Source organism: Sphingomonas sp. DC1600-2 (genome assembly GCF_049897605.1).
Lineage (GTDB): Bacteria > Pseudomonadota > Alphaproteobacteria > Sphingomonadales > Sphingomonadaceae > Sphingomonas.
The window spans coordinates 112,218-198,591 of record NZ_JAFCWO010000005.1 but is presented as its reverse complement, the minus strand read 5'-3'; the positions used below and the strand labels follow the sequence as shown (position 1 = coordinate 198,591).

Annotated in this window: 81 protein-coding genes and 2 tRNA genes; 40 read left to right on the top strand and 43 right to left on the bottom strand. The window is 64.4% G+C overall.

What is annotated here, in order from left to right; translation table 11 throughout:
• The first annotated feature begins 119 nt into the window (after nucleotides 1-119).
• The 3 genes from ACP7BL_RS12345 to trmFO all read left to right on the top strand — a co-directional run bounded on the left by ACP7BL_RS12345 (nucleotide 120) and on the right by trmFO (nucleotide 3,051).
• Nucleotides 120-740, top strand: a complete 621-nt coding sequence (locus ACP7BL_RS12345) for a fatty acid desaturase (RefSeq protein ID WP_426258456.1) — start codon at nucleotides 120-122, stop codon at nucleotides 738-740.
• Between the two features lie 95 nt (nucleotides 741-835).
• Nucleotides 836-1,468 carry a hypothetical protein gene (locus ACP7BL_RS12340; RefSeq protein WP_137903324.1) on the top strand — a complete coding sequence of 211 codons (633 nt, stop codon included), beginning with the start codon at nucleotides 836-838 and terminating at the stop codon, nucleotides 1,466-1,468.
• Between the two features lie 266 nt (nucleotides 1,469-1,734).
• A complete protein-coding gene (gene trmFO / locus ACP7BL_RS12335; RefSeq protein ID WP_426258452.1) occupies nucleotides 1,735-3,051 on the top strand; it encodes a methylenetetrahydrofolate--tRNA-(uracil(54)-C(5))-methyltransferase (FADH(2)-oxidizing) TrmFO in 1,317 nt (438 codons plus the stop codon).
• Nucleotides 3,052-3,054: 3 nt separating this feature from the next.
• Here trmFO and ACP7BL_RS12330 read toward each other — a convergent pair whose 3' ends face one another.
• Nucleotides 3,055-3,528, bottom strand: a complete 474-nt coding sequence (locus ACP7BL_RS12330) for an EF-hand domain-containing protein (protein WP_126849051.1) — start codon at nucleotides 3,526-3,528, stop codon at nucleotides 3,055-3,057.
• Nucleotides 3,529-3,584: 56 nt separating this feature from the next.
• A complete protein-coding gene (locus tag ACP7BL_RS12325; protein ID WP_426258451.1) occupies nucleotides 3,585-4,253 on the bottom strand; it encodes a squalene/phytoene synthase family protein in 669 nt (222 codons plus the stop codon).
• 147 nt (nucleotides 4,254-4,400) lie between these two features.
• On the opposite strand from ACP7BL_RS12325, the gene ACP7BL_RS12320 reads away from it, so the two are divergent.
• The 3 genes from ACP7BL_RS12320 to ACP7BL_RS12310 are packed head-to-tail and all read left to right on the top strand — an operon-like array spanning nucleotide 4,401 to nucleotide 7,665.
• On the top strand, nucleotides 4,401-6,356 hold the full coding sequence (locus ACP7BL_RS12320; RefSeq protein ID WP_426258450.1) for a TadE/TadG family type IV pilus assembly protein: 1,956 nt from the start codon (nucleotides 4,401-4,403) through the stop codon (nucleotides 6,354-6,356).
• The gene (locus ACP7BL_RS12315) at nucleotides 6,353-6,943 is read left to right on the top strand and encodes a TadE/TadG family type IV pilus assembly protein (RefSeq protein ID WP_426258449.1); all 591 of its coding nucleotides are present in this window, start codon (nucleotides 6,353-6,355) and stop codon (nucleotides 6,941-6,943) included. Before ACP7BL_RS12320 ends, ACP7BL_RS12315 begins: the two co-directional genes overlap by 4 nt.
• On the top strand, nucleotides 6,940-7,665 hold the full coding sequence (locus ACP7BL_RS12310) for a TadE/TadG family type IV pilus assembly protein (RefSeq protein WP_260591641.1): 726 nt from the start codon (nucleotides 6,940-6,942) through the stop codon (nucleotides 7,663-7,665). The genes ACP7BL_RS12315 and ACP7BL_RS12310 overlap by 4 nt, the downstream gene beginning before the upstream one ends.
• A gap of 55 nt (nucleotides 7,666-7,720) precedes the next feature.
• Here ACP7BL_RS12310 and ACP7BL_RS12305 read toward each other — a convergent pair whose 3' ends face one another.
• Together ACP7BL_RS12305 and pdhA are read right to left on the bottom strand one after the other, a co-directional pair.
• Complete coding sequence (locus ACP7BL_RS12305) at nucleotides 7,721-9,121, bottom strand: pyruvate dehydrogenase complex E1 component subunit beta (protein ID WP_426258448.1); 1,401 nt, start codon at nucleotides 9,119-9,121, stop codon at nucleotides 7,721-7,723.
• Nucleotides 9,121-10,167, bottom strand: coding sequence for a pyruvate dehydrogenase (acetyl-transferring) E1 component subunit alpha (gene pdhA, locus ACP7BL_RS12300; RefSeq protein ID WP_126849055.1), 1,047 nt, complete (start codon nucleotides 10,165-10,167; stop codon nucleotides 9,121-9,123). The genes ACP7BL_RS12305 and pdhA overlap by 1 nt, the downstream gene beginning before the upstream one ends.
• A 164-nt stretch (nucleotides 10,168-10,331) precedes the next feature.
• On the opposite strand from pdhA, the gene ACP7BL_RS12295 reads away from it, so the two are divergent.
• From ACP7BL_RS12295 to ACP7BL_RS12280, 4 genes are all read left to right on the top strand, one after another.
• Nucleotides 10,332-11,615: an MFS transporter gene (locus ACP7BL_RS12295; protein ID WP_033963317.1), complete on the top strand. Its 1,284-nt coding sequence runs from the start codon at nucleotides 10,332-10,334 to the stop codon at nucleotides 11,613-11,615.
• Entirely contained in the window at nucleotides 11,612-12,532 is a 921-nt protein-coding gene (gene cysK / locus ACP7BL_RS12290; protein ID WP_426258447.1) for a cysteine synthase A, read from the top strand. Before ACP7BL_RS12295 ends, cysK begins: the two co-directional genes overlap by 4 nt.
• A 67-nt stretch (nucleotides 12,533-12,599) precedes the next feature.
• Nucleotides 12,600-12,917: a hypothetical protein gene (locus tag ACP7BL_RS12285; protein ID WP_126849058.1), complete on the top strand. Its 318-nt coding sequence runs from the start codon at nucleotides 12,600-12,602 to the stop codon at nucleotides 12,915-12,917.
• Between the two features lie 185 nt (nucleotides 12,918-13,102).
• Nucleotides 13,103-14,458, top strand: a complete 1,356-nt coding sequence (locus ACP7BL_RS12280; protein ID WP_426258455.1) for a cell wall hydrolase — start codon at nucleotides 13,103-13,105, stop codon at nucleotides 14,456-14,458.
• A gap of 74 nt (nucleotides 14,459-14,532) precedes the next feature.
• Here the strand turns inward: ACP7BL_RS12280 and ACP7BL_RS12275 are convergent, their stop codons facing one another.
• From ACP7BL_RS12275 to ACP7BL_RS12255, 5 genes are read right to left on the bottom strand one after another with little or no spacing between them, the layout of a single operon-like run.
• On the bottom strand, nucleotides 14,533-16,335 hold the full coding sequence (locus ACP7BL_RS12275; RefSeq protein WP_137903243.1) for an acyl-CoA dehydrogenase C-terminal domain-containing protein: 1,803 nt from the start codon (nucleotides 16,333-16,335) through the stop codon (nucleotides 14,533-14,535).
• A gap of 5 nt (nucleotides 16,336-16,340) precedes the next feature.
• The gene (locus ACP7BL_RS12270) at nucleotides 16,341-16,769 is read right to left on the bottom strand and encodes a MerR family transcriptional regulator (RefSeq protein WP_010408546.1); all 429 of its coding nucleotides are present in this window, start codon (nucleotides 16,767-16,769) and stop codon (nucleotides 16,341-16,343) included.
• Between the two features lie 37 nt (nucleotides 16,770-16,806).
• On the bottom strand, nucleotides 16,807-17,328 hold the full coding sequence (locus ACP7BL_RS12265) for a hypothetical protein (RefSeq protein ID WP_426258446.1): 522 nt from the start codon (nucleotides 17,326-17,328) through the stop codon (nucleotides 16,807-16,809).
• A complete protein-coding gene (gene hisI, locus ACP7BL_RS12260) occupies nucleotides 17,325-17,687 on the bottom strand; it encodes a phosphoribosyl-AMP cyclohydrolase (RefSeq protein WP_033963312.1) in 363 nt (120 codons plus the stop codon). Before hisI ends, ACP7BL_RS12265 begins: the two co-directional genes overlap by 4 nt.
• Nucleotides 17,688-17,732: 45 nt before the next feature.
• On the bottom strand, nucleotides 17,733-17,981 hold the full coding sequence (locus ACP7BL_RS12255) for a Rho termination factor N-terminal domain-containing protein (protein WP_033963310.1): 249 nt from the start codon (nucleotides 17,979-17,981) through the stop codon (nucleotides 17,733-17,735).
• A gap of 155 nt (nucleotides 17,982-18,136) precedes the next feature.
• On the opposite strand from ACP7BL_RS12255, the gene purF reads away from it, so the two are divergent.
• A complete protein-coding gene (gene purF / locus ACP7BL_RS12250) occupies nucleotides 18,137-19,621 on the top strand; it encodes an amidophosphoribosyltransferase (RefSeq protein ID WP_137903244.1) in 1,485 nt (494 codons plus the stop codon).
• A 101-nt stretch (nucleotides 19,622-19,722) separates the two neighbouring features.
• The gene (locus tag ACP7BL_RS12245) at nucleotides 19,723-20,433 is read left to right on the top strand and encodes an SDR family NAD(P)-dependent oxidoreductase (RefSeq protein WP_033963309.1); all 711 of its coding nucleotides are present in this window, start codon (nucleotides 19,723-19,725) and stop codon (nucleotides 20,431-20,433) included.
• Here ACP7BL_RS12245 and ACP7BL_RS12240 read toward each other — a convergent pair.
• The 5 genes from ACP7BL_RS12240 to ACP7BL_RS12220 form a co-directional block, all read right to left on the bottom strand.
• On the bottom strand, nucleotides 20,430-21,626 hold the full coding sequence (locus ACP7BL_RS12240) for a class I SAM-dependent methyltransferase (RefSeq protein WP_426258445.1): 1,197 nt from the start codon (nucleotides 21,624-21,626) through the stop codon (nucleotides 20,430-20,432). The genes ACP7BL_RS12245 and ACP7BL_RS12240 overlap by 4 nt on opposite strands.
• A 41-nt stretch (nucleotides 21,627-21,667) precedes the next feature.
• Nucleotides 21,668-23,044, bottom strand: coding sequence for a cryptochrome/photolyase family protein (locus ACP7BL_RS12235; protein ID WP_426258444.1), 1,377 nt, complete (start codon nucleotides 23,042-23,044; stop codon nucleotides 21,668-21,670).
• A 133-nt stretch (nucleotides 23,045-23,177) separates the two neighbouring features.
• A complete protein-coding gene (locus tag ACP7BL_RS12230; RefSeq protein WP_126849066.1) occupies nucleotides 23,178-24,212 on the bottom strand; it encodes a 2-oxoacid:ferredoxin oxidoreductase subunit beta in 1,035 nt (344 codons plus the stop codon).
• Nucleotides 24,213-24,240: 28 nt separating this feature from the next.
• The gene (locus tag ACP7BL_RS12225) at nucleotides 24,241-26,151 is read right to left on the bottom strand and encodes a 2-oxoacid:acceptor oxidoreductase subunit alpha (protein ID WP_426258443.1); all 1,911 of its coding nucleotides are present in this window, start codon (nucleotides 26,149-26,151) and stop codon (nucleotides 24,241-24,243) included.
• A 95-nt stretch (nucleotides 26,152-26,246) separates the two neighbouring features.
• The gene (locus ACP7BL_RS12220; protein ID WP_426258442.1) at nucleotides 26,247-27,173 is read right to left on the bottom strand and encodes a histone deacetylase family protein; all 927 of its coding nucleotides are present in this window, start codon (nucleotides 27,171-27,173) and stop codon (nucleotides 26,247-26,249) included.
• A gap of 46 nt (nucleotides 27,174-27,219) precedes the next feature.
• Between ACP7BL_RS12220 and ACP7BL_RS12215 the strand changes: the two genes are divergently transcribed.
• The 13 genes from ACP7BL_RS12215 to ACP7BL_RS12155 all read left to right on the top strand — a co-directional run bounded on the left by ACP7BL_RS12215 (nucleotide 27,220) and on the right by ACP7BL_RS12155 (nucleotide 42,143).
• Complete coding sequence (locus tag ACP7BL_RS12215; RefSeq protein ID WP_426258441.1) at nucleotides 27,220-28,167, top strand: alpha/beta hydrolase; 948 nt, start codon at nucleotides 27,220-27,222, stop codon at nucleotides 28,165-28,167.
• Nucleotides 28,168-28,184: 17 nt separating this feature from the next.
• Nucleotides 28,185-28,664 (top strand): RNA pyrophosphohydrolase, encoded by a 480-nt coding sequence (locus tag ACP7BL_RS12210; protein ID WP_033963298.1) that lies wholly within the window; start codon nucleotides 28,185-28,187, stop codon nucleotides 28,662-28,664.
• 62 nt (nucleotides 28,665-28,726) lie between these two features.
• On the top strand, nucleotides 28,727-29,662 hold the full coding sequence (locus ACP7BL_RS12205; protein WP_426258440.1) for a DUF481 domain-containing protein: 936 nt from the start codon (nucleotides 28,727-28,729) through the stop codon (nucleotides 29,660-29,662).
• Between the two features lie 46 nt (nucleotides 29,663-29,708).
• Nucleotides 29,709-30,917 (top strand): hydrolase, encoded by a 1,209-nt coding sequence (locus ACP7BL_RS12200; protein ID WP_426258439.1) that lies wholly within the window; start codon nucleotides 29,709-29,711, stop codon nucleotides 30,915-30,917.
• Nucleotides 30,914-31,930, top strand: a complete 1,017-nt coding sequence (locus ACP7BL_RS12195) for an arginine N-succinyltransferase (protein WP_033963296.1) — start codon at nucleotides 30,914-30,916, stop codon at nucleotides 31,928-31,930. The genes ACP7BL_RS12200 and ACP7BL_RS12195 overlap by 4 nt, the downstream gene beginning before the upstream one ends.
• 6 nt (nucleotides 31,931-31,936) lie before the next feature.
• A complete protein-coding gene (locus ACP7BL_RS12190; RefSeq protein WP_126849071.1) occupies nucleotides 31,937-33,190 on the top strand; it encodes an N-succinylarginine dihydrolase in 1,254 nt (417 codons plus the stop codon).
• 65 nt (nucleotides 33,191-33,255) lie between these two features.
• Nucleotides 33,256-33,474 (top strand): hypothetical protein, encoded by a 219-nt coding sequence (locus tag ACP7BL_RS12185; protein WP_033963294.1) that lies wholly within the window; start codon nucleotides 33,256-33,258, stop codon nucleotides 33,472-33,474.
• Between the two features lie 68 nt (nucleotides 33,475-33,542).
• Nucleotides 33,543-34,445 carry a sulfate adenylyltransferase subunit CysD gene (gene cysD, locus ACP7BL_RS12180; protein ID WP_033963292.1) on the top strand — a complete coding sequence of 301 codons (903 nt, stop codon included), beginning with the start codon at nucleotides 33,543-33,545 and terminating at the stop codon, nucleotides 34,443-34,445.
• A 122-nt stretch (nucleotides 34,446-34,567) separates the two neighbouring features.
• A complete protein-coding gene (gene cysN, locus ACP7BL_RS12175) occupies nucleotides 34,568-36,466 on the top strand; it encodes a sulfate adenylyltransferase subunit CysN (RefSeq protein ID WP_126849073.1) in 1,899 nt (632 codons plus the stop codon).
• Complete coding sequence (locus tag ACP7BL_RS12170; protein WP_033966597.1) at nucleotides 36,463-37,218, top strand: 3'(2'),5'-bisphosphate nucleotidase CysQ; 756 nt, start codon at nucleotides 36,463-36,465, stop codon at nucleotides 37,216-37,218. Before cysN ends, ACP7BL_RS12170 begins: the two co-directional genes overlap by 4 nt.
• A gap of 88 nt (nucleotides 37,219-37,306) precedes the next feature.
• Entirely contained in the window at nucleotides 37,307-38,653 is a 1,347-nt protein-coding gene (locus ACP7BL_RS12165; protein WP_426258438.1) for an ATP-binding protein, read from the top strand.
• A 120-nt stretch (nucleotides 38,654-38,773) separates the two neighbouring features.
• Nucleotides 38,774-41,233, top strand: coding sequence for a TonB-dependent receptor (locus ACP7BL_RS12160; protein ID WP_426258437.1), 2,460 nt, complete (start codon nucleotides 38,774-38,776; stop codon nucleotides 41,231-41,233).
• A 25-nt stretch (nucleotides 41,234-41,258) separates the two neighbouring features.
• Nucleotides 41,259-42,143, top strand: coding sequence for a tyrosine-protein phosphatase (locus tag ACP7BL_RS12155; protein ID WP_426258436.1), 885 nt, complete (start codon nucleotides 41,259-41,261; stop codon nucleotides 42,141-42,143).
• A gap of 171 nt (nucleotides 42,144-42,314) precedes the next feature.
• Here ACP7BL_RS12155 and ACP7BL_RS12150 read toward each other — a convergent pair.
• Nucleotides 42,315-42,391, bottom strand: a tRNA-Arg gene (locus ACP7BL_RS12150).
• 82 nt (nucleotides 42,392-42,473) lie between these two features.
• Here ACP7BL_RS12150 and ACP7BL_RS12145 point away from each other — a divergent pair.
• Complete coding sequence (locus ACP7BL_RS12145) at nucleotides 42,474-43,007, top strand: hypothetical protein (RefSeq protein ID WP_426258435.1); 534 nt, start codon at nucleotides 42,474-42,476, stop codon at nucleotides 43,005-43,007.
• Here ACP7BL_RS12145 and ACP7BL_RS12140 read toward each other — a convergent pair.
• The 13 genes from ACP7BL_RS12140 to ACP7BL_RS12080 form a co-directional block, all read right to left on the bottom strand.
• Complete coding sequence (locus ACP7BL_RS12140) at nucleotides 43,004-45,211, bottom strand: spermidine synthase (RefSeq protein ID WP_426258434.1); 2,208 nt, start codon at nucleotides 45,209-45,211, stop codon at nucleotides 43,004-43,006. The two genes, ACP7BL_RS12145 and ACP7BL_RS12140, sit on opposite strands and share 4 nt — an antisense overlap.
• The gene (locus ACP7BL_RS12135; protein WP_426258433.1) at nucleotides 45,211-45,738 is read right to left on the bottom strand and encodes a GNAT family N-acetyltransferase; all 528 of its coding nucleotides are present in this window, start codon (nucleotides 45,736-45,738) and stop codon (nucleotides 45,211-45,213) included. Before ACP7BL_RS12135 ends, ACP7BL_RS12140 begins: the two co-directional genes overlap by 1 nt.
• Complete coding sequence (locus ACP7BL_RS12130) at nucleotides 45,735-46,280, bottom strand: GNAT family N-acetyltransferase (protein WP_426258432.1); 546 nt, start codon at nucleotides 46,278-46,280, stop codon at nucleotides 45,735-45,737. The genes ACP7BL_RS12135 and ACP7BL_RS12130 overlap by 4 nt, the downstream gene beginning before the upstream one ends.
• The gene (gene hemB / locus ACP7BL_RS12125) at nucleotides 46,277-47,269 is read right to left on the bottom strand and encodes a porphobilinogen synthase (protein ID WP_426258431.1); all 993 of its coding nucleotides are present in this window, start codon (nucleotides 47,267-47,269) and stop codon (nucleotides 46,277-46,279) included. The genes ACP7BL_RS12130 and hemB overlap by 4 nt, the downstream gene beginning before the upstream one ends.
• 48 nt (nucleotides 47,270-47,317) lie before the next feature.
• A complete protein-coding gene (locus ACP7BL_RS12120; RefSeq protein WP_033966590.1) occupies nucleotides 47,318-48,709 on the bottom strand; it encodes an MATE family efflux transporter in 1,392 nt (463 codons plus the stop codon).
• A 211-nt stretch (nucleotides 48,710-48,920) separates the two neighbouring features.
• Nucleotides 48,921-51,914, bottom strand: a complete 2,994-nt coding sequence (locus ACP7BL_RS12115) for a valine--tRNA ligase (protein ID WP_426258430.1) — start codon at nucleotides 51,912-51,914, stop codon at nucleotides 48,921-48,923.
• 67 nt (nucleotides 51,915-51,981) lie between these two features.
• The gene (locus ACP7BL_RS12110; protein WP_426258429.1) at nucleotides 51,982-53,322 is read right to left on the bottom strand and encodes a carbohydrate porin; all 1,341 of its coding nucleotides are present in this window, start codon (nucleotides 53,320-53,322) and stop codon (nucleotides 51,982-51,984) included.
• 190 nt (nucleotides 53,323-53,512) lie between these two features.
• Nucleotides 53,513-54,145: a ParB-like protein gene (locus ACP7BL_RS12105; protein ID WP_033965991.1), complete on the bottom strand. Its 633-nt coding sequence runs from the start codon at nucleotides 54,143-54,145 to the stop codon at nucleotides 53,513-53,515.
• Nucleotides 54,142-55,761: a SulP family inorganic anion transporter gene (locus ACP7BL_RS12100; protein ID WP_209516791.1), complete on the bottom strand. Its 1,620-nt coding sequence runs from the start codon at nucleotides 55,759-55,761 to the stop codon at nucleotides 54,142-54,144. The genes ACP7BL_RS12105 and ACP7BL_RS12100 overlap by 4 nt, the downstream gene beginning before the upstream one ends.
• A 73-nt stretch (nucleotides 55,762-55,834) precedes the next feature.
• Complete coding sequence (locus tag ACP7BL_RS12095) at nucleotides 55,835-56,398, bottom strand: DUF4337 domain-containing protein (RefSeq protein ID WP_426258428.1); 564 nt, start codon at nucleotides 56,396-56,398, stop codon at nucleotides 55,835-55,837.
• Between the two features lie 42 nt (nucleotides 56,399-56,440).
• The gene (locus tag ACP7BL_RS12090; protein WP_126845386.1) at nucleotides 56,441-57,862 is read right to left on the bottom strand and encodes an efflux transporter outer membrane subunit; all 1,422 of its coding nucleotides are present in this window, start codon (nucleotides 57,860-57,862) and stop codon (nucleotides 56,441-56,443) included.
• Nucleotides 57,859-61,050: an efflux RND transporter permease subunit gene (locus tag ACP7BL_RS12085; RefSeq protein ID WP_426258427.1), complete on the bottom strand. Its 3,192-nt coding sequence runs from the start codon at nucleotides 61,048-61,050 to the stop codon at nucleotides 57,859-57,861. The genes ACP7BL_RS12090 and ACP7BL_RS12085 overlap by 4 nt, the downstream gene beginning before the upstream one ends.
• A complete protein-coding gene (locus ACP7BL_RS12080) occupies nucleotides 61,047-62,309 on the bottom strand; it encodes an efflux RND transporter periplasmic adaptor subunit (RefSeq protein ID WP_426258426.1) in 1,263 nt (420 codons plus the stop codon). Before ACP7BL_RS12080 ends, ACP7BL_RS12085 begins: the two co-directional genes overlap by 4 nt.
• Before the next feature lie 88 nt (nucleotides 62,310-62,397).
• Between ACP7BL_RS12080 and ACP7BL_RS12075 the strand changes: the two genes are divergently transcribed.
• Both ACP7BL_RS12075 and ACP7BL_RS12070 read left to right on the top strand, forming a co-directional pair.
• Nucleotides 62,398-63,072, top strand: a complete 675-nt coding sequence (locus tag ACP7BL_RS12075) for a response regulator (RefSeq protein ID WP_033965888.1) — start codon at nucleotides 62,398-62,400, stop codon at nucleotides 63,070-63,072.
• A 2-nt stretch (nucleotides 63,073-63,074) separates the two neighbouring features.
• Entirely contained in the window at nucleotides 63,075-64,361 is a 1,287-nt protein-coding gene (locus ACP7BL_RS12070) for a sensor histidine kinase (protein ID WP_426258425.1), read from the top strand.
• A gap of 26 nt (nucleotides 64,362-64,387) precedes the next feature.
• Here ACP7BL_RS12070 and ACP7BL_RS12065 read toward each other — a convergent pair whose 3' ends face one another.
• The 3 genes from ACP7BL_RS12065 to ACP7BL_RS12055 form a co-directional block, all read right to left on the bottom strand.
• Nucleotides 64,388-65,362, bottom strand: a complete 975-nt coding sequence (locus ACP7BL_RS12065) for a polysaccharide deacetylase family protein (protein ID WP_426258424.1) — start codon at nucleotides 65,360-65,362, stop codon at nucleotides 64,388-64,390.
• 61 nt (nucleotides 65,363-65,423) lie between these two features.
• Nucleotides 65,424-65,498: transfer RNA gene (locus tag ACP7BL_RS12060), tRNA-Gln, on the bottom strand.
• Between the two features lie 60 nt (nucleotides 65,499-65,558).
• Nucleotides 65,559-66,683: a branched-chain amino acid aminotransferase gene (locus ACP7BL_RS12055; RefSeq protein ID WP_033965893.1), complete on the bottom strand. Its 1,125-nt coding sequence runs from the start codon at nucleotides 66,681-66,683 to the stop codon at nucleotides 65,559-65,561.
• Between the two features lie 72 nt (nucleotides 66,684-66,755).
• On the opposite strand from ACP7BL_RS12055, the gene ACP7BL_RS12050 reads away from it, so the two are divergent.
• Entirely contained in the window at nucleotides 66,756-67,235 is a 480-nt protein-coding gene (locus ACP7BL_RS12050; protein ID WP_033965894.1) for a MarR family transcriptional regulator, read from the top strand.
• A gap of 38 nt (nucleotides 67,236-67,273) precedes the next feature.
• Here the strand turns inward: ACP7BL_RS12050 and proC are convergent, their stop codons facing one another.
• From proC to ACP7BL_RS12025, 5 genes are all read right to left on the bottom strand, one after another.
• The gene (proC, locus tag ACP7BL_RS12045) at nucleotides 67,274-68,053 is read right to left on the bottom strand and encodes a pyrroline-5-carboxylate reductase (RefSeq protein WP_426258454.1); all 780 of its coding nucleotides are present in this window, start codon (nucleotides 68,051-68,053) and stop codon (nucleotides 67,274-67,276) included.
• 45 nt (nucleotides 68,054-68,098) lie between these two features.
• Nucleotides 68,099-68,614, bottom strand: coding sequence for a YbjN domain-containing protein (locus tag ACP7BL_RS12040; protein WP_033965895.1), 516 nt, complete (start codon nucleotides 68,612-68,614; stop codon nucleotides 68,099-68,101).
• A gap of 105 nt (nucleotides 68,615-68,719) precedes the next feature.
• Complete coding sequence (locus tag ACP7BL_RS12035) at nucleotides 68,720-68,986, bottom strand: accessory factor UbiK family protein (RefSeq protein ID WP_033965896.1); 267 nt, start codon at nucleotides 68,984-68,986, stop codon at nucleotides 68,720-68,722.
• Nucleotides 68,987-69,005: 19 nt separating this feature from the next.
• The gene (locus tag ACP7BL_RS12030) at nucleotides 69,006-69,563 is read right to left on the bottom strand and encodes a TspO/MBR family protein (protein WP_033965913.1); all 558 of its coding nucleotides are present in this window, start codon (nucleotides 69,561-69,563) and stop codon (nucleotides 69,006-69,008) included.
• Between the two features lie 120 nt (nucleotides 69,564-69,683).
• On the bottom strand, nucleotides 69,684-70,415 hold the full coding sequence (locus ACP7BL_RS12025; RefSeq protein WP_033965914.1) for a TlyA family RNA methyltransferase: 732 nt from the start codon (nucleotides 70,413-70,415) through the stop codon (nucleotides 69,684-69,686).
• A 281-nt stretch (nucleotides 70,416-70,696) separates the two neighbouring features.
• Between ACP7BL_RS12025 and ACP7BL_RS12020 the strand changes: the two genes are divergently transcribed.
• Entirely contained in the window at nucleotides 70,697-71,380 is a 684-nt protein-coding gene (locus ACP7BL_RS12020; RefSeq protein ID WP_126845381.1) for an RBBP9/YdeN family alpha/beta hydrolase, read from the top strand.
• A 9-nt stretch (nucleotides 71,381-71,389) separates the two neighbouring features.
• Here the strand turns inward: ACP7BL_RS12020 and ACP7BL_RS12015 are convergent, their stop codons facing one another.
• Nucleotides 71,390-72,097, bottom strand: a complete 708-nt coding sequence (locus ACP7BL_RS12015) for a Crp/Fnr family transcriptional regulator (protein ID WP_033965900.1) — start codon at nucleotides 72,095-72,097, stop codon at nucleotides 71,390-71,392.
• A 197-nt stretch (nucleotides 72,098-72,294) separates the two neighbouring features.
• On the opposite strand from ACP7BL_RS12015, the gene ACP7BL_RS12010 reads away from it, so the two are divergent.
• Complete coding sequence (locus ACP7BL_RS12010) at nucleotides 72,295-72,600, top strand: hypothetical protein (RefSeq protein ID WP_231565223.1); 306 nt, start codon at nucleotides 72,295-72,297, stop codon at nucleotides 72,598-72,600.
• 6 nt (nucleotides 72,601-72,606) lie between these two features.
• Here the strand turns inward: ACP7BL_RS12010 and ACP7BL_RS12005 are convergent, their stop codons facing one another.
• From ACP7BL_RS12005 to ACP7BL_RS11995, 3 genes are all read right to left on the bottom strand, one after another.
• Nucleotides 72,607-73,260 (bottom strand): hypothetical protein, encoded by a 654-nt coding sequence (locus tag ACP7BL_RS12005; protein WP_052192425.1) that lies wholly within the window; start codon nucleotides 73,258-73,260, stop codon nucleotides 72,607-72,609.
• Between the two features lie 139 nt (nucleotides 73,261-73,399).
• Nucleotides 73,400-73,756, bottom strand: a complete 357-nt coding sequence (locus ACP7BL_RS12000; protein WP_171010612.1) for a DNA primase — start codon at nucleotides 73,754-73,756, stop codon at nucleotides 73,400-73,402.
• A 92-nt stretch (nucleotides 73,757-73,848) separates the two neighbouring features.
• Complete coding sequence (locus ACP7BL_RS11995; RefSeq protein WP_126845379.1) at nucleotides 73,849-75,078, bottom strand: multidrug effflux MFS transporter; 1,230 nt, start codon at nucleotides 75,076-75,078, stop codon at nucleotides 73,849-73,851.
• 134 nt (nucleotides 75,079-75,212) lie between these two features.
• Here ACP7BL_RS11995 and ACP7BL_RS11990 point away from each other — a divergent pair, with 134 nt between their 5' ends.
• The 5 genes from ACP7BL_RS11990 to ACP7BL_RS11970 all read left to right on the top strand — a co-directional run bounded on the left by ACP7BL_RS11990 (nucleotide 75,213) and on the right by ACP7BL_RS11970 (nucleotide 78,911).
• Nucleotides 75,213-75,623 (top strand): DUF3597 domain-containing protein, encoded by a 411-nt coding sequence (locus tag ACP7BL_RS11990; protein WP_033965919.1) that lies wholly within the window; start codon nucleotides 75,213-75,215, stop codon nucleotides 75,621-75,623.
• A 64-nt stretch (nucleotides 75,624-75,687) separates the two neighbouring features.
• Nucleotides 75,688-76,188: a hypothetical protein gene (locus tag ACP7BL_RS11985; RefSeq protein WP_426258423.1), complete on the top strand. Its 501-nt coding sequence runs from the start codon at nucleotides 75,688-75,690 to the stop codon at nucleotides 76,186-76,188.
• A gap of 78 nt (nucleotides 76,189-76,266) precedes the next feature.
• A complete protein-coding gene (locus ACP7BL_RS11980) occupies nucleotides 76,267-77,232 on the top strand; it encodes an isopenicillin N synthase family dioxygenase (RefSeq protein ID WP_426258422.1) in 966 nt (321 codons plus the stop codon).
• A 28-nt stretch (nucleotides 77,233-77,260) separates the two neighbouring features.
• Complete coding sequence (locus ACP7BL_RS11975) at nucleotides 77,261-77,554, top strand: hypothetical protein (RefSeq protein WP_137903294.1); 294 nt, start codon at nucleotides 77,261-77,263, stop codon at nucleotides 77,552-77,554.
• 70 nt (nucleotides 77,555-77,624) lie between these two features.
• Entirely contained in the window at nucleotides 77,625-78,911 is a 1,287-nt protein-coding gene (locus tag ACP7BL_RS11970; RefSeq protein ID WP_033965920.1) for a homoserine dehydrogenase, read from the top strand.
• Nucleotides 78,912-78,917: 6 nt separating this feature from the next.
• Here the strand turns inward: ACP7BL_RS11970 and ACP7BL_RS11965 are convergent, their stop codons facing one another.
• Genes ACP7BL_RS11965 through ACP7BL_RS11955 form a run of 3 tightly spaced genes read right to left on the bottom strand, consistent with a single transcriptional unit; the run spans nucleotide 78,918 to nucleotide 80,872 of the window.
• Nucleotides 78,918-79,451: a hypothetical protein gene (locus ACP7BL_RS11965; protein ID WP_341203702.1), complete on the bottom strand. Its 534-nt coding sequence runs from the start codon at nucleotides 79,449-79,451 to the stop codon at nucleotides 78,918-78,920.
• A gap of 30 nt (nucleotides 79,452-79,481) precedes the next feature.
• A complete protein-coding gene (locus ACP7BL_RS11960; RefSeq protein WP_033965905.1) occupies nucleotides 79,482-79,910 on the bottom strand; it encodes a CoA-binding protein in 429 nt (142 codons plus the stop codon).
• Entirely contained in the window at nucleotides 79,910-80,872 is a 963-nt protein-coding gene (locus ACP7BL_RS11955; RefSeq protein ID WP_426258421.1) for a P-loop NTPase, read from the bottom strand. Before ACP7BL_RS11955 ends, ACP7BL_RS11960 begins: the two co-directional genes overlap by 1 nt.
• Nucleotides 80,873-80,942: 70 nt before the next feature.
• Here ACP7BL_RS11955 and hflK point away from each other — a divergent pair, with 70 nt between their 5' ends.
• From hflK to ACP7BL_RS11935, 4 genes are all read left to right on the top strand, one after another.
• Complete coding sequence (gene hflK / locus ACP7BL_RS11950; protein WP_426258420.1) at nucleotides 80,943-82,094, top strand: protease modulator HflK; 1,152 nt, start codon at nucleotides 80,943-80,945, stop codon at nucleotides 82,092-82,094.
• The gene (gene hflC / locus ACP7BL_RS11945; RefSeq protein ID WP_010408391.1) at nucleotides 82,091-82,954 is read left to right on the top strand and encodes a protease modulator HflC; all 864 of its coding nucleotides are present in this window, start codon (nucleotides 82,091-82,093) and stop codon (nucleotides 82,952-82,954) included. The genes hflK and hflC overlap by 4 nt, the downstream gene beginning before the upstream one ends.
• Nucleotides 82,955-83,065: 111 nt before the next feature.
• Nucleotides 83,066-84,604 (top strand): Do family serine endopeptidase, encoded by a 1,539-nt coding sequence (locus tag ACP7BL_RS11940; protein WP_426258419.1) that lies wholly within the window; start codon nucleotides 83,066-83,068, stop codon nucleotides 84,602-84,604.
• A 101-nt stretch (nucleotides 84,605-84,705) separates the two neighbouring features.
• Nucleotides 84,706-86,373, top strand: coding sequence for a helicase HerA-like domain-containing protein (locus ACP7BL_RS11935; RefSeq protein WP_126845367.1), 1,668 nt, complete (start codon nucleotides 84,706-84,708; stop codon nucleotides 86,371-86,373).
• Nucleotide 86,374: the final 1 nt, after the last annotated feature.

The window sequence follows — 86,374 nt, the reverse complement described above, 5'->3', positions numbered from 1 at the left end:
ACGGGAGTGGTCCATGGCCAAGGCCCAGTTCGCCGTCATCTTCGGCGAGCGCTTCATCAGGGCCATGGCGGCGTAATGTTCAACCGCCCGCCCACACACGGAAATCCTGACAGTGCCCGCTGCGGCTCAACCACGAAGCGATCCACGGCAATCTCGGCTTCGCCAGGCGCACGCACCGCATCGTGATGCACGCGCTCAGCGCGGTCATGCTCGGGTCGAACAACGCCGTCGCGTTCAACCATTTGCGCCACCACCGCCACCTCGGCACGCCGGAAGACACCGAAGGCGCGTGCGGCCGTATGACCTTCTGGCAAGTCCTGCGCGAAGGCCCCCGCTTCCCCTTACGCAATCACGCGGATGCGTGGCGGCACGGCACGCCCGCCTTGCGCCACCGGATGCGGATCGACTTCGCGCTCAACCTCGCCGTCATCGCCGCCGCGCTCGTCACGCTGCACCCGGTGCTGCTCTATCACGTCGCCGCGATGCTGGTCGCGCAGTGCCTGACCGCCCTGTTCGCGGTGTGGATCACCCACCACGATTGCGCCGAGGACGACATCGCCCGCACGCAGCGCTCACCCCTGGTCAATTTCGCGACCTACAACATGTTCCTCCACCTCGAACATCACCTCTACCCAGCGGTGCCGGTGCGGCGGCTCGGCATCCTCGCCCACCGCATCGCCGACGCCGCGCCCGAGGTGGCGGCGCGGGAACGGCTGGTGTTTCCGGAGGTGTGGGGGTGAGGAGGGGGCGGGCCGAAAATGATAGACCGCCGGCTTCGTCCAATTGCGGACATCCGACAAGCTGGTACGCTGGTTTCTGGAATGGGGATTCAGACGTGATCAGAACAGCGACCGCTTTCGCCGTCATTGCCTTTGTGGGATTTGGCTTCCCCGAGATGGCTCATGGCCAAGTGTTTTTCCCTCCATCTTTATCGAAACGAACAGTCTCGTGCGCGTGGTATCGCAGGGGCCATATGCCCATCATAAGCGACTTCGAGACTAAGTGGTTCTCCTCCCAGCTTGCTGCCGCGAAGGAACCATCGCTATTCAATCTGACGCGGCAGGGTCGTCCTTTCAACGACGTCGTACGATTTACTTGGTTGCCGACTTTTCATCATCCTGTGATCGTACGAATAGAAGGATTGAATTCAAACACGGCTCGCTTAGTAGCAAAGCAGCTTACGGGTGCCGGTGGCTATGATCCGGGGAAAATTGACAAAGAAATTGAGAGACAACTGACGCGCCAAGAGGTTAGCAATTTACGCAGCTTGATAGCGCGCACTCGTATTGCGAGCTTGCCAGCACGTATTTGCGACGGTGGAACCGATGGATCGCAATGGCTGATCGAGGTTACAGATCGTGATGGCTATCATTTTTTGAATCGATGGACGCCGGAGCAAGGCGAAGTGCATGAGTTCGGCCTTGCCGCTATCAAGCTGACCGGTTGGCAATTCAAAACAATCTACTGAACGACCGATTTCCACCAACCCCAGAAATCCGCTCTGTCCTACACACCGTCAATCTGTCAGCCTCGGCAAACCCGCTCTTTCAAACCGTCGACACCCCCAGACCAAGCGCCCAAAAAACGGCGCCGATGGTGCGACTCGTGTGACTTTAAGGCATCCCCAACCGCCCGCTTCCGCCGTCGTTGGTGTGACTCTCCTGTGACTTTAAGCCCCTCCCCGCGCCCGATCGACCTTTGCCACCCCGCCCCACCCCCGCTACAGCCCAGGCCATGACACACCAGATCCACATCATCGGCGGCGGCCTCGCCGGGTCGGAAGCCGCCTGGCAGCTCGCCGAGTCAGGCTTCCGCGTAAAGCTCTCCGAAATGCGCGGTTCCGGCGAGATGACCCCGGCGCATCAGACCGACGGCCTCGCCGAACTGGTCTGCTCCAACAGCTTCCGCTCGGACGATGCCGACAGCAATGCCGTCGGGTTGATCCATCAGGAAATGCGCACGCTGAACTCGCTGATCCTGCGCGAGGCCGACATCCACAAGGTCCCCGCCGGCTCGGCGCTCGCGGTCGATCGCGATCGCTTTTCGGACGGCGTCACCGCAGCGCTCGCCGCGCATCCCAACATCGAAATCGTGCGCGAACGCGTCGATGTGTTGCCCGATACCGGCCTGACGATCGTCGCCACCGGCCCACTCACCGCGCCCGCGCTCGCCGATACGATCGGCGAGGCGACCGGCAAGGACGCGCTCGCTTTCTTCGATGCGATCGCGCCGATCGTCCATTTCGACAGCATCGACATGGACGTGGCCTGGATGGCGTCGCGCTGGGACAAGGGCGATTCCAAGGATTACATCAACTGCCCGATGACGCGGGACGAATATCTCGCCTTCCACACCGGCCTGATGGAAGGCGAAAAGACCGAATTCAAGGAGTGGGAGGACGTCCCCTATTTCGAAGGCTGCATGCCGATCGAGGTCGCCGCGGCGCGCGGGGTGGATACGCTGCGCTATGGGCCGATGAAGCCGGTCGGGCTCGATGATCCGCGCACCGGACGCTGGCCTTACGCGGTGGTGCAATTGCGGCAGGACAATGCCAGCGGCACTTTGTGGAATATCGTCGGCTTCCAGACCAAGCTGAAGCATAGCGAACAGGTCCGCTTGTTCCGCACCATTCCCGGCCTGCAAAATGCCGAATTCGCGCGCCTGGGCGGTTTGCACCGCAACACCTTCATCCGCTCGCCCGAATTGCTCGATGAAACGCTGCGGCTGAAGTCGCGCCCCAATATCCGCTTCGCCGGGCAAATCACCGGCTGCGAAGGCTATGTCGAAAGCGCGGCGGTCGGGCTGATGGCCGGGCGCTTCGCTGCGGCGGAACTCGGCGGCAAAGCGATGACCCCGCCGCCGGTCACCACCGCGCTCGGCGCCTTGCTGCATCACATTACCGGCGCGGCGGTGGCCGAGACCTATCAGCCGATGAACGTCAATTTCGGCCTGTTCCCGCCGATCGAGGGCCGCACCAAAAAGGCCGATCGCAAGAAGATGTATACCGATCGCGCGCGCGCGGCGCTGGGGGAATGGTTGGCGACGAGGTGAGCCTCAGCTTTCCTCGGCGCTCGCCGGAGGAGCCGCAGGCGGGCAATCGCGCCGAACGCGCGGGGCCTTGCGCTTGGGCGCGGTGCTGACGAACTCGGCCGGCGTCATCGCGCCCGATTTGTCCTTGTCGGCCTCGGCGAATTTGGTTTCGGTCTTCACCGCCCATTCGTCGAACGACAGCACACCGTCATGGTTGGTATCGAGCTTGGCATAAGCCTTGCGGCGCGGCGCGAGATACTCCTCGCGCGTCACCTTGCCGTCGCGATCCTTGTCGTAGCGGTCGAAGCGCTTCTGCTCGCGGGTCTTGTCGCTCGCCTCGGGCACGGTTGCGGGCAGCGCACCGCCTTCAGTCGTCTGCGTCAGTGCTAGCGGGGCAGACGGCAAGGCCGCCACCGATCGCGCACCGCGGTTGAACAGCAGCATTCCCGCCGCGACCAGCGCCAGCGTCGCCAGCCCCCCCACCAGATATCGCCACATCGCGCCCTCCCCCGAGTCCCATGAGAGGGTATCGCGTCCAAGCGCGCGGCGGAAGCCTAGCGACCGGTAAAACGATGCCAGGCAAGCCGCGCAACCCGTCGCGGGGCACCGACCGGAGGCGATACGCCCGACGGGAGCGAGAGGTCCATCCGCGCAAGGTGCGCGAGCGCACCGAGCGCGCGGGCGGCGGGGCTCCAGCGCTGTCGGGTGGCGTCGGCCAGCGCCGTCGCCGCCATCTCGGCAGGAAGCAGCGCCGCCGCATCGCGCGCGTGGCGCGACAGATCGGCAAGGGCCCATCCCGCGCCCGCCGCCGCCAGCGGATCGCGCGCCGTCGCACCAAGGATCTGCCCCGCCACGGCAAACAAACCCTCGCCCCGCGCGGCGGCATAAGCCTCCAGCACCGGCCTGGTCAGCGGGTCGGGGTCGAGCAACACCTCCCAGCCGTCGATCATCCCGGCCAGCGTAGCGCCCGAGATTCCGCGCGGCAGCACCTCTGCCGCGAGCGCTTGCAACACCGGCTGCGCGGGTGGTGGGGCCGTGTCGAGCGCGACCAGCGCCTCATGCCACCAGGTCAGCCGCATCTGCCCGACCAGCGGCTCGCGCGTCGTGCGCAGGATTTGCCCCAACGTGTCGTCCAACGCGAGCACCGCCGCGAGCGCGGCACGGCTCCGCTGCGGCGCATAGGACAAAGCGAGCATACGCTCCGGGTTGGTCCGGTAGATCATTGCGCGCGGTTGGGCCGGTACGGGTTACCGCCGATTAACCAAACTCGTTCAAAACCGGTTATCGCCTTTCGGGGCATAGCGGAGACAAGCCGGATTCCGGTTCGACTTTGGGGCACTTGAACTATGCGGGGGAACCCACCGAACACGATGGCGACGCCACCCGGCTTTATGTCGGCTCTGGCGCGCGATGTGCGCGGCAACACCCTGGCCATGATGGCGATGTTCCTGATTCCGCTGTCAGGGCTGGTCGGTTCGGCGGTCGACATCAGCCGTCTCTATGTCGTCAAGGCGCGATTGCAGCAAGCGTGCGACGCGGGTGCGCTGGCCGGGCGTAAGTTCATGGTTGATCCCGGCCCTGACCTCGACGCCAATGCGACGACGCAGGCGCAAAACTTCTTCGCCAACAATTTCAAGAAGGACAATCCCGCCGCTGGGACGCTCGGCTTTATGAACACCAGCGCGGTGACCTTCACGCCGACTCGCACCACCGACAATCAGGTGGCGGGCACGGCATCCGCATCGGTGCCGATGACAATCACCAAAATGTTCGGCACATCTTCGGTCGCGCTCAATGTGGGATGCCAGGCGCGCTTCGACGTCGCCGATACCGACATCATGTTCGTGCTCGACACCACCGGCTCGATGGCCTGCTCACCGAGCGGCTCTGATTCGTGCGGGACGGGAACCTACACCTACACCCGTCCGTCCGGGAGCGGCGGCGTTCCCGGCTATGCCGGCACCACTGGCGTAGCTACTAGCGAATTGTACCAGAACGGGGTCAACGCCTCGCGCATCGAAGCGCTGCGCAAGGCGGTGCTCAGCTTCTACGACACCTTCGCCGCCAATGCCGACCCAAGCACCAAAATCCGCTACGGCTTTGTCACCTATAGTTCGAGCGTCAATGTCGGACAGGCGATCCTCGACAAATCGTCGAGCTATCTGGTGGGGTCAGGCGGGACGTCCGATACCGCTAAGTATCAAAGTCGGCATGTCTATGCGGACTATGTCGTGTCCTACACCGAAACTGCCAACAACAAGACGCAGGCGAACTGCACCGACCCGGCCGTGCGGGTGCCATCGACCGCGCTCACCTATGATCCCTCGACCGGTAACGCGACGAGCACCTACGACGAATGGGTTGCTAAATCGAGCAAGAGCAGCACCAAAGTCTGCAAGACCCGCGTCGATACGCTGGGACCCAAATATGAATATAAGCAACTCGCCTGGGATGTGAGTTCGCTCGTCGCCGGCAACACCATTACCGATCCTACCAAGGTCATGGGCCAGACGACGAGTTGGATCGGCTGCGTCGAAACCAAGGTCGACAGTCCTGGGGCCTCAAGCTTTACGACCAGCAACCTGCCATCGGAACTCAATCCCGATCTGACCCCGGCAAAGAACGCCGGTGGCTCGACCGACACCCGCTGGTGGCCGCATTTGCAGGACCTCGAATATGTCCGCAACAATTGGAACACAGGAACCGATTATTCGAACGGCGATGATACGTCTGGTCATCGCAACTATGGGGCCGATCCAAAAGTCTCGGACACCTCGCTGCGCGACAACGGCTATGTGACCTGCGGAAAGCCCGCCAAGCGGCTGGGCGTGATGACCCGGACGGACGTCAGCAACTACCTTTACGCCAATGATTTCGTCCCGATGGGCGGCACCTATCACGATACCGGCATGATCTGGGGCACGCGTCTGATTTCGCCGACCGGGCCATGGGCGAGCGACACCGCCGCCTGGCCCAATCGCAACACGCCCAACCGCGTCATCATCTTCCTGACCGATGGCAACATGGCGCCGAACGACGAAATTTACGGCATGTACGGTGTCGAGTCGTTCGACCAGCGCGTGGCCGGCACAAGCGGGTCGAGCCTGACCGATCTGCACAATGCCCGCTTCCTCGCGGAATGCGCAGCCGCGAAGGCGCGCAACATCGATGTATGGACCGTATCAATTGCCGCATCTGCGAACACGCAATTGACCTCGTGCGCCACCACCTCCGCGCAAGCGCTTGCCACCACCGATGGCACCGGCCTGTCGACCGCCTTCGCCAGTATCGCCAAGCGGCTGGCGATGCTCCGGCTCACGCGATGACGTGGAACCTATTCCTCAGGCTGACGCGTGACCGGCGTGGCGCTACGGCGATCGAATTCACGATCCTTGCGCCGGTGATGTTGCTGTTGATGACCGGCCTCGGTGACCTGACCTATCAGGTTTACGTACAATCGGTGCTCAACGGTGCCGTGCAAAAGGCTGCGCGCGATTCGGGCATCGAGGGCGGAGCAGCCAATGTCGCGACGATCGACGCCGCTGTGCAAAGCATCGTGCAGCAAGTCGCGCCACGCGCAACCTTTGTCTCGACCCGTAAAAGCTATGACAGTTTTTCCGAGGTTGCGCCCGAACCCTTCACCGATAGCAACCACAATGGTGTGCGCGACCCCGGCGAATGCTTCACCGATGAAAATGGAAACGGGTCGTGGGACGCAGACCCCGGTGTCAGCGGGCAAGGCAGTGCCAGCGCGGTCACGCTCTACACGATGACAGCGAGTTATCCGCGCGTCTTTCCCGTCGCCGGACTGTTGGGCTGGTCCTCCAGTACGACGATCAGCGCCTCAACTTTGCTGAAGAATCAGCCCTATGCCACTCAGACTACCAACGCCAACGTTACGATCTGCACATGATAGTACGCCGTACCCGCAGCACCACCATGCGTCCGCTACTCCGCCTCGCCAGTGCGCGCAGCGGCGTAGCGATGCTCGAATTTGCGTTGGCCTTGCCGATTGTAATCGGGGTCGGTGCCTATGGGTTGGAAGTGTCCAACCTGGCATTGCTCAATTTGCGGGTCAGCCAGATTGCCCTCAACCTTGCTGACAATGCCTCGCGCGTCGGCACCTACAGTTCGCTATCAACCCAGCAAATGCGCGAGGTGGATGTGAACGACGTGCTGCAAGCCGCGCGCTATCAAGGCAGCAGCATCAACCTCAGCACCAACGGCCGCATCATCCTGTCGAGCCTGGAAAATGTCCAGCAAAGCTATGACACGGCAGCCGTGCAACGCATCCACTGGCAGCGATGTCTGGGGATGAAAAGCGGCACGGGCTACGATTCAAGCTACGGCACCACCACGATCACCGACGGCACCGATGCAACCGTCGCCAATGACGGCACGCTGGCGCCCTCCGGGATGGGCGAGGCTGGATCGATGGTAAACGCACCCGCCGGCTATGGTGTGATGTTCGTCGAGATCAACTATCTGACCAAGCCGCTGTTCGGCACATGGCTGACCAGCCCGGCCCGGCTGCATTATGTTGCGTCGTTCATCGTCCGAGACCGGCGCGATTATGCGCAGCTCTACAACCCGTCATCCTCGACCAAGATGACCTGCAATCTCTACACCAGCTAACGAGGACTGGCCCCCTTTGCGTCAGGCGCAAAGGGGGCGATTCGGGTAGCTTAGCTCAAGCGCGGTACAAAACCGACTTCACCCCAGCGATGATCTTGTCGGCGCTGACCAGCATCAGCTTTTCGAGGTTCGCCGCATAAGGCATCGGCACGTCCTCGTTGGTGACGCGCAGCACCGGCGCGTCGAGGTCGTCGAAACCCTGTTCCATGCACACCGCCGAGATTTCCGACGCGATCGAGCAGGTCGGCCAGCCTTCTTCGACCACCACGACGCGGTTGGTCTTCTTCAGGCTCTTGAGCACCGTCGCGGTGTCGAGCGGGCGCAGCGTGCGCAGGTCGATCACCTCGGCGTCGATCCCCTCGCCCGCCAGCGTTTCGGCGGCTTCGAGCGCGAGCCCGACGCCGATCGAATAACTGACCAAGGTCACGTCCTTGCCCTCGCGCATGGTCCGCGCCTTGCCGATCGGCAGCACGTAATCGTCGAGCTTGGGCACTTCGAAGGTGCGGCCGTAAAGCAGCTCATTCTCGAGGAACACGACGGGGTCCTCGGTGCGGATCGCCGCCTTCAGCAAGCCCTTGGCGTCGGCCGCATCATACGGCGCGATCACAATCAGGCCGGGAACGCTCGCATACCAGGGACCATAATTCTGGCTGTGCTGCGCGCCGACGCGGCTGGCCGCACCGTTGGGACCGCGGAATACCACCGGGCAGCGCATCTGCCCCCCCGACATATAATTGGTCTTGGCGGCGGAATTGATGATGTGGTCGATCGCCTGCATCGCGAAGTTGAAGGTCATGAACTCGACGATCGGGCGCAGACCGCCCATCGCCGCGCCGGTGCCGATGCCGGCAAAGCCATATTCGGTGATCGGCGTGTCGATCACGCGCTTGTCGCCAAACTCGTCGAGCAGGCCCTGCGTAACCTTATACGCGCCCTGATATTGCGCGACTTCCTCGCCCATCACGAACACGCGCGGATCGGCGCGCATTTCCTCGGCCATCGCATCGCGCAGCGCCTCGCGCAGCGTCATCTTGACCAGCTCGGTCCCTTCCGGGATCTCGGCCGGCACGGGCGTGTCGGCATTGGTCTTCAGTGGCTCGGGCGTCGTGGTCTTGCCCTCGCCCGTACCGGTTTCCTCGGCCTCAGTGACTTGGGCTGGAGTGGGGGCTGCGGCAGGAGCGGTCGGCGCGGCGGCCGGAGTCGAAGCATCCTCTCCTTCGGCGAACAGCGTGGCAATGACGGTGCCGACCTTCACATTGTCGGTGCCTTCGGCGACGAGGATCTTGCCGATCGTGCCTTCGTCGACAGCTTCGAATTCCATCGTCGCCTTGTCGGTCTCGATCTCGGCCATGATGTCGCCCGATTTGACGACATCGCCTTCCTTGACCAGCCATTTGGCGAGGGTGCCTTCCTCCATCGTGGGGGAAAGCGCGGGCATCTTGATTTCTACGGCCATTAGTAGGTTTCCACCAGCACGTCGGTATACAATTCAGAGGCCTCAGGCTCGGGCGTCTGTTCGGCGAAGTCGGCCGCTTCGTTGACGATCTTGCGGATTTCCTGCTCAATCGCCTTCAGTGCGTCTTCCTTGATGCCCTGCGCATCGAGCAGCTTCTTGACGTGATCGATCGGGTCGGACTTGTCGCGCACCGCCTGCACTTCGTCGCGCGAGCGGTATTTGGCGGGGTCGGACATCGAGTGGCCGCGATAGCGATAGGTCTTCATCTCCAGGATGATGGGCCCCTTGCCCGCGCGCACCCACGCCAGCGCTTCCTCGGCGGCACCGCGGCAGGCCAGCACGTCCATGCCGTCGACCTGAATGCCGGGAATGCGGAAGCTCTCGCCGCGCTTGTACAACTGGTCCTCGGCAGACGAGCGGTTGACGCTGGTGCCCATCGCGTACTGGTTGTTCTCGATCACATAGATGATCGGGAGCTTCCACAGCTCGGCCATGTTGAACGATTCGTAGACCTGGCCCTGATTGGCCGCGCCGTCGCCGAAATAGGCGACCGCGACGCCGCCATCCTCATTATATTTGTGCGCAAAGGCGAGGCCCGTGCCGAGCGAAACCTGCGCGCCGACGATGCCGTGGCCGCCGTAAAATTTCTTTTCGGTCGAGAACATGTGCATCGAGCCGCCCTTGCCGCGCGAGATACCCGCACCGCGCCCGGTCAGCTCGGCCATGATGACCTTGGGGTCGATGCCGTAAGCGAGCATATGGCCATGATCGCGATAGCCGGTGATGACCGAGTCCTTCTCGCCATCGAGCGCGGACTGCAGCCCGACCGCAACGGCTTCCTGGCCGATATACAGATGGCAGAAGCCGCCGATGAAACCGAGGCCATAAAGCTGGCCCGCTTTCTCTTCGAAGCGGCGGATCATCAGCATCTGCTTGTAGAATTCGAGCAGCTCCTCGGTCGAGGCCTCGTACAATTTGGGCTCGTCAGGGCGCTCGCGGTTCGGCACCGGGGGTTGTGCCTTTACGGCGGCGGGAGCTTTTGCCACGTCTGGAAGACCTCATGACCTGGGGAGAGGAACGCGAGCCTATAGGCGCGATCCGGCGGGTTTATCAATCGCCTCCGTAAAACCTTCGGGTGAGCAGAAGTTTCCTCGCCCCAAGCAACTCCACGATTGCCCCGCGCGCGCTGCAGCGCTTAAGGCCAAATACGATGGACGCAGCACCCCACCCCCTCCGAATCCCACAGTTCCGCGCTTATTGGGCGGCGCGCTTTTCGATGACGATCGCGCAGAACGCGATGATCATCGTCATCGGCTGGCAAACCTATACCATCGCCCGCACGACGATGTCCCCCGCCGGTGCCGCCGCACAGCTCGGGCTGATCGGGCTGCTGCAGTTCATTCCCCTGTTCGTGACAACACCGATCACCGGCTGGGTCGCCGACCGATTCGACCGGCGCTGGATCACACGCTGCACGGTGACGCTGCAGGCACTGTGCGCGCTGACGCTGGCGCTCGTTACGTATACCGAGGGTATGACGCTGCCGGTGCTGTTCTCGATTGCGGTGTTGCTCGGCGTCGGGCGAGCTTTTGCCGGACCGGCGTTCGGAGCACTGGCTCCCAACCTGGTGCCGCGCGCAGTGCTGCCGACGGCGATCGCGCTGAGCTCGATCTCGTGGCAGATCGGCACGATCATCGGACCGGCGATCGGCGGCTTCGCGTATGCTGCCGCCCCCTGGGGGGCGTATGCGGTGGCGACCGCGCTGTTCCTGACCGCGCTGCTCGCGCTGTTCACGATCGGCCCCGTGCCGCGCTCGATCACGCCAAGCAAGGCGCACCCGATTCGCCAGATCATCGATGGCCTGGCCTATGTCGGCCAGAACAAGCTCGTGCTGGGGGCGATCACGCTCGATCTGTTCGCCGTGTTTCTGGCCGGGACCAGCGCCTTGCTGCCCATCTACGCGCACGACATCCTGAAGGTCGGGCCGCAAGGGCTGAGCCTGCTCGCCTCCGCCCCCGCCGCCGGCGCGTCGGTGGTCGCCTTGTTCTTCTCGTTCCGCCCGATCAAGACCAATGTCGGCCCCAAGATGCTGGGCGCGGTGCTCGTCTATGGCACGGCGACGGTGGTGTTCGGCCTGTCGCAGATCATGGCGCTCAGCCTCATCGCGCTGGCGGTGGCGGGGGCAGCCGACATGTTCTCGGTCTATATCCGCCAGTCGCTGATTACGCTGCACACCCCCGACGACAAACGAGGGCGCGTCGGCGCGGTGTCGCAGCTCACCATTTCCGCGTCGAATGAACTGGGCGAAGCCGAATCGGGCTTCCTCGCCTCGGCGCTTGGGCCGGTCGGCGCGGTGCTGGTCGGCGGCGGCGGCGCGATTGTAGTCACGATCCTGTGGACCTATCTCTTCCCCAGCATCCGCAACGCCAAGACTTTCGACCCGCCCAAAAGCCCGCAAGATTCCCGCGATCTCGAACTGGAGGCCACGCCATGAAAGCCAACACGATCCTCGACACGATCGGCAACACGCCGCACATCCGCGTCCAGAAGCTGTTCCCGGGGGCCGAAGTCTGGATCAAGTCCGAACGCTCCAATCCGGGCGGATCGATCAAGGACCGCATCGCGCTCGCCATGATCGAGGCCGCCGAAAAGGACGGCCACCTGAAGCCCGGCGGCACGATCATCGAGCCGACTTCGGGCAATACAGGCGTCGGCCTGGCGATGGTCGCGGCGGTCAAGGGCTATAAGCTCGTGCTGGTCATGCCCGAGAGCATGAGCCTCGAACGCCGCCGCCTGATGCTGGCTTACGGCGCGACCTTCGATCTGACCCCGCGCGAAAAGGGCATGAAGGGCGCGATCGAGCGTGCCCTCGAACTCGTCGACCAGACGCCGGGTGCCTGGATGCCGCAGCAATTCGAAAACCCTGCCAATATCGACATCCACACCCGCACCACCGCGATCGAAATCCTCAACGACTTCCGCGATACCCCGATCGACGTCATCATCACCGGCGTCGGCACTGGCGGCCACATCACCGGCGTGGCCGAGCGGTTGAAGCAGGAATGGCCGAATCTGAAGGTCTATGCGGTCGAGCCTGCAGCCTCGCCCGTCATCTCGGGCGGTACGCCCGGGCCGCACCCGATCCAGGGCATCGGCGCGGGCTTCGTCCCCGCCAACCTCCACACGCAGTCGATCGACGGTGCGATCAAGGTCGAGGCCGCCGACGCCAAGGCGATGGCGCGTCGCTCCGCCGCCGAGGAAGGAATCCTGGTCGGGATCAGCTCGGGTGCAACGCTCGCCGCGATCGCGCAGAAACTGCCCGAGCTTCCCGCAGGCTCACGCGTGCTCGGCTTCAACTACGACACGGGCGAACGCTATCTGTCGGTTCCCGACTTCCTGCCCGAAGGTTGATGTCGCAGTAACCCTTTTTCTGCGGTATAAGGCGTTCCGACGGGCGGGGGTCCGTCGGGGGCCAGTCATGCGTAAAATAATGATTTTCGTCAGCGTGCTGCTGGCGTTGTTCCAGATGTATTCGATGGTGGCTACGGGCGGCAGGGACAAAGCACCAACGGCAGCGAGCGTTGTCGCCGTAGCCCCGCGGGCGGTATTGGCCGCTGCCAGCGCCCCCAATGCCCCACAAATGGCACCAATCGTAGCCTCCGCATCCCCTCCCCAAAGCTGTTACCGCCAATATCAGACGAAGTTCCAGCAATGCCGCGCAGCCGACGAAGCCTGCCACCTCAATGCCGCGGACCAATGGGATCTGTGCGAGGCAACGGGCCTTTGGCCCAAATAACAGCTAAACCGAGCTGTATGGGATCGAATCCGGGCGCGCGCGGTGGCGTCCGGAATCGAGACATAGTGCGCCGTCGCGCGACGGCGTTTCAGTTTCCCTGCAGACTAGGCTAAAGCCGCCCGCAATCGTCGGAAAGGAGCTGGTCCTGTCCGACGTCCTCCGTAACAAAGCTGCTTTTGACCTCCATGCTCCCTCCCTTGCGCCCTGGCCATATGCTGCGCGCGATCGTGCTGCTGATCGCCGCAATGGCGATCCTGATACCCGCACTGATCGTGCATTTTGCCCCGCCGGTCGTCCGGCACCTCGTTGCACACCCCCTGCCGACGCGCGTGGTGCCGCAAGCCGAGGTGCCGCCCGTCGAGCCCGTCGCCTTCGAGGATCTCGATCCCGACGAAGCGCGCGCGTTCAACGCCAGCGTCCCGTTCGTCGAAGGCCCCAACCCGGCGGCCCGCCCCTTCCGTTTGCCAGGAGACGCCCCCCAGCAAGCCCGTGCGATCGACTGTATGGCGGCGGCAGTCCTGTATGAGGCCGGGGACGATCCGGTCGGGCAGCGTGCGGTGGCACAGGTCGTCATCAACCGCGTTCGCCACCCCGCCTTTCCCAAGACGATCTGCGGCGTGGTGTTCCAGGGGGCGGAACGACCGACCGGTTGCCAATTCACGTTCACCTGCGACGGAGCGTTGGTGCGACACCATTGGGCAGATGCCCAATGGGCACGCGCGCGCTCGGTCGCAATGGCGGCGCTGAACGGTGCCGTGTTCAGGCCGGTCGGCCATGCCACGCATTACCACACGAACTGGGTCGTGCCGTATTGGCAGTCGAGCCTGGACAAGATTGCTGCGGTCAACACGCACCTGTTTTTCCGCTGGACCGGCTGGTGGGGCACGCCACCTGCGTTCAATCGCCATGTTTCGGCCGACGAGCCCATCATCGCCGCGCTCGCCGCCTATTCCGAAGCGCATCGCGGCATCGACACCGTCGTCGCGCCGGAGGGGGGCGTGGCGGTTGACGCAGCCGCAGCCGCCGCCCCACTCCCCCGCTCTTTGCCGGGGGATGCAAACAGCTTCCTGCTGACGCTAGACCCCGCCACGCTGTCGCCCGATGGCTTTGCACAGCTTGCGGCGCGCGCATGCGCAGATCGCCCTTATTGCAAGGTGATGGGCTGGACCGACCCGACCAAGACTCCAACGGCGCTGCCGCTGCAACCCGCGCAAATTGCCGCAATGTCGTTCAGCTACCTGCGCGATCAAGCCCATGGCTATGACAAGGCGTTGTGGAATTGCCGGGAGTTTCGGCGGTCTTTGCCCGCGCAGTGCATGAAGGCGCAAACCTTCCTGACCGCCGTCGCTGTCGTCCCGGAAAATGAGGCCCCGGCGGCCGTCGCCGCGGGCGCGCAAACGGCAGCCGCGCGCAGCTCGGTACCGGTACTCCCCGATGGCCTTGCAGGCGTGCGCCGCAAGGTGGAAACGCCTGCGGCAAAACCATCGCCGCCAACCAAAACGCCGCCGCCAGTTGCGACGGGAGGTAGCGAAGCGCGCTAACGCGTCGCCGGGCCGATGACATTCACCGGTGCCCCCCCGGCACGGTGGAGGGGGGCGCGATGCGCCCCCTTCCTTTACGCGGCCTCGAACATCTCCGGCGGCAGCGCCATCAATGCTTCCGCGCCCGCCTCGATCTTGCGGCGCAGCGCACCCGCCTCGGGCATGATCCGCTCGGCGAAGTAGCGCGCGGTCACCAGCTTGGCATCGAGGAAGGCTGCATCGCCCTCGCCCGCGGCCTTCAGCTTGGTCGCCGCCGTCACCATCCGCAGCCACATCAGGCCAAGCGCGACGATGCCCATCAGGTGCATGTAGCTGTGCGCCCCGGCTCCGACATTGTCGGGGTTCTTCATGCCGTTCTGGAGGAACCACAGCGTTGCCTGCTGCAACTCGCCATTGGCCTTTTCCAGACGCGCCGCAAAATCGGCGGTTGCTGGATCTGCCTTGCCCGCCGCCACTTCATCCGTGACGACCTTGAACAACGCCTGCACCGCACGGCCGCCATTCTGGGCGAGCTTGCGGCCGACCAGGTCCATCGCCTGCACGCCGTTGGTGCCTTCATAGATCATCGCGATGCGCGCATCGCGGACATATTGCTCCATGCCCCATTCGGCGATGTAGCCATGGCCGCCATAAACTTGCTGCGCATTGGTCGCGATGTCATAGCCCTTGTCGGTGCCATAGCCCTTGATCACCGGGGTCAGCAGCCCGACCAGATCGGCGGCGAGTTGCTTTTCCTCGTCCGTAGCGGCGGCATGTTCCAGATCGACTTGCAGCGCCGCCCACAGGCACAAAGCGCGCAAGCCCTCGGTCAGCGCCTTGGCTTCCATCAGCATCCGGCGGATGTCGGGATGGACGAACAGCGGATCGGCTTTCTCGCTGGGTTCCTTCGGGCCGGTCAGCGCGCGACCCTGACGACGATCCTGGGCATATTGCACCGCGTTCTGATACGCGACTTCGGCCACGGCCAGGCCCTGCAGACCGACGCCGAGGCGTGCCGCGTTCATCATGATGAACATCGCGGCCAGGCCCTTCATCTCCTCGCCGACCAGCCAGCCGATCGCGCCGTCATAGTTCATCACGCACGTCGAATTGGCGTGGATGCCCATCTTGTGCTCGATCGAGCCGCAGGTGACGGCGTTGCGCGCGCCGAGGCTGCCATCGTCCTCGACCATGAACTTGGGCACCACGAACAGCGAAATGCCCTTCGAGCTTTCCGGCGCGCCCGGCGTCTTGGCCAGCACGAGATGGATGATGTTCTCGGTCAGGTCATGCTCGCCCGACGAAATGAAGATCTTGGTGCCAGTAATGGCGTAGGAACCATCGCCCTGCGGCTCGGCGCGGGTGCGGATCAGGCCGAGGTCAGTGCCGCACTGCGGCTCGGTCAGGTTCATCGTGCCGCCCCATTTGCCGCTGACCATGTTGGGGACGTACTTAGCCTTCTGCTCGTCCGAGCCCTTGACCAGCAACGCCGCGATCGCACCGTGCGTCAGCCCGGGATACATGGCGAATGCCATGTTGGAGGAGATCATGAATTCCTGAAACGCGGTCGAAACGACGTGCGGCATCGCCTGCCCGCCAAACTCCTCCGGCGCGCTGAGCGTGCCCCAGCCCGATTCGACGAACGCGTCATAGGCTTCCTTGAAACCCTTGGGCGTGGTGACCGATCCGTCGTCATGGCGGGTGCAGCCTTCCTGATCGCCCGAATGATTGAGCGGGAACAGCACCTCGGCGACGAACTTGCCGCCCTCGTCCAGCACGGCATCGACCACATCGGGCGTTGCATTCTGGAAGCCGGGCAGATCGGCATAAGCCGGAAGGCCGACCACATGATCGAGCACGAAGCGAACATCACGAGCAGGGGGCGTATATTTCGGCATGGGGTTCAGTCCTTCAGGCGGCCTTGTGCGCCATTGGTTTCAAGCAAGGTGACGAAGTCGGCAAGTTCGGTAATCGCCGCATCGATATCGTGTTTTTGCGACTGGAGCAGCGCCATGCGCTCCCGACACCGCGCGATGGTGGTTGCCTTCTGCACCTGGCGACCATCGCCAATGTCGTACAGGTCGATCATTTCGCGAATCTCGCCGAGACTGAAGCCAACGCGCTTGCCCCGCAAAATCCAGGCAAGCCGCGCGCGATCGCGCTGCGAGTAGATGCGCGAGGTGCCGCGCCGCTCAGGCGCGATCAGCCCCTCGTCCTCGTAAAAGCGCAACGCCCGTGCGGTTACGCCGAATTCGGCCGACAAATCGGAAATGGAAAAGTGATCGCGCGTCGGGTGGCGATCGATCACGGCATAGGCTGGACCGCTAGGCATGAGCGACAAATAGTTTACCCTTACGTGAACGTCAAGCTCAACCGCCGCCAGCGCAAAGCAACCGGCCCCGGCTATCGCGCAAGGTCGATGCCTCCGAGATCGACTCGCTGAGCCGTGCCACATCCAGTGCAGCGATCGACGCGCGATGGATGCAGACCTTTTGGCATCCATCGGGCACGCGCGGCGGAAAGACGATCCGGTCCCCCTCGAAACGGGCATCGAAGCTGCAGGCCGAATCGCCGCCTTCCCCGCCGCGATCCAAGGTGATGTGCAGCGTTTCCCCGACTCGAGTCACGGTGCCAGACCCGCCGCAATTCTGCTGGTCGTCATAATCGACAAACACGCCGATGCGGTACGCCGTTGCGCTCGGCACGATGCAAACGCGGTCGCTTTCGCGCGCATACAGACCCGTAATGTCGGTGCTGGCGGGGTCGGGGATGACGCCCGCCTGGATGGCAGCGGCCTCCAGCCCGACCGGGGTCGGCGTGGCCGCAGGCTTGGGCTCAGCGCGGTGACACCCGCCTAGAACGAGGACCAGCAGCAGCGCGGCCCGCTTCACGCGGCCGACACCAACCGATCGCCGTCGATTCGACGATAGAAGCAGCTCCGCTCGCCCGTGTGGCAAGCCGGGCCCGCGGGGTCGACGATCAGCCACACGGCATCCTGATCGCAATCGATGCGAATGTCGGCCACGCGCAATACATGGCCCGACGTCTCGCCCTTCTTCCACAGCGCGGAGCGGCTGCGCGACCAGAAATGCGCCTCGCCGCTTTCGACCGTCAACCGCAGCGCCTCGGCATTCATATGGGCGAGCATCAGCACATCGCCCGACACGCGGTCGGTCGCGACCGCCGTGATCAAGCCAGCGGAATCATATTTGGGGTCCAGCACCAGGCCGGTTTCGCGAAGGTCTGCCATGCCGCAGGTCTAGCGCCCGCAGCCGCCCCCGTCATCCTTCCGCTGTCATTCGGCGCGAATCGCCTTGATCAGTTCGGCTTTGGTCATGCGCGAGCGCCCGACAACGCCGATCTCCCGCGCCTCCTCCAGCAGGTCGCTCTTGGTGCGCTGGTCCAGCGTCCCGCCGCGATGGCGGAGTGTGCCCGCCGCTTTGGCGTTGGCGATTCGCGCCGCCTTCTGCTCAGAGGCCCCCTGTTTGCGCAGCGCTTCGTAGAGTTCGTCGTCCTTCACGCTGGGTCCGTGATCCTTCGCCATGCTCAATCTCCCGCGACCGATAACAAACTTTCCCGCAAAGCCGCCGAAACGAACAATGCGACCAATCGCTCCCCATCATGTGACAAAAGCGCGACAAACCGAATGGCGCTCCCTATATGCCGCCTCGAAGCTCTACCCTCCCCCAAAGGGCCCCCATGCTGACAACCAATCCGTTCGACGTCTCCCAAGATGGAGACACGCTGCATGAAGAGTGCGGCATTTTCGGTATCTCTGGCGCAGCCGATGCGGCGCGCCTGGTCGCACTGGGGCTGCACGCGCTCCAGCATCGCGGCCAGGAAGCGGCCGGCATCACCAGCTTTGACGGCACCGAATTCCACACCCACCGCGCGATGGGCCATGTCGCGGGCAATTTCGACCGCGAAGAGGTGATGGTCCCGCTGCGCGGCAGCGTCGCCTGCGGGCATGTGCGCTATTCGACCACTGGCGAAACCGCGCTGCGCAACGTCCAGCCGCTCTATGCCGATCTCGCCTCGGGCGGCTTCGCGATCGCGCATAACGGCAATATTTCCAACGCGATGCGGCTGCGGCGCGATCTCGTGCGGCGCGGTTCGATCTTCCAGTCGACCAGCGACACTGAGACGATCATTCACCTCGTCGCCACTTCCAATTACCGTACGGTCGTCGACAAGTTCATCGATGCACTCAAGCGTGTCGAAGGAGCCTATTCGCTGATCGTGATGACGCCCGAGGGCATGATCGCCTGCCGCGATCCGCTCGGCATCCGCCCGCTGGTGATGGGCAAGATCGAACAATCGGACGGCAGCGAGGCGGTAATCTTCGCTTCCGAAACGGTTGCGCTCGACGTGGTCGGTGCGACCTTCGTCCGCTCGATCGAGCCAGGCGAGCTGGTGATGGTCAAAGGCAGCGAGATCACCTCGCACAGCCCGTTCGCGCCGGTCGCGCCGCGCCCGTGCATCTTTGAATTCGTCTATTTCTCGCGCCCCGATTCGATCTCGGAGGACCGCAGCGTCTACACCGTGCGCAAGGCGATCGGCGCGCAGCTCGCGATCGAAAGCCCGGTCGAGGCGGATCTGGTGATCCCGGTTCCCGATTCGGGGACCCCGGCGGCGCTGGGTTATGCGCAGGAATCGGGGATTCCGTTCGAACTGGGCATCATCCGCTCGCATTATGTCGGCCGCACCTTCATCCAGCCGGGCGACAAGGTCCGCCACTTGGGCGTGAAGCTGAAGCACAACGCCAATCGCGCGCTGATCAAGGGCAAGCGCGTCGTGCTGATCGACGATTCGATCGTGCGTGGCACCACCAGCCTCAAGATCGTCGAAATGATGCGCGAAGCGGGCGCGGCCGAAGTGCATATGCGCATCGCCAGCCCGCCGACGCGGCATTCGTGCTTCTACGGCGTCGACACGCCCGAACGTGCCAAGCTGCTCGCCGCGACCAAGAATCTCGAAGAAATGGCGACCTATATCAAGGCCGACAGCCTCGCCTTCATCTCGATCGACGGGCTCTACAAGGCGCTCGGCGAACCCCAGCGCAACGCGATCCGCCCGAGCCATTGCGATGCCTGCTTCACCGGCGATTATCCGACCACGCTGACCGACCAGGACGATGTTTCCTCGGTCGACCAGTTCGCGTTGCTGGCGGAACGGATGATCTGATCTTTACCGTTCGGACTGAGCTTGTCGAAGCACCGCCCTTTCTTCTAACGATTCAGAAAGTGCCGCCCTTCGACAAGCTCAGGGCGAACGGGAGTTAGTACATGACCGACAAGCCCCTCGCCAACCAGATCGCGCTCGTTACCGGTGCCAGTCGCGGTATCGGGGCGGCGACCGCCCAGGCTTTGGCGGCGGCGGGTGCGCATGTCGTGCTGACCGCGCGCACCGCTGCGGGGCTGGAAGCGGTCGAAAGCGCGATCTTCGATGCCGGCGGGTCCGCGACAATCGCACCGCTCAACTTGACCGAGACCGACAGCATTGCCCGCCTGGGCGCGGCGATCGGAGAGCGCTGGCCTGCGCTCGACATCATGGTGCTCAACGCCGCGATGCTGGGGCAATTGTCTGCCGTGCCCGCGATCGACGTGAAGGAAATGGCGCAAGTCCTGACGCTCAACATCAGCGCACAGGCAGCGTTGATCGCGGCGTTCGACCCGATGCTGCGCAAGTCCAAACGCGCGCGGGTGATTGGCCTCACCTCCAGCGTGGCGCGCAAGCCGCGCGCCTATTGGGGGCTGTACGGGGCATCCAAGGCGGCGTTCGAAACGCTGCTCGCGTCCTATGGCGACGAAATGGAGCGGATCAGCAATGTCCGCACCGCAATCCTCGATCCCGGCGCGACGCGGACGGCGATGCGGCACAAGGCCTATCCCGGCGAAGACCCGAAATCGGTCAAGGAGCCAGCGGTGGTGGCCGACCGCATCGTCGCGCTGCTGACCGAGGATTTCGCGACCGGGCATTTCGAGCGGATCGGCTAAGCGCCCTTAACCAGCGTCACCTGTGCGACATCAATCCCGCCGCCGCGAAAGCCACCTTCGCAGTACATCAGATAATAGCGCCATAAGTCGATGAATTTTTGATCGAATTTCTTCGGCAAGCGACCGGAAGCGACCGCCGCGTCAAAACGATCGCGCCAGCGGCGCAGCGTCTCGGCATAATGTAGCCCGAAGCCGTGCCGGTCGCGCCACTCGAGCCCGTTCTGCTCCGCGAACGCGCGAAACCGGCTTTCCGACAACAGCATTCCGCCCGGAAAGACGAAGCGCTGTATAAAATCGACGTTCGCCGCATAGGCCTCGAAGATCGCGTCATCGATCGCGATATATTGAATCGCTGCGCGCGCGCCGGGCTTCAGCGCCCGTGAGATTGCCGCGAGATAGGTGCCCCAATATTCCTGCCCGACCGCCTCGACCATTTCGATGCTGGCGACGCCATCGTACTGCCCTGTCACGTCGCGATAATCGGTAAGCGACACGGTGACGCCCGTCAGCCCGGCGGTTGCGATCCGCGCGTTGACCGCACGCTCCTGCTCCGCCGACAGCGTGATCGCGTCCACCGCCAGCCCGCGTCGCGCAGCAGCCTCGGCAAAGCCGCCCCAGCCGCAGCCGATCTCCAGCACGCGCGCGCCCGGTGGCAGCGCCAAGCGATCGAGGACCGCCTCGTTCTTGCGCGCCTGCGCCGCTTCCAGCGACTCCTCGGTCACGACCGGTTCGGCAAACAGCGCCGACGAGTAAGTCAGGCTGGGGTCGAGCCACAGCCGGTAGAAATCGTTGCCCAAATCATAGTGAAACTCGATATTTCGCTTAGAACCGGTGCGAGAATTACGTCGCAAGCCATTACGCCAATGACGTAAAAACCGCATCGCGCCCTGCGCGCGCCCGGCCCCGCCGAGGGTGCGTCGGTTGCGCATGAACAGTTCGAACAACACCGTGGGATCGGGACTGCGCCATTCGCCCTTCGACCAGGCGACGTACCAGCCTGCCGAGCCGCCGGTCACCAAGCGGCCCAGCGCGCGCCAGCGCACCAGATCAACCACGGCGTCAGGCCCCGGCGCTCGCCCGCCAAGCCTGCGCGTGCGCGTGCCGGGAAGGGTTGCCGTCAACGATCCTTCCGCCAAGCCGGCATCAATCCGGTCGAGCAAGCGGTCGAACAGAGTCGCGAGAAGGCTGGTCATCGCGGCTTCCCTCGCACCCTCAGGGCGCGCTCGCAAGCGGTTCAATGAGCCTGTTTTACTGCTGCCAGCGCCCGTTCGCGCGCCGCGCGGTGGCCGATGATCTTGGGCGGATAGGCAGCGGGCCGACATCCGGCTTCTTCGGGGTCGTGGATCGCGTCGCCGCGCACCTGCGCCAGTTCTGGCACCCACTGGCGAATATAGTCCCCGGCCTCGAATTTGGGCGATTGCACGAGGGGTGCCATGATGCGGACGAACATGTTCGCGTCGATCCCCGTCCCGGCGGTCCACTGCCAGTTGACCGCGTTGGACCCGTAATCGGCATCGACCAAGCAATCCCAGAACCAGCGCTCGCCCTCGCGCCAGTCGATCAGCAGATGCTTGATCAGAAAGCTGGCGGTAATCATGCGCACGCGATTGTGCATCCAGCCCGTAGCCCAGAGCTGTCGCATACCGGCGTCGACGATCGGATAGCCGGTGCGCCCCTGCTGCCATGCCTTCAGATCGGCGGCAGCGGCGGCTCCCGTGCGCCATGGCAACGTGTCGAGTGTCGGACGCCCGTTCCGGCTGCCATAGTCCGGGAATTGCAGGATCACATTTTGCGCATAATCGCGCCAGCCAAGCTCGCTGAAGAAGGTATCGACCGATCCGCCAGCTGCGGCCACCGCGTGCCACACCTGGGCTGCCGAGAGTTCGCCGAAATGCAGATGCGGCGACAGGCGCGAGCTGCCTTCGATCGACGGCAGATTGCGGGTTTCGTCATAAGTGGCGGCATGGCGTTTGAAGGCGTTCAGTTTGTGCCACGCCCCCGCTTCGCCCGGGGTCCAATCCGCTGCGAAGCCGGTCGCCCAATCCGGTTTGATCGGCAGCAAGCCCCACTCGTCGAGCCGCTCGCTGCGCGGCCAGTGCGCGGGCGCGGGAATCCTCGACGGTTTGGGCAGCGGCGCGGGCGGCGGCATCTGCTGCTGCAGCGCGCGCCAGAACGGGGTGAATATCTTATACTGCCCGCCGCTACCGGTGGTGATCGACCCAGGCTGTGCGAGATAGTTGCCGCCATGACATATGAGATCGAGCCGCTTCGCCACCGCGCGTTCGGCATTGCGCCACCACGGCTCGAAGTGGCGGATGCAATGCACGCGGCTTGCCCCGGTTTCGGCGGCGAGTTCCTCCAGCGCGGTCTCGCATTTCCCGCGCCTCAGGATCAGCCGTGACCCCGCCGCACGCAGATCGGTATCGAGGCAGGCAAGGCTGTGGTGCAGCCACCAGCGCGATGCACCGCCCATGGCATAGTGTTTGGGAGTCTCTTCATCGAGGACGTACACTGGGATGACCGCCCCCTCCCCGATCGCAGCGGCAAGCGCGGGCTGGTCGGCAAGGCGCAAGTCACGGCGCAGCCAGAGGAGGGTTGGAACGCTGGTCAAGGCTTGGGCAACGTGCGGTGGAAATTACGCGCACAAAGCCACAAAGACACAAAGGATTCCCTCACTGGAACGGGCTTGCGAGATTGGTGATCGCTCAACCCACGTCCTTCTTTGCGCCTTTATGCGAGTTTCCTTACTCCGCCCGCGGCTCTTTCTCCACCTGCCAGGTCTGGCCCTGGCTCAGCAGATGCTGGAGGTTGGGCGTCTTGCCCTTGGCGGCTTCGATATTCTGCGTGACGACCGCGCTTTCGAAGGTCGGGGCGGGATCGTCGAACAGCACGCCCAAAGCCATCGGGAAAGTGCCGAACGGCATTTCCACCAGCATGTGCGCCAACCCGCGATTGGTCTGGTCATGGACAATCACGCCCGCCGCCTGCCAATCGCCATCGACCACGTCGACGACCTTGAGCACCAGCCGTTCGCGATCCATCGTCAGGCCCTTGGTGCCGCCGTCGAACAGCAACGGCTTGCCGTGCTCGACCCACATCTGGCTGCCCGCCGCATTCTTCTTCTCGGTGAAGGGCGCGAACACGTCGTCATTGTAGACGATGCAGTTCTGGAAGATTTCGACGAACCCCGTGCCCTTATGAGCGTAGGCCGCCTTGAGCACGCCAACGAGATTCTTGTGAACGTCGATCGCGCGCGCGATGAAGCGCCCGCCCGCGCCCAGCGCAAAGGCACACGGGTTGGCCGGGCGGTCGACCGAGCCGAACGGCGTCGATGGCGTGCGCGTGCCGACGCGCGACGTCGGCGAATATTGCCCCTTGGTCAGACCGTAAATCTCGTTGTTGAACAGCAGCACCTGGCAATCGAGATTGCGGCGAATGAGGTGCATCGTGTGGTTGCCGCCGATCGACAGCGCATCGCCGTCGCCGGTGATGATCCACACGTCGAGATCGGGATTGGCGAGCTTCACGCCCGTCGCCACCGCCGGCGCACGGCCGTGGATGGTGTGGAAGCCGTAGGTTTCCATATAATAAGGGAAGCGCGACGAGCAGCCGATGCCGCTGACGAACACGGTGTTTTCGGGCCGTGCGCCAATCTCGGGCATGGTGCGTTGCACCGCCTTCAGAATCGCATAGTCACCGCAACCGGGGCACCAACGCACCTCCTGGTCGGTTTCCCAATCCTTGGGGGTGGACTTGGCGATGGGGGTCATGTCGTTCATCGGAGAAGACCTGAATGTTGGAAGCGGATTATGACAGGGCGGCCAAGGCGGCGTCGATCGCTGCCTCGATTTCGGAGATCAGGAAGGGCTGACCGGACACTTTGTTGAGCGGCTTGGCGTCGACCAGGAACTGGTCGCGCAGCACCGTCTTGAGCTGGCCGGTGTTCATTTCCGGAACCACGATCCGCTCATAACCCTTTAGCAAAGCACCCAGATTGGCAGGCATCGGCCAGATGTGGCGGATATGGATGTGGGCGACATCCAAACCCCTGGCGCGGGCGCGGCGCACCGCCTGGTGGATCGGTCCGAAGGTCGAGCCCCAGCCGACGATCGCCAGCTTGCCCGAGGTTTCGCCCAGTTCCACGATCTGGTCCGGCACCGCGATATTGGCAACCTTGTCGCGGCGGATTTCGGTCATCTTCTGGTGGTTTTCGGCACCATAATCGAGGTTGCCGGTGCCGACCGCTTTCTCGATCCCGCCGATGCGGTGGAGCAAGCCGGGCGTGCCGGGCTTCACCCACGGACGCTTCAATTTCTCATCGCGGCCATAGGGCAGGAATTTCCACTCGTCCGGATTTTCCGACGCGAGCTTGTCCTGCATTTCCTGCTTGCCGGCAAACTCGACCGGGAACGGGGCATAGCTGCTCATGTCCGGCACCAGCCACGGCTCCGCAGCATTGGCGATATAGCCGTCGGTCAACAGCATCACCGGCGTCATATACTGCACCGCGATGCGCACCGCCTCGATCGCGCAATCGAAGCAATCGGCGGCGGACCGCGCGGCGATCACCGGCATCGGCGCATCACCGTTGCGGCCATAGACCGCCTGATAAAGATCGGATTGTTCGGTCTTGGTCGGCAGCCCGGTCGAAGGCCCGCCGCGCTGCGAATTGACGATGACGAGGGGCAGCTCGGTCATGATCGCCAGCCCCATCGCCTCGCCCTTCAGCGCAATGCCCGGACCCGACGACGAGGTGACGCCAAGCTGCCCGGCATAGGATGCACCGATCGCCGAGGCGATTGCGGCGATCTCATCCTCGGCCTGGAAGGTGGTGACGCCATATTCCTTCAGGCGCGACAGGAAGTGCAGGATCGCCGAGGCGGGCGTGATCGGATAGCCGCCGAAGAACATCGGCACGCCAGCCAATTGCACGCCAGCGACCAGCCCCATCGAAATCGACTCGGCACCGGTCACAGTGCGGTAGAGACCGGGCTCGGCTGGGGCGACACCGATATGCTGCTGCTTCATCGGCCCGGAAAGCTCGGCAGTTTCGCCATAAGCATGACCAGCGTTCAGCGCCGCGATATTGGCCTCGGCCAACACCGGGGCTTTGGCGAATTTCGACTTGAGCCAGTCGATGATCGGCTGCCGGTCGCGATCGAACATCCAGAGCGCCAGACCCAGCGTCCACATGTTCTTGCAGCGCAGCGCTTCCTTATTGCCGAGGCCGAAGGGCTTCACCGCATCGAGCGTCAATTGCGAAATGTTGAAGCTCAGCAACTGCCACTTGGCGAGGCTGCCATCGGTCAGCGGGTTGGTGGCATATTTCGCCTTGGCGAGGTTGCGTTCGCCGAATTCGCCTTCATCGGCGATGATCAGGCCGCCCGCCTTCAACTGGCCGACATTCACCTTCAGCGCCGCCGGGTTCATCGCGACGAGTACGTCGGGGGCGTCGCCTGCGGTCTCGATCGCGGTCGAGCCGAAATTGATCTGGAAGGCGGAAACGCCGAACAACGTGCCCTGCGGCGCGCGGATTTCGGCGGGAAAATCGGGAAAGGTCGCCAGATCGTTGCCGGACAGCGCGGTGGACAGCGTGAACTGCCCGCCCGTCAACTGCATCCCATCGCCCGAATCGCCCGCGAAGCGGACGACAACCGACTCGGCGGCGGGGTGGGCGGAGGCTTCTTGGGGGGTTACTTCATGCGCGGCGGTCGCCATTACGTCTGTCCTGCGGGATATCGTTGTCATGCCCCTTATGCCTCGGAAGGCGGCGGGCCAAGGTAGTTTGAGCGTAGCGGAAGGCAACCGTTGCTTTAGGGCAACGCCACAGCGCCGGTAAAGCGCGCTTCCTGATAGGCTTGCCCCAGCGTCAAAATCGCGCGCACATGCGCCTCGGCGAGCACCGCGACGTCGCGCCCATATCCCCCGCCAACGGTGCTCGCGAGCGCAATGCCGCGTGCGGCTGCGGCACGGCCGACAAAGGTGTCGCGCGCCACCAGCCCCTGCGGCGTCAGCGACAGGCGACCGAGCCGATCCTCCGCCAACGGATCGACCCCCGCCTGATACAGAATCAGATCTGGGCGATACGCATCGAGCATTGGCAGCAAGGTTTCCGCCAGCGCCGCAAGATAGGCGGCGTCCCCGGTTCCGTCCGGCAACGCGACATCGCAGGTCGAGCGTGCCTTGCGCGCAGGAAAATTCTTCTCGGCATGAATCGAATAGGTGGCGATTCCCGGATGCCCGGCGGTGAGCGCCGCCGTGCCGTCCCCCTGATGCACGTCGCAATCGACCACCAGCACCCGCCGCGCATCCTCTTCGGCCAGACGGACCGCAGCGATGGCGAGATCGTTGAGCACGCAATAGCCAGCGCCCGTCGCCGCCAGCGCATGATGGCTGCCGCCCGCACTGTTCGCCGCAAAACCGCGTTCGAGGGCAAGCTTGCCCGCCAGCCACGTGCCGCCCGGCACCACCGCAGCGCGCGCCGCCACCGATGGCGTTACGGCAAAGCCGATCCGACGTTCCTTGTCGCGCGGGACGCGGGCGGCGAGCACCTCGGCGACATAGTCCGGATCGTGCGCGGCCTCGAGCCAGCGCAAGGGCATCGACACGGGTTCGTGCCATTCGATCGCGGCACCGTGTGCGCGCAACAGATCGCGGATTGCGGCATTCTTGCTGAGCTGGCTCGGATTGGCGGATTGGCCGGAAGCGACATAGGCTGGGTGATGGACGACCGCGATCATCCCGCTTAGGTAGGCATGCAGCTGGCACAGACCAATGGAGAGATGCGTGACCCAACCCTATGTCCGCCCCGATGTCGCGGGTTTCCTCGGATTTCTCAACAATCTGCCCGGCCCCAAGATGCACCAGCTCGAACCCCCTGCGGCGCGCGCAACCTATGCCGCGATGAAGGACATTGCCGATCCCCCGGTTGGCGAGCTCGCCACCATCGCCGACCTCACCATTCCCGGTCCGGCTGGCGATATTCCCGCGCGGCTGTTCGACGTGGCGGAAAGCCGTACGCCGGGGCCGCTCATTGTCTTTTTCCATGGCGGCGGCTTTGTGATCGGCGACCTCGACACGCATGCCAGCTTTTGCGCCGAGGTTTCGCGCACACTCGATCTGCCGGTGCTGGCGGTCGATTATCGGCTCGCTCCCGAGACGCCCTGGCCCGCCGCGCCGGACGATTGCGAAGCGGCAGCGCGCTGGGCGGCCGACAGCCCCGCCGCATTGAGTCGCAAGGTCACCGGTCTGGTGACTTGCGGTGACAGCGCCGGAGGCAACCTCGCGATCGTCGTCGCGATGGCGCTGCGCGATACGCCCGCCGCTGTTCCGGTGATCGCGCAATTGCCCTTCTATCCGGCGACCGACACGACGCAGGACTATCCTTCCTACAGCCAGTTCGCCGAAGGGTATCTGCTGACCCGTGACAGCATGGACTGGTTCAACGCTGCCTATCAGGCCGAGGCGGAACACATCCGCGCTTCGCCCCTGAAAGGCGATCTCACCGGAATGCCACCGGCGGTGGTGGTGACCGCCAGCCTCGACCCCATTCGCGACCAGGGCCGCGCTTATGCTGCAGCGCTGGCGCGCGCGGGCGTTGCCGTCGTGTACCGCGAAGCGGTAGGGAACATCCACGGCTTCATCACGCTGCGCAAGGCGATCCCCTCCTCGGTCGGCGATGTGGCGGGCGCATTGGCAGCGGCCAAGACGCTGATCGCCGAGGCCGGCGCGTAACCCCATAAGGACCGTTCATGACCGATATCGCCACCCTGCCCTACCGCCCCTGTGCCGGGCTGATGATCCTGAACGCCGACGGAAAGGTCTTCGTCGGCCAGCGCATCGATGCCGAGGTCGAGGCATGGCAAATGCCGCAGGGTGGCATCGACGATGGCGAGGATGCGCAAACTGCGGCGATCCGCGAACTGGGGGAAGAAACCGGCATCGCCCCCGACAAGGTCGAACTGATCGCGATCGCGCCCGATGAGCTGTTCTACGATTTGCCGGAAGAACTGGTCGGCAAGGTGTGGAAGGGCAAATGGCGCGGCCAGCGGCAGCGCTGGTTCCTGTACCGCTTTCTCGGCAGCGATGCGGACATCGACATCGCCACCGCGCATCAGGAGTTCAAGGACTGGACTTGGGTTGAGCCGCATACCCTCCCCGAAGTGATCGTCGCGTTCAAAAAGCCGTTGTACGAACAGGTGCTTGCCGCTTTTGCGCCGCATCTGCGCTGAACCGAAACGCGCTGGCGACGAACGCTATTCCGTTACGGCAATTGCCGCTCTATCAGGTTCGCATGCTTGCCATGCTGATCTTCGCTGCGCCCGTCCTTCTGGGCAACGCCGATCCGGCACCGCCCGTTCAAACCGTACCGACCGCAACACCGCCTGCGCCCGCGCCAATTCCGCCAGCAGTCAAGGCGATGCTCGACGCCGCGATCGCGTCGAACAACGATGGCGAGATCGTCACCGTCGCCAAATATGCCCGCGCGGCCGCCCCCGAGGCGGCCAAGGCGATCGATGCGCAGGTGGCAGCCTGGAAAGCCGCGCAGGAAGCGAGCAAACGCGAGCGGATCGAGGATGCCGGGATTTTCGATCTGTGGCATGGCAAAGCCGAGCTGGGCGGCTATCTCACCACCGGCAACACCCGCGACGTTGGCGTCAGCGGCGCGATCGCGCTGACGCGCGAGAGCGTGCGGTGGCGGCACAAGGTCAATTTCGCCGCCGATTACAAGGAAAGCGGTGGGCTCATCAGTCGCGAGCATTTTCTTGCCGCGTATGAACCGAACTTCAAATTTTCGACGCGCGCCTATGTCTATGGGGCGACGCAGTTTGAGAGCGACCGTTTTCTTGGATATTACGACCGATATTCGGCATCGCTCGGTGCGGGATATAGCGCGCTGCGCGGCGGCGGGTTCAAGCTCGATCTCGAACTCGGGCCAGCCTATCGCAAGACCGATTTTACCGACTCCACCAAGGAGAATAGCGTCGCCGCGCGCGGCTCGGTCGATTTCGGGTGGAAATTGTCGAAAGCGATCAACCTGACCCAGGTCGCTTCGGCCTATGTTCAGAAGGTCAACTCGACCGTCAGCAGCACGACGGCGCTCAACGCGAAACTGATTGGCCCGCTCGCGGCGCAGCTGTCTTATGCGGTGCAATATGAAAGCACGCCGCCCGTCGGCCGGGTCGGCACCGACACCACCAGTCGCGCGGCATTGGTCTATAGTTTCTGACCCGCATGGGGTGGAGCGTGCGCGCGTGACCCGCTAGACCGTCGTCATGGTGGGGATGACAAACGAGGAACGCGCAGCAATCGACCATGTCGCGACAGCGCCAATGCTGGCGCAGGTTGAAGCGTGGTCGGCGATCAATTCGGGCACACGCAATCTCGCAGGCCTGGCCCAAATGGCCGAATTGCTTGTGGCGGCTTTCGGCACGCTTCCGGGGGAGCCGGCGCTGGTTGTCGGCAACGCCGCACAGAACGTCGCCCCCGACGGCACGGTGACGGTGGTCGAGCACGGCAAGCATCTGCACCTGGTGGTACGGTCGGATGCGCCGGTGCAGATTCTGCTGACCGGCCATATGGACACGGTCTATCCGGTCGACCAGCCCTTCCAGACGCTCACCACGCTGCCCGACGGCACGCTGAACGGCCCCGGTGTTGCCGACATGAAGAGCGGGCTGGCGGTGATGCTGGCCGCCCTGTCCGCAGTCGAGGCGAGCCCGCTTGCCCCGCGCATCGGCTATGAAGTCGTGATCAATTCCGACGAGGAAACGGGCTCTTTCTCCTCATCTGCGCTGATTGCCGCAGCCGCGCGCGGCAAGATCGCGGCGCTGACCTATGAACCCGCGCTCCCCGATGGCACGCTGGCCGGCGCACGCGGCGGCACCGGCAATTTCTCGATCGTGGTAACGGGCAAAAGCGCCCATGCCGGGCGCAACCCCGACGAAGGCCGCAATGCCATCGTCGCCGCTTCCGATCTGGCGCTGCGGCTGTTCGCACTGCGTAGCCCGACGCTCGCGGTCAATCCGGCACGGATCGAGGGCGGCGGCCCGAATAACGTGGTGCCCGACCATGCCGTGCTGCGCATCAACTTCCGCCCCGCCGACCACGCCGAGATCGCCCGCGCCCAGGCCGCGCTCGACCGCGTGACCGCGGACGTCGCAACCGCGCACGACGTCTCCATCGCCGTCCATGGCAGCTTCAACCGACCGCCCAAGCCGATCGACCCCGGTGCCGCAAAATTGTTCGCTCTGGTCAAGGAATGCGGCGCAGACCTCGGCCTCGACATTGCATGGCGCGCCACGGGAGGAGTGTGCGACGGCAACACCATCGCGGCATGCGGCGTGCCGGTGGTCGATACGATGGGAGCGCGCGGCGGCGCGATCCATTCGCCCGATGAATTCCTGATCGTCGAATCGCTGCCCGAGCGCGCCGCGCTTTCCGCACTCACGATCCTCCGTATCGCCCAAAGGGGGGCCTTGTGACTCACGTAATCCGCGCCGCGCGCGACAGCGACCTGCAACCGCTTTACGAAATGGCGAAATTGACGGGCGGCGGCTTCACCAATTTGCCGCCTGACCGCGCTGCCCTGCGCGCCAAGCTGGAACGTAGCGCCGCCGCCTTCGCCCGGATCGAGGACAGCAAGGCCGACGATCTGTTCGTGCTGGTGCTGGAAGACCTCGCGACCGGCGAAGTGCGCGGCACCTGCCAGATCTTCACCCATGTCGGGCAGAGCTATCCATTTTACAGCTATCGGCTCGGCACGCTGACGCAGCATAGCAAGGAACTCGGCCGCACCTTCCGCGCCGACATGCTAGGCCTGACGACCGACTTGGAAGGGTGCAGCGAAGTCGGCGGCCTGTTCCTGCATCCGGGCGAACGTGCGGGAGGCCTGGGCATGTTGCTGGCGCGCAGCCGCTATTTGTTCATTGCCCAGCACCGCATGCGCTTTGCCGATCGCGTGCTCGCCGAATTGCGCGGGATCATCGATGAAGCGGGGGGATCGCCCTTCTGGGATGGCCTTGCCGGGCGCTTCTTCGGGATGAATTTCCAGGACGCCGACCAGTTCAACGCGGTGCGCGGGCATCAGTTCATCGCCGACCTGTTCCCCAAGCACCCGATCTACATCGCCATGCTGCCCGAAAGCGCGCGCGCGGTGATCGGCCTGCCCCACCCTTCCGGCCGCGCCGCAATGCGGATGCTGGAGAATGAGGGGTTCGCTTACGAAAACTATGTCGACATTTTTGACGGCGGCCCGACCATGCTGGCCAAGACCGACCAGGTCCGCACCATCCGTGACGCTCGAACCGAGCGTGTGGCGGCGATTGACGGCGATGGCGGTGAACCCGCGCTGATTTCGCGCGGGCGATTGTCGGATTTTCGCTGTACCTATGGAGCCCTGCAAGCGCGCGAGGACGGCGTCGTGCTGGCGCAGGAAACCGCCGCTGCGCTGGGCGTCGCCGAAGGCGATACGATCAGCCATGTCGCGCGGAACTGAACGGGCATGATCCGCGAGATCAATTTCGACGGCATCATTGGTCCGAGCCACAATTATGCCGGGCTCAGCCACGGCAATCTTGCCGCGACGCGCAACGCCGGGGCGACCGCCTATCCGCGCCGCGCCGCGCTGGAGGGCGTCGCCAAGATGCGCGCGAATCTGGCGCTGGGGCTGACGCAGGGTATCCTCCTCCCGCATGACCGGCCTAACCGCCGCTGGCTGGCCGCCCTTTCGACCCGCTATGACGCGGCCGATCCTGTCCTGCAGGCGCAGGCGATGTCGGCCTCGGCGATGTGGGCGGCCAACGCCGCCACGGTGTCGCCCGCCCCCGACACAGGGGATGGACGCTGCCACCTGACCGTCGCCAACCTCGTCACCATGCCGCATCGCAGCCATGAGGCGGTGGAGACGTTGCGCCAACTCCGCCTCGCCTTTGCCGACCCGGCCTTTACGGTCCACGAGCCCATTCCCGCGCCCTTTGGCGATGAAGGTGCCGCAAACCATATGCGGCTGTGCGAACACCATGATGCAGCCGGAATCGAGCTGTTCGTTTATGGCGTATCGGGCGGCGGCTTCCCGGCACGCCAACGGCTTGAGGCGAGCGCTGCAGTGGTGCGCGCACACGCGCTGGACCCGGCCCGCACGCTGTTCATCGAACAGGCCCCCGAAGCGATCGCGGCAGGTGCCTTCCACAACGATGTGGTCGCAGTGTCCAACGAGCGCGTGCTCTTCACGCACGAACGCGCCTTTGCCGATCGCGAAGGCACCTATGCCGCAATTCGCGAACGCGCGCCCTGGGCCGAGATCGTGGAGGTTCCCGCCGATGCCGTCAGCCTGGCCGATGCGATCGCTTCCTATCTGTTCAATGCCCAGCTCGTGACGCTGCCCGATGCGACGATGGCGCTGATCGTGCCGCAGGAGGCGCGGGAGAACGCGGCCGTGTGGCGATGGCTGCAAACGATGCTTGCAGGCAACGGCCCGATTCGCAGGGTCGAGGTGGTCGACGTACGCCAATCCATGGCCAATGGCGGCGGCCCCGCTTGCCTGCGGTTGCGGGTCGTGGCGGATCCGGCGCGGGTCGACACCCGTTTTCTGGTGGACGATGCGCGGCTGAATCTCATCGCGCAGGTGATCGAACAGCATTGGCCCGAGGCGATTGCGCCAGCCGATATTGGCGATCCCTCGCTTGTCGACCGCGTCGGCGCAGCGCGCACCGCGCTGCTGGAGACGCTCGGAATCGTCGAGTTAATTTACAAGTAACCATTCAGAACAATCACAAAGCACGCAAATCCGCCATTGGCCCGACGCTTGCTTAACCCTTTTGCATGTGGACAAAATTCTGCAGCCTGTTCGTTATCAAGAACAAATTCGAAGCGTTCGCGGTGATCTATGCGCTGGCGCTCGGCGCGGTCGAGCGCGGGGTGCATTACCTCCAGCAATATCCGGGTATTGGCGGCTGGCTGCTGTTCGCGGTGTGCCCGATCGCCGTGTTCATGGCGGGCGCGCGTATCCTCGACTCGGTCGAGCACAACAGCGCCCCTTGAGGCCACTTTACGCGACAACAGGATAAGTTGATCGCACATCGGTCGTTCTGCTCTATCTGGAGCAGATCATGTCCGTCGCCCTGACCCATCTCCAGCGGCTCGAAGCCGAAAGCATCCACATCCTGCGCGAAGTCGCCGCCGAGGCCGAGCGCCCGGTGATGCTCTATTCTGTGGGCAAGGATTCGGCGGTTATGCTGCACCTGGCGAAGAAAGCGTTCTTTCCCGGCGTCCCGCCTTTCCCCTTGCTGCATGTCGACACGACGTGGAAATTCCGCGCGATGTACGACCTGCGCGACCGCGCGGCGCAAGCGGCGGGGATGGAGCTGATCGTCCACAAGAACCCCGAGGCCCAAGCGCAGGGCATCAACCCGTTCGACCATGGCAGCCTGCACACCGATCTGTGGAAGACCGAGGGACTGAAACAGGCGCTGGCCGCAGGCGGCTATGACGTCGCCTTTGGCGGTGCGCGGCGCGACGAGGAGAAGAGCCGCGCCAAGGAACGCATCTTCAGCTTCCGCTCGGCCAGCCAGCGCTGGGACCCCAAGGCACAGCGGCCCGAACTGTGGCACCTCTACAATGCGCGCAAGGCGAAGGGCGAGAGCATCCGCGTCTTCCCGCTGTCCAACTGGACCGAGCTCGACATCTGGCAATATATCCTCGCCGAAGACATCGAGATCGTCCCGCTCTATCTCGCGGCACCGCGTCCGACGGTGGAGCGCGATGGGGTGCTGCTGATGGTGGATGACGAGCGCTTTCGGCTCGCTCCCGGTGAAGTGCCGGTCGAGCGGTCGATCCGTTTCCGCACGCTCGGCTGTTATCCGCTGACTGGCGCAGTGGAGAGTACGGCATCGACCTTGCCCGAGGTGATCCAGGAAATGCTGCTGACGACCACATCGGAACGCCAGGGCCGCGCGATCGACCATGATCAGGCGGCGAGTATGGAAAAGAAAAAAGCGGAGGGATATTTCTGATGGCGACCAGCACTTCTCCCTCTCCCCTCCGGGGAGAGGGTCGGGGAGAGGGGCAATTACACGCGCCATTCCTCGACACAGCCCCTCTCCCCAACCCTCTCCCCGGAGGGGAGAGGGAGTATTTGCCAGACGCCCTCATCGCCTCGGACATCACCGCCTATCTCCTCCAGCATCAGCGCAAGTCGCTACTGCGCTTCATCACCTGCGGGTCGGTCGATGACGGCAAGTCGACCCTGATCGGCCGCTTGCTCTACGATTCGCGCGCAATTTTCGCAGACCAGCTTTCCGCGCTGGAGGCCGACAGCAAGCGTGTCGGCACGCAGGGTCAGAATATCGACTTCGCCTTGCTGGTCGACGGGCTCGCCGCCGAGCGCGAACAGGGCATCACGATCGACGTCGCCTACCGCTTTTTCGCCACCGAAAAACGCAAATTCATCGTCGCCGATACGCCGGGCCACGAACAATATACCCGCAACATGGTCACGGGTGCCTCGACCGCCGATGCCGCAGTGATCCTGATCGATGCGCGCAAGGGCGTGCTCACCCAGACGCGCCGCCACAGCTTCCTCGTGCACCTGCTGCGCCTGCGCCACGTGGTGCTGGCGGTGAACAAAATGGATCTGGTCGGCTATGATCAAAGGGTGTTCGACACGATCGTCGCCGATTACCGCGCCTTTGCCACCGCGATCGGTATCACCGATTTTACTGCGATCCCGATTTCGGGCTTTGTCGGCGACAATATCGCCAGCCGATCGGACGCGATGCCCTGGTATGCCGGCCCGTCGTTGATCGAGCATCTCGAGAGGATCGATGTCGAAACCGATGTCGCACAGGCGCGACCGTTCCGCATGCCGGTACAATGGGTCAACCGGCCCGACCTCGATTTTCGTGGTTTTTCGGGTCTGATCGCGAGCGGTCGCGTAAAGCCTGGGGATGCCGTGCGCATCCTGCCCTCGGGCCGCATCAGCCATATCGCGCGCATCGTGACGATGGACGGCGATTTGCCCGAAGCGGTGGCGGGGCAATCGGTCACGCTGACACTGGCCGACGAAGTCGATTGTTCGCGCGGCGATGTCATCGCCACTGCCGACAATCCGCCCCAGGTCGCTGACCAATTCCAGGCGACGATCGTATGGATGGCGGAGACGCCGTTATTGCCCGGGCGCAGCTATTGGCTGAAGCTCGGCACCCAGACGGTCAGCGCGACGGTGCAGGAGCCGCGCCACGCGATCGACGTCAACACGCTGGCCGAATTGTCGGTCAGGACGCTCGCCCTCAACGATATCGGCGTGGCCGAAGTCTATACCGATCGCGATCTGGTGTTCGAACCGTTCACCGAAGGTGCCGATCTTGGCGGCTTCATCCTGATCGACCGCGCGACAAACGCCACCGTAGCTGCGGGAATGCTCCACTTCGCGCTGCGCCGCGCGCAAAACGTGCACTGGCAAGCGGTCGACATCACCCGCGCCGCGCACGCCGCGCAAAAAGGCCAGACGCCGCGCCTGCTGTGGTTCACCGGCCTGTCGGGATCGGGCAAGTCGACGATCGCCAATCTGGTGGAAAAGAAACTGTACGCGCTCGGCCGCCACAGCTTCCTGCTCGATGGCGACAATGTGCGCCACGGTCTCAACAAGGATCTGGGCTTCACCGACGCCGACCGGATCGAGAATATCCGGCGCGTCGGGGAAGTCGCCAAGCTGATGACCGATGCGGGGCTGATCGTACTGACCGCCTTCATCTCGCCCTTCCGCGCCGAACGCGAGATGGTACGGGCGATGCTGCCCGAGGAATTCGTCGAGATCTTCGTCGATACGCCGCTGGCCGAGGCGGAGGCACGCGACGTGAAAGGCCTCTATGCCAAGGCCCGCGCGGGCAAAATCGCCAACTTCACCGGGATTTCGAGCGCCTATGAAGCGCCCGAACGCCCCGACATCCGCATCGACACGTTGCGCGAGAGCCCCGAAGCCGCCGCCGAGCGGATCGTCGGACATATTATGGGCGTGTGGAGTCCCGACCTTTGAGTGCGCAAACCGACGCCCAACTCGCCCGCTCGGTCGCGCTTGCCGCTGGCGAACTGCTGCTTGGCCTCTGCAAAGCAGGGGCGTGCGCCGATACCGAGCTTGGCGATCGCGGGGATGCCGAGGCCAATGCGCTGATCCTGCGGCTGCTCCACGCCGCACGACCCGATGACTTTATCCTGTCGGAAGAGGCACGCGATGATGGCGCGCGCTGCGCCGCGCAGCGCGTATGGATCGTCGATCCGCTGGACGGCACGCGCGAATTTCGGGAACGGCGCGCGGATTGGGCGGTGCATATCGGGCTTGCCATCGACGGTGCTCCGGTGACGGGGGCCGTGGCCCTGCCCGCCGTACAGCGCGTCTTTGCCACCGACGATGCCTTCGCCTCTCCCCAGCCCGCTCCGGCGCGCCCGCGCATGGTGGTCAGCCGCACGCGCGCGCATCCGCTGGTGCTGCGTGTCGCCGCGGCGATCGGCGCGGATCTGGTGCCGATGGGGTCGGCAGGAGCAAAAGCGATGGCGGTGGTGCAAGGCGATGCCGAAATCTACCTGCACACCGGCGGGCAATATGAATGGGACAATTGCGCGCCCGTCGCGGTGGCCCAGGCGGCGGGCTTGCATGCCTCGCGCATCGACGGATCGCCGCTACGCTACAATTGCCAAAATCCGTTGCTGCCCGATTTGCTGATCTGTCGCCCGGAATATGCGAGGCCGGTGTTGGCGGCGGTCGCGGCGGAGAATCCCGCGTCGGGATGAACCCCCTCGAAACGGCCAATTGTTTCGATGGTGAATCGGCATTAAACCTCGCCTGACCGGACGCCCGTCCGCTCGGGGAGATACATCGGTGCGGCTGTTTTCGGGACTGTTCCTGCTGCTGGCAGGTCAGGCGTTGCTGGTTGCCGTGCTGCCAGGCAGCGCGCTGATCTTCAACCTGCAGCGTGGAGAGCATGCCTATCTTGAAGCGCAGGATCGCCAGTCGCTCGTCGCGTTGAGCGCCCTGATCGCGTCACAGATTCGCGCGGGCACGCCTCTGGCGGGTGCCTTGTCGGCCGCGCAGGAGTTGGAAGATCACAACACCGGGGTCGGCGACGCGCTCCCTCCGCTAAAGAACCGCGTCGCGCTCTATACCGTGACGGGTCAGCGCCTGGCAGGGGCGGCACCGGATGCCGACGGTGTCCGCGCTACCCATCCGGTGACGCTGGCCGGGCAAACGCTCGGCGTCCTCAAGATTGTCTCGGGAAGCGCGGAGACCCAGGCAAGCTACGCCTTCGTCCGCGATCAGCTGCTGGGGATCGCGGTGGCCGCATTCGCAACGCTGCTGATCCTGCTTGGCTGCGGCCAGGGTATCGCTGCGCGCTGGACGCGCCCGCAACGCGCGCTATTTCGCGCCAGTCGGGCGATTGCGCATGGCGATTTCGAAACCGATTTCTCCGAAACCGGCCCGGTCGAAACGCGCGCGACCATGCGCAACCTCAGCCACATCGCCCGGCGGTTCGACCGGCTCGAATCCGCACGACGGACATGGTTGGTGGCGGTGTCCGAAGAATTGCGGGTTCCCGTTCTTCGGCTCGGTGAAAACGTTGCCGCGTTATACCACAAGATGCCGGACAATCAGCGGGATTTCGCCGAGGTGGCGGAAGGCGTGCAACGCTTGCAGGAAATGGCGGAGGATCTGCACGCCGTCGCGTTGGCCGATCTCGGTCGCCTGCCCGTTACCTTCGCCACGGTCGATCCGGTCGCGCTGATCCACAATGCGGTGTGGGCCAATAGCCGCCGCGCCAAGGCGCAATCGGTGTCGGTAGAACCCGGGCAATTGCCGTCCACGACGGTGCTGGTGAAATGGGACGGTGCCCGGATCGAGCAATTGTTCACCGCGCTGATCGAAAGCAGCCTGCGCTACACGCCAGCGGGAGGACGCATCGCTCTGGGGCTTGAGGGGCATCGCAATGCCTGGCGGCTGATCATCGACGACAGTGCGCCGGGCGTCGACGTCGGGCTGGCGCAGCAATTGTTCGAGCCCTTCTATCGAACCACCAAATTGCCGGGAGAGTCCGTCACCACCTCGGGTCTTGGCCTTGCCACGGCCCAAGCCATCGTCGAGGCCCATCACGGGCGGATCGAGGCCGGGCACTCTCCGCTGGGCGGCTTGCGCGTCACGGTCATTTTACCGACGACACCGCCAAGCGCCTGACGGCCAAGGGCGAATTTTTCCATAATTGTGCATCGCAACATTTTTGAACGATATTCATAACGCACACGACACGAAACACGCACACGGGAGCCCCGACAGTTCTTAAGAACGGGGGATCCAATGAACATCAAGCACCACACTGTAACGGCTCGGCTGCTCGCGGCGACCGCATTTTGCTCGATCATCGCCGTGTCGCCAGCCTATGCGGCCACTGCACCCGAGACCAAGCCGACCGTGCCCGCCGCCGCCAGCGAAGGGGACCAGCTTGGCGACATCGTGGTCACGGCTGAGAAGCGGCCGCAAACCGCGCAAAGGACTCCGATCTCGATTTCGGTGCTGAGCGGAGCCGATCTTGCAAACCGGCATGTCGTTTCGCTCGCCGATCTCACGGACGGTTCGATCCCGTCGTTGAAGGTTGCGCCTTTCTATTCGCGCAACTCCGCGCTGATCGTGAATATTCGCGGTGTCGGTGTGCTGTCGGACGGCAACCAGCCCGCACGCGACCAGGGTGTCGGTGTGTACGTCAACGGCGTCTATCTCGGCCGTGCGCAGGGCCTCGGCACCGCGCTGTTCGACATTGACAGCCTGGAAGTGCTGAAAGGCCCGCAAGGCACGCTGTTCGGTCGCAATACCGAAGGCGGCGCGATCAACATCACCACCAAAAAGCCGACCGGGGAGTTTCACGCAAACCTGATCGCCGGGGCCGGCAATTTCGGCAGCTACAAAGCCGAGGGACATATCGACTTGCCGTCGGTCGCTGGGATTGCGCTCAAGATCGATGGAGTCGTCAGCCACCGCGATCCGCTGGTGAAAAACACGTTGACGGGTGCATCGGGCTTCAATGCTTACGACAAGCGCGGCGTTCGCGTGGAAGCGCTGTGGAATCCGACATCGGATTTCAGCGCCGATTACGCGTTCGACACCTCTTATGATGCCTCGACGTCGCTGTATCTGCAGTTGCTTGCTCCCGGTAGCAACAAGCAGGCACCGCTCGGCACCGTTCAGGCGACACGCGCCGACGTCGCCAATGTCGGCGTGCCGGAACAACCGAGCGTCGGCAAGGTTCACGGCCATGAGCTGACGCTGGAGTATAAGCCCTCAAATACCCTGACGTTGAAGTCGATCACCTCCTATCGCTCGCTGACGCAGAGCCAATATGACAATGGATCGGCCGCAACGACCTTGTCGAACGGCACGGGCGTGTTCACGTCCAAGGACGCAAGCGGAGCGACCGTGCCACTGCTATTCGCCCGCTACAGCCTCGCCCAGTTCCGCCAAAATCAGATCAGCCAGGAATTTCAGGCCATCGGCGAGCTGCCGCGCCTTAAATATGTCTTTGGCGCGCTTTATTATCAGGAGCGGGTTCAGGATAACGCGCAGGCCTTCTTCACCAATCAGTGCACCGACACGACCTGCACCAATTACATCATCTTACCGCAAAACTTCCGCACCGACGTCGTCAATTGGGCAAGCCTGCCGCAGTCCTATGATTCGCAGCGCATCGACCGCGCCAGCCATGTCACCACCACCAGCGTCGGTGCTTTCGGTCAGGCGACCTACACCCCCGCGCTCTTGGACGACGCGATCCACGTTACCGGCGGCCTGCGCTGGACGCGCGATGCCAAGCATGGGCAACTCTTTACAGTGAACGGGGCGACCCCGGTGGTCTTCGGCGTCAGCGGCACCCGCTATCTCGATGCGCATTGGTCGCGCGTCGATCCGATGGTCAACGTCCTCGTCGACGTGTCGCGCGACATCCATGTGTATGGCAAATGGAGCACGGGTTATAAATCGGGCGGTGCAAATTCGCGCTCGCTGCAATATCTCGCCTTCAATCCCGAAACGGTGTCGGTGTTCGAAGCCGGCCTGAAGACCGAGTTCTTCAACCGCCACGCGCGCTTCAACGTTTCGGCCTATGCCGGGACGTATAAGAACGTGCAGGTCGATTTCTCGGGTCTGTATGAGACGATCGTCGGCGGTGTGCTGACGCGCAGCAACCGCACGACCACCGAAACGCTCAACGCACCGGGCACCGGTGGCATCCACGGCGTCGAGGCGGATTTCAAGCTCACCCCAGTCCCGCATCTGACGCTGGGCGCATCCTACGCTTATACCTATGTCCGCATCCCCTCGACCGCCAATCCCTTCCCGGCAACCGCAGGCGGCACGGTCAACAACACCCCGGTCCCGATTTACCAGACCTACACGCCGAAACATGGGGCAAGCGGCACAATCGACTATGAGGTGCCGCTCCAGGGTGCCACGGTCCGAGCGCATCTCGACGGCAATTATGACAGCGGCTTCTATGCCAACGGAAACGACGTCCTCTATCTGGGCGCGGGCAACCCCGGCAACGTGTACCAGCCAAAGGGCGACAGCGCGTTCATCGTCAACGGCACGCTGGCGCTGGCCGATATCGACATGGGCCGGGGCGACGCGCGCGTGACGGTCTCGGTCTGGGCGCGCAATTTGTTCAACGAACAGCATGTGTTCTACCGGGCGCTCAGCCTCACCAGCGGTTACAACGGCTTCTTTAACGAAGCGCGGACCTTCGGCGGGCAGGTGCAGGTCAAGTTCTAAGACGATCCGATCCCGGAGACAGACCATGAAGATCGCCCCGTTTCGACTGAGACTTACCTTTGCCGCAATGGCTGCGGTAATGTTGGCGAGCGGGGCGGCAGGTCTGCCCGCCCGGGCCGATACCCCGATCGCAACGGCGGCACCGCATGAGCGGTTGCTGCCGTTGCAGGGCGGACGCAACTTTCGCGATCTAGGCGGCTATCGCACCGCCGATGGTCGCCACGTCAAATGGGGCCTGCTGTTCCGCTCCGGCTCGATGCACGGACTGACCGACAGCGATTATGCCTATCTCGAACGGCGCGGCATTCGTGTCGTGTGCGACTTCCGCGACACGCGCGAGCGCGCTTCCGAGCCGGTCAACTGGCCCGCAGCGGGCGCACCGCACGTGCTGAGCGCCGATTACAAACTCGACATGGCGGGCTTCATGCCGGCCGGACCAATGAAAGACTGGACCGCCGAATCCGCCCGCGCGGCCATGGCGGCGAGCTATCCGCATATGCTGGTGCAGTTTCACGACCAATATCGCCGGATGTTCGATGAATTGCTGGCGGGCCATGCCCCGCTCGCTTTCAACTGTTCGGCTGGCAAGGACCGCACCGGCGTCGCCGCCGCGCTGTTGCTGACTGCGCTTGGCGTGCCCCGCGCGACCGTGGTCGAGGACTATCTGCTTACCAACCGCTATCTCAACGCCAGAACGCTGCTGGCGAAGGACAGCAAGGCGACCGCCGGTTCGATCGGCCAAATGCCGTCACCGGTGATGCAGGCGCTGCTCAACGCCGATCGCAGCTATATCGAGGCCGCCCTGAAGGTGCTCGATTCGCATCGCGGCGGCGCGCGCGGCTGGCTCCGCGACGAAATGGGATTGTCGGACGCAGACCTCGCCCGCTTGCGCCGCGCCTATCTCGAATGACGCCTATCCTTCCCCGACATCGGGGAAAGGGCAAAACCTAGCAGGATCTTTTGAAAAGCGAACGCGCACACGGCGTAGCGGCGGCGTCCGTCGCTGCGGCCCGCCGCCGTGCCTGTCGCGGCGTTGCCGGAAACCCCGGTAACGTCCTGCGATCAGACACTTTTGAAAGAATGGTGCACCCAGAGCGATTCGAACGCCCGACCCTCAGATTCGTAGTCTGATGCTCTATCCAGCTGAGCTATGGGTGCGTGGAGACGCGCTGTTAGCGGCGTCTTTTGAGAGATGCAAGTGCGTTGCGTGACCTTTCTCATCGGCATAGAGCAATTCGTGATGACGCCCCGCCCCCTGCCCGCCCGCCCCACCCGCCTCGCGCTGGGGTTTATCCTGACAATCGCCCCGGCATTGGCGGGGTGTGCCGCGCAAACCTCGACCCGCTACCCGTCGCTGCTGCCCCGCGCGATCGAATCGCGCAGCGATGCGGAACCGGATGTCGTCATTCCCGTCGTAGCGGCGGACCCGGCGACCGACCTGGCGTTGGCAGACCTGCGCAAGACGCTCGACAAAACCACGGCGGCCTTTGCGCCGGCCGCCGAAACCGCGGAGCGGCTCGCGAGTGCGGCGCAGGGCGACCGAGTCGGGGGAGAACGCTGGATTGCCGCGCAGACCGCCCTGGCCGGGCTGGACGACTATCGTGCGACCACCTCGTCGATGCTGACCGATATCGATTCGCTGGCGATCGCGCGCGCCGCCGACGGCAAACCCGACTATCCCGCCATCGCCAGCCTGCACAATGCCGCGCAAGCCGCGTTCGAAGCGCAGAGCGCGCGAATCGCGGCGATTGCCGCGCGCCTGCCGGACGCCTAACGCCCCGCCTTCAACAGCGGTAAAATGGTCGAATAGTCATCCGTCCAGGGCGCAAAACCCGCGCGCGGCTTGACCGGTCCCCAGGCCGAATCGCGCGCCTTCAAAGATTGGATCACCGCCGGGTCTCGCGACAGCGCAATCCATTGCGACATCGTCGCAGCATCGCGATTGATCGCGCGCGGATGATAGAAAAGCTGCGCGCTATACCACCCACCGCCCTGCGCCGCCGCCGCGACAACGGGTTCAAGATCGAGGAAGCGATTCGAAATGTGGACGAGCAACAATCCGCGTGGAGCGAGGACGCGCGCATAACTGGCGAATGCTTCCCGCGTCATCAGGTGCATCGGCACCGCATCTGACGAAAACGCGTCGAGCGCCAACAGGTCAAGCGACGCCGCGGGCGCAACCGCAAGGTTCAGCCGTGCATCCCCCAACACGATACCAGGGTGCGGAAGACACCGCGAAAGAAAGGTGAACTGGCCTGTATCGCGCGCGATCCGCACCACCGCCGGGTCGATCTCGTAAAAGCGCCAATCCTGCCCCGCCACGGCATAGCAAGCGAGCGTTCCCGACCCCAAACCGACAATCCCGACACGCGCATGCGCGCCATACAGTATTGGCAGCACCTGCATTGCGCGGCCAACCCCCGACGCTGCGACATAATAGGCTGTCGGGGTCCGCTCGCGAGCGGGCGAACCCAGCAACTGGACACCGTGGACCGTGGTGCCGTGCGCCAATTGCCGCTGGGTCGCCGCGTTATGAACGGTATAAACGCCGAAATAGCTCCGCGTGCGCGCGTGCGGTTCCAATGAGATCATCACCGCCCGGTATCCGCCGAACGCGACCAACACGCCAAGCAGTACAGACACAAACGCCCACCGCGCGCCCATGGATAACAGCCCGATCACGACGATCACCAACAAAGCGGCCTGCGGCAGCGCGCCAAGCCCCGGCCCCGCATCCGCCAGAATCAAACCCACCAGCCCCAGCACGACCAGCGCCACCACGCCGGTGAGAATATGGCGGCGGTGCGCGCTCCCCTCCCACAATCTTCTGATCGGACGCAGCAAGGCATGCTGGGGCACCAATAGCCCGGCCGCGAGCACCAGGATCGGATATTCATAGGTCCAGTCGAACACGAGCGGGGCGATCAAGGCGGCGAACACCCCACCGAGCGCCCCGCCCACCGCCATCGCCAAATAGAATCCGGTCAGCCGGTCCGGCTCGGGTCGAATGCGGTACAAGGCGGTGTTGAGCGCCACCGACACCAGAAACAACAGCGCCAGCGCCATGATCGCGCCGAGATAGGGCATGCCCCCCATACCGGCCACCAAAATGCCGCCAAACAGCAGGATCGCGACCGGCGCGACCCGCGTCTGCATATCCGCCATCGTGCGATCGGTGGCGAACGCGACGGTGAAGCTCAGCAGATAGAGGCCGAGCGGCACCACCCACAGCAGCGGCATCGCGACGATATCAGTGGAGATATAGGTAGACGTGGCCAGCATCAGCCCTGACGGCACGAATGCCAGCGCGATCCAGTGTGCGACGCGACGGCCGGTGGGTGGCGCAGATTGCGGGGCAGGACTGGCCAGCGCTGCCGCACCCGGTGCGGTTTTCGGCAAAGTGGCCGCGCATAAAGCCACCAGCAGGCCGACCAGGATATACCCGCTGCTCCACAGCATGCGCTGGCCGAGAAGCGCCATGCCGGGCTCCACCACCAATGGATAGGCGATCAGCCCGGCAAAACTGCCGAAATTGGAGGCGGCATACAGCGCATACGGATCCTCCCCCTCGCGCGACAGGCTGAACCAACGCTGCAGCAGCGGTGCCTGCGCCGACACTGCGAAAAACAGCGGCCCGATCGAAAGACACAGCAACCATGGCACCCATAGTGCCGGTTGCGCGGTCGGTCCCGGCTGCAGCGCATTGAGGCCGATCGGCAACCACAGCCCGGCAACCAGCAGCACGGCGAGATGCATCATGCCTTGCGCGCGGGGCCCAAGCCGCCCCAGCCAATGCGCATAGGCATACCCGCCGAGCAGCAACGCCTGATAGACCAGCATCGCCGAGTTCCACACCGCAGGCGCGCCGCCGAGGCGCGGCAGCGCCATGCGCGCGACCATCGGCTGCACGAGAAACAGCAGGAACGAACTGGCCAGGATCGTGACGACGAAAAGCGGGCGAACCAGGCGTATGGACATCAGGCAGGCCGATCGATGCGATAGAGAATGTGGCGCTTGAGCGGGCTGCCCTCCGGGACAGCGGGATGATCGAAATCGCCGCCTTCGACGCGGGAGAGGCCGAGCCGCTCCATCAGGCCCCAACTGCGCGTGTTGGCGGCGACGGTGATCGCGGTGATGCGCGGTGCATCCAGATGGCCCCAGCCCCAGGCCAGGCTCGCCTCGGCCGCCTCGCGCGCATAGCCCTGCCCCCACGTATCGCGGCGCAAGCGCCAGCCTATCTCGATCTCGCCTTCGAGAAAGTCATATCCCTGCTGCAGGCCGCAAAACCCGAGAAAGGCGGCGTCGCTCTTGCGTTCGATCGCCCAGAAGCAGCAGCCCGCTTCGGCCTGCCGCGCGACGCAACGTTCATAGGCCGCGCGCGCCTGGTCGAGCGTCATCAAGGGGCCGAGATAGCGCATGACCTCTTCGTCCTGGCCCATTGCATGGAACGGCGCGACATCGGCTTCGCGCCAGCCGCGCAAGGTAAGGCGCGGCGTCTCGATCATGGGGCGGGGCGGTCGATCACATAGACGACGCTGTCGCGCAGCCGGTCGCCCTCGGGATAGCTTGGATGCTCATAATCGAGCGTCGGTTCGGCGCGCATGCCGATGCGCTCCATCACCCGCTGGCTCTTGACGTTGACCCGCGCGGTGACCGCGACGATGCGCGAGTCGGGGCGATGCGCCCAGGCCCAGTCGATCACGGCGCGGGCCGCTTCTCCGGCATAGCCCTGCCCCCAATGCGCCGGGCCGAACATCCAGCCGATTTCGAGCTCGCCGGCCAGCGGCCGACCGGGGTCGCTGGGTTTCAGTCCGCAAAACCCAACCGGGACGCCATCAGCGCGGCGCTCGACCATCCAGAAGCCGAGGCCATCGGCCTGATAGGCTTCATGCCGCGCGATCACCGCATCGGATGCGGCGGCGTCGCGCACCGGGCCGAGATCGGCCATTACCTGGCGGTCGCCGAACCAGCCGTGCAGCGTTTCACGATCGCCCGGCGTGCGCAGGCGCAACCGCAGCCGCTCGGTCTCGACGATCGTTTCGTTCACGCGCCGAGCAACCGCGCCGCCAGCGCCGCATGATAGGTGAGCACCCCCGAACAGCCCGCGCGCTTGAACGCCATCAGCGTTTCCAGCACCATCGGGTCGCGCTCGGCCGCACCGGCTGCGACGGCGGCCTCGATCATCGCATATTCGCCACTCACCTGGTAGGCGAACACGGGCACCTCGAACGCCGATTTCACCCGCGCGACGATGTCGAGATAGGGCAGGCCGGGCTTGACCATGACGCTGTCGGCACCCTCGGCGAGATCGAGCGCGACTTCGCGCAGCGCCTCCTCGGCATTGGCCGAATCCATCTGATAGGTCTTCTTGTCGCCCTTCAGCAGCCCGCGACTGCCGACCGCATCGCGGAACGGGCCGTAAAAGGCGCTGGCGTACTTCGCGGCATAGGACATGATCTGGACATTGTGGTGCCCGCCTTGCTCGAGCGCCTCGCGGATCGCGCCGATGCGGCCGTCCATCATGTCCGAGGGCGCGATGATGTCCGATCCGGCTTCGGCCTGGTTGAGCGCCTGAGCGACCAACGCCTCTGAGGTGATGTCGTTGACGACATAGCCGGCTTCATCGACCAGCCCGTCATGGCCGTGCGTGGTATAGGGATCGAGCGCGACGTCGGTGAGCACGCCGATTTCGGGCACGGCATCCTTGAGCGCGCGGATCGCGCGGCACATCAGATTGTCGGGGTTGAGCGCCTCACGCCCGTCATCGGTGCGCAAATGCCCCGGCGTGTTGGGGAACAGCGCCAGACACGGAATGCCGAGATCGCGCGCCTCGCGTCCGCGCGCGACGATGCCGTCGACCGACCAGCGCGACACGCCGGGCAGCGAGGCGATCGGGTCTTCCACGCCCTGCCCTTCCGCAATGAACAGTGGCCAGATCAGATCGGCCGGGGTGAGCACGGTCTCGGCGTAGAGACGGCGGCTCCACGCGCTGGCGCGGGTACGGCGAAGGCGGAGGGCGGGATAGTGTGCGGTCATGCCCCGCTTTCTGGAACCGCCCGCGCGCATGCGCAAGCGAGTCGGTGATCAGCCGACCGGATGTTGCCCGCCGACGGGTTCGGCGGCAGCAGCTTGCGTCGGGGCAGCAGCGGTGCTGGCGGGGACCACCAGCCGCTGTTTGCGCCAGCCGCCGTAGCGATAATAGACCGACGACATCAGCAAGGTCGCGACCGAGCCGAGCGGGAAGCTCCACCACAGGGAATCGGCGCCTAAGCTGCCCTTGAAGGCAAGCGCGAAGCCGAGCCGCACCGGGTACATGGCGATGATCAGCATCACCAAAGGCGCCCATACCGCGCCGTTCGCGCGCACCGCCGAGAACAGCACCATCGTCATGCCGAAGACGATGAAGTTCCAGCTCGCCAGCACCTGGATATGGCGCGCGATCGGCAAGGCCGGGCTGTCGCCGCCGAGGAACACCGCCATCACCGGCCGATCGAACAGGATCACCGCAGCCACCATGGTCGAGGTGAGCAAGGCGCTGAACAGCAGGCCCGACCGGGTAATGCGATCGACCCGATCCCACAGCCCCGCCCCGATATTCTGCGCGACCATGCTGCTGACCGCCGCACCGACCGCGAGCGCGGGCATCTGGATATAACCCCATAATTGCATCGACACGCCGTAGGCCGCGCTGGTGTCGACGCCGTAGCGGTTGACGAGGCCGGTCATCGTCAGCGCAGCGAAGGACACGACCAGCATCTGCGCGCCCATTGGCAGGCCCTTGCCGATGATCGTGCGGATCAAGGCGGGGGACGGGATCAACCAGGTCAGTTCATGCCCGCGCAGCCGGATCGGCAAATCACGCAGATAGATAAAAGCGAGCAGCCCAAATGCTGCGACATGCGCGGAGATGAGCGTCGCGGTGGCGGACCCGGCGATGCCCATGGCCGGCATGCCGAACCAGCCGCGAATGAAAACGGGGTTGAGCCCGCTGTCGAGCACGACACTCAGCACCGTGAACCACAAGGGCGTGATCGAATCGCCGACGCCGCGCAGCGCCATGCCGAGCAGCACCAGCAGCAGCGTCGCGGGGAGCCCGAGGAAGATGACGCGCAGATACTCGAGCGCCAGCGGCATCACGCTGGGCGGGGTGGCGAGCACCTTCAGGATTTCGGGCGTGAAGATCCAGCCGAGCACCGCGATCACCACCGCCGCGCCCATTACCAACCCGATCGACGCGCCGAACGCACGCCGCGCCCCCTCAATGTCGCGGCGGCCGATACTCTGGCCGATCAGGATTGTCGCCGCCATGCCGAAGCCGAAGATGCCGGCAAACATCAGGAACATGATCGTGTTGGCATTGGCAGTCGCCGCTACCGCGCCCTCACCCAGAAAGCGCCCGACCCAGATCGTGTTGATCGACCCGTTGAGCGACTGGAGGATGTTCGCGCCGAGCGTGGGCAGCGCAAAGGCGAGCAGCGTCCGCCCGATCGGGCCGGAAGTGAGATCGTGCTTGCCGCCCCTGCCCCTTACCGGAGGCGCTGCCGCTAAGGCTCCCCTCCCGCTTGCGGGAGGGGCTGCCCCTATTACTCCCCTCCCGCGTGCGGGAGGGGCTGGGGGAGGGCTTGTACGATCGCTCACGGTACGCCCATGCCCTCCCCTAACCCCTCCCGCAAGCGGGAGGGGAATTTTAACCCAGCCGCGCCAGCGCCGCGCTCAGCCGCTCGGCTTCGGCGGCCTTTTCGGCGTGGTCGGCGCGGGCCTTTTCGACCGCTTCGGGCTTGGCGCGCTCGACAAAGCTGGGATTGCCCAGCCGCCCTGCGAGTGCGTCGCGCTCCTTCGCGGCAGCCTCAATGCCCTTGGTCAGGCGCGCGCGCTCGGCGTCGAGGTCGATCACGCCTTCCAGCGGCAGCTTGTAGCTGACGGCATCAACGACGACCGTAACCGCGGGCCCTTCAGAACCAAGCCCACCATCGGGTGTTAATCCAGGGACCGCGCGCGTGAAATGCGTTCGATCCAAGCGCGCCAGACGCATTAATGCATCCGTGTTCCGGTCGAAGCGCGCGCGAAGGCCCGCGTCATCGCTATAGACATGAAGCTGCATTTTTACTCCTGGCGCGATGCCAAGCTCGGTTCGGGCCCCGCGAATGCCGGTGATTAGATCGATTAACCAAGCGATTTCCTTACTCGCCTCCGGATCGATCGACCGCGCATCCGCCATCGGCCATTTGGCGACGATCAGGTCATTCTCGCGCGCGCCCATGGCGTGCCACAGTTCCTCGGTGATGAACGGCATGAACGGGTGCAGCAGCACCAGGATCTGGTCGATCACCCAACCGGCGACGGCGCGGGTTTCGTCGGCCTCCGCGCCGGTCGCGGGGGCGTCCATCTGCCCGAGCACCGGCTTGATCAGCTCCAGATACCAGTCGCAGAAGCGGCTCCACACGAACTGATAGACGGCGTTCGCCGCGCCATCGAAGCGCAGATCGGCGAGCGCGAGATCGACCGACTGGACGGTCGAGATCGTCTCGGCGATGATCCATTTGTTGACCGCGAGCGTCGCCTCCGGCGCATCGAGCGTCGTGCTCGCGCCGATGCCGTTGGCTTGCGCGAAGCGGCAGGCGTTCCACAGCTTGGTCGCGAAGTTGCGATAGCCCTCGACGCGCTTCTCATCCATCTTGATGTCGCGGCCCTGGCTTTCCATCGCCGCCATGAAGAAGCGCAACGCGTCCGCACCATATTTGTCGATCAGCCCGAGCGGGTTGACGACATTGCCCTTGGACTTGGACATCTTCTGCCCATCCGCCGCGCGGACGAGGCCGTGCAGGTACAGCTTCTTGAACGGCACATCGCCCATGAAGTGGATGCCCTGCATCATCATGCGGGCGTCCCAGAAGAACAGGATGTCGAAGCCCGAGATGAGCACGTCGTTCGGGTAACGGCCGTGGAGTTGCGGGGGGCGGTTTAGGAAACCGTTGCTCGCTCCCTCACCGTTCGTGTCGAGCGAAGTCGAGACACCGGTCACCGCCAGCGCAGGCTTCTCGACTTCGCTCGAAGCGAACGGTGGGGGGGACACATCGGGCCAGCCCATCGTCGCGAAGGGCCAGAGCGCCGAAGAGAACCACGTGTCGAGCACGTCTCCGTCTCGACGCAGTCTGATAGTTTTATTGTCGCTCCGAGCGTCGGGATCATCCGTAATCTCGATCTGATACTTAGAGGGATAAAATTCCCGGGCGAGCGCTAGAGCTTCCGCCTGCGTTTCCGCAACAAACGGCACGTTATCCGCACGTACCTTGCCCGTCACCTCAGCGTGACCCTTAGCATTATTCCAAATTAAGTGATCGCCGTAGTCAATTCCTATGCCTTCGACGATATGCGGCCCAAACCACGCCGGAATCCGGTGCCCCCACCACAACTGCCGGCTCACACACCACGGCTGGATATTCTCCATCCAATTGAAGAACGTCTTTTCCCAGGTCTTGGGCACGATCTGGATCGCGCCCGAGCGCACCGCCTCGATCGCCGGTTTCGCGAGCGTCGCTGCGTCGACATACCATTGGTCGGTCAGCCACGGCTCGATCACCACGCCCGAACGATCGCCATAGGGCGTCTGGATCGTGCGCGGTTCGGCGTCGTGTTCGGTACCGTCCTTGTCGATGTGCGGGATCAGGAAGCCTTCAGCCTTCAACTGCGCGACCACCGCCTTGCGCGCCTCAGCCGTGGTGAGGCCCAAGAAGGCGTCGGGGATCAGGCCGTCGGCGACCTGCACGACCTGCGCCTTGGCATCGAGCATGTTGAGCATCGCGCCCGCCGCGATACCGGCGCGTTTTCCCACTTCGAAGTCGTTGAAATCATGCCCCGGCGTGATCTTGACCGCGCCCGAGCCAAGCTCGGGATCGGCATGATCATCGGTAATGATCGGGATCAGGCGGCCGGTGATTGGCAGCTTCACATGCTTGCCGACGAGATGGGTATAGCGTTCGTCCGCAGCGTTCACCGCGACCGCCATATCGGCGAGCATCGTTTCGGGCCGCGTGGTCGCGACTTCGATGAAGCCCGAACCGTCGGCCAGCGGATAGCGCAAATGCCAGAAGCTGCCCTTGATCTCGCGCGTCTCGACCTCAAGGTCGCTGATCGCGGTGCCGAGGCCGGGGTCCCAATTCACCAGCCGCTTGTCGCGGTAGATCAGCCCCTCTTTGTGCAGGTCGACGAACACCTTGAGCACGGCCTTGGAAAAGCCCTCGTCCATGGTGAAGCGTTCGTTCGCCCAATCCATCGAGCAGCCGAGGCGGCGGAGCTGCTGGGTGATTTCCCCGCCGCTCTCTTCCTTCCACGTCCACACTTTTTCGACGAATTGCTCGCGCGTGTAATTGGTGCGCTTGTCCTGCCGCTCATTCAGTTGCCGCTCGACCACCATTTGCGTGGCGATGCCGGCATGATCGGTGCCGACCACCCACAAGGCATCCTTGCCCTGCAAGCGGGCGTGGCGCGCAAGGATATCCTGCAGCGTGTTGTCCAGCGCATGGCCGATGTGGAGCGACCCCGTCACGTTGGGCGGCGGATTGACGATCGTCCACGGCTCGGCACCGGGACGATCCGGGCGGAACTGGCCCGTGCTTTCCCAATGCGCATACCAGCGCTGTTCGATTTCGGCGGGGTCGAAGGTTTTTGGAAGCTCGCTCATAGCGTCCGGCTTTAGCCGCGACGCCGCAAAAGAAAAGGGCGGCCCGGCCGGACCGCCCTGCCCAACCTCAAAACTGCCCGTGCAGCCGGATCGCAAACGCGCTGATCGGCCCGCGATCGCGGTTGTAGCCGGGGTTGCCGATCAACTGGTAATCCGCAGTGATCGAGACCGGCGCGATCGGCACCCACGCATAATAGACTTCGCCAATCGCTTCCGCGCCCGGATGCGGCAGCTTTCCGTCACCGACCAGCACCCCCACGCCACCCGCATCGAGATAGCGCTGATGCACAGCGGAGATGCCGTTGACGACGGCGGCGATCCCGACCGTGTCGCCGCCGCGCCCCCACGACGCGCCCTTGATCGAAACGCCAGCAGAGGCGGTGCGATCGACATCGGTGAAATCATAGGGCTCGATCTGCCCGTCCGCGATCCCCGCGCGCGCAAACACCCCGACCGATGCCGTCACCGCCTGCTCCAGATTGACCGACGCGCCGATCCGCGTCCGCCAATCGCGCACCAGCGCGGTGTCGGGAGCCGTGCCCGTCTTTACAGCAAGCGCCAGCGCATCGTCGAAGCGACCGAACCGCCCATGATTGCGGAACACGGTGACGCGGACAGCGCCGTCGCGGTCCCCGATCGTGTGGCGATGCTCGATTTCGCCATCGAGTTGAAACTGGCTGAAATCGCGCTCCAGCATCTCGCCATTGGGGATTTTGGAGAGGTTGAACAGCCCGGCCCGCACCGTCCACGGCCCCCGATACCATTCCACCGCCGCGCCGGTGCTATACCCCCAGGCGTCGGCGGCATAATCGAAGCTGCCCGCATCGACGAGCGTCCAGTTGAGGAAATCGGCGCGCGGATCGTGCGCATAGCGATTGGTGTCGAACACATCGCCGACACCGAACTTGCCGAGCGTCAGCACCACCCGGTCGGCGGTTCGCCGCGCGGCGAACTGGTTGAGCGTCGCCGTCGCATCGTCGCGCGCGCCGCCCAGATTGATCGTCTGGCGGAAGAACAGCCGCTGCAGCCGGAAATAGGGATTGCTCTTGCCGACCTTATACGCCTCCGCACTGGGGAAACCCGCGACGCCCAGCGTGTTGGACAGGCCAAAGCCCTGGTCCATTTCCGGGTTGATCCACACCTCGCCGCCCTGCCACGGGCGCACCCCGGCATAGAGCGTCGCGTCGGTCGTTTCCTTGATCTGGTGCGGGGTCAGGCTGTTTGGCCCGGCATAAGGCGAGGTGAAGCCCGGCGTACCTTGCGCGGTGAGGGTGAACTGGCCGTGGATGGCGAAAACGTCGGACTGCGACGAAGTCGAGGGGTCGTTGCCCGAAACGGCGGCTGGCGTGGTTTGCGCCATCGCCGGTGCTGCAATGCCAGCCAGAAGAGCCAGGAGGTAGATGCGCATCGGCGACTCCGAATGTACGCGCCAGCGCCGGTACGCCCAAACGGGGTGCGCACACCTATCCAGTACCAGAAGCGGACGATCTGCTTGTTAAGAATGCCCCGCCAACCGCCCGGCTTCGGATTCGGCGGCGCAACATCGCCACGCCCCGTAATCGCCCCTACCCGCCGATGCTAGCCGGAAACCGCGCGGTTCATACGTGATGCGCAAGGTCCGGGTCGACACCACACCAGCCCGGCATGAACCGCGCCTCATGCGACCGCGCATAGCCCAATGCCTTGTCGAGCGCCTTGTCGAAATTCTTCGCGACCGTCGTTTGCTTGATCAAACGCCGCAGATAGTCGGCCCAGATAAACTCGCTGAACGGCGTGGTTTCCTTGGCATAGCCGCCCGCCTGGCGCACCGCCCCCGCGAGCGAGCGGAACGGATCGTCGGCAAGGTCGCGAATGCGTTTCGGAATATCGGCATAGCCCCGACGCTGCCCCTGTTCGTCGAACGGGTGCAGCCAGCCGCGATTGTCGAGGAACACCCAGAAGGCATCCTGGCTGAGCGGTCGCAGATCGGCGACCACGGTGGTCAGCACTTCCTCCTGCCCCTCCTCGACCAGCGCGCGGGCAAGGTGATGATGGTCGATCACATAGGATTTGCCCTTGGGGCCGAGCACCACCGGGATCATGTGCCGCCCAAGATACTTGCCGGCATCGTCGCGCTGTCCGCGCCATTCGGCGCGCTTGCGCTCGACCTCGCGCAGGCCGACCGTCATCTGCGTCGGCCTCAGCGCATCGAGGGGTACGGGAAGAAGCATGGGCTCGCGGCTGGTTCTCATACCGTCATCTCCTTTGAAAATGGGCGTGTTGCCGCATCGACCGCATCGGCGACACTGCGCGCGCTGCGCCCGGCCAGTGCGATCTGCGCGGTGCCGCTCTCATTGAGCAAATCGCGCACCGGATCCTTCAGCCGTGCCAGCACCAAGGCACGCCCGGCCGCGCCCAGCCGGATCGACGCTTCGCCTAGAACGTCCACCGCCGTGCTATCCAAATCGCTGCTTTCCTCCAGGCTGAGGATCACCGTATGCGCATCCTGCGCCACTGCGCGCCGTTCGACCAGCGCCATGATCCGTTCGGCATTGGCGAAGAACAAGGGCTCGCCCGGCCGCAGCACCACCACATCCGGTTGCACCAATGCCTCCGGGTGGCGCGACCGATCGACAAAGTCGCGACCTTCGCCCAGCCGCCCAAGTTCGACCACTTCAGGCGACGCCAGCCGGTGAATGATCGCCAGCACCGAGAGCAGCACCGCCAGCAACATCCCGTACAGGACGCCGAGCACCAGCACGCCCAGCGCCGCTGCGCTCGCCACATATTGGTCGCGGTCGATCCGCCACAGCCGCCGCAAGGGCGACGGGTCAAGCGCATGGAGCAAAGCCGAAACCACCACCGCCGCCAGGACCGGCATCGGCACGCGCGCGACCAGACCCAGCCCAAGCGCCATCAATACTGCCAGCCCGCACCCCGCGATCAAGCTCGCCCGCCGCGTCGCCGCGCCGGCGCTGTCATTGGCGGACGCAGCGGAAAACCCCGCCCCCACCACCTGCCCGCCCACCCCTGCCGCGGCGAGATTGGCAACACCGATTGCCACCAATTCGCGATTGGGGTCGACACTCTCGCCACGGTTGAGCGCGAGCGAGCGCATCGTGCCCCAGGATTCCACAAACACGATCAACGCCAGCGGCAAGGCGGCAGAGGCGAGCGCGATCCAATGTGCGCGATCCAGCAACGGCAAACGCGGCGCGGCAAAGGTCAGGTCGATCGCGCCGACCAAGGGGACGTGCCATGCCCGCAAATCAACGATCGACGCGGTAAGCGCGCCCAATGCGAGCAATATCAGCGCACTGGGAACAGCGGGCCAGCGCCGCAACAGCACCGCCACCGCGAGCGCAACCGCCCCAATCGCAAGGCTTGCACCGTTCCAACCCGGCATATGGGCGAGGGTCACGGCAAGTTGCGACAGCACGTTGCCATCGCCCGGTGCGACCCCGGTGGTGGCGATAAACTGGCGCAGCACGATGCTCGCCGCCAGCCCGATCGCAAAGCCGCGCAACACGGGTCGCGATACGAACGCCGCGACAAACCCAAGCCGCAACGCCCCCGCAACGAGAAACAACAGCCCCACCAGCCCGACCATCGCCACCGCCGCGAGCAACCGCTGCGAGGGATCGGCAATGGCAAGCGATGCCGTCGCGGCAGCGAGCGTCGCGGCCGATGCCGATGTCGGCGCAACAATGGCGACGCGACTGCGGCCGACCAGCGCATAAGCGGCAATCCCGGCCAACGCCGCGACCAGCGCCTGGCCCGGTGGAAAACCGGCTAGGCCGCCATAAGCGATCGCCTCGGGCAGCAACAGCGCCGCCACCGACACGCCTGCGACGCCGTCCCGTCTCATTCCGTTTCGTTCCATCGCCCGCACGCTTGCACGCATGCGCGCTACAGTCGAGATTGGAAGGGTCCGCCGCGCGTTAAATCCACGCAACCACGCTCAGCACGACGCCCAGTACCGCAGACGCGCCTGCGCCCCACAACAGCCAGCGCCGCTGCGTCAGCGCGCTGATCGAGGCGAGCGCGATCGCGATCTGGATGAAGGTCATCGCAATCGCGAGCTTGGTATGGGGCGAAAGCGCGCGCCGCGACTCCGCATCCGCCTCTTCGGATTTGCGATCGAGCTCTTCCGCCGTCGCGCGCAGTTCCCGGGCACGTTCGGCATATTTGCGCGAATCCGCCGCCGCAGCGCTGGCCGAAGCGGGCGCGATCTTGACGACGGTGTCGGCGAGGTGCCGCTTGATATCCTCCGCCTGATAATAGGCCCAGCTATCCGAGGCCCGCGCCTTCATCAGCACGGCCTCATTCTTGTAATAGAGCGCGTCGTTCTGAGTGTGGCCGCCCAGGAAACTGACGATCGCACCAAGGGTCGCCAACACCGCAGAGAACAGCGCGATCTTCTGGCTCAAGGGCTCACGGCGATGCGCCCGGCCTTCGATCTCTTCCTCATGCGCGCCACGGATTTCAAAACCTTCTTCCGACATCTCCTGCCTCTTCCTGATCGCCATGCGCGGGGCTAGCACACCTCAATCGGCGACAACACCACCGCCGACCGCCTGGTACAAAGCAACGGTGTCGGCCAACCGGGCAGCGCGCGCCTGGATCAACTGTGCACGCGCCTGCGCGTCTGCGGCGGTGGCGTTGAGCAGGGCCAGAGTACCAACATCCCCAAGCGCCAATTGGCGGCGAACGAAGCCGAGCGCGCGACCGGAGGCATCGCTCGCGCGCGCGGCGGCGTCCAGCGCATCGGCATCGGTGCGCAGGCCGCTCAACGCGTCCGAAACGTCCCCAAACGCCTGTAGCACCGCCGCGCGATATTGCGCCTTTGCCCCGTCCAGCGCGGCTTCTGCCGCGCGCTGCTGGTGTCGCAACGCCCCGCCGTGGAAGATCGGCTGCGTGACTCCGCCGAGCAACGCCCAGAACGGATTGCCACTCTGGAACAGGTCGAACAGATGCTGCGCCTCGCCCCCGGCGCTCGCGCTCAACTGCAGGTTGGGCAAACGGGCGGCAATCGCCACGCCGACATCGGCCCCTGCCCCTTCGAGTTGCGCCCGCGCGGCGCGCACATCGGGGCGCCGCGCCACGAGGTCGGACGGCAAGGCAAGCGGCACGTCGTGCGGCAGTGAGATGGCAGAAAGCGCTGGCAGGGTCGGCAGATCGCCCCCCGCCGCGCGGCCGAGCAAGGTGCCGATGACCACGCGCTGATGCGCCTCTGCCCGTACAAGTGCCGGCAGCGCCGCTTCCGCCGTTGCCAAGGCGGTCTGCTGGGTCGCCACATCCGCCTCGCCCACAGCACCAAGTTGCTGGCGTCGCCGCTGGTTCTGCAGAATGTCGCGGTTGACCGCCAAACTTGCCCGCGCCGCGTCGATCTGATCGGCCAGCGACGCGCGCTGGATCACGGCCTGCACCAAATTGGCCGCTACAGTCGCGCGTGCCGCTTCAAGCCGGTGGCGTGCGACATCCGCCGCAGCCCGTGCCGACCGGATCTTGGCGTGCGTTCCACCGAACACGTCGGGCGAATAGCTGACCGTCACCTGCGCGGTGTGCAACGAATACAGATATTGCGTGGCGTCGGTCACTGCGGGAGCAAGCGCCTTGGAAACGCGCGTGCGCTGCGCCTGATAGCTCGCATCGACCTGAGGCAACGCCGCGCCACCCGCCGCCCCGGCAAGCTCGCGCGCCTGACGCAAGGCCGCATCGGCGACGGCGATGTCGGTCGCATGACGTAGCGCCTCGTCCACCAGTGCATCGAGATCGGGCGATCCGAAAGCGCGCCACCAGTCGCTCGCCACCGTGCCGGTCCGCGCCACCTGCGCCTCCCCGGCACGCGGCGCAAAGCTCTGCGGTTTGACAGGCGGCGGTAACGCGACATGCGGATCCAGGTCCCGGGGGCCGACCGCACAAGCCGATACCGACCCGGCGAGCACTGCGAGCAATAGGCGCTTCATGCCGGCATCTCCCCCGAATCGGCGGTGGGGTGCGGATGGTGCCCGACATCGCGCCCGTGCGCACCGCGATCCCCCGGCGGCACCCGCCGCGAGAAGCGATCGATCAGCACCGGCAACACCAGCAGGATCAGCAGCGGGGCAAGCGTCATGCCCCCCACCACCACCAGCGCCAGCGGCTTCTGCACCTGGCTGCCGATGCCGTTGGAGATGGCGGCGGGCAGCAGGCCGATCGCCGCCACCAGGCAGGTCATCACCACCGGGCGCAAGCTGTGTCGCACCGTCGTCGCCAAAGCGCCTTGCCGCCCCATATATTCGTCGATTGCGTGGTTATAGGTGGTGACGACCAGAATGCCGTCCATCACCGCGATGCCAAACAAGGCGACAAAGCCGATCGCCGAGGAAATGCTGAAGGCCGTGCCTGTCAATGCGAGCGCCAGCACGCCGCCGATAATCGCCATCGGGATTGCCGAGAATGCGAGCAAGCTGTCACGGATCGACCCGAAATTGGCGTAGAGCAGCAGCAGGATCAGCAACAGGCTGATCGGCACGACTACCTCCAACCGCGCGACGGCGTTGGTGAGATTGTCGAGCTCGCCCGCCCATTCGAGGTGATAGCCGGGCGGCAGATGCACGGTCCGCGTGATCCGTGCCCGCGCCTCTTCCACCGCGCCGCCAAGATCGCGCCCGCGCACCGAGAATTTGATCGGGATGTAGCGTTCCTGATGCTCGCGGTAGATGAATGACGCACCCGATGTCAGTTTGATATCGGCGACTTCGGACAGCGGCACCTGGATCGTGCCATTGCCATTGGGCGACGGCGCGCCAACGGTGATGCGGCGGATCGCGTCGAGGGAATCGCGCTGCTCTGCCTTCAGGCGCACGACGATCGGGAAGTGCCGGTCCGTGCCCTTTTCATACAGATCCGCCGCCGATTGCCCACCGATTGCCGCCGCCACAGTCGCGTTGATGTCGTCAGGTGTCAGGCCATAACGCGAGGCGCGCGCGCGATCGACATCGATCCGCACCGTCGGTTGGCCGAGCGACTGGAACACGCCCAGATCCTCGATACCCTTGACCTTGGCCATCTCCGCCTTGATCGCATCGGCATATTTTTCGAGCGTCGGCAAATCTGGGCCGAACAGCTTGATCGAATTGGCACCCTTCACCCCGGATGCGGCTTCCTCGACATTGTCCTCGATATATTGCGAGAAGGAGAAATCGACGCCGGGATATTTGGCCTGCAGCTTCTTCGACAATTCGGCGGTCAGCGTTTCCTTGGTCACGCCTGCGGGCCAGCTACCGGTTGGTTTCAGCGGCACGAAGAACTCGGCGTTGAAGAAACCCGTTGAATCGGTGCCGTCATCGGGCCGTCCATGCGCCGACAACACCGATTCCACTTCGGGATATTGGGCGATCATCCGCCGTACGCCGTCTACCACTGGCTGACCCGCCTCCAGGCTGATCGAGGCCGGCAGGCTCGCGCGGATATACATGTTGCCCTCCTCGAGATGGGGCAGGAATTCGATGCCGAGCGAGCGCACGCCGACCATCGCCCCGCCGAGCAGCAGCAACACCCCGCCGATCGCGAGGATGCGGTTGCCGAGCGCAAAGGCGGCGGCGGGCTCGTACAGGCGGCGCAACCGCGCGACGATCCACGTTTCCACCTCGGACAATTTGTCGGGCAGCAACATCGTCGCCAGTACCGGCGCGACGGTGAAGGTGGCGATCAGGCCGCCGGTAATGGCATAGGCATAGGTCTTCGCCATCGGCCCAAAGATATGGCCTTCGACGCCCGTCAGCGTGAACAGCGGCAGGAAGCTCGCAATGATGATCGCGGCGGCGAAGAAGATGCCCCGGCTGACCTCATGGCTCGCCCCCAACACCGCCGAGAAGCGGCTGGCCAGTGTGTAATGCCCGCGCCCGCCTTCGACATGCGCTGAGCGTTCCACCATGTGGCGGAAGATATTCTCGACCATGATGACGCTGGCATCGACCACCAGCCCGAAATCGAGCGCACCGACCGACAACAGGTTCGCACTCTCGCCCTGCAACACCAGGATCAGGATCGCGAAAGCGAGCGCAAAGGGAATGGTCGCGGCAACAATGATCGCGCTGCGCAAATTGCCGAGAAACGCCCATTGCAGGAAGAAGATCAGCGCAATCCCCGCGACCAGATTTTCCAGCACGGTGTGGATCGTCAGGTGGATCAGGTCCGAGCGGTCATAGATGCGATCGAGATGCACGCCCGGCGGCAGGATGCCCGAGGCGTTGATGTCGGCGACTTCCTTCTGCACCGCTTCGATCGTCGGCATCGATTGCGCGCCGCGCTGCATCAGCACGATGCCCTGAACGATGTCGTCCTCATTGTTATACCCGGCGATGCCGAGCCGCGGCGCATTGCCGATCTCGACATGCGCCACGTTTTTCAGCAGGATCGGCTGACCGTTGGCCGTGCCGACCAGTACGTTCTGGATCGCCGATACCGACTGGATCAACCCGACGCCGCGCACGATCGCCGCCTGCGCCCCGAAGTTGATCGTCTGCCCGCCGACATTGCCGTCGCTCTTGCCCAGCGCCGCCAAAACCTGCCCGACCGAAACGCCCTGCGCGGCGAGCCGATCATTGTCGATCACGACATCATAGGTCCGCAGTTTTCCGCCCCAGCCGGTCACATCGATCACGCCGGGAATGCGTTTGAAGCGCCGTTGCAGCACCCAGTCCTGCAGCGTCTTGAGGTCCATCACCGAATAACCGGGCGGGGCGCTGATCTTGTAGCGATAGATTTCGCCGACCGGGCTGGTCGGCGACAAAGTCGGCTGCGCCCCACCCGCGAGCGGGGGCAATTGCGACAGGCGGTTGATCACCTGCTGCTTGGCCGCCTCATTGGTCAGGTCGTAGCTGAATTGGATCTTGATGTCGGACAGGCCGAACAGCGAAATCGCACGGATCGCGGTCAAATGCGGGATGCCCGCCATGCCGACCTCGATCGGGATGGTGACGTTGCGCTCCATCTCCTCGGCCGACAGGCCTTGCGTCTGGGTGATCACCTCGACCATCGGCGGCACGGGATCGGGATAGGCTTCGATATTGAGGTTCCAGAAGCCGACCGCGCCCGCGACCAGCATCGCGGCAAAAATGCCGACGATCAGCAACCGCTGCCGCAGCGAAAATTCGACCAGGCGGTTCATTCGCCGAGACCCGCCTCATTCACGAACAGCGCCCCTGCGGTGACGATCCGCTCGCCCGGCTTGAGACCAGCGAGCACGGCAATGGTGCCATCCTGCGCGTCACCCGCCGTAATCGTGCGGGACTGGAGCAGTCCATCGGGGCGCACGACCCACACCCGCGCCGTTTCGCCCTCATGGATCACGGCTTCGGCGGGGATGCGCAGCGCCGTGCCACGTTGCGGCCGCTGGATCGAGAAGCTCGCGAACATCTGCGGCTTCAACACCCCATCGGGATTGGCGATGGTCGCGCGGACCGGCAAGCGGTGCGTCTGCGGATCGAGCGCCGCGCCGACCAGATCGATCGTCGCGTGGAAGCTGCGTCCCGGCAGCGCTTGCGTGGTGACCGTCACCGAATCGCCGACATGCACCGCATTGGCGTCGCTTTCGGCGATCTGCGCGATCAGCCAGACGTGCGACGGATCGGTGATGGTCATCACCGGCTTGTCGCCGCCTTGCGCAACATATTGCCCGGCCGACACATCGCGCGAGGCGATCAGGCCGTCGATCGGCGCATGGAGCGTGGTGCGGTCGTGAATGCCCAAAACCTCGTTGACGCTTTCCAGCCGCGAGATTTCGCCGGACGTCTTGCCGAGGATCGACAATTTGTCGCGCGCCGCGCCCAGCGCCGCCGCCGTGGTGCGCGCGGTCGCCTGCGCCGCGACCAGATCGGTCTGCGCCTGCAGATAATCCTTCTGCGCGCCGCCCGCCGTTTCGAAGATCTGGCGCTGGCGCTCGGCATTGCGCGTTGCAGTCGCCAGTTGCGCCTGCGCATTCTGATACGCCGCGCGCGCCGCGAACAGGCCGCTGCGCGCATCGACGAAATCACTGGTCTTGACCAGCAGCAGCGGCTGGCCCGCGCGGACATATTGCCCGGCATCGGCCAGGACGCGCACGATCTGGCCCGCATAAGGCATCAGCACCGGCGTGCTGCGATCGCCATCGACCGTGATCGCACCGCTCGCCAACGTGCGGTCGTCCGAGGCCGAATAGCCGACGCGCATCGTCTTCAATCCCGCCATCTGGTCAGCGGTCAGGCGCAAGGTTCCCGGCGGCGTCGGTTGCGGGGCGGCAGGCTCGCGATGCGTCAGGCGCGCGACAGCGAACCACAACAGCGCCGCAGCGATCACACAAACGGCGACGATGACAAGCCAGCGTGTCTGCGTGGCCGGGGCCAGCGTGCGAGTCTCGGGCAGGGATTCGGGTGTCGGAGAAGCGTGCATCGGAAACCCTATTGCGGCAAGGCTGGCACCTCTACGTAAGCCAGCTTACATCTCGCTTACAAATTGCTGCAGTGCAGAAAGTCCGAGAATGCGGGTGTTGTTGGTCGAGGACGACGATGAAGTGGCGGTGCCGCTGGTCGATGCCCTCTCGCGGCGCGGTGTGTCGGTGGAACGCGCACGCGACGTTGGCGAAGCCGAAGCGTATCTCGCCGCAATCGATTATGCGGCAGTGTTGCTCGACCTCGGCTTGCCCGACGAAGACGGCATCGCTTTGTTGACGCGGATGCGCGCGCGCGGCGACACGCGGCCCGTGCTCGTGCTGAGCGCACGCGGCGCGATCGACGCGCGTATTCGCGGCCTGAACGAAGGGGCCGACGAATATATGGTCAAGCCGTTCGACGTTGACGAATTGCACGCGCGGCTGCTCGCCATCCTGCGGCGTCGCGACGGCTATACCGGCAAGTCGCTCCGCTGCGGCGCTTTGGAATTCATCGTCGAGACTCGCGTCGCCTATATCGACGCCCAGCCGCTGGCGCTGTCCGTGCGCGAAACGCAGTTGCTGGAACTGCTGTTGCGCCGTTGCGGCAAGGTCGTGCCCAAGACCGTGGTGGAGGATCAGCTCTTCGGGCTCGACAGCGATCTTGGGTCCAATGCGGTGGAGGTCTATATCCACCGCTTGCGCAAAAAGCTGGAAGACGGATCGAGCTGCGCGCGGATCGAGACGGTACGCGGCGTCGGCTATATGATGGTCGCCGCCGCGTGAGAATGCGCGCGCCGCGCTCGCTGCTCGGGCAGTTTATCGCGCTGCATGTCGGCATCGCTTTGGTCGCCGCGCTCACGTTGCTGTGGAGCGCGTCTGCCCTGCTGCACCAGACCGCCGACCATTTTCAGCGGAATTTGCTGCGCCGACAGGCGGCGCTTTCGGCGTCGTTCGGGGAGACCGGTGTCCCGCAGCCCGTGGTCTTGTCCAATGGCATGGCGGTCAGCGTAATCGGCCGAAATCGCCGGGTGCTCAATTCCTACGGACCGTCACGGCCGCAGATCCTGGCAGCCGCACCGCTCGATGAGACATCGCATTTCTTTCGAAAAGGCGCGATTCAGGCGTTCTGCCTGCCCGCCACGGTCGGCTGGATCGTCGTATCGCAAGACGATGCCGACCCGGAGGTGGTCACCGACGATGTCGTACGCAACTTCCTCTCGCGTTTCGCGCTGATATCGCTGCCGATTGCATTGCTTGTCCCCATGATCGGGGCGCTGCTCGCGCGCCGTTTGACGCACCGCATGCGCATGGTCTCACTGGCCGCAGCGCAAATCGGTCCGCAATCCCTCGACACGCGCTTGCCGCGCGGTCTGCTCCCGCTGGAGGCAGAGCCCCTGGCCGAGGCCGCCAATGCCGCGCTGGACCGTCTCGCCGCGGCGATCCGGGTGCAAACCGCCTTTGCCGCCGATGTCGCGCATGAATTGCGTACGCCTCTCGCTGCCATACGATTGCGCGCCGACGCGATTGCCGACCCGGAGGCGCGCTCGGCGCTGATGGCAGCCGTGGATCGCGCCGGGCGCGTGATCGCACAATTGCTGGCGCTGGCAGAGCTTGAGCGACCGTTGGAATCGAGTGGCACGACCGTCGATCTCCACCGGTTGGCGGAACAGGTCGTCGCCGATCGTGCGCCTGCGATTCTGGCCTCGGGCCGCAGCATTGCGCTCGATCGCGCTCCCGGCCCGGCACAGGTCTATGGGTATGGCGAAGCGCTCACGCTCGCGCTCGAGAATCTGCTCGACAATGCGACCCGCCACACGCCGCCCGGAACCGCGATCGAAGTCCGCAGCGCGAACGCTGGCATCACCGTTTGCGACGACGGTCCGCCGCTGCCGCAGGAGGATCTGGCGCGCCTGACGGAACGGCTCTGGCGTGGTGCCGGGTCGCAGATCGAAGGCTCGGGCATCGGTCTATCGATTGTCGACCGGGTGGCGCGGGCGCATGGCGGGCGACTGAACGTTCGGCGCGGCGAAGCGGGCCGCGGGCTGGTGTTTGAGATCAGGATCCGGGCCTGAAATTCGACGTCACCGACGATTGAACCTCACCGATCATGATCGACTCGGTCATAGGCGGCTTCGATCTCTTTCGGCACGTCGGTGAAGCTGCTCCACGGCAGCGGCTTGTGCAGCGCCATCGACCATCGCTCCATCCACTCGATCCCCTCCTTGCCGGTATAGGGATCGGGGGTGCGATACGCCGGGTCCTTCATCGCCTGCGGCAGCGTCACCGGCTGCAGATGCTCGCGCCGAAGGATGGCGGCGAGGTCGTCGATCGAATCTGCGTTCAGCCGGGTCGCGTGCAGCAGCATGACATAGGCGATATCGCGCCCGAACAGCGCACGCGCTGCGCTGCGATACCAGCGGATCGTCGTCGCGGTATGGGCGAGATAGAGCTGCCGGATCCGGTCCCGCGTCGCCGCATCCTGCGCGATGGTCGCGGCATCATAGGGCTCGGCAAATTCCCAGTCGTCGGCATCGATCGTGACCGGCGCGATGCGATAGCCATGCGCGGTCAGCCAGGTGTTGATCTCGTGCTTGACCGCCTCCGGCGTGCCGGTTTCGAGATAGGGGTGGCGAAACCAGCCAATCCGACGGTGCCGTTCTTCAAGCAACCCACGCGTGACCGGCTCGCCGCGCGCAATATCGGCAATGTAAGCGGCCGCGCCCAGGCGGTTTGGCGATTCGTGGGAAAAGGTGTGATTCCCCAGGTCCATTCCCGCATCGAGCCAATGCTCCAGAACGGCGATCTGTTGCGGTCGATCCAGCTCGTTGAGCTTCGATTCGTTGACGAACCCCGTCGCCGGAATCCTGTGCTTGCGCAGACCCTCCAGAATGTCGGCGTTCAAGCCGTTCACATAACGCTGGTCCTTCGCGATCGTCAGCGCCGGCAGGTCATCGAAGGTTAGGGCGATTTTGGCGTGCCGAGTTCGCGCGTCAGCCGGGCCGCAGGACAGGGTGGCGGCGGTCAGGCCGAGCAGGATCAGGCGGAGCATCGTCATCGTCGCTGCGTCTTTCAAGCGCGGCTCCGCTTCTGTCGACCGCTAATTTTCTGCCCATGCAGAATCGTGATGAAGAGATTGGCTGGGGCGGCAGGGTTCGAACCTGCGAATGGCGGCATCAAAAGCCGCTGCCTTACCACTTGGCGACGCCCCAATCCGGGAGCGGCGTGCTTTAGGCTGCGAATCCAAGCTTGGAAAGCCCGGATTCGCGCTTTCAGATCACCCGCTCGAGCCAGCCATACGGATCGGGCGCGTGTCCGCGCTGAATATCGATCAATGCCTGGCGCAACCGCAACGTTGTTTGCCCAGGGCCACCGCCGCCAATGTCGAACGCGCCATCGCGCATCTTCATCGTGCCGATCGGGGTGACGACCGCCGCCGTTCCGCAGGCAAACGCTTCCAGCAAACGGCCGCTTTGCGCATCGGCGCGGCACTGGTCGATCGCGTAAGGCTCCTCGCGGACGTTCAGGCCCATGTCACGCGCCAGGGTCAGCAGCGAATCGCGGGTGATGCCGGGGAGAATCGTGCCGGTCAGCGGTGGAGTGGCGATACTGCCATCGTCGAACACGAAGAAAATGTTCATGCCGCCCAGTTCTTCGATCCAGCGCCGCTCGATCGCGTCGAGGAACAGCACCTGATCGCACCCCTGCCGAGTCGCCTCGGCCTGGGCGATCAGACTGGCCGCATAATTGCCCCCGCATTTGGCCGCACCAGTGCCGCCGGGTGCGGCGCGCGTATAGTCCTGCGACACCCACAAGGTTACGGCGGGCGCGCCACCCTTGAAATAGGCACCGACCGAAGACGCGATCACGGCGTACAGATATTCGCTGGACGGCTTTACCCCGAGGAACACTTCGCTCGCGATCATGAACGGGCGCAGATACAGCGCGCCGCCGTCGATATCGGGGATCCAGTCGGCCTCTTGCCGCACGATGGCGCGGACCGACTCGACGAAGAGCTCATCGGGCAGCGGCACCATCGCCATCCGCTCCGCCGATTTGCGGAAACGCGCCGCGTTTGCCGCAGGGCGGAACAGCGCGGCACCACCATCGGGCAAACGATACGCCTTCAGCCCCTCGAAAATTTCCTGCGCATAATGCAGCACCGCCGAGGCGGTATCCATTTGGAACGCGGCGCGCGGGGTGATCTTGGCGTCGTGCCAACCCGCAACCTCGTTATAGCGGATCGTCACCATGTGATCGGTGAAGACGCGCCCGAAACCGGGGTTGGCGATCAGGCCGGTGCGTTCGTTCGCGAGAGTCGGCGTCGGATGCGGCTCGACGGCGAAGGTCTGCGCATCGGCTGTGGGGCGGTGGGCGATAGTGGCGTTCTGCTGCATCGAAGCCCTGCGACAAGTTGTTACAATTTGGGGGTTGAAGGGCTGTACGGGAGGCGGCAAACGCGGTCAACAATGGCTACCGCAATCGCCTCCGCCTCGCCGCTTTTCCTGCGCGAACCCGAAATCCGTCGTGGCATGGAACTCATGTACTTCGCGCAGAGCACGCTTGCGCGCTCCACCGAGGAGCGGCTGAGCGCGTTGGGACTGGGCCGGGCGCACCACCGCGCTTTGTATTTTATCGCGCGCCATCCCGATTTGACCGTCAGCGCGCTTCTCGGGCTGCTTGGCATTACCAAGCAATCGCTCGGCCGCGTTCTCAACGAGCTGGTGGAGCGTAACCTCGTCGAAACACGAGTCGGCGAGCGCGATCGACGGCAACGGCTCTTGCGATTGTCGCAGGCGGGCAAAGACCTCGAAGGCGATCTGTTCGAATGCGTCCGCCAAGTGTGGGCGCAAGCATATGCCAGCGCCGGACAAAATGCGGTCAGCGGTTTTTGGGCGGTGCTGGAAGGCATCACCCCCGACGAGGTGCTGAAGCTCCTCTCGGTCTGACCGGCGACAGCCTTTAAGCGGACACCGGCGGCATCATGCTAGCGTCGCGCTGCCGCGGCCATTTCGGCATTGCGCCGAGCGGATGCTGAAACCGTCTCGCGCAGCAAAGCGACGAGGGCCTCCCCCTGATCGAGCACGTCGAGCCCCTTGCGCGTGGATCCGCCTGGGCTGGCGACACGATCGGCAAGCGTGCCCGGCGGAACATCCGCCGCAGCGGCCAGCAGCGCCGATCCCTCAACCGTGGCGAGCGCCAGCCGGTTCGCCTGATCCTCTGGCAATCCCTGCGCGACGCCCGCCGCCGCGAGCGCATCGATAAAGCGGTATAGGAACGCCGGTCCGCACCCGGCCAGCGCGGTGACCGCGTCAAAATGCGCTGGATCGACCCATTCGACCAGCCCGAGCGCCGCCATCAACGTCGTAATCGCGCCGCGCAGCGCCGGATCGGCACTACTGCTGTCGAGCGCCACCACGCCCTTGCCGATCCCGACCGGCAGATTGGGCATCGCCCGAACGATCGCCCGGGCCTGAAACCGCTCGGCCAACGCTTGCTCTTCCACGCCCGCCAAAATCGAGATCAACGCCGGCACGCCCCGCAAGCGCTCCGCAAAGCGCCCCGCGACGTCGTCCAATTGCTGCGGCTTCATCGCCAGTATCACGAGATCGGGCAATGGCCCGCTCGGCACATCCCGCGCCTGCCGGACGCCTGTCGGCAAAAGCCGGTCGGCCCGGTTGACCACATCGACATTGCCGGGTGCCAGAACCCCACTGGCAATCCATTGGCGGAGCATCGCCCCGCCCATATTCCCGCAACCGATCATCCAGACGCGAGTCACCGTCCGCTCCGGACGGTCGTGCCCGACCATTCAGGCCTCGCCCTGCGTCTCTGTCATGGCTGCAGCCATCGCTTCGGCAGGGGTTTTGCCGCCCCACAGGACGAACTGAAACACCGGATAGAATCGCTCGCACTCGTCGATCGCACTTTCGACCAGCAACTCCGCCGTCCCCAGCGACATCGTGCCGCCGCCCGATTCGGTCGCGCCTTCGATCATCGCGGCATGGCGGTACAGCAGGATTCCGCTGGCCGACCACAATTCGAAATGCCCGACCCACAATTGCTCGTTGATCAGCCCGATCGCTTCGTAGATCGCACCACGCCGGTCGTCGGCGACGCGAACATCGGGAAAGGCCAGGAATTGAATAACGCTGTCTTCCTCGCGCCATAGCGCGCGAAGCTCATATTGCGTCCAGCTTCCTTTGACCTTGGCGATGACTTCATCGTCTTGCCGTTCGTGGTCCCAGCCATGCGCCGCGAAATAGCTTTCCAGCATGTCGATCGGCGCTGCATCGTCGCGATCGAAATCCGCCTCATCGAGGATCATCGTGCGCCTCCATCATTCGCCTTGGACACTGTCGTGACGCAGCGCGCCGGGCAGCACAAGAATGGGGCAGGCAAGCCAATCGAAAAAACTGTGGAAAAGATCGTCTCAGCCCTCCGCCTTGGGGGCCACCGTCGCTTTCGCTTCGAGGGCATCGAGGCGCGCGCGCAGCGCATCGGCATCGTCGCGCGCCGCCGCCGCCATCGCCTTGACCGCCTCGAATTCGTCGCGTGAAACGAAGTCCAAGCCGCCGATCCACTCCTTCGCCCGCGCCCGCGCGCCCGCTTCCGCTTCGCGCCCGACACCGGCCAGCGTACCGGCGGCACCGTTCAGAAACTTGGCGAAGTCGTCGAAAATCTTGTTGTCGGATTGCATGCGGAAAATCCCGTGGGGTTCAGAGCTTGATGATTTGGGTGGTGGCGGACGGCGGCGCAAGGGTTTCGGCCCCCGGATTCAAGTCCACGATCTGGTAATTGAGATAGAAGGCAAACACCAGCCAGGCGAGATACGGCACCAGCAAAGCACCGGCCATCCCGCGAATCCGGGCAAAGACAATCGTCATCGCCAGCGCAAGCAGGAACATCAACGCGACGATTCCAAGCGCGAACGTCACTTGATGCATGCCGAAAAACACCGGAGACCAACTCAAATTCACCGCCAGTTGAACAGCAAACAGCGCGATCGCCGGGCCGCGCATACGCGATCCGCGGGCGTGAATGATCATTGCCAGCGCAAGGCCAAGCAGTACGTATATTGCCGACCAAGCCGCCGGGAAGGCCCAATCCGGCGGCGTGATAGCCGGTTTAACAAGCGCGGCGTACCAGGCATTGGCCGAACCGGCCGGAGCCAATCGCGCCGAGGTAAAGCCCAGCAGCAGCACGAACGGCACGGTCACGACCGCCCAACGCAAAAACGCAAGCCGCAACTGTTGTCTTGATGCAATCTCTCTCAAGCCACGGTCCCCGGTTACGCGCGAATCTGTCAGGCGCTCCACTGTCGCCTTGCCCACTCTTCTATAGAAGAACGGCGGCCAGGTTGCGTGGTTAAATTTTACCCAACCAACGCCGATCGCCTATCGGGTGGCCGCGATCAGGAATTCGATATTGCCTTCGGGCCCGGTGATGGGACTCTCGACAAGTGTCGCAACGGACCAACCCTGCGCGACCACCCATGCCGAGACTTCGGCGCAGACGCGCGCATGCACCGCAGGATCGCGCACAACCCCGCCCTTGCCCACCTCGGTGCGGCCAGCCTCGAATTGCGGTTTGATCAGCGCAAGCAGCCGTGCCTCCGGCTTGGCAAAGCGTAGCGGCACCTCCAGCACCTTGGCGAGGCCGATAAAGCTGGCATCGCAGACGATCAGGTCGACCGGCTCGGGAATATGCGCGTCGGTCAAGATGCGCGCGCTGGTCTGTTCGTGGACAATGACCCGGGGATCCTGCCGCAGCTTCCACGCCAATTGGTTGGTGCCGCTGTCGACCGCATAGACGCGCGTCGCGCCGCGATGGAGCAGGACGTCGGTAAAGCCGCCGGTCGAGGAGCCGACATCGATCGCGACTGCGCCGGTGACATCCCACCCGACCGCATCGAGGCCATGCGCCAGCTTGATTCCGCCGCGCGACACCCATGGATGATCCCGCCCGCGCACATCGAGCACAACATCATCCGCCACGGCCTGGCCGGGCTTGTCGATCTTGCGGTCTCCCGCGAACACTAGCCCCGCCATGATCAGCGCCTGCGCGCGCGTCCGGCTTTCGGCCAGGCCGCGATCGACGAGAAGTTGGTCAGCACGGGTCTTGGACATGCCGATCTTCCAACGCGAAGCCGCGCGCATGCGCAAGGGGGCTTCGAGTCGCTTGGCCTGTGGCAACCCCGCAATCACGCTCCCCCTGGCCCGCTTTACGCCGCGCCGTCGTCCCCATTTCGGGTCACCGCACACGCCGTTCTTTCTGGCGCAGCGCTATTGCCTATCTTTTAAGTAGGAATACATTTTCCTCTTGGAGGCGTGGCCATGCGGCGTCCCCCTAGAGCACGGGTGGCCACGTCTCTCCGCCCGCTGTTCCGGGGCTTATTGGGAGAGGATCGATGGGTACCTTCTCGAATTTCGACCCCGTTCAGCCGACCATTCTGACCGTTCCGGGCCTGGGTGGCTCGGGGCCGTCGCATTGGCAGACCTTATGGGAACAGGCGCGCCCGGACACCATTCGGGTCGAGCTGGGCATGTGGAACACACCGCATCGCAATGCCTGGGTTACCAAGCTCGACCAGGCGATTCGTTCGGCACAGGCACCGGTCGTGCTCGCCGCGCATAGCCTTGGCTGTCTCGCCGTGGCGTGGTGGGCCGAGCTGACCCGGCAGCCTTATGGCTGGCCCGTCGCCGGGGCGCTGCTGGTCGCCCCCGCCGATGTCGACCGACCGGACGCGCAGGCCGAACTCGCCGCCTTTGGCCCCACTCCCGTCAGCCCGCTGCCCTTCCCGTCGATTGTCGTCGCCAGCCGTGACGACCCCTGGATCACGATCGAACGCGCGCACAGCCTGGCGGTCGGCTGGGGCAGCCACTTCGTCGATGCCGGTGCACAAGGCCATCTGAACGCCGCGAGCGGGATCGGATGGTGGGAAGAGGGTCAGGAATTGCTCCACCGCGTGATCGGCGCGGCGGCGGATCGCAACGGCAAGCCCCTGACACCGGGCGATGCGCGCTCCATCCTCGCCATCAACGCAACCGACGCGGCGCAGTCGCATTATCTGGCGGGTGGACCGATCGCCTGATCCTGCACATCAATCGAAGAACAGATAGGCAGGGTCGAAATCGGCGAAGCGCCGCAAGGCGTCCCAATCGAGGATATCGACTGTTCCCTGCCGAAAACTGACCAGTCCCTGCTCCCGCAACTGACGGAGCATGCGGTTGGCGTGAACGGCGGTCAGACCGGTGGCGTCGGACAGGTCGACTTGGGTCAACGGCAGCGCGAAGGTGAAGCCGTTGGTCATCCCGATGCGCTCGAGGCGAACGTACATCTCGCAAAACAGGTGCGCGAGCCGGACCACGGCGCTGCGCGCGCCGATCGAAACGATCCATTCCCGATTGATCGCGGCGTCGATCAGGGTCGAGCGCCACAGCAGTTCGGTGAGTGTCGCGGATCGCTCGGTTAGCGCCCGAATCGCGCTATGCGGAAAAAATGCGACCTGTACGTCGGTGAGGGCGGCAACCGAGTGTTCGAGACGCTTCAGCGGATAGCTGTGCAAATCGACAAAATCGCCTGGCACGTGAATCGCGAGAATTTGCCGCCGTCCCTCTGGCGTATCCTTGTAGCGCTCGACAAACCCTTCCAGCAGCAAGGTACATTGGGTCAGCGGCGTGTGCTGACGAACGATGATTTGCTTGGCCGAAAACTTGGCCGTCCGTCCGACCGCGCCTTCCAGCGCAGCAACGTCATCGGCGTCCAGAACCGGGTGGCGATGAGTCTTAAGGAACAGGCTAGTGTACATAGTTTCCCCTATTTTCCCGGAACATGCGCCGCAGCACCGCGTTCTGTCCACCGGGAGAGATTAAATGTCGAAACCACCGAGCGATACGCCAATCCGTGTAGCGGCGGAGCGAGGCGAAGTCTTGCTCGACGGGCCGGACGGCCTGGCTGCCTCTTTAACTCCGCAAGCCGCCAAACAATCTGCCGAACAGCTCCATCGTGCAGCAGATCTCGCCGATCGTCGCCCCGACGAGGAATTTCCCTGGAATCATTCATGCTAAGGGAAGAATGTTAATCACGGCGCGCTACTTCGCACCAGTGCCGTTTCGAAAACTCTTCCTCAGCCGCTGGTCGGCGCTGCTTTGGGCGATCGGCATCCTGTGGACCGCAGTCGACACAGTTGGCTTTGCCCCTTCCGGTGGACATGGTGAAACGGCGGCGACGGCCAATGCCACTGACGCCACGGGTGCCGCCATCGACAATGCCGACCTTGCCATTCTGGCCAACGCCATGAAGGGCGACTGAGCCCCCTTAACGACGCGGTGCGTCTTTCACCTCGATCGACTGGATGCGCCATTGGCGTTGTTCGGGGGAAGCGCCGTCAATATCGGCCGTTCGGTGCAGCGTAACAGTACCGATCTGATAGAGCGGTTTCCGGCTTTGCTTCAGCCGGGCGTAAATCTGTACGGGAACGGTGACATAGCGCTGTCCGGCTCCGGCATCCACTGGCCCGGGCGCGCCGATATTGGCGTGATATTCGCTATAACGCGCAAAATCGGCAGCGAACGGTCCTGCGCTTCCGGCAGCGCCCGAGCCGGGGATGCGAAGCGCGAAGGCCTCGCGATATTTCGCTTCCCCGATCAACGCGTAATAGGTTTGTACGACATTTGCCGCGCCTTGCGCACTGTCGGGCGCGAACGGTGTCTCCGCAATCGGGGTGCGATCGTCCGGCAATCCGCCCGGCGTGCCCGGTGCAGGCGGTTGCAATGCGTCGGGCGGCACCGAAGCCTCCTCATTGCTGGCGACTGAATTGCGCGCACCGCCTGCGTCTCCGGAATGGGCATCGACCGCCACCGGTTCCCGTTGTTTCGCCGCTTCGGTATTCACCGCAGGATCGCGCGCAGGCTGCGCGGTGCAGGCAACGAGGAAAAACAGCGGCCACGGAGCCAGAACAATACGCGACATCACCACGTCTCACACAAGGAATCGGAGGGACAATAAGGCTAGCGCCCGGACGCGACGTGGCCGCCAACCAGCCATCGCAGCGCATTTGCGGCGGTCAAAAAAAAGCGGCCGACACCCGTCGGCCACCCCTATTTTACGATCAGGGACGCAGGGCTGCGTCGTCGCGGTCGCTCAATTCGTCCTCATCGACCGTATCGTCGTCGAGTTCGTCCTGAACGTCGTCTTCGTCTTCCTCGTCCTCGTCTGGATCCTTTTCGGTGTCCAGATCGTCATCTTCCTCGCCGAGATCATCGTCTTCCATGTCGAGATCATCGTCGTCATCGTCGTCATTTTCGGACGCGATGTCGGGGTTGAGGTCGGTCAGCAGATTGCCATCGCTGGGGCCGTCGCGCGTTACCTCCAGGATTTCAGCGCGCTGGCTCTCGTCATAGCCTTCTTCGTCATATCCGTCGTCGCCGGTGCCTTCCCCCGGCACGCGGTGTCCACCCATGCTCATTGCGTCTCTCCCGACAGCCCACACGATGTAGGATCATTCCAAACTTCGAACCGTGCAACCCTCGTTCGGTTCCGCATTGCGCCGAAATTTGCTCAGCTGGGACGAAACAACCGCCCACGTTCCACGATCGCCGCGATGCCAAGCCCCGCCACGCCGGCGATGAGGAAACCCAAATGCATCGGCGCGGTCGTGCCGTCGAAGCTGCGGCCAATCGCCCAGCCGATCACCCCGCCGAGCGTGATGCCGAAAAAGCCCTGCACGCTCGACGCGATCCCCGCAATCTCTCCCATATTTTCCATCGCCATCGCCGACATGTTGGACGTGGCAAGGCCAAAACACGCCATCGTGATCGCCTGCACGACCACGAACACGAGCAGCGGTTCGTCCCCAAGATGGCCGACCGCCAAGCCGGTACCGGACGAGGCGATCATCACCACCAGCGCAACCTGCGAAATACGGCGCATTCCCAAATGAATCACGATCCGCGAATTCAGCAGGTTCGCGACCGCCATCGTACCCGCCGAAGCGGCAAACACGCTGCCGAGCAGCGCGGGACGATGAAAGACATGCTCCATGATCGGTTGAATCGAGCTGAGATACCCGAAAATCGCGCCCTGGCAGATCAGCGCCGCAATCATATAACCCAGCGAATAGCGATCGCGCAGCGTGTGCCGCCAGCCCGACAGCGTGCTGCGGAGCGACAGCGGCGCACGGTTTTCCGGGCGCAGGGTTTCGGGCATACGAAGGACGAACCAGACCAGGCACAACAACGCGGCCGCCGCGATCATCTCAAAAATCAACCGCCACGACCCCAGCAGCAAAATCGCCTGGCCGATGCTCGGAGCCACGATCGGCACCGCCATGAACACCATAAACGCCAGGCTGGTCACCTGCGCCATTGCGCGGCCCGAAAAACAGTCCCGGATCACCGCTATGGTCACGACGCGGCTGGCAGCGATCGCCAATCCGCTAATGAATCGCATCGCCAGCAAAAGCGCGAAACTGTTAGCAAGCCCGGCCAGCAGATTGCACACAATGTACCCGATCAGGCCCGCGATCAGCACCGGCCGACGCCCGAAACGATCGGTCAGCGGCCCGTGGATCAATTGCCCGATCCCCAGCCCAACCACGAACACCGTCAAAATCAACGGGCCGTCGACAATCGCATCCACCCCCAGCCGACGTGCGATATCCGGCAAGGCCGGCAACATCGTATCGATCCCGAGCGCGCCGAGCGAAATGAGCGCCGCGATCAGAGGCACGAACTCCACCAGGCGAATTGGCGGCGAGTCCTGCACAGAGGTGTCGGTAGAAACAGGCATGCCGTTCCCAATGCCCGAGCCCGCCGCGCAGGTCACCCATCAATTCATCCGCACTCCAGCTTGAATCTATCGCGCGTCATGGAACCGTAGCACCGTTGCGGCACTTTCGTGGCTCCACCACTCGGAGCATGGCGATGGGCATTTTCAGCATGATCAAGGATGCAATCTGGGGCCAGAAGGCCGCCCCGGTCGAAGCCGTTCCCTCCACTTCGGCGATGCCGCAGATGAACACGCCGTCCGACCCGGGCAACCCGCCCGCAGAAACCACCCCGGCTGCCACCACCGCACCGGTTGATGTCGAAGCGATCCTCACCGCCAAAGCCGAGGCCAAGGGGCAGGAGCTCAACTGGCGCGAGTCGATCGTCGACCTGATGAAAGTGCTCGATCTCGACCCGAGCCATGAAAACCGTCTCGCCCTCGCGCACGAACTCGGCTTCACCGGCGATACCGAGGACAGCGCGACGATGAACATCTGGTTGCACCAGCAGGTCATGGTCAAGCTCGCCGAGTCCGGCGGCACCGTGCCCGCCGCGCTGACGCACTGAGCTCTTGACGAACGGCGTGGCGGACCGTTAGTGTATTAATACTATGATACACATGAGGTCCGCCATGCTCCGTTCCCTGGTCTGCGCGGTTGCGCTGCTCCCCCTTGCCGCATGTGGGGCGGACAAGGACGGCACCTCGATTTCGATCAACACCTCCAATGGCGACGGCTCGGTGCTCGCCGGTTTCGACGGCAATGGCGAAGCGTCGATCGACACGCCGTTTTTCAAGGGCAAAGTAACACTCCCCAACGTGAAGTTGGACGCGAACAATTTCGATATGAACGGCGTCCATCTGTATCCGGGTTCGACGATCGGCAGCGTGAACATCACCGCCAAGAACAAGCCCGATGCCGAAGAGGACGGGCACGTCCGTGTTGCCTTTACCAGCCCCGCTTCCCCCGCTGCGGTCCGGGACTGGTTCAAGACCAAACTGACCTCCGCCGGATTCACGCTGACCGCAGAGGGCAATGGTCTCACCGACAAGACCAATGAAGGTGAGCCTTTCGCGCTCGACCTGGTGCCCAACGGCAGCGATATGGCGAAGGGCGTCATCACCATCGGTTGAGCAGGGGGTGGCGGTCTATGGATGACGTGCGGGCGAATCCGGTTTATCGGGTTGCTTTACCCTGACGGACGCCCGATCATGCTCGATACGCCGACTGCTCCCACAACCGCGCAAGTCCCAGCGCTTTCGCTCAACGACGAAGCCGCCGATCCAGTCGCCTTTGCGGCCGCGCTCGGCGGGTCGTTCGAGCGATTTGGCTTTGCCGTCGTCGCAGATCATGGCGTTCCCGCCGATCTGATCGCGCAGGCATGGGCGATGACCGAGGCCTTCTTCGCGCTGCCCGAGGACACGAAACGCGCCTATTTCGTCGCAGGCGGCGGCGGCGCGCGCGGCTACACGCCGTTCAAGACCGAGATCGCCAAGGGCGCGAGCCATGTCGACCTGAAGGAATTCTGGCATATCGGTCGCGAGCTGGCCAAGGGCCACCGCTTCGAGGCGCAAATGTCCCCCAACATCTGGCCCGACCAGCCCGAGGGCTTCCGCGAGACCTTTATCGAACTGTTCGCGGCCTTCAATACCGCGGGCGATCGCTTGCTCTCGGCGATTGCGCGCCATTTGGGTTTGAGCCCCGACTGGTTCGATCATGCCGTAAAGGACGGCAATTCGGTGCTGCGTCTGCTGCATTACCCCCCCGTCCCCGCCGACGCCCCGGAGGTCCGCGCCGGGGCGCATGAGGACATCAACCTCATCACCCTGCTGCTCGGGGCCGAGGAGGCCGGGCTCGAACTGCTCGACAAAAATGGCGCGTGGCTGGCGATCAGGCCGCCCGAAGGCGCGATGGTCGTCAATGTCGGCGACATGCTCCAGCGCCTGACCAACCACGTTTTGCCCTCGACCACGCACCGCGTCGTCAATCCGGCCCCCGAACGCCGCGGCCATTCGCGGTATTCGATGCCGTTCTTCCTACACCCGGCTCCCGATTTCCTGATCGAGACGCTGCCCTCGACGATCTCTGCGGAAAACCCCAACCGCTATCCCACCCCGATCACCGCGCACGATTATCTGCATGAGCGGTTGGTCGAAATCGGGTTGGTGAAGGCCTGAGGTGATCCGGGCGGGACGATACCTGCAATTGGCGATCGGTGCGCTCGGGACGGTGCTGGCCGGGCTTACGGCGCTGTCTGCATTGACCCGTCCGGCCCAATTTTTGGCTTTGCCGTTGCCGGTCTCGATCTTGTTAATTGTTGCCGCAGTCAGCGGCTTAGCACAGTGGATCGCCTTCCAACGCCGACACTTCGACACAGCTGTGCGGCTGTTTGGCACTACGATCATAAGCTGGAGTGCCGCGATTCTCGTTCACGTCGCGTACACAATGCCGGATTGCAGCAAGGGCTGCACTCTAGTCGTGATCACGCCCCCAAAATAAGTGCGATCTTGTTTCAGGGTCGATCGTGCCGCATGAGCCGCCGCGCAGTATAAGGCAGGAAGTCGAACCCATGACCAAACCCCTCCGCATCGCGCTTGCCGGTCTCGGCACGGTCGGCGCAGGCGTGATCCGCTTGCTCGACACCAATGGCGCGCTGATCGCGCGGCGCGCCGGGCGGCCGATCGAAATCGTCGCGGTGTCGGCGCGCGATCGGAGCAAGGATCGTGGCGTGGATATCGGTCGCTTCGCCTGGGTCGACGATACCACTGCGCTCGCCCATGCCGATGTCGATGTCGTGGTGGAATTGGTCGGCGGGTCGGACGGCCCCGCGCTTACGCTGGCGCGTGCCACGTTGGGCGCGGGCAAGAGCTTCGTCACCGCCAACAAGGCGATGCTGGCGCATCACGGGCTGGAGCTGGCGCGCGCCGCCGAAGGAGCGAACGTCGCCTTGAAGTTCGAAGCTGCCGTCGCCGGCGGCGTGCCCGTCATCAAGGGGCTGCGCGAGGGCGCTGCCGCCAATGAGATCGAGCGCGTCTACGGCATCCTTAACGGCACCTGCAATTTCATCCTGTCCAAGATGGAAGCCGAAGGCCGCGATTTCGCCGACGTGCTGGCCGAGGCACAGGCGCTTGGCTTTGCCGAATCCGACCCAAGCTTCGACATCGATGGCGTCGATGCCGCGCACAAGGTTTCGCTGCTCGCCAGCCTCGCTTTCGGTACGCAGCCCGCCTTTGCCGACGTCGCGGCCAGCGGCATTCGTGACGTGCTCGCCGCCGACATCGCCGAGGCGGCCTCGCTCGGCTACCGCGTGCGCTTGATCGGGCTGGCCGAGTCCGGCCCGAACGGGCTGTTCCAGCGCGTCCATCCGCATCTCGTGCCCGTCAGCCACCCGCTTGCGCATGTGATCGGCGCGACCAACGCCGTGGTGGCGGAAGGCAATTTCGTCGGGCGCTTGCTGTTCCAGGGGGCCGGTGCCGGCGACGGGCCGACCGCGTCCGCCGTGGTCGCGGATCTGATCGACATTGCGCGCGGCGAATTCGGCCCCGCTTTCGCCATGCCTGCCGACGCCCTGTTGGCGCAGGGCCCCGCCGATGCCGGCAACCGGATGGGACGCGCTTATGTCCGCTTCACCGTCGCCGACCGCGTCGGCGTGCTCGCGGAAATTGCTGCGGCGATGCGCGATGCCGGCGTCTCGATCGAAAGCCTGATGCAGCGTGGCGTCCACGCCGATGGATCCGTGCTGGTCGCCATCGTCACGCATGAAGGCCCGGAGCGCAGCGTGGCGCAGGCCCTGGAACGGCTGCGCGGTTCGCAAAGCCTGGTCGGCCGTCCGCTCTGGATGCACATTCTCGGCTAGCCGTGGTTACCCGGTAACCTTGCCGAAGGTCGCAGGCGGCGTGTCATCCAACGGGATCGGCACGCGCCGGGATTTGTCGGGCTTCTTGCGAAAGGCGCGCTTCACCCCGCCAACCGTGTCCTTGGCGAGCCGGAATACATTCGTGCCCTCACCCGGCTCCTCGCAGCAACTGCCCGGCGCGACCGCTTTCTGCACCAGCCGCACTGCCGCCGTGCCCATGCCGAACAGATCGATGCCGCTTCCGCAGCCGCCGCTGCGCCCGGCGCACGGCGTTGCCTCAAGGGCAAGCGCGCCGGTTCCGCGCAAATCGGGGTTGGAGGGCCGCGGTTCGTCCAACACCGCCTCATTTGGATACGGCAGCGCTTGCGATGGCAGCGGTTTGCCGCACACCACGATGTCGTCGGGATCGGTGTTTTTCGAGCCGCGCCGAACGCACGGTTCATCGGGCACTGGCTGCAAAATCGAGAACGATGTCGGTGCTGCAGGAGGACTCGCCGCAGGGCTTGCGCTTTGCGCGGCGAGGAGCAGCAACAGCATCATCTGCAAGTTGCGCCGCAATCGTGGCGAATTTCAGGCGATCGGCGCGATCCCGAGACGCGGCAGTTCGATCGCGGGACAACGGTCCATTACGACCTTCAGCCCCGCCGCCTCGGCCCGTTCCGCTGCGGCCTCGTTGATGACGCCCAATTGCAGCCACACCGCCTTTGCGCCCGCCGCAATCGCCGCGTCCACCGCCTCGCCTGCCGCTGCGGAATTGCGGAAGATGTCGACCAGATCGATCGGATCACCGATCTGCGACAGGTCGCGAAACACGAATTCGCCGTGCAGATGTTCGCCGGTGATCTGTGGGTTGACCGGAATCACGCGATAGCCGTGCTCCTGCAAGGTCCGCATCACGCGGTAGGACGGGCGGTCCGGGCGGTCCGACGCCCCGACCAGCGCGATCACACGGGTTTCCTCGAGCAAAATACGCAAATCGGCATCCTGGGTAAGCGGCATCAGCCTTGTCCTTTTATCCAATCGCCAACCTTGTCGGCCACGCCCATGAACGCAACGCCTTCGGGACCGTTCCCGGCCGCCGGTGGCTGCCCGGCATCGGAGGCCACGCGCACACGAATATCGAGCGGAATGCGCCCGAGAAACGGCAGGCCCAGTTCCACCGCAGCGGCCTCGGCCCCGCCTGTGCCAAACGGATCGGAAATCTCGCCGCACGACGGGCAGACATAGCCCGCCATATTCTCGATCAGCCCGACGATCGGCACGCCAGCCTTGACGAACAGGTCGATCGCGCGCCGTGCATCGATCAGCGCCAAGTCCTGCGGAGTAGAGACGATTACCGCGCCGCTCGGGCGATATTTCTGGATCATCGTCAATTGCACGTCGCCCGTGCCGGGCGGCAGATCGAGCACCAGCGTATCGGCCGGCCCCCAATTCGCGTCCATCATCTGCGTCAGTGCGCCTGCCGCCATCGGCCCGCGCCACGCGATTGCCTGGTCGGCGGCGACGAGCATGCCCATCGACAGCATCGGCACGCCATAAGGCGTCGGCACCGGCTGCAACACTTTGTCGCGCGCGGTTGGCTTGGCGTCGGCAACGCCCATCAGGCGCGGCTGCGACGGGCCATAGATATCGGCATCGACCAGCCCGACCCGCCGCCCGGACCGCGCCAGCGCGATGGCGAGATTGGCCGAGACGGTGGATTTCCCCACCCCGCCCTTCCCGCTCGCCACCGCCAGCACGATTCGGCGCGAACGCTGGCTGGTCAACGCGACGCGAACGCTGGAAATTCCGGGAACATCGCTGGCGGCAGCGCGGACATCGGCCTCCAGCGCATCCCGCGCGGCGTCGTCAAGGCCACTGACGTCGACGATGATGCTGGCGCGTCCTTCCTCGATCCGGGCGGTGGCGCGCCCTTGGGCGACACGAATTAGGGCGGCATCTAGCAAACTACTGTCAGTCATCGTGCGCAGATAGGCGACGCGAACGCGCTTGCCACTGTTTTTCGCAAGAACGCGCCCCTATAAAGGTCGCATGACGATCTTATCGGGCTGGTTTCAGCGCCTCTCCATCCTCGCCGCCGACAATAAGGGACCATGGGGCAGCGGCTCCGGTTCCGACAATGGCGGAGGCGACAGTGGCGGCCCGCGCAACCCGTGGGCGCAGCCACCCGGCGGCAAACCGCGTGGTGTCACGCCGGGTCCGAGCGCGCTCGATGAATTTCTCAAGCGCGCGCGCGGCGGTGGCGGCGGCTCGGGTGGGGACGGCGGACGGCCGCGCATCCCCGGGGCTCCCAGTGCTGGGCAATTGTGGGTAATCGCGGTCGGCATCCTGCTGGTCGCCTGGATTGCGCTGACCAGTTTCCATTCGATCGGCCCGCAGGAGCGCGGCGTCGTGACCGTGCTCGGGCGCTATTCCGAGACGCTCGAGCCCGGCATCCGCTTCACCTTGCCTGCCCCTTTTGTCGAGGTTGCCAAGGTCGATGTCGCGGCGATCAACACCGATACCTTCCCCGATGACAGCAGCACCGTCACCGCCGGCAATGACACCGACAAGCTGATGCTGACGAGCGACCAGAACATCGTTGATCTGGATTATTCGGTGCGCTGGCAGATCGCCAACCCACAGGACTTCGCCTTCCAGATCGCGCGCCCGCGCGAAACGCTGCGCGCCACTGCGCAAAGCGCGATGCGCGCTGTCGTCGCCACCGCCACGCTCGACGAAGCGATCGGTGCCGGACGCACCGCGATGGAAGTGAAGGTCCAGCAGGCGATGCAGGAAATCCTCGATCGCTATAATGCGGGCATCCGCATCCAGGGCGTCGCGATCAAGGGCGCTCAGGCTCCCGCGCAGGTGGCGGACGCCTTCAAGGAAGTCTCAGCCGCGCAGCAACAGGCGCAAAGCGACATCAGCCGCGCGCGTGGTTATGCGCAGCAGGTGCTGGCCAAGGCGCAGGGTGAAGCCGCCGCCTTCGACGTGATCTACGCGCAGTATAAGCTCGCGCCCGAAGTGACGCGCCGCCGCATGTATTACGACACGATGGAGCAAGTCCTGTCCAAGTCGGACAAGACGATCATCGAATCGCCCGGCGTCGTCCCCTATTTGCCATTGCCCGGTATGCGCCGCGTGCCGTCGGCACCGTCCCCCGCCATTGCCGCTCCTCAGACTCCGGGAGTCGCCCAGTGAACCGCGCCTTGCTCCGCAATCCCATCGCCCTTGGCGTGTTCGCCTTGGTGTTGCTGATCCTCGCCGCCAGCACCTTCGCGATCGTGCCGGAAACGCGCCAAGCAGTGGTGCTGCGCTTTCAGCAGCCCGTGCGCACGATCAACGAATATCGCCCCAATGAAGTGTTCGGCCAGACCGGCGCCGGCCTGACCGCGCGCGTGCCGTTCATCGATCGGCTGGTATGGGTCGACAAACGCGTGCTCGATGTCGAACTCGACAACCAGCCCGTGCTCTCGACCGACCAGACCCGGCTGGAAGTCGATGCCTATGCCCGCTTCCGCATCGTCGATCCGTTGAAGGCGGTGATCTCGACCGGCAGCACGTCTGTCACCGAACAACGCGTGCAGGATCAGTTGAAGCCGCTGTTCAGCTCGTCGCTGCGCAACGAGCTTGGCAAGCGGCCGTTCGCGGCCTTGCTTAGCCCCGAACGCACGCAAGTGATGGGCAACATCCGCGCCGGGTTGCAAAAGCTGGCATCGCAATACGGCGTGCAGATCGTCGACGTGCGCATCAAACATGCCGATCTGCCGAGCGGCACGCCGTTCGACAGCGCGCTCAACCGCATGCGCACCGCGCGCCAGCAACAGGCGCTGACGATCAAGGCGCAGGGCCAGCAGACCGCGCAGATCATCCAGGCGCAAGCCGATGCCAAGGCCGCGCAAATCTATGCCGACGCCTTCAACAAGGATCCCGATTTCTACGATTTCTATCGGGCGATGCAGTCCTATCGCTATACCTTCGCGCAGGATGCCAAGGGCCAGACCTCGTTGGTACTGTCGCCCGACAATGCCTATTTGAAGGAATTCCAGGGACGGCGCTGACGGATGGCCCCATAACCATCCACCAGCCGTTCATATTCAATCGCCGTTCAGCATCGCTTAGTATCTACAAAGGCGATGCTGCCAATTGGTAGACGAGAGGAAACGACCAAAGTGCGCTACGCCTACGCCATTACCGCCGCCCTGTTGCTGAGCGGCACCGCGACCGCCATTGCCTTGCCGTCCGCCGGGGGCGCGCAGACCGCGCAGAACGAACCCGCCGTGATGGCCGCCACCGCCCCCAAGCCGGGTGCGCCGATGAGCTTCGCCGACCTGGTGGCGAAGCTGCAGCCGGCCGTGGTCAATATTTCGACCAGCCAGCACATCACGCAACAGCAGCCCGCCAACCCGTTCGCCGGCACCCCGTTCGAGGGGCTGTTCGGTCAGCAGGGCCAAGGCGGGAATGGCGGCCCCGCGATCACGCGTGAGGCGACCTCGCTCGGTTCGGGCTTCATCATTTCGCCCGATGGCTATGTCGTCACCAACAATCACGTCGTGGCACCCGGTGCAAAGGGCGCGACGGTGGATTCGATCACGGTAACGCTGGTGGACCGCAAGGAATATGTCGCCAAACTGATCGGACGCGATCCCACTTCGGATCTCGCGCTGCTCAAGATCGATGCGAAGAACCTGCCCTTCGTGAAGTTCGGCGATTCGGACGCGGCGCGCGTCGGCGACTGGGTCGTCGCGATCGGCAATCCGTTCGGCCTCGGCGGCACGGTGACGGCGGGGATCGTCTCGTCGCTGCACCGCGTGACCGGCGGCGGTGCCTATGATCGCTTCATCCAGACCGACGCGGCGATCAACCAGGGCAACTCCGGCGGCCCGATGTTCGACCTCAACGGCAATGTCATCGGCATCAATTCCCAGATTCTGGGCAGCACCGGCGGCGGCAATATCGGCATCGGCTTTGCCATTCCGGCCACCGACGCCAAGCCCGTCATCGAAAAGCTGATGAAGGGCACCAAGATCGCGCGCGGCTATCTCGGCGTTGGGCCGCAGCCGATCGACGACGATCTCGCCTCGTCCTTCGGGCTGGTTAAAAACCGTGGCGAACTGCTCCGCAGCATCGAGCCGGGCCAGCCTGCCGAAAAGGCCGGGCTGAAGGTCGGCGACGTCGTGCTGCGCGTCGGCGGCAAGGATGTCACGCCCGATCAGTCGCTCAGCTATCTCGTCGCGAACGTGACGCCGGGTAGCCGCGTGCCGCTCGACGTCGTTCGTCAGGGCAAGCCGATGACGATCGTCGCCACCATCGGCACGCGTCCGCCCGAAGATCAGCTTGCGGCAAAGGCTGCGGGCGAAGAAGGCGACGATTCGGACGACAGCGACAACCCAACCGTCGGCCAGGCGGCAGCCAATGCGCTTGGCGTAACGGTGCAGACGCTGACCCCGCAAATCGCGCGCACCTTCAACATCGATTCGTCGGTGCAGGGTGTGGTCGTCGCAACCGTCGATCCGTCGAGCGATGCTGGGTCGAAGGGCCTGAAGCGCGGCGACGTGATCGTCTCGGCCAATGGCGTTCCGGTTACCACGCCCGCGTCGCTCGGTGCAGTGGTCGCCCAGGCCAAGGCTGCCGGTCGCACGCAAGTCGCGTTGTATCTGGTGCGCGGCCGTCAGCCCGCTTTGTTCATCGCGGTCAAGCTGAAGAAGTAAGCCTACACATCCCTCTCCCGCCGTTCGTGCGGGGGAGGGATTTTCCTTCCGCCGCCCCGGTTTTCGCGCGATAGCTTTTCGCCGAAATGGCGGGAGGCTTCATGAACGACACGACCAGCATCTTCATTGGCGCAGGCCCCGGCGGCGCAAACCCGCAAGCCCTCGAACTGAAGCGCGCCAACCGCCACGGCCTGATCGCGGGCGCGACCGGCACCGGCAAGACCGTCACCGTCCAGGGCATCATCGAAGGCTTTTCGCGCAACGGAGTCCCGTGCTTCGTCGCCGATGTGAAGGGCGATCTGTCGGGCCTCGCCATGGCCGGCTCCCCCACCGCCAAGAATCACGACATTTTCGCCGCGCGCGCCAAGGAAATTGGCGACGACGCCTGGGCTTATGCCGATACGCCCGTGCAATTTTGGGATCTCTATGGCGAACAGGGCCATCCCATTCGCACCACCATCACCGAAATGGGCCCGCTGCTGCTCTCGCGGCTGATGGACTTGAACGAGGTGCAGGAAGGCGTGCTGACGATCGCCTTCCACGTCGCCGACAAAGACGGGCTGCTGCTGCTCGACCTTGACGATTTGCAGGCGATGCTAGTCAGTTGCGGCGAACGCGCCGACGAGCTCACCACCACCTACGGCAATGTCTCGAAGCAATCGATCGGCACGATCCAGCGCGCGCTGCTCCAACTCCGCAGCCAGGGCGGCGAGCATTTCTTCGGCGAGCCCGCGCTCGATCTCGATGATTTCATCGGCGTGGACGACAAGGGCCGCGGCATCGTCAACGTGCTCGCCGCCGACAAGTTGATGGCGAGCCCTAAGCTCTATTCGACCTTCCTGCTGTGGCTGATGAGCGAATTGTTCGAGCATCTCCCCGAGGTCGGCGATCCCGACAAGCCCAAGCTCTGCTTCTTCTTCGACGAAGCGCATTTGCTGTTCGATGCCGCGCCCAAGGCGTTGCTCGAAAAGATCGAACAGGTCGTGCGTCTGATCCGCTCAAAGGGCGTCGGCATCTATTTCATCACCCAGAACCCGATCGACATTCCCGATACGGTGGCGGGGCAGCTCGGCAATCGCGTGCAGCACGCACTGCGCGCCTTCACCCCGCGCGATCAGGCCGCCGTAAAGTCCGCCGCGACCACCTTCCGCGCCAATCCCGGTGTCGATGTCGAAACCGCGATCACCGAATTGAAGGTCGGCGAGGCTTTGGTCTCGCTGCTGTTGCCCGACGGATCGCCCTCCCCGGTCCAGCGCACGCTGATCGCCCCGCCTGCCTCGCGCGTCGGCCCGGTGACGCCGGTGGAGCGCGGCGTGATGATCCAGACAGATCCGGTCGGCACCAAATACGACACCGCGATCGACCGCCAATCCGCCGAGGAAATCCTCGCCGGCAAGGCGCAGGAAGCGAGCGCGGCGGCAGCCGAAGCCAAAGCGAAGACCGAGGCCGACAAAGCGGCGGCGGCACAGGCCAAGGCCGACGCCGTTGCCGCGCGCGAAGCCGAACGCCAGCGGGTCGCGGCGCAACGCGAGGCCGACCGTCAGGCCCGCCTCGCGGCGCAACAGGAAGCGGCGGCTGCAAAGGCGGCGGCCAACTCGCCGTGGAACCGGGCGATCACCTCGGCGACGCGATCGGCTTCGTCTGCGGTCGGGCGTCAGGTCGCCAATGAAGTATCGAAGGCCGTGTTCGGCTCCAGCCGCGGTGCCGGGGCCGGGATTATCGGCGGGCTGGTGCGCGGCGTCCTCGGCGGCCTGTTCAAAGGCCGCTAAG

Coding starts and splice junctions, on each gene's coding strand:
- trmFO (WP_426258452.1), top strand. CDS start 1,735: ATGACACACCAGATCCACATCATCGGCGGCGGCCTCGCCGGGTCGGAA.
- ACP7BL_RS12330 (WP_126849051.1), bottom strand. CDS start 3,528: ATGTGGCGATATCTGGTGGGGGGGCTGGCGACGCTGGCGCTGGTCGCG.
- ACP7BL_RS12325 (WP_426258451.1), bottom strand. CDS start 4,253: ATGATCTACCGGACCAACCCGGAGCGTATGCTCGCTTTGTCCTATGCG.
- ACP7BL_RS12320 (WP_426258450.1), top strand. CDS start 4,401: ATGGCGACGCCACCCGGCTTTATGTCGGCTCTGGCGCGCGATGTGCGC.
- ACP7BL_RS12315 (WP_426258449.1), top strand. CDS start 6,353: ATGACGTGGAACCTATTCCTCAGGCTGACGCGTGACCGGCGTGGCGCT.
- ACP7BL_RS12310 (WP_260591641.1), top strand. CDS start 6,940: ATGATAGTACGCCGTACCCGCAGCACCACCATGCGTCCGCTACTCCGC.
- ACP7BL_RS12305 (WP_426258448.1), bottom strand. CDS start 9,121: ATGGCCGTAGAAATCAAGATGCCCGCGCTTTCCCCCACGATGGAGGAA.
- ACP7BL_RS12295 (WP_033963317.1), top strand. CDS start 10,332: ATGGACGCAGCACCCCACCCCCTCCGAATCCCACAGTTCCGCGCTTAT.
- cysK (WP_426258447.1), top strand. CDS start 11,612: ATGAAAGCCAACACGATCCTCGACACGATCGGCAACACGCCGCACATC.
- ACP7BL_RS12285 (WP_126849058.1), top strand. CDS start 12,600: ATGCGTAAAATAATGATTTTCGTCAGCGTGCTGCTGGCGTTGTTCCAG.
- ACP7BL_RS12280 (WP_426258455.1), top strand. CDS start 13,103: ATGCTCCCTCCCTTGCGCCCTGGCCATATGCTGCGCGCGATCGTGCTG.
- ACP7BL_RS12275 (WP_137903243.1), bottom strand. CDS start 16,335: ATGCCGAAATATACGCCCCCTGCTCGTGATGTTCGCTTCGTGCTCGAT.
- ACP7BL_RS12270 (WP_010408546.1), bottom strand. CDS start 16,769: ATGCCTAGCGGTCCAGCCTATGCCGTGATCGATCGCCACCCGACGCGC.
- hisI (WP_033963312.1), bottom strand. CDS start 17,687: ATGGCAGACCTTCGCGAAACCGGCCTGGTGCTGGACCCCAAATATGAT.
- ACP7BL_RS12255 (WP_033963310.1), bottom strand. CDS start 17,981: ATGGCGAAGGATCACGGACCCAGCGTGAAGGACGACGAACTCTACGAA.
- purF (WP_137903244.1), top strand. CDS start 18,137: ATGCTGACAACCAATCCGTTCGACGTCTCCCAAGATGGAGACACGCTG.
- ACP7BL_RS12245 (WP_033963309.1), top strand. CDS start 19,723: ATGACCGACAAGCCCCTCGCCAACCAGATCGCGCTCGTTACCGGTGCC.
- ACP7BL_RS12240 (WP_426258445.1), bottom strand. CDS start 21,626: ATGACCAGCCTTCTCGCGACTCTGTTCGACCGCTTGCTCGACCGGATT.
- ACP7BL_RS12230 (WP_126849066.1), bottom strand. CDS start 24,212: ATGAACGACATGACCCCCATCGCCAAGTCCACCCCCAAGGATTGGGAA.
- ACP7BL_RS12225 (WP_426258443.1), bottom strand. CDS start 26,151: ATGGCGACCGCCGCGCATGAAGTAACCCCCCAAGAAGCCTCCGCCCAC.
- ACP7BL_RS12220 (WP_426258442.1), bottom strand. CDS start 27,173: ATGATCGCGGTCGTCCATCACCCAGCCTATGTCGCTTCCGGCCAATCC.
- ACP7BL_RS12210 (WP_033963298.1), top strand. CDS start 28,185: ATGACCGATATCGCCACCCTGCCCTACCGCCCCTGTGCCGGGCTGATG.
- ACP7BL_RS12205 (WP_426258440.1), top strand. CDS start 28,727: ATGCTTGCCATGCTGATCTTCGCTGCGCCCGTCCTTCTGGGCAACGCC.
- ACP7BL_RS12200 (WP_426258439.1), top strand. CDS start 29,709: ATGGTGGGGATGACAAACGAGGAACGCGCAGCAATCGACCATGTCGCG.
- ACP7BL_RS12190 (WP_126849071.1), top strand. CDS start 31,937: ATGATCCGCGAGATCAATTTCGACGGCATCATTGGTCCGAGCCACAAT.
- ACP7BL_RS12185 (WP_033963294.1), top strand. CDS start 33,256: ATGTGGACAAAATTCTGCAGCCTGTTCGTTATCAAGAACAAATTCGAA.
- cysD (WP_033963292.1), top strand. CDS start 33,543: ATGTCCGTCGCCCTGACCCATCTCCAGCGGCTCGAAGCCGAAAGCATC.
- ACP7BL_RS12160 (WP_426258437.1), top strand. CDS start 38,774: ATGAACATCAAGCACCACACTGTAACGGCTCGGCTGCTCGCGGCGACC.
- ACP7BL_RS12155 (WP_426258436.1), top strand. CDS start 41,259: ATGAAGATCGCCCCGTTTCGACTGAGACTTACCTTTGCCGCAATGGCT.
- ACP7BL_RS12145 (WP_426258435.1), top strand. CDS start 42,474: ATGACGCCCCGCCCCCTGCCCGCCCGCCCCACCCGCCTCGCGCTGGGG.
- ACP7BL_RS12140 (WP_426258434.1), bottom strand. CDS start 45,211: ATGTCCATACGCCTGGTTCGCCCGCTTTTCGTCGTCACGATCCTGGCC.
- ACP7BL_RS12135 (WP_426258433.1), bottom strand. CDS start 45,738: ATGATCGAGACGCCGCGCCTTACCTTGCGCGGCTGGCGCGAAGCCGAT.
- hemB (WP_426258431.1), bottom strand. CDS start 47,269: ATGACCGCACACTATCCCGCCCTCCGCCTTCGCCGTACCCGCGCCAGC.
- ACP7BL_RS12115 (WP_426258430.1), bottom strand. CDS start 51,914: ATGAGCGAGCTTCCAAAAACCTTCGACCCCGCCGAAATCGAACAGCGC.
- ACP7BL_RS12110 (WP_426258429.1), bottom strand. CDS start 53,322: ATGCGCATCTACCTCCTGGCTCTTCTGGCTGGCATTGCAGCACCGGCG.
- ACP7BL_RS12105 (WP_033965991.1), bottom strand. CDS start 54,145: ATGAGAACCAGCCGCGAGCCCATGCTTCTTCCCGTACCCCTCGATGCG.
- ACP7BL_RS12100 (WP_209516791.1), bottom strand. CDS start 55,761: ATGAGACGGGACGGCGTCGCAGGCGTGTCGGTGGCGGCGCTGTTGCTG.
- ACP7BL_RS12095 (WP_426258428.1), bottom strand. CDS start 56,398: ATGTCGGAAGAAGGTTTTGAAATCCGTGGCGCGCATGAGGAAGAGATC.
- ACP7BL_RS12090 (WP_126845386.1), bottom strand. CDS start 57,862: ATGAAGCGCCTATTGCTCGCAGTGCTCGCCGGGTCGGTATCGGCTTGT.
- ACP7BL_RS12085 (WP_426258427.1), bottom strand. CDS start 61,050: ATGAACCGCCTGGTCGAATTTTCGCTGCGGCAGCGGTTGCTGATCGTC.
- ACP7BL_RS12080 (WP_426258426.1), bottom strand. CDS start 62,309: ATGCACGCTTCTCCGACACCCGAATCCCTGCCCGAGACTCGCACGCTG.
- ACP7BL_RS12075 (WP_033965888.1), top strand. CDS start 62,398: ATGCGGGTGTTGTTGGTCGAGGACGACGATGAAGTGGCGGTGCCGCTG.
- ACP7BL_RS12070 (WP_426258425.1), top strand. CDS start 63,075: ATGCGCGCGCCGCGCTCGCTGCTCGGGCAGTTTATCGCGCTGCATGTC.
- ACP7BL_RS12055 (WP_033965893.1), bottom strand. CDS start 66,683: ATGCAGCAGAACGCCACTATCGCCCACCGCCCCACAGCCGATGCGCAG.
- ACP7BL_RS12050 (WP_033965894.1), top strand. CDS start 66,756: ATGGCTACCGCAATCGCCTCCGCCTCGCCGCTTTTCCTGCGCGAACCC.
- proC (WP_426258454.1), bottom strand. CDS start 68,053: ATGATCGGTTGCGGGAATATGGGCGGGGCGATGCTCCGCCAATGGATT.
- ACP7BL_RS12040 (WP_033965895.1), bottom strand. CDS start 68,614: ATGATCCTCGATGAGGCGGATTTCGATCGCGACGATGCAGCGCCGATC.
- ACP7BL_RS12035 (WP_033965896.1), bottom strand. CDS start 68,986: ATGCAATCCGACAACAAGATTTTCGACGACTTCGCCAAGTTTCTGAAC.
- ACP7BL_RS12025 (WP_033965914.1), bottom strand. CDS start 70,415: ATGTCCAAGACCCGTGCTGACCAACTTCTCGTCGATCGCGGCCTGGCC.
- ACP7BL_RS12020 (WP_126845381.1), top strand. CDS start 70,697: ATGGGTACCTTCTCGAATTTCGACCCCGTTCAGCCGACCATTCTGACC.
- ACP7BL_RS12015 (WP_033965900.1), bottom strand. CDS start 72,097: ATGTACACTAGCCTGTTCCTTAAGACTCATCGCCACCCGGTTCTGGAC.
- ACP7BL_RS12005 (WP_052192425.1), bottom strand. CDS start 73,260: ATGTCGCGTATTGTTCTGGCTCCGTGGCCGCTGTTTTTCCTCGTTGCC.
- ACP7BL_RS12000 (WP_171010612.1), bottom strand. CDS start 73,756: ATGAGCATGGGTGGACACCGCGTGCCGGGGGAAGGCACCGGCGACGAC.
- ACP7BL_RS11995 (WP_126845379.1), bottom strand. CDS start 75,078: ATGCCTGTTTCTACCGACACCTCTGTGCAGGACTCGCCGCCAATTCGC.
- ACP7BL_RS11990 (WP_033965919.1), top strand. CDS start 75,213: ATGGGCATTTTCAGCATGATCAAGGATGCAATCTGGGGCCAGAAGGCC.
- ACP7BL_RS11985 (WP_426258423.1), top strand. CDS start 75,688: ATGCTCCGTTCCCTGGTCTGCGCGGTTGCGCTGCTCCCCCTTGCCGCA.
- ACP7BL_RS11980 (WP_426258422.1), top strand. CDS start 76,267: ATGCTCGATACGCCGACTGCTCCCACAACCGCGCAAGTCCCAGCGCTT.
- ACP7BL_RS11970 (WP_033965920.1), top strand. CDS start 77,625: ATGACCAAACCCCTCCGCATCGCGCTTGCCGGTCTCGGCACGGTCGGC.
- ACP7BL_RS11965 (WP_341203702.1), bottom strand. CDS start 79,451: ATGATGCTGTTGCTGCTCCTCGCCGCGCAAAGCGCAAGCCCTGCGGCG.
- ACP7BL_RS11960 (WP_033965905.1), bottom strand. CDS start 79,910: ATGCCGCTTACCCAGGATGCCGATTTGCGTATTTTGCTCGAGGAAACC.
- ACP7BL_RS11955 (WP_426258421.1), bottom strand. CDS start 80,872: ATGACTGACAGTAGTTTGCTAGATGCCGCCCTAATTCGTGTCGCCCAA.
- hflK (WP_426258420.1), top strand. CDS start 80,943: ATGACGATCTTATCGGGCTGGTTTCAGCGCCTCTCCATCCTCGCCGCC.
- ACP7BL_RS11935 (WP_126845367.1), top strand. CDS start 84,706: ATGAACGACACGACCAGCATCTTCATTGGCGCAGGCCCCGGCGGCGCA.